Origin of the sequence: Bacillus sp. EKM501B (assembly GCF_011800505.1) — a bacterium.
GTDB classification, from domain to species: Bacteria; Bacillota; Bacilli; order Bacillales; family Bacillaceae_G; genus Bacillus_A; species Bacillus_A cereus.
The window spans coordinates 286,042-400,279 of record NZ_JAALFZ010000002.1 but is presented as its reverse complement, the minus strand read 5'-3'; the positions used below and the strand labels follow the sequence as shown (position 1 = coordinate 400,279).

Genomic DNA, 114,238 nt, shown 5'->3' with positions numbered 1-114,238 from the left:
TCAAATTGTTTCATTTTCATCATTTCAAGAACACGAATTTCTTCAATGCTATCGTAATTCGTTTGACATAAATTAATGTGATATCCGGCAGCTAACGCTTCGTTTCCGATTCCTTCAATAATCGTACTGAAGTAGGGGAGGTTAATGAAAGGAAGCATAACGCCAATTGTATATGTTTTCCCTCTTATTAAATGGACAGCATTTATATTTTTTGCGTAGTTTAATTCTTCAACAGCATCTAGAACACGCTTACGCTTTTCTTCTTTTACGTAAGGGTGATTATTCAGGACACGAGAAACAGTTGATATCGATACACCAGCAGTTTTAGCAATTTGTTTTATATTGGCCATATGTATCACCTCTTTCCCTTATTATAAAGGGAAAATAATAAGAAAGAAAAAATCTTGACCTGAAAAGCTTTTCACAAACTATGGTATTAATAAGACTTCTTTTTATTCGCGTAACCTTTTCACTTGGGCGTAAGAATGATAGGGGTCTTTTTTGTTTGCAAAAAGTGTTGTCAAAATGTGTGAGAATAACCTGGAAAGTTTTCAAAGGTGGAGTTTGGTGACAAAGCGAATATGAAGAGAATATCAACGCTTCGTTCGTTAAGAGAGCGGTATGAAAGGGCGGAAACAAATTGAAAAAAAGAATCATTTGTTTCGTGTTTTCTAGTTTCATGCTTAGTTCGTGTTCGTTTCAGCAAACGATGCAAGAAGAAAAACACTTTGTGGGAACAACAGGAGGAGCTATGGATCGTGTTACGGATCCTATTCCGCTAAAGGAACTTCCAAAATATTTTCCGGTGAAGTTTAAAGTTCCAACGTTTTTACCGTACGACATTACAAGTGATGTGAAGGGGGAAGTAAGAACGCTTGGGAAAAAGAACACTGTCTTAACGATTAAATATAAACAGAAGGAGTCAGGTAGAAATGAGTATATTGAGTTAAATGTCGCGAACTTTCCTTATAGTTTTCCGGATCTTGTGGAAGAGAAGCGATTTCAAGAACAAATGAAACTGAATAATGGAACGTCTGCTTATTTTAAAAATAAAGATGATTATGAACGTGGTGACGAATTTGCTACGCTTATATGGAAAGAGAAAGGAATTGAATATCAACTGCTGTATCGGAATGTAGAAGAGAACGATGAAAAGGTAATCAAGCAGAATTTATTATACATTGCGAATAAGATGAAATGAAAAAACTAGCTGATTTATTCAGCTAGTTTTTTGTATGTTATTATTTCTTTTTAATTTTGCCTGTCCAAGATTTAAATCCACCTTGTAATTGGTAGAAATCTTTGTAGCCTTGTTTTTTTAAGTATTGCGCTGCACGACCTGTACGGAATCCGCTTTGGCAATATAAGTAAACAGGTTGATCTTGACGAAGTTCTTTATGGCGAAGGCGAATTTGTGATAACGGAATGTTACGTGCACCTAAAATATGCCCTGCGTTATATTCGTCTGCTTCACGAATATCGATAAGCTGTGCTTTACGGTAGCCAGCGCGAAATTCTTCTTCTGTAAGAGTTTTAATTAATTTTTTCTGATAGAAGTACATCCATACAGTGTAGCCGATAAATGCTACGATTACGGCTAATAAAATAATCCAAGTTGTTGACACGATTCTATCGCTCCCTTTTTTCTTATCCTACTTTCAATATTATAATGCCCTTATGTATTTATGCAACAGATTCATTTGCATATAAGAAGAAATTTCGTATTCTTTCACAAATTTTGTCGAATTTGGTAGACTAGAGAATGTGAAAAATAATTGGTTATATGAGGTGCAGGATGGGAAAAGAAAAATGGTGTTATATTAACTCTGGTCAATGTTCACCGGCATTTAATATGGCGTTAGATGAATGTTTATTAAATTGGCAAAGTGAAAAGAAAATGCCACCAACAATTCGTTTTTATGAATGGGAAGTACCAACATTAACAGTTGGGTATTTTCAACGTGTTGAAAAAGATATTAATATGGATGTAGTTAACGAAAAGAAATATGGATTCGTTCGTCGTCAAACAGGCGGCAGGGGTGTACTACATGACAAAGAGCTAACGTATAGTGTTATTGTGTCTGAAGATCATCCGAATATGCCGAAAACAGTTACAGAAGCGTATCGTGTTATTTCGCAAGGTTTATTAGATGGTTTTAAGGCATTAGGGTTAGAAGCATATTATGCAGTTCCAAAAACAGAAGCAGATCGTGAAAATTTAAAAAATCCACGTTCAGGCGTATGTTTTGATGCACCATCTTGGTATGAAATTGTAGTGGAAGGACGAAAAATTGCTGGTAGTGCTCAAACACGTCAAAAAGGTGTTATTTTACAGCATGGATCGATTCCATTAGAAATTGATTTAGATGAACTATATGATCTATTTTTATTCCCAAATGAACGTGTGAAGGAACGTATGAAGAGTATGTTCTCTTCTAAAGCAGTAGCAATTAATGAATTAACAGACCGTACATTTACGATAGAACAGTTAATTAAAGCGTTTGAAGTTGGCTTTGAAAAAGGATTGGATGTAGAACTTGTTCCATATGAATTAACAGAAGAACAGTTACATGAAGTTCAAACGTTAGCGAAAGAAAAGTATGAAAGTAATGAGTGGAATTATAAAAAATAAGAGGTGGCGATAGCCACCTCTTATTTTTTTATAGTAAATTAAGTACTTTTTCTACTTTGATTCCTTTATCTTGTAAAGAACGAAGGCGACTTACAACGTCCATAATTTCTTTGTCAAATGTAACGCTAATACCTTGGCTTTGTAGTTCTTCTTTTAAGCTTTCAATAGAATCATCTATGTCGATGCCAAGCTCGTAATCTTGACAAACTTCAATTGTCTTTTTCACGAGTTTAACATAATTTTCTTGTAGTTTTGAATTTGTTTCAGTCAAAGCAGGCTGCTTCGGTTTTGCAGGAGCAACCGGTGCTGTCTCTTGCTTTGTAACTGGAGTAGGGACTGCTTTTTTCACAGGCGCTGGAGTAACTAGTTCTACAGCTGCTTCTACGCTTACTGGCTTCGGTGTCGGTACCGGAGTAGGCTTAGGTGCCATAGCAGGTGTTTCCACACGCGTAACAGGCTTAGGAGCAGGTGTAATTGCTTTTGGAGCTTCTACAACTACTTCTTTTTTCGGTGCTGCTTCTACCTGTGTTTCTTCTTGCTCGGCAGCTTCTTTATTTTCTTTACTCCACATAACGCGTTCAATTTCTAGAGAAACATTGTTTTTGTTCATCGCTGTTAATGTAACTTTACCAACTTCAGCGTTTCCAGTGAAATCAACAATTTTATAAATAACACTCTTGTTCCAATCCACGTTTCCGCTCAAAAATAATTCTTCGTTACATTTCGGCGTTAAGCCCTCGATTTTAATTTCTGCGTTTACACCGTTTTCACTATATACCATAATTAGCGAAGCATTTACATCTTCGTCTGCTAACATTAGTTCACGTACCATTTTGCCGGTGCGTACTTGCGTTTTCTTCTTAACTGACATCTAATTTCTCCTCTCAAAAATTCAGTAATAATAAAAAAATCGTATAACGAAAAATAATTGCTCACGAAGATTTATGATACCGATAATAAAAGCATCACGTCAACAATTAACTTTAATTATTTTGCATTTTTCTTATTTTCTTTATGAAATTTTTCAATTTGTAAAATTAGACAGAAGAAAAAACAGCCTTTTGAAGGGCTGTTAAAAATTTGATTTTTTATATAATAATTTATATAAAACGTAAAATAGGATAGCGATTAAAGCATTTTGCCAAAAGGTTAGATGATAAATGAGATAAGGTTGCTTTTGGAAATAAATATTTAAGAATACAGCGGAACAAAATGGAGTAGCAAATGCGAATCCAAATAGAATTCTTCTTTTCCAATTCATTTTCTGATCAAAGGAGTAACGCTTTAATAAATATAAAATAAATAGTATACCTAGTATAATTATTGAAACAGACAAAGTAGTTCCAAGGATGCTAAAAGGCGGACTTGATAATGTATTATTTTTTTCAAAGAGAAACATAAAAAATGAAATAATTGCATTTATGCCAAACTGTATAGCAAGAAGTAAGCTAACAGAAAATCCAATTAAAGAAGTTTTTTCTAACTTTGTTTGGGTTGGTAAAGCTGATATAAGTTCATCACAATAAGATTGTAAGTCATCACCAAAAATGTCATAAGCATTTTTATTTTCTACTTGTGCTTCGATAAGATGATCTAATATTTCTAACAAAAGTTCTTCTACTTGATGTTCGGGTACATTAGATAACCGAAGATATACTAGCATATCACCATAAGCAATTTCGTTTTCGGAAGTTAGAAGCTCACGTTTTTTATTATTCAATTCAATCATGTCTTGTGCATTCATCCCTATCACTCCCCCTGTAATAAGTTATTTACCGTAGTTGAAACCATCCCCCAGCTTTGTTTAAATTCTTCAAGCTGTTCTAATCCTTTATCGGTTACGTGATAATATTTTCGCTTTGGACCGAGTGAGGAAGCTTTTAATGTTCCTTCAATCAATTTTTCTTTTTGCATACGTAACAATAATGGATATATGCTTCCTTCGCTTACAAATGTAAATCCGTGTTTATTTAATTTTGTACTCAGTTCATATCCGTACACTTCTTCTTGTGAAATGATGTATAGGATGCACCCTTCGAGCACGCCTTTTAACATTTGGCTGTGCATGATTTCACCACCTTTTATTCAGGTAACTTGCGTTGCAAGGTAGCTGGTATCCAAATTGTAACATTCAGTAACTTGCAATGCAAGTTACTGGGGTGGAAAACTTTAATGTCCCCCATACTAACGAGAGGGCGAAAATTATATGAGACCGTTTATGCCAAAGCTCGTTTACTTTGAACGAAAGGCACTTGAATATCCACTTGGTTTTATAGTTGCGCCAATTTAAATGCATGAAGAATGGGAAGAAGGATACCGTAAACTATTTGAGCGACAAAGATATGACGATACCAAATTTAACGTTTGAATTGATTCAGCATTGTTTTCCGAAACCATCGGAAAATATGTATATAAAAAAGATGATGCAGCAGTATTAAAAGAAAAGATAAGAGGTTATAGAAATGAGTTTTTTCCTAATGCAGAAATACAATATTTTACTTAAGGGGAGTCTGTATGCAAATACAGATTCTTTTTTGTTTTATATATTTAGGCTCGTTTTCAACTTGTCACGTTATTCTTTCTGGTGTATCATTTTATTGATTGCTTCGTACGGAATAAGCAAAATGAACTTGGATGGAGGAAACCGATGCCTACCCCTAGTATGGAAGATTATATTGAACAAATTTATTTGTTGATTGATGAAAAGGGTTACGCCCGCGTATCTGATATTGCTGAAGCGCTTAGTGTACATCCATCCTCTGTAACAAAAATGGTGCAAAAATTAGACAAAGATGAATATCTAATTTATGAAAAATATAGAGGGCTTGTATTAACAACAAAAGGTAAAAAAATCGGAGAACGTCTCGTATATCGTCATGACTTGCTAGAGCAATTTATGCGTATTATCGGTGTGGATGAAAGTAAAATTTACAATGATGTAGAAGGAATTGAACATCATTTAAGTTGGGAAGCAATTGATCGCATTGGTGATTTAGTGGAATACTTTGAACAAGATGCAGTCCGAGTGGAAACACTTCGTGGTGTTCAAAGAGCAAATGAAGAGAAAAGTAATTAAGGGGAACGTATGGCGTTTCCTTTTTTATTTCAATTCGAAAAGGATGGGAGAATTATGAAAGCAATTATTTTTGATTTTGATGGATTAATTGTGGACACAGAAACGATATGGTTTCACTCTTTCAGAGATGCTGTTCGTGAATACGGCGGGGAACTACCTTTAGAGGAATTTGCGAAATGCATTGGAACAACAGATGAGGTACTTTATACATATTTAAATGATCAATTAAAAGAGAAGTTTAACAAAAGTGCATTAAAAGAAAAAGTGGCAACTTTACATAAAGAGAAAATGAGAATACCAGAAGCTCGTGACGGGGTAAAAGAATATTTAGAAGAAGCGAAAGAAATGGGATTAAAAATCGCACTAGCTTCTAGTTCTTCTAGAGAATGGGTTATTCATTTTTTAGAAGAGCTACAAATTCGAGAATATTTTGAAGTAATTAAAACGAGAGAAGATGTTGAGAAGGTAAAACCAGATCCAGCTCTTTATCGAGTTGCAATAGAAGAATTAGGAATTAAGCCGTCTGAAGCTGTTGTATTTGAAGATTCATTAAATGGATTGAGAGCAGCAGTTGCAGCGGGATTAACGTGCGTTGTGGTACCTAATGATGTGACACGGAATTTACCATTTGAAAATCATCATCTTCGAATTGAAAGTATGAGAGAGAAAAGTTTAAAAGAAGTGCTTCAAAGTATAAAAAAAGACCGTATTTCCTAAAAGGAAGCACGGTCTTTCTTTTTGCTTTTTTTGCCTTCAATGACAGTTAAATGAGACTGTTTTCTTTTTCGTTTCAAAGTGGAAGAATTCCCTTTTTTACTTTTGTCATTAGAAGTATTTGACTTAAAGAAAGAATTGCCTAGGGGTGCTACATTTTGTTTCCCATGTTTGCGGTTCGATTGTTTTGCCGCACGCTTATATGAGCTTTGTGAATTTGCAGAACCACTGGAATTTGTAAACATCTTGTATAGCAAGTAAAAGATACCAACAACAAGTAACATGTACCCGATATTTCTTAATACACCCATGGGATTTGTAATAACAGATGAAACAAGGCCGAATATTGCCAATCCGATAATAAGCACAAATATAGCGAAAGTAAACGAACGACCGTTCATAAGGGACACCTCCTAAAAACGTATATTAAAATTAGTATATTAACGATGAGGAAAGGAGTTGAACACCATTTTTAAATAATTATTGTTTGTTCTCTAAACGTAATAATTCTTCAAACGATGCAATTGCTACTTCCACTTGATCATCTGTTGGTTCTTTCGTTGTTAATAGTTGTAGCCATAATCCAGGATATCCAAGTACGCGTAATACGGGAATATCTCGTAATCGATTTGTAAATTGTAATACTTCAAAAGAAATACCAAGTACAACTGGAATTAATAAAATTCGGTTTATAACTCGTGCCCAAAGAGGATCTGTAGGGACTAGGAAATAAACGAACATTCCAATAATGACTGTAAATATAATAAAGCTACTGCCACATCTATAATGGAGACGAGTTTGCTTTTGAACGTTTTCTACAGTCAGAGGAAGGTTATTCTCGTAAGCATTGATTACCTTATGCTCTGCACCGTGATACTGAAATACCCGCTTAATAAGTGGGGTTAAAGAAATAAAGTATATATAGCTCAATAATAGCATGAGCTTAATGACACTTTCGACAATGATTTGCCCAGTATGAGACGGGAAAATCGGTCTTGTTAATTCAGCTAATAGTGCAGGAACTGCTGTGAAAATGACTTTACCGAATATAAAAGATAAAACGCCAACAGCTGCAACTCCTAATACCATCGTTAATTTTGATTGTTCTTCTTTTTTATTTGCAATTTGTTCATCATCTTCTGGGTGGACGTCAAATCGTTCTGAAGCGAAGTTTAAATGTTTTGCTCCATTCGCACTTGCATCCACAATAGCGGCAATCCCTCGTAAAAATGGAATTTTTTTTAGGGTAGATAGTACTTTATTACGAACGCGTGGTAATCGATAAAATTCAATCGATTTATCTTTACGACGAACCGCTGTAACAGTATATTCTCTACCGCCAAACATAACTCCTTCTATGACCGCTTGCCCGCCATATATTTGTTTTGACTCTTCTGCCATGTTAACACCAACCTGTATTTGTTTCTCTCTTATGTAGAAAAAGAGGCAATTGTCATACTGGGTTCTGTCGTTTTGAAATAAGACAATCACCGAGTTTCCTTTATTTTATCGGCAAATACAAGTAGATGACAAGGGAAAATGTTATGAGAGTCGGACATTTCTTATTCTTTTTATAGACAAATTTCGCAGGATTTAAACATGCTTCAAAATAGTTTCGGGCATACTATTGAGCGGAGGTGTCGATGTGAGTCAAGAACAATTAGGAACAAGGAATTTTGTGCAGATTGGTTTGTTTGGTGGAATCTTTTGGGGCGGGATATGGTATTTCCTTCATATATTTTCATTCACGGAGGCGGGCCCGAATTATTTCCTTTTACCATTTGCGTTTGGAAGTTGGAAAGAGGGTGTATGGGGCAATGTGTTCGGAATAGTGTGTATGGGACTTCTTTCAATTTTAATTGCCTTTTTGTATAAAGCATTTTTTGCAAAGTTTGAAGGGATTATAGCGGGAATTATTTATGGGCTATTTTGGTGGGCACTACTGTTTTTGGGGATGGGTTTAATGGCTCCTGTTATTAAAAGTGCGCTCCATTTACCAAAAGAGACAATTGTGACGACAATATGTATTTTTATATTGTATGGTGTGTTTATAGCATATTCTGTTTCTTACGCAGTAAATAGCAATAAAGCAGAACAAGAAGGGTAAGAGAAGACGAACTATTCAAATAAGTAACTCCTATGTTAAAATATTGTATAGATATTTAATATTAAGGAGTTTTAAGAATATGAAAAAGTTACTCCTCGTAAACGGTCCTAACCTAAATCGCCTCGGTGTTCGTGAGGTAAATGTATATGGAAAGGGCACGCTAACGACACTTGAAGCAGATATGAAGCAAGAAGCAGAAACAATGGGAGTGGAGTTAGAATGTTTCCAATCGAATCATGAAGGTGCCATTATCGACATTATTCATGAAGCGGAAGATATATATGAAGGGATCATTTTAAATCCGGGAGCATTTACGCATTATAGCTATGCGATTCGTGATGCCATTGCGAGCATTTCGATTCCTGTTATTGAAGTACATATTTCTAACATTCATCAGCGTGAATCGTTCCGTCATGAATCTGTGACGGCAGCTGTTTGTGCAGGTCAAATTGTAGGATTTGGTTTTTATGGCTATAAGTTAGCGTTATTTGCATTAATGGAGAAATTGAGGGAGGCATAAAGTAATGGAGAAAATTGAAAGATTACGAAGTGCATTTGATGAGGCTGGTATTGACGGTATTTTGTTAACAAATGAACATAGTCGTAGATATATGGCTAACTTCACAGGAACAGCAGGCGTTGTTCTTATTTCAAAAGATCGTGCTCAATTTATTACAGATTTCCGTTACGTCGAGCAGGCAAGTAAACAAGCGGTTGGATATGAGGTTGTACAGCACGCAGGATTGATCATTGATGAAGTGGCAAAGCAAGTGAAAGAGCTTGGAATTCAAAAGCTTGGTTTTGAGCAAGATACTCTTACATATAGTTCTTATTCAGTGCATAAGGAAGCGATTGATGCTGAATTTATCCCGACTTCTGGACTTGTAGAAAAGTTACGCTTGATAAAGACTGATTCAGAGATTAAGATATTAAAGGAAGCTGCACAGATTGCAGATGCTGCCTTTGAGCATATTCTATCATTCATTCGCCCGGGAGTATCTGAAATTGAAGTGTCAAATGAACTTGAATTTTTCATGAGAAAACAAGGAGCAACATCTTCTTCGTTTGATATTATCGTTGCTTCAGGTCTTCGTTCGGCATTACCGCACGGCGTGGCATCTGAAAAAGTGATAGAAACAGGAGATTTCGTTACATTAGACTTCGGCGCTTATTACAAAGGATATTGCTCTGATATTACTCGTACGATTGCAGTCGGTGAACCATCTGATAAATTAAAAGAAATTTATAATATCGTTTTAGAAGCACAACTACGTGGTGTGAACGGTATTAAAGCTGGTTTAACAGGTCGCGAGGCTGATGCGCTAACGCGTGACTACATAACGGAAAAAGGATATGGTGAATACTTTGGACACTCTACTGGTCATGGAATAGGTCTTGAAATCCATGAAGCACCAGGTTTAGCATTCCGTTCTCATACAGTACTTGAACCAGGTATGGCTGTAACAGTAGAACCAGGTATTTATATTCCAGGTATTGGCGGCGTACGTATTGAAGATGATATCATTGTGACAAGTGAAGGTAATGAAGTAATTACGAAATCACCAAAAGAACTTATTATTTTGTAATACACAGGAGGATTTTTTTACATGATTTCAGTAAACGATTTTCGTACAGGTTTAACAATTTCAGTGGACAATGCCCTTTGGCAAGTACTTGATTTCCAACACGTAAAGCCAGGTAAAGGTGCTGCATTCGTTCGTTCTAAACTACGTAATCTTCGCACAGGTTCTGTTCAAGAGAAAACATTCCGTGCAGGTGAGAAAGTAGAAAAAGCACACATCGAAAACCGTCGTATGCAATACTTATACGCAAGCGGTGAGGCTCACGTATTTATGGATAACGGAACTTATGAGCAAATCGAACTTGGTGAAAAACAAATCGAGCGCGAGCTTAAATTCCTAAAAGAAAACATGGAAGTAGCAATCATGACTTACCAAGGCGAAGTACTTGGTGTTGAACTTCCAAACACAGTTGAATTACAAGTTACAGAAACAGAGCCTGGTATTAAAGGTGATACTGCTTCTAACGTAACAAAACCAGCTACATTAGAAACTGGTCTTGTTGTACAAGTACCAATCTTCATTAACGAAGGCGAAATGCTTATCATCAACACTGGTGAAGGTAAATACGTTTCTCGTGCATAGTAAAAAAGCACTCGTGATAATTCACGAGTGCTTTTTTTATAGGAAATAGGGTAGATAGTAAATAGCTGTTATTATAAAACTGACTAAAACAAGTGAAAGAGTACCCATAATAGATGGAGTCAAAACAATTTGAAATGGTTTTATTTCGCCAGTCTCAACGCCAGTTAATGTTTTACTTATTGCGTGATCTGTAATGTTATTTCTATGGTTACTCATAATAATTAACCACATAATTGCAAATATTGCTAAACTACCAAGGAAAAAGGTCTCTATAAATGACCAACCGACCAATAATGAAAAAAGATAAATAAGAGCTAATTCTACTACAACGGTTAAACTAACTTTCAATGCCTTCATATTTTTCCCCCTCATTCTTTAATTTCAACCAGTTTAAAAAATTTTCACGTGACACGACATGCAGAGAGCAAGGTGACTTTACTTCTTTCTCTAGTGCAGCGTGTTCGTCTGGAAACTTGTTTTCCACATGCAATGAAATATAAGGTAGTTTTTCTTGTGCTTTTAAAGAGCGGATATTATTCGTTTTAGCACCAGCAAATACGTAGGAAAGTTGTAAGTCTAAAAAGGCGATTTTAAAGATTTCTTTTTTAGCAGCCTCGTTATAGCCTTTTCCCCAGTACGGATAGCCGAGCCAACTACCAATGTGAGATTGCTTTTTCTCATTATTAATATGTTTAAGTGTGGTGAGGCCAATTATTTCATTTTCTTCATTCACAATCATTCTCGATAAGGATTTCTTTTGACGCTCTTCTTCTATTGCGAAAAGAAGAAATGTTTTCGTGTCTTCGATATTTTCTACCGTTATCCCCAATGCATTTTTTATATGTGGATCACTTGATAGCTCGAAAATCACATTTGTATAGCATAAATCTAGTGGTAATAAAGTGACGTGCTGCATGGTTTAAACCTCTTTTAAACTAAATGTATCATAATATACCATGAAATAATATGAATATTCAGATTGTAATTCAGACTTTAGAGAAAAATTATGTTTTTACTTCTGAAATAGACAACCTCTGCATATGGTTGTACAAATATATTCTTTTTTAGAATACGAAGTTAGTAACTGTTACGGGAGAAGGTGGAAGAATGAAACAGTGGCTAGCGGCAATGGAAACATCCGTGCTTGTTATGGGGGCACTTCGATTATTTTCAGGTAGTGCGGAGATATTTGCTGCTTTGCTTATGCTTTATGTGAATGATGCGAAGAAAGCGTTGTTTATAAATGGTATGTTGGCGTTTGTTGGACCTACCGTATTAATTTTAACAATGACAATTGGGATAGCGAGTGTAGCAAGTGAAATTTCTTTCTTGAAGCTCTTTTTTCTAGCGCTTGGAATTTGCTGTATTTTTATCGCATTACTGAAATAGTAAGTCGAGTATAGTGGGGAGAAGCCGATGAAAGAGGTATTAGAAGTTTTACCAAAAACGATGAAGTACTTAATTGAAGAATGTAAGCAATACGATGCTTTAGAGGAAATTCGTGTTCGAATTGGAAGGCCGCTAGAGTGTATTGCACACGGAAAGGTGTTTTTTTATGACTATATCACTACTGCAGAGGATGCTATTTACTTATTGAATAAGTTAAGTCAATTCTCAATTTATACGATGGAAGAGGAATTAAAACGTGGGTATGTGACGCTTCGCGGAGGGCATAGAATCGGGTTAGCAGGAAAAGTCATTACAGAAAAAAGCGCAGTGAAAATGATTCGTGATGTCTCTTCCTTTAATATTCGTATTGCTCGTCAAAAAATAGGGATTGCTGAACCGCTTTTGCCATATTTGTATGAAAAAAGGTGGTTAAACACGATGGTAATTGGCCCTCCCCAAACGGGAAAAACGACACTCTTAAGAGATGTAGCACGTTGCATGAGTCAAGGGGTAAGTGCTTCGGAAATTCCTTCCTGTAAAGTGGGGATCGTTGATGAACGGTCAGAAATTGCTGGTTGTGTGAAAGGGATCCCGCAATATGATTTTGGTACCCGAGTCGATGTGTTAGACGCATGTCCAAAGGCAGAAGGAATGATGATGATGATTCGTTCTATGAGTCCTGATATTTTGATCGTAGATGAAATTGGCCGTAAAGAAGATAGTGAAGCAATTATGGAGGCAGTGCATGCAGGTGTCCAGCTTTTTATAAGCGCACACGGATTTTCCTATGAGGATGTTGTGAGACGTCCATCGCTCAAGGCAGTGCTAGAGCTTGGTATATTTGATAGGTTTGTGGAGTTGTCAAAAGCGAGGGGTCCAGGAACGGTTATGCAGGTGAAAGATAAATATGGAAAACCAGTGTTATCAAATAGAAAGGCTGAGGGCGTATGGTGAAAATATTTGGTGCAGTGTTAATCGTTGCGGTCAGCACCTTTTTCGGGTTTTCGTACGCTAAAAGATACAGTGAGAGACCGAGGCAACTTAGGTTATTAAAATCAGCACTTCAATCATTAGAGGCAGAAATTATGTATGGACACACACCTTTATCTGAGGCTGCCGAGCGATTAGTTAAACAAATGCCAAAGCCATTAAATTGGATATTTCAAAGTTTCGCTAAAAAACTAGAAAGTGGAGAACAAACAGTAAGGGAAGCTTGGATAGATAGTTTGAAAGAGAATTGGAAGTTGACGGCTTTTCAACAAACCGAGTATGAAATACTGCAGCAATTTGGTGAAACGCTCGGGCAACATGATCGTGAATCACAACAAAAACATATTCGCTTATGTATTACACATTTGGAGAGAGAAGAAGAGGAAGCGAAAGCTTTACAACTGCAATACGAAAAAATGATTAAGAGCTTAGGGGTACTAGCAGGGCTACTTATTGTAATTTTACTGCTATAGGGGGGAGAAAGGCGATGTCCATTGATGTTGGATTAATATTTCAAATCGCCGGAATCGGCATTGTTTTAGCTTTCATTCATACTGTACTAAAAGAATTGAAGCGTGAGGATATTGCAAATTGGGTTATCCTTGTCGGTTTTGTCGTCATTTTATTTCATGTTGCATTTTTAATTAATACGCTATTCGACAAGATTAAAAGTGTCTTTCTCTTCCAGTAAAGGAGGCGGTTCGAATCGAAATTATACAAATTGTCGGATTAGGCCTCGTTGCTACGTTTTTAGCTGCTGTTTTGAACCAGCATAAATCTAGTATTACATCTTTATTTATTGTGTTCGTAGGTAGCGTGATGTTTCTTATTTTAATCGATCAAATTCATTCTATTTTACAAATGATTGAGAGAGTAGCGAGTGAAGCGAAAGTTAGCAACGTCTACGTGGAAACGTTACTAAAAATTATTGGAATTGCTTATATTGCCGAGTTTGGAGCTCAAATTACAAAAGATGCTGGTCAAGGTGCCATCGCTTCGAAAATTGAACTTGCTGGGAAAATCTTAATTCTCGTTATGGCAATTCCTATTTTGACGGTTGTAATTGAAACTATTCTCGGATTTTTACCGACGGGATAAGGGGGAGTGAATGTTGAGGAGGTTTGGAGCTAAGCTGCTATTTGCTTGCTTCCTTTTCTTTTCTTTACCGGTTGTTGTACAAGCTTCTCCTGTAGAAACAAACGTCGTTGATCAACAATTGGATAAGCTCGGAATTGAAGATGTGAAGCAATTTTGGGACGGGCTTGTTACAAAATATGGTGGCTATTTGCCAGAGAGTCAAAAAGGGAGTTTTATGGAGTTTGTAAAGGGAGAAAAAGAATTCTCTCTAAAAGAGTGGATGATAGGGTTATTAAAATATTTATTTCATGAGCTTGCAGCTAATGGAAAACTGCTTGGCACACTCATTATGCTCACAATCTTTAGTGCATTGTTGCAATCACTGCAATCCGCTTTTTCAAAAAGTAGTGTAAGTAAAATTGCTGATGCTGTTGTATATATGGTACTTATTATTTTTGCTTTAAATAGTTTTTATGTCGTTATGACATATGCAAGAGAAACGATACAAACAATGGTAGATTTCATATTAGCGCTATTGCCAATTTTATTGGCGCTTATAGCGACTGGTGGCGGGGTTGTATCTGTATCTTTCTTTCATCCGATTATCATTTTCTTAATGAATACAAGCGGGCTTCTTATGAATTATATCGTTCTACCGCTTTTATTACTGGCAACGATATTAAGTATTGTAAGTACAATGAGTGATCAATATAAAGTTACAAAATTGTCCAAGCTTCTGCAAAACGTTAGCGTTGGGATTATCGGTATCTTCTTAACGATTTTTTTAGGGGTATTATCTGTACAAGGAACAGCGACAGCCGTTGCTGATGGCATAGCTGTGAAAACTGCTAAATTTGTAACAGGAAACTTCATTCCAGTAGTTGGAAGGATGTTTACGGAAGCGGCAGATACTGTTATTAGCGCATCAGGATTATTGAAAAACACAGTCGGAATTATTGGGCTCGTCATTTTATGCTTAATTGTTGCTTTTCCTGCGATTCAAATTTTCTGTATTGCATTTATTTATAAATTCGCAGCAGCAGTATTACAACCGGTTGGCGGCGGAGCAATTATTCAATGTTTAGACATTATTGGAAGAAGCATCATTTACGTATTTGCTTGCTTAGCTATCGTATCATTTATGTTCTTTTTAAGTATTACAATTATTATTGCTGCGGGGAATATTACACTTATGATGCGGTAGGAGGTGAAGAGTATGCAATTTGTTACAGAGTGGATCAGAAATATTATCGTTTTTTTGCTCTTAGCGACAATGCTTCATCTTATTCTTCCAAATTCGAATTTGCAAAAATACGTTAAATTTGTTGTAAGTCTTTTGTTAGTCGTATTAATTTTAACACCCCTTTTTAAACTATTGCAGACAGATGTAAATGAAGTAATTGCAAATTTTAATGAAGAAAAGTACGTAGCAGAAGGATCTGTAAAAAATTCAATAGATTCGAAGAAAAAAGAAATACAAGCTCTAACACGTGCATATAGTTTAGAAGAGATGGCTACCAAAATGAAAAAAGAAGTAGGAAAAGAGTTTGAGAAAAAGTATGGTATGGCTGTCTCTGAAATACAAATAGTCGCAGCAGAAAATATAGAAGAAGTAAAGTCAGCGAAAGATATTCAATCTGTTGTTGTGACGTTGAAAGAAAAAGAACGTAGTAAAAATGATGCAATCGAAACAGTAAAGCCAATTGAAATTAACACGAAAGAGCCTCCAAAAAAAGTGGAAGAAACGAATGTAGAAATGAAAGATTTCTTTTCAAGCAGGTGGCAACTAGAGGGTAAACAAATCCAAGTTCAAATGGAAGGGAGGACAGGTAGAGTAAATGGACAATAAAGATAAAAATTCGAAGTTCTCATTTTTTCGAAACTTATTGAATGGGGATCAAAAAGAAAGTAACGAGAAGGGTAAAAAGGTAACACCTAAGTTTTTACTTGTCCTACTCATACTTGGAATTTTGCTTATGTTTTCTAGTAGTCTCTTTTCAAGTAAAAAAGAAGAAGTACCTGTATTTAAAGAACAAAAAACTCAAAACCAAGAAAAAGACGTACCAACTTTCGGACAAAAAAGTAATGATAGTATGTCAAATGTAGAAAAATATGAAAAAGCGTATGAACAAGAATTAAAAACTGCTTTAGAAGAAATAGCAGGAGTAAAAGACGTAACGATTAAAGTGAATTTAGATTCATCTGAAGAAAAAATTTTAGAAAAAAATACAGTGAAACGCTCACAAACAACAGGTGAAACAGATAAAACAGGCGGTAAGAGAGAAGTAGAGGACGAGTCTCTTGATGAAAAGACTGTCATTATACGTGAAGGGGATAAAGAAACTCCTGTTGTTTTACGAACAGAGAAGCCGAAAGTACGTGGTGTTCTTGTCGTAGCAAAGGGAGTGGATAATATACAAGTTAAAGCAATGGTAAAAGAAGCTGTGATAAGGCTGCTAGATGTACCGGCCCATCGCGTTTCAGTTTCACCGAAAAATTGATAGGGAGGAAATAAAGTGTTAAAAAAACAAACAGTTTGGTTATTAACGATGTTAAGTTTAGTTGTTGTACTATCTGTGTATTACGTGACAACTCCTGACAAAATGAATACAGCATCGCCAGCAACAGGTGAAAAGATTGGACAAGAAAAACAAGGTACTGATAAAGCAGTAACAAACGAAGCGCCTAAAGAAACTCCGAAAAAAGAAAATACAAGCAAAGAAACAACAAATAAAGAAACAGACAAAAAAGAAAATGCAAAAAAAGAAACAAGTAAAAAAGAGGGCAATGTATCAGTTCAATCAAGTGATGAGAATTTCACAGCTTTACGTATGCAAATGGAAGATCAGCGTAGTGAACAAAAAGCAAAATTACAAGAAGTGATGAGTTCAACAAAAGCTTCAGCAACAGAAAAGAATAAAGCGAAAGAAAATTTTGATGCCATTACGACAATGGAAACGAAGCAAGAATTACTTGAGACAGTAATTAAATCTCAAGGAGGATATCCAGATGCTCTTGTAAGAGCTGATGGTACTGATATTAGAGTAACGGTTAAAGCGGCAAAACATTCACAGAAAGAAGCAAATAAAATTATTCAACTTGTAAGAAGTGAAGGCGGATCAAAAGATGTAGGTGTGAAATTTGATCCACCAGCGAAATAAGTGAAACTTTAATCCGTAGGGATTTCCCTACGGATTATTATCTTTTACTAAGCAAAGGGTATGCAAATAGTAAAAAGAGTATGCAAGTACGTGTGAATAGAAAAAAGCTATCATTTTCGATAGCTTTTTTCTATTGCGTCTTTGTAATTATTTTTACTATGTTCAGCTCGGAATGGAGAAACACGTTGTGAGTAAAAGATTAATGGTTCATGGTACTGATGATTACTTTTTCCGGATTTGACGTGGATGCAAAGAACGCATGCCCAAACGATTACAGCAGGTAAAAAGAGAATGAGCCATATCATATTTCCACACCTCGACACAATATATTTTCTACACTTTGAACATACTATTCTTATATGAAGGAATGATGAACGGTGTGTAAACAAAAAAAAAATATTTGGTAAAAATATGTTATTGACTATAGGTGTGGTGAAGAGTGAAGAGGGAATGGCATGTTTGCTGTGTAACGTTTTGAAAAAGTAGTGAATGTTTTTTAAGAAGTGGTCTTGCCAATTTCGTGTGAAACTTGGTATTATTACTAGGTATTAAATTTTTATTGGAATAATATTTTTACAGGAGTTTCGATTTATTATAAAGAAATATAAATTGGAATGTTTAAAAAATTTATCGTAAGATGGAAATAGTAAATATTTCTATTAGTTAATGAAATATATTTTCTAATAGAATACATCGTATTTTTACAGTCAATCTAGTTTTCGTGACGAGAATCTGTAAAAACGGGACAAACAAGAGTATGGGAGTGGATTTTACATGTTTAAAATTCAAGAAGTTCGCGAATTAATTAAATTAATTGATAGCTCTAATATTGATGAATTTGAATACAAAAAAGACGGTACAACAATCAAAATGAAAAAGCGTGGTAATGAAGTTGTTGCTGTGCAAGCACCTGCAGCAAAACAAGCTATGCAACCAGTAGCGCCTGTTGAAGTTGAAACGAAAGTAGCAGCAGCACAAGCAGAAGCGCCAAAACAAGAAGAGAAGAAGGCTGTTCAAAATGAAAACCTACATAAAATCACATCACCGATGGTAGGTACATTCTATTCTTCTTCTTCGCCTGATACACCTCCATATGTAAGTGTTGGGGATAGAGTATCGAAAGATTCTATCGTGTGTATTGTCGAGGCTATGAAGTTATTTAACGAAATTGATGCTGATGTAGAGGGCGAAATTGTTGAAATTCTTGTTAATAACGGACAGCTTGTTGAGTATGGACAACCGCTATTTCTTGTAAAAGCGTAATAAGGGAGTCTTTGTGATGATAAAAAAAGTATTAATAGCCAATCGTGGGGAAATTGCTGTACGAATTATTCGTGCTTGTAAAGAAATGGATATTGAAACAGTTGCAATTTATTCAGAAGCAGATAAAGAGTCACTTCACGTACAGATTGCAGACGAGGCGTATTGTGTAGGACCAACGATTTCGAAAGAAAGCTATTTAAATTTGACGAACATTATTAGCGTTGCGAAGTTAACAGGCTGCGATGCTATTCATCCGGGATACGGATTTTTAGCAGAGAATGCAGATTTCGCAGAATTATGCCGTGAATGTAACTTGATTTTTATCGGTCCAAGTCCAGAAGCTATTTCAAAGATGGGCACAAAAGACGTTGCTCGTGATACAATGAAAGAAGCAGGGGTTCCGATTGTACCAGGTTCACAAGGGATTATTAAAAATACCGAAGAAGCGATCGAGCTTGCTAATCAAATTGGATATCCAGTTATTATTAAAGCGACTGCAGGTGGCGGCGGAAAAGGTATTCGTGTTGCACGCCATGAAGAAGAGCTTATAAAAGGAATTCAAATTACACAGCAAGAAGCTAGTACCGCTTTTGGGAACCCTGGTGTATACTTAGAAAAGTACGTTGAAGATTTCCGCCATGTTGAGATTCAAATAATGGCAGATACACACGGAAATGCCATTCATTTAGGAGAGCGTGATTGTACAATTCAGCGCCGTTTGCAAAAACTACTAGAAGAAAGTCCATCACCTGCACTTGATGAAGATATTCGCAAGCAGATGGGTGAAGCGGCAGTTAAAGCGGCGGTAGCGGTTGATTATACAGGTGCTGGTACGGTTGAGTTTATTTATGAATATAAAACGAAAACCTTTTATTTCATGGAGATGAATACGAGAATTCAGGTTGAGCATCCGGTTACTGAAATGGTAACGGGAATGGACTTAATTAAAGAGCAAATTCTTGTTGCTTCAGGAGAAAAGTTATCGTTACAGCAAGAAGAAGTACAATTTAATGGTTGGGCAATTGAATGTCGAATTAATGCGGAAAACCCTGCCAAAAAATTTATGCCATCTCCAGGTAAAGTAGAAATGTACTTACCACCAGGAGGATTTGGTATTCGCGTCGATTCAGCTGTATATCCGGGATATTCAATCCCACCTTTCTATGATTCGATGGTTGCTAAATTAATTGTTCACGGAAAAACACGTGAAGAGGCAATTGCAAAAATGAAGCGCGCACTTAGTGAATTTGTCATTGAAGGCGTACATACAACAATCCCGTTCCATTTGCAATTGCTAGATCATCCTGATTTTGTAAAAGGTGAGTTTAATACGAAATTTTTGGAAGAGCATGAACTTGTGACGCAGTGATACATTAAAGGAGGTTTTTTTCATGGCTGAACATATGTTAGATATGGGTCAAGATACAACTCTTGGTAAAGTAGAAATTGCACCAGAAGTAATTGAAGTAATTGCAGGTATTGCAGCTGCTGAAGTAGAAGGTGTAGCGGCAATGCGCGGTAATTTTGCTACAGATGTTGTTGAGAAGTTAGGTAAGAAAAATCATGGTAAAGGTGTAAAGGTTGAATTAGCAAACGAAGATATTATCGTTGACCTTTATGTTGTAATGTATTTTGGTGTAGCAATTCCAGTTGTTGCACAAAAGATTCAAGACAATATTCGCCAAGCACTCTTTACAATGACAGGACTTGAGCCAAAAGAAGTGAATGTTCACATCGTTGGCGTAACATTCGAAACACAAAAAACAGAAATCGAACCAGTGTAAGAATGAAAAGGTGCCTAGTAACATAGGCATCTTTTTTATCGTTTCATTTCTTCACAAATTACAACCCTCTAATTATTATACTATTTCAAAAAATAAGAAATAAACAAGAAAATGTGTCGTTTTTCCAAAAAACGTACATTGTGATAAGATATGGAACTTGAAGTTAATCTTTTTATTATTTTTCAGCCTTGTAACCCGTGTGTGAAACGATAAATTGTGTTATTATCATTGTATTATAAGGTTGGAAAATCAATGAAAACTGTAAGAGTAAGTGAATTGACGGCTTATAAATTATAATAATATAACAAAGTATAAGGAAAGACTTGAAGCATAAAGGAGAGTTACAATGAAACGTAGGACGGCTAGAGAAAGAGCAATGCAAGCATTATACCAAATGGATATTACAGGTGAATTAGAACCGAAAGTAGCAGTGGAAAACACGCTGGATGAAGGCGAAGAAACAAATGAGTTTCTAGAGTCACTTGTAGTAGGTTTTGTAGAAAATAAAGAAGCAATCGATGAAGCGATTCGTCAAAACTTAAAAAAGTGGAAGCTTGAGCGTATTAGTATTGTTGATCGCAGTATTTTACGTGTAGCTGTGTATGAAATGAAGTACATGGAAGAAATTCCACACAACGTAACAATTAACGAAGCAATTGAAATTGCAAAAACATTTGGGGATGAGGAATCTCGTCGTTTTATTAACGGCGTTTTATCTAATATAAAAGATACACTGTAAATTCTTTAAGGGGGAATCTTAAAATGGTAGCAGTAATCATCAAAGGAAATGAAGTTGCGGAGAAAAAACGAGCACAATTAACAGAAGAAGTTGTGAAGTTGAAAGAGCAAGGTATTGTACCAGGATTAGCAGTTATTTTAGTTGGAGAAGATCCAGCATCTCGTTCTTATGTGAAAGGAAAAGAAAAAGGCTGTGAACAAGTAGGGATTTACTCAGAGCTAATTGAACTTCCTGAAACAATTACTGAGGAACGTTTGCTTGCTGAAATCGATCGCTTAAATGGCGATGACCGTATTAATGGCATATTAGTGCAATTACCTTTACCAAAACATATTGAAGAAAAAGCTATCATTGAAAGAATTTCACCAGAAAAGGATGTAGACGGATTTCACCCAATCAGCGTGGGACGTATGATGACGGGACAAGATACATTCCTTCCATGTACACCGCATGGTATTGTAGAATTAGTAAAAGAAACAAATCTTGATATTTCTGGAAAACATGTAGTAGTAATTGGAAGAAGTAATATTGTCGGTAAACCAGTGGGACAATTGTTTTTAAATGAAAATGCCACTGTAACATATTGTCATTCTAAGACGCAAAATATGAAAGAGTTATCGAAGTTAGCTGATATTTTAATCGTAGCTGTTGGACGACCTAAAATGATAACAGCGGATTATATTAAAGAAGGAGCGGTTGTAATTGACGTTGGTGTTAACCGTTTAGAAACAGGAAAACTTTGTGGTGATGTTGACTTTGACAACGTGTTAGATGTTGCGGGTTACATTACACCTGTGCCAAAGGGTGTTGGTCCAATGACAATCACAATGCTTCTTCATAATACTGTTGAATCTGCCAAACGTGCAGGTGTCGTTTGTAAATAATTTGAGTCGGCTATGAGGAGAGAGAAATGGAGAAGCAATATTTAACCGTTACAGCGTTAACACGCTATATAAAAACAAAAATAGAATATGATCCGCATTTGCAGTCTGTTTGGTTAAAAGGTGAAATTTCCAACTTTAAAAATCATAGCCGTGGCCACATGTATTTTACATTGAAAGATGAAAATGCAAGAATCGCAGCGGTTATGTTTGCGGGCCATAATCGTAATATTAAATTCAAACCTGAAAATGGGATGAAGGTACTCGTGAAAGGGAAAATCTCTGTTTACGAGGCGAGTGGTTCTTATCAAATTTATATTCAAGACATGCAGCCTGACGGAGTCGGGAATTTACATTTAGCGTACGAACAGTTAAAAGTTCGTTTAGAAGAAGAAGGACTTTTTTCTCAAGTTTATAAAAAAGCGATTCCTCCTTACGCTAAAACAATAGGTGTGATTACGTCGCCAACAGGAGCAGCGATTCGTGATATTATAACAACGATTAAACGTCGTTATCCAATTGGGAATGTTATTGTATTTCCGGTACTTGTACAAGGGGAGTCAGCGGCTCCCTCGATTGTACAAGCGATTCGTACAGCGAATGAAATGGGAGAGATAGATGTACTAATCGTTGGTCGTGGTGGAGGTTCTATTGAGGAATTATGGGCTTTCAATGAGGAAATGGTTGCAAGAGCAATCTTTAAGAGTGAAATTCCTATTATTTCGGCAGTAGGCCATGAAACGGATTTTACAATCGCAGATTTTGTTGCAGATTTACGCGCGCCAACACCGACTGCAGCAGCTGAGCTGGCAGCACCTAACATTATAGAGTTACAAGAAAAGGTATTACAAAGAACTCTGAGATTGCAAAGAGCAATGAGAGAGTTAGTACATAAAAAAGAAGAAAAACTACAAGTGTTGCAAAAATCGTATGCGTTCCGTTATCCAAGACAAGTATATGAGCAAAAGGAAGAGCAATTAGATAGAGCGCTAGAACAGCTTGTTTTAGCGAAAGAGCGCTATATTGATAAAAAGGTGAATCAGTTAAAGCAACTTTCATTTTATTTAGAGAAGCACCACCCATCTCAAAAAATTATGCAAACGAAGGTAGCTGTTGAAACGTTGCAAAAGCAATTACAACGTGAAATGCAAACGTTACTTCAAACGAAAGAATTTGCCTTTGTAAGAGCTGCTCAAAAACTTGAAGCGTTAAGTCCGCTTAAAGTAATGATGAGAGGGTACGGGCTTGTATATGATGAAGAGAAGCAAGTGTTAAAAAGTGTGAAAGATGTAAGCCTTGGAGATGCTGTTTCAGTTCAATTACAAGATGGAATACTAGATTGTAGCGTATCAGGCATAGAGGAGCGTGAATTGAATAATGGAAAATAAATTAAGCTTTGAAGAGGCAATTTCGCAACTTGAGCATCTTGTTTCTAAGCTAGAACAAGGTGACGTACCTTTAGAAGAAGCGATTTCTTATTTTAAAGAAGGTATGGAATTATCTAAGCTTTGTGATGAGAAGCTGAAGAATGTACAAGAACAAATGGCAGTTATTCTTGGGGAAGATGGAGAGCTTGAACCGTTTACTGCTTTAGGAGATGAAGCATAGTGACGATTGCTTTTGATACTTTTTTGAAAGAAAGTAAAACTTTCGTAGAAGAAAAACTTGTAAGCTATGCAAATGAATTACAATGTCCAAATGTACTTCGTGAAGCGATGGCATATTCTTTGGAAGCGGGTGGAAAACGTCTCCGCCCGTTACTTTTGTTTGCAACATTACAAGCGTTTGGGAAAGAAAGAAATCTTGGAGTAGGTGCAGCTTGTGCTCTTGAAATGATTCATACATATTCATTAGTTCATGATGATTTACCTTGTATGGATGATGATGATTTAAGAAGAGGAAAGCCCACAAATCACAAAGTATTTGGTGAAGCGATGGCAGTTTTAGCAGGAGATGGCTTATTGACGTATGCTTTTCAAGTTATTATGGCATATGAGCAAAAAGAAATTTCTGCCGAAAAAAAAGTAAGACTTGTACTTGAACTTGCAAAAGCAGCAGGACCAGAAGGAATGGTTGGCGGACAAGTGGCAGATATGGAAGCTGAAGGGAAACGCCTTACGATTGATGAATTGGAGTACATCCATAAACATAAGACCGGAAAACTGCTTGAATTTGCTGTACTTGCGGGTGCGATACTTTCTGATGCGACAGAAGAGCAAGAAGAAAAGTTGCTTACGTTTGCCAAATATATCGGTCTAGCTTTCCAAATTCGAGATGATATTTTAGATGTCGAAGGAACTGAAGAAGAGATTGGAAAACCGATTGGTAGCGATCTTTCTAATGAAAAGAGCACATATACAACGTTGTTTACTGTAGATAGAGCAAAGGATATTTTAGAAGAAACAATTGCAGAAGCAAAAGGTGCGATTAGTTCCTTGCAATTACAAGATGAATATTTACTATCTATTTGTGATTTGATTGCAAAACGTAATAACTAATATAACAGCGTTTTCATTTGTTGAGTCATTCATCATTTTATGATATAAATGTAGGAAAAGGTTTTTCTTTTCTTGTTATTGGCAAAAATATATGTAGATTACATTGCCGTTATCACTTCGTGTTAGCGGCTATTTTTTTCATCGCCTAAAGAAATATGGTTTATAATAGGATTAGGGCGCAATAGACTGGTTAATAGCGGGACAAGACGAAAAATAGAAAAGAGAATTTCTTGTTTTGTGTAAATGTTTTTTATAATATTTGACATGTTGACAGATTATGAAATGAAAGTGAGTGATCCATGTGGATCTAACGCAAATTCAAAACCCTAGTTTTTTGAAAGATATGTCTATCAGTGAACTAGAGGGATTGAGTGAGGATATTCGTAAGTTTTTAATTGAAGAGCTCTCTCAAACAGGTGGACATATTGCACCTAATTTAGGTGTAGTAGAACTCACAATTGCTCTGCACAAATTATTTGATAGCCCGCAAGATAAATTTTTATGGGATGTAGGACATCAATCCTATGTACATAAAATTTTAACTGGACGTGCGAAAGAGTTTGGTACATTAAGGCAATATCAAGGTCTATGTGGTTTCCCGAAACGTTGCGAGAGTGAGCACGATGTATGGGAAACTGGTCATAGCTCGACTTCGTTATCGGCTGCAATGGGAATGGCTCTGGCACGTGATTTAAAGAAAACGAAAGAATATGTTATACCAATTATTGGAGATGGTGCTTTAACAGGCGGAATGGCTTTAGAGGCATTGAACCATATTGGACATGAAAAAACAGACATGATTGTTATTTTGAATGATAATGAAATGTCAATTGCACCAAACGTTGGTGCGCTTCATAATGTGCTCGGTCGTTTACGTACCGCAGGAAAATATCACTGGGTAAAAGATGAATTAGAGTATATATTAAAGAAAATCCCAGCAGTTGGCGGGAAAGTGGCTGCGACAGCAGAGAAAATAAAAGATAGTCTTAAATATTTACTAGTATCTGGTGTCTTTTTCGAAGAGTTAGGCTTTACATATTTAGGTCCAGTCGATGGGCATGATTATGAAAAGTTATTCGAAACGTTGCAATATGCAAAGAAAACAAAAGGCCCAGTGCTTGTTCACGTTATTACGAAAAAAGGAAAAGGTTATAAACCGGCTGAGAGTGACGTTATTGGAACTTGGCATGGAACAGGACCTTATAAAATTGAATCAGGTGACTTCGTTAAGCCGAAAGAAGTTGCACCAGCATGGAGTGCTGTCGTTAGTGAAACAGTACTTAAGCTAGCGAGAGCGGATGAGCGTATCGTAGCAATTACACCTGCAATGCCTGTTGGATCAAAACTTGAGAAATTCCAAAAAGAATTCCCAGATCGTATGATTGATGTAGGTATTGCAGAACAGCATGCTACAACAATGGCAGCAGGTATGGCAACGCAAGGAATGAAGCCATTCTTAGCGATTTATTCAACATTTTTACAAAGAGCATATGACCAAGTTGTTCATGATATATGCCGCCAAAATTTAAATGTTTTCATCGGAATAGATCGCTCGGGATTAGTAGGAGCAGATGGTGAAACGCATCAAGGCGTATTTGATATCTCATTCTTACGTCACTTGCCGAATATGGTGCTTATGATGCCGAAAGATGAAAATGAAGGGCAACATTTAGTTTATACGGCGATGCAATATGAAGATGGACCAATCGCATTGCGTTATGCTCGCGGTAATGGACTTGGCGTTCATATGGATAAAGAATTAAAGGCGATTCCAATCGGTACGTGGGAGACGTTAAAAGAGGGGACACAAGCAGCTATTTTAACGTTTGGTACGACAATACCAATGGCAATGGAAGCAGCTGAGCGTCTTGAAAAAGCTGGGGTTTCAGTGAAAGTAGTGAATGCTCGCTTTATTAAACCAATGGATGAAGCATATTTACATGATCTTCTAGGAAAGAATATACCGATTTTAACGATTGAAGAAGCTTGTTTAATCGGTGGTTTTGGAACAGGAGTAGTTGAATTTGCATCTGAAAATGGTTACCATAGTGCATTAGTTGAACGAATGGGTATTCCAGACCGCTTCATAGAGCACGGAAGTGTAACAAAATTATTAGAAGAAATTGGTTTAACGACAGATGCTGTTGTAGACCGTATTCATACAATGATTCCATCAAAACAAAAAAGGGCGTAACAAATGAGCGTAAAAAAAGAAAGAGTAGATGTACTATTAGTAGAGCGAGGACTTATAGAAACGCGTGAGAAAGCAAAGCGCGCCATTATGGCCGGACTCGTATATGCAAATGAGATGAGACTTGATAAGCCAGGAGAGAAAATCTCGCAAGACACTGAGATTACGGTGAAGGGACAAGTTATGCCGTATGTAAGTCGTGGTGGTTATAAACTTGAAAAGGCATTAGAGACATTTCATCTTGATTTACAAGATAAAGTTATGATAGATATTGGTTCATCAACTGGTGGCTTTACAGATTGCGCGCTTCAAAATGGAGCGAAATTATCTTATGCATTAGATGTAGGATACAATCAACTAGCGTGGAAATTACGTCAAGATGAGCGTGTTGTTGTAATGGAACGAACAAACTTCCGTTACGTGACACCAGCAGACTTAGAACGTGGTTTACCTCAATTTGCAAGTATTGATGTTTCATTTATATCATTAAAGCTTATACTGCCAGTTTTAAAAACAATGCTTATGCCTAACGGAGATGTAGCAGCGTTAATTAAACCGCAGTTTGAAGCTGGAAGAGAGCAAGTTGGGAAAAAAGGTATCGTTCGTGATAGAAAAGTACATGAAGCTGTTGTAGAAATGATTGTCGAGTTTGCTTTAAAAGAAGGCTATGATGTGGAAGGTTTAACATTCTCACCAATTACGGGTGGGGATGGTAATATTGAATTTTTAATTCATCTGAAATGGCATGGTGAACGTGAGAATGGCGAAAATCATTCTCCGATTTCTATAGAGCAAGTTGTTACAGAAGCGCATGACGTTCTAAAACAAAAAGGGAAAGGGGAATAACATATGTTGTTCCTCTTTTTGCTGTAATTGTATAATGATTGTAAAAACAATTGTGTACAAGAAACGAATTATAAGTTAACATAAATAAGTGAAGTATACCAATGTTTAAACTATGGTAAGAGATAGTGTGAGGTGCAAATGTATGAATAAAGGTCAGCGCCATATTAAAATCAGGGAAATTATTGCAAACAAAGAAATTGAAACACAAGATGAATTAGTTGATATTTTACGTAATGAGGGATTTAATGTAACGCAAGCAACAGTATCGCGCGATATTAAAGAACTGCACTTAGTGAAGGTGCCATTACATGATGGGCGCTATAAATATAGCTTGCCAGCAGATCAACGATTTAACCCGTTACAAAAATTAAAACGAAATCTAGTGGATTCATTTGTAAAATTAGACACGGCAGGACATATGCTTGTGCTAAAAACATTGCCTGGTAACGCTCATTCACTTGGAGCACTTATTGATCATTTAGAGTGGGATGAGATCATCGGAACCATCTGTGGTGATGATACTTGCTTAATTATTTGCCGTACACCTGACGATACAGGTGTTGTCTCTGATCGTTTCTTAAATATGTTGTAACAAAAAATCTTGTTTGCTTTCCATCGTAAAGTGGAAAGTGAACAAGATATTTTTATTGGTTAAAAATATGAATTTTCAATTGTAATATAATATTTTGTTTGCATAAAGTTAAAAAATAGATGGATTGACCCGTAAAACAAATGTTTGGTACAATGAAGCGGGTTAGAAGAGTATATACATACAAATATATAGCATGATTATTTGAATGAAGAACTGAGAAAATCCTTTAGTAAGGGATTATTTTATAACGAGGTGAATGGGGCATTGTTATCGGAATTATCGATTAGAAACTTTGCTATTATTGAAGCATTAAATATTTCTTTTCAAAAAGGTTTAACGGTTTTAAGCGGTGAAACAGGGGCCGGAAAATCGATTATTATTGATGCAATTAGTTTACTTGTAGGTGGCCGTGGGTCAGCAGAATTTGTTCGATATGGAACAGAAAAGGCTGAGATTGAAGGGCTATTTTATGTTGAAGATGAGAAGCATCCATGTATTGAAAAGGCAGAAGAGTTAGATATAGAAATAGAAGATGGTATGATTATTTTAAAGCGTGATATTGCTGCGAACGGGAAGAGTGTATGTCGTGTAAATGGGAAGCTTGTTACACTTAGCATATTAAAAGAAATTGGGAAAACACTTGTTGATATTCATGGACAGCACGAAACGCAAGATTTAATGAATGAAGAACGACATCTGTTTATGCTTGATCACTTTGATGGGGATCGAATCGTTAAACAATTAGACATATATCAAAACGTATACGCTGACTATGAAAAATTAAAAAAACAATTGAAATCGTTAAGTGAAAATGAGCAACAAATGGCACATCGCTTAGATTTAATTCAATTTCAGCACGAGGAAATTCGCAAGGCGGATTTAAAGATGGATGAAGAAAATGAATTAACTGAGGAACGATTGCAAATTTCTAATTTTGAAAAGATTTATAAAGCGTTAGGTGATGCATATCGTTCTTTAAGTGCCGACGGACAAGGATTAGATAATGTAAGAAGTGCAATGGGGCAAATGGAAAGTATTACACATTTAGATGAAGTGTATCAAGAGAATCATGATTCAATTGCAAATAGCTATTACTTATTAGAAGAGGTTGCCTATCAACTGAGGGAAAAGCTCGATATGATGGAATATGATCCAAATCGTTTAGATGAAATTGAAACACGTTTGAATGAAATTCGTATGCTAAAGAGAAAATATGGAAATAATGTAGAAGAGATTTTAGCGTATGCTGATAAAATTGAACAGGAAATTTTTACGATTGAAAATAAAGACGTTCATATTGAAACGACGAAGAAACAGTTGAAGGAATTAGAAAGTGTTATTATGAAAGAAGCAACGTTGTTAAGTAATATGCGTCATGAGCTTGCAGAACACCTTACAAATGCAATTCATCAGGAATTAAAAGAATTATATATGGAAAAAACGAAATTTGAAGTGAGAATTATGAAGAGAGAAGGAAATGCAGAAGAGCCCCTTGTGGAAGGTGCGCCGGTAAGACTTACGGCGGATGGTTACGATCATGTGGAATTTTATATTTCAACGAACCCAGGAGAGCCGCTAAAACCACTTTCAAAGGTTGCTTCTGGCGGAGAGTTATCTCGTATCATTTTAGCTTTAAAAAGCATTTTTTCTAAGCATCAAGGGGTTGCATCTGTTATTTTTGATGAAGTGGATACGGGTGTAAGTGGCCGGGTCGCACAGGCTATTGCGGAAAAAATTTATCGAGTATCAGTAAACTCGCAAGTACTTTGTATTACGCACTTACCTCAAGTAGCTTCAATGGCGGATTCACATTTATTTATTCGAAAACAAGTAGCGAATGATCGGACAATTACATCAGTTACTGTTTTAACTATGGAGGATAAAGTAACAGAAATAGCTCGAATGATTTCTGGTGTGGAAATCACAGATTTAACGACAGAGCATGCGAAAGAATTACTTACGCAAGCGCATCATTTTAAACAGACAGCAGAGGCTATCCAGTAATGGATAGCTTTTTTTCTCAAATGACGATTTCTTAATTCTTCCGGTTATAAATAAAGCACTGCAAGGAGAGATTAAAAAGTGAAGCCAAGAGGCTGAATGTGGGGTAGGAGCGAGGAGAGTGAACAAGTTGAAATTAGAAAAATTTCGAAAAATAATAGGTCTTTGTCTCCTTGTTTCTTTAGTTTTTATTGGATGTTTTAAACCGCTTCGAACGTTTATTTCATCACCGAAACAACTTGTTGTTTTTGAAGGGCAACAATCAGAAATATCATCATTACCAGTTTTCAAAGCTTCATCCACAAATCGTCATGTATTTACAGTGAGTTCGAATGAACAAAAACAAGGACTTATGGTAAATTCTCATCAAAATGGTGAAGCTGATATGGTATTTCAGCTTGCTGGTTTTCCAGTGAAAAAAGTAAATGTGAAAGTGTTAAAAAATTTTAAAGTGATTCCAGGTGGACAATCAATTGGTGTGAAATTAAATACAAAAGGTGTACTTGTTGTAGGCCATCATTTAATTCAAACTGAAAAAGGTAAAATATCTCCTGGTGAAACAGCAGGTGTACAAATTGGAGATATGATTACTGAAATTAATGGTAAAACAATTGAAAGAATGAGTGATGTAGCACCGTTTATTCATAATAGTGGAGAAACAGGTGAACCGCTTAATCTTGTATTGTTAAGAGATGGAAAATATATTCGTACGAAGCTAACTCCACAAAAAGACAACGGTGAATCGTCTTATCGAATTGGCTTGTATATCCGTGATTCGGCAGCTGGAATTGGAACGATGACATTTGTTCATCCAGATTCTATGAAATATGGGGCACTTGGTCATGTTATTTCTGATAATGATACGAAAAAGCCGATTCAAGTCGAAGATGGACAAATTATGCGCTCGACAGTTACATCAATTGAAAGAGGTAGTCATGGGAATCCAGGGGAGAAATTAGCAAGATTCTCACCAGACCGTGAAGTGATTGGCAATATTACAATTAATAGTCCATATGGTATTTTTGGAAAATTAAATACGAATATGAAAAACGGTATAATGGATAAAGCAATGCCTATCGCATTATCTCATCAAGTAAAAGAAGGACCGGCAAAAATATTAACAGTTATTGATCAAGATAAAGTAGAAGCGTTTGATATTGAAGTTGTTAGTACAGTGCAGCAAAAATTCCCAGCCACAAAGGGTATGGTAATAAAAGTAACAGATAAACGTCTATTAGCGAAAACGGGCGGTATCGTACAAGGAATGAGCGGAAGTCCAATTGTACAAAATGGAAAAGTAATTGGTGCTGTTACACATGTATTTGTAAATGATCCAACATCAGGATATGGTGTTCATATTGAATGGATGTTACATCAAGCTGGAATTAATATTTATGATCAAGAGAAAAAAGCGAGCTAATATATATTATTAGCTCGCTTTTTCTGTTGAAAAATTCGTTGAAATTTTGTAAAAGCTCCGCAAGAGGTGTTTTTTGTTGTAAAATAAAAGGAAAGGGTTGAACGTTTCGTTGTATTTCTATGATGGAATGTGTTGCGAAAGGGAATAAATGAACGATAAACATATTTTTTTGTGATTTTATCGGAAAGTAAGAAACTTTAAAAGGGAATTTTCACACAATTGTCGAACAATTCATGTAGCCTAGAAGGATACACATGTCGGAGAATCGATTCGGTAAGGGAGGAAAAGCTGTGGAGAAAATTAAAGTATGTCTTGTGGATGATAATAAAGAACTAGTATCAATGTTAGAGAGCTATGTAGCCGCTCAAGATGATATGGAAGTAATCGGTACTGCTTATAATGGTCAAGAGTGTTTAAACTTATTAACAGATAAGCAACCTGATGTACTCGTTTTAGACATTATTATGCCACACTTAGATGGTTTAGCTGTATTGGAGAAAATGCGACATATTGAAAGGTTAAAACAGCCTAGCGTAATTATGTTGACAGCATTTGGCCAAGAAGATGTGACGAAAAAAGCAGTTGACTTAGGTGCCTCATATTTCATATTAAAACCATTTGATATGGAGAATTTAACGAGTCATATTCGTCAAGTGAGTGGTAAAGCAAACACTATGATTAAGCGTCCACTACCATCATTCCGATCAGCCACAACAGTAGATGGAAAACCGAAAAACTTAGATGCGAGTATTACGAGTATCATTCATGAAATTGGTGTACCCGCTCATATTAAAGGATATATGTATTTACGAGAAGCAATCTCCATGGTATACAATGATATCGAATTATTAGGATCGATTACGAAAGTATTGTATCCAGATATCGCAAAGAAATATAATACAACAGCAAGCCGTGTGGAGCGCGCAATTCGTCACGCAATTGAAGTAGCTTGGAGCCGTGGGAATATTGATTCTATTTCGTCCTTATTCGGTTATACAGTATCCATGTCAAAAGCAAAACCTACGAATTCTGAGTTTATCGCAATGGTTGCGGATAAGCTGAGACTTGAACATAAAGCTAGTTGAGAGTAAAAGTAGTAAGGGATTTAAGCTTTAGTAAAGCTTAATAATTCTTGAAATTGATACTCGATATCAAATTTAAAACCAATGAACTTTTTATTTAAAGACCAATGAATGTTATAATTCGTTGGTCTTTTTATTTTGTTGAGAAAAAGAGATTATTTGATAGTATGGAAAATAAAACCTATTTTTAGTAATATTACATGTAAGTGAGTTTTTTATAAGGCAATAAAATAGATATAGATAGGGAGAAGGGGAATGGAAAATAAAATTTCAACTTGGCTAGGAATAGTAGCAGCTATGGGAGTTCTTGCTATTGCAGTTACATTTGGAATGTTAGAACTTGCAGATAATCCCGTAGATAAAGAAGTGAGTGCTCAAATAGATAAAAAAGAAGACCAAACAATAGTAGGTAGAGAGGTAGATGGGGTCTTTGTTGATGTGTATGTTACTGAAAATTCTACTGAAAGCGAAGTCATTACAGCGATGCATCGCATGACTCATCAAAAAGTGGTGGCAGAACGAAAATCGGGCTCTATCCCAATGATTCAAAGTAATACTAAAAAATTAAAAGAAATTATAAATAAGAGTAGCTTTGCGAAGAAAAATGAACTTTTAGCAATTGCTGATAGATGGGCGAAAAAAGATTTTAGTAAAATTGTAGAAGATCACAATTATTTCTCAGATGCTCAAGAAGATAGCGTTTGTAAAGCAACTAGAGCAATGGATGCGTTAGAAGAGCAACATTATATTTTAACTACATTCGGGGAGGAAAAAGCGAAAGAACTATACGAATCAGGGGATGCTCCGCACGTTCAATAAAAACAATATAAAGGGCTTCTAGTTTTTTTATGATCGTGTTTTTAGGACGCAATGGGGACTTATAAATAAATGGTCTGCTTTCTTTATGACGTGTAACAAAAAAGAAAAGATGTGATTCATTATTAAATGATGAAGGAACGGCTAAATCACATCGTAGTACATCTGTTAAAGGATTTTAGTAGGAAAGGCATCCGTGATATAATAGAAAATAATAAAAAGTCCTGCAAAACAGGACTGTATTATTCTTCGTCTTTATTTTGTTTTTCTAATTCAACTAGTTTTTGAATTAAAATGTGCTGCGGCATATGCATGAGTTGTTCAAGTGGAACACCTAGTGCTTTTGATAAGCGGACTGCAGTATCTGGAGAGATTTGTAATGGTCTCATAGAAGTACCTCCTTTTTCGTATAGTATAGCATAAGATTGGGGGAGTGAGGATGACTCTTATATTTGCACATCGTGGTGCGGCTGGAACGTACCCAGAAAATACAATGATTTCATTTGAAGCAGCTGAGTCTTTTAGAGCGGATGGAATTGAACTTGATGTTCAATTAACGAAAGATGGAAAAGTTGTCGTCATTCACGATGAAACGGTGGACCGGACAACAAATGGAAAAGGTGCGGTTCGGAATTATGTATATGAGGACTTATGCAAGTTAGATGCAAGTTATAAATTTGGTGATAAAGTAGGTTTTTGTAAAATACCACTTTTAGAAGAGGTATTAGAATGGCTTGAACAAACGAGTTTGCTACTTAATATTGAACTTAAAAATAATAAAATTCCATACAGAGGTTTAGAGGAAGAAGTTATAACGCTTGTACGGAAATTTAGTCTAGAGGATCGTGTTATATTTTCTTCGTTTAATCACTACAGTATGAAACGGTGCCATATGATGGCTCCTGATATTCAAACAGCAATTTTATATCGCGAAGGTTTGCATAGTCCGTGGGCATACGCGAAAAAAATGGGGGCTACAGCAGTACATCCGAATTATCGTTATCTTCAAGATGCTATTGCCGAACTAACGATGGAAAGTGGTGTAGAAGTTCGCCCTTATACAATTAATGAAGAAACGCTTATGCGTAAATATTTTGATATGAATATATCGGCGATTATTACTGATTACCCTGAAACGGCAAGAACGTTATTGCCAATAAAAAAATGAGACCGCGTGTAACGGTCTCATTTTTTTATTTATAAATAGTGGGGTATTCCTATCTTCTAAAGCGAGCTTGTACTTTATTTCGTTTGCGATCTCGGTGCAAGACGAAGCCACCAAAGATATAAAACCCGAGCGCGAAGCAGAGAGCGCCGATTAAAAATTGTAACCACAGTATAGAAATTGGTGGAAATAGAATCCCGAATACAGTATCTCTCATTAACTTTATACCAAACACAGCTAATGAAATAGGGATGAGTGCTAATAGTAGAGCAACGTAACGCTGCATGCATAACGCTCCTTTTCAGATTATTTCGTATATTTTAATGATGTTATACGGAAAGGGGGTTTGTCAAGAGGGTGCTGAACGAGTAAGATAAGGGTGTGAAAAAATTTGCAGAGTTACTTCGAGAGGAAGTGTAATATATGAAACAAAAAGTATTAATTGTTGGTGCAGGTGAAGGCGGGAGCGCGCTGCTGAATCTGTTACAAAGTTCGAATATATTTCAAATTATAGGGATTATTGATATAAATCCGTTGGCAAAAGGACTACAAATTGCTAAGGAATACGGGATTGCAATTGGAGAAAGTGTAACTCCATTTCTTTCTATGCATATCGATGTAATATTTGATATGACAGGTGAAGATGATGTACATAAAGTTTTATTAGAAAAAAAGAAAAAAGACACTCTTCTTATACCAGGTGATATCGCAAAAATTGTTACAGGATTAGCGCATGAGAAGGAAGGGCTAATTGGGCGGTTAGAGGAACAGACGCAACAAGGAGAATTAATTTTAAATTCTACACATGACGGCATGATTGTAATTGATCGAGAGGGACAAGTTCGTCTTTTTAATAAAAGTGCAGAGCGTATTATCGGATATAAAAAAGAAGAGGCGATAGGAAAGTATATTTTAGAAGTCATTCCAACTAGTAAATTACTTCGCATTATACGTACGAAACAAATAGAAGTAAATTATGAACTGACATTAGAGAATGGAAAGAAAATTATTACAACGCGTATTCCAATATTAAAAGAAGGAGGAGAGGTACAAGGGGCATTTGCAATTTTTAAAGATATAACAGAAGTTGTAGATCTTGCGGAAGAAGTTACAGACTTAAAAGAAATTCAAACACTATTAGAGGCAATTATTAACTCATCTGAAGAAGCGATTTCGGTTGTGGATGAAAAAGGAAGAGGTTTAGTCATTAACCCAGCATATACGAAATTAACGGGTTTAACAGAAGAAGATATTATTGGGAAGCCTGCTACAACTGATATTGTAGAAGGCGAAAGTATGCATATGAAAGTACTTCGAACGCGTCGTGCGGTGCGCGGAATACATATGAAGATTGGGCAAAAAAAGCGAGATGTAATTGTAAACGTAGCACCAGTTATTGTGGATGGAATATTGAAAGGAAGCGTCGGTGTTATCCGTGACGTGTCGGAAATTCAAAAATTAACAAATGAATTGAATAGAGCAAGGCAAATTATTCGTACATTAGAAGCAAAATATTCATTTGATGATATTGTCGGAAATTCAGATGAAACAACGGCAGCTATCGAACAGGCGAAGCTAGGAGCGAATACACCAGCAACAGTACTGTTACGCGGGGAATCTGGGACTGGTAAAGAATTGTTTGCACATGCAATCCATAATGGAAGTAATCGAAAATACAATAAGTTCGTCCGTGTAAACTGTGCGGCCATTTCGGAGACGTTGTTAGAAAGTGAATTATTTGGTTATGAGGAAGGGGCGTTTTCTGGAGCGAAAAGAGGCGGGAAACGTGGGTTCTTTGAGGAAGCGAATAACGGTAGTATTTTTTTAGATGAAATAGGGGAGTTGTCTGCAAATACACAAGCGAAACTCCTTCGTGTATTGCAGGAAAAAGAAATTGTAAAAGTTGGTGGAACGAAAGCGATACCTATTAATGTTCGAGTAATTGCAGCGACACATGTGAATTTAGAAAAGGCTATTCTAGAAGGGAAGTTTAGGGAGGATTTATATTATCGATTAAATAAAATTCCAATTCAAATTCCATCTCTTCGTCAACGTAAAGGAGATATACCGACAATTGCGGACAGATTGATTCAAAAAATTAATCAAGATTACGGTCGTAATGTAGAAGGGCTCACTGATTCAGCCGTTTTATATTTACAATCATACGAATGGCCAGGAAATGTGAGGGAACTTGAAAATATTTTGGGGAGAGCTATTATCTTTATGAATTATAACGAGACCTATATTGATGTACACCATTTACCGCCATTACATAACGAAGAGCAGGTGGAGTCAAAGCAATCTCATTTATTACCTGAATTAGAAGAAAAGCCACTTGAACATTTAGTGACAGAGTTTGAAGGGAATATTATTTATGAATATTTGGAGAGATTTGATGGGAATAAAACACAAACTGCAAAAGCGTTAGGAATTTCCGTTCGAAATTTATATTACAAGCTAGAAAAGTATGACCATGCAAAAAATAGCATGCAATAAATTGCGTACTGTGCAATTTATTGCATGGTATACAAAAAGCGACAAAATAAGACAGAATCTTTCGTTATTTTCCAAAGTATTGATTTTACTGCATTTTGAATGCGTTTTCATTATTGGTAAGACCACTTTTAAAAGTTGGCACGGTATTTGCTTTATAAATAGACGAGGGACGACGGAAAGGGTTGATTACAAAATATGAAGTTAGAATACTTAATTGATCAAGCAGCAGGAAAGCCTAAAAAAACTGTGGCTGTAGCAGTAGCTGAAGATCATGAAGTAATTGAAGCTGTAGCGAAAGCAATTAAATTACAGCTAGCTCAATTTCGTCTATATGGAAATCAAGAAAAAATAATGGGGATGCTACAAGAACATGGTTTACAAACTTCAGAACATGTTGAAGTGATTGCAGCAATGTCTAGTGCTGAAGCTGCAGAACTTTCTGTTAAAGCTGTGAGAAATGGTGAAGCAGATGTGCTTATGAAGGGGAACATCCCAACAGCGAATATTTTGAAGGCTGTGTTAAACAAAGAGTGGGGCCTACGTAAAGGTAGCGTACTTTCACATGTAGCAGCATTTGAAGTTCAAAATTACGACCGTCTTATTTTCGTTACAGATGCAGCGATGAACATCGCACCTGACGTAACACAAAAAGCTGCTATTATACAAAATACTGTAGAAGTTGCCCAGGCAATAGGAATCGACTTGCCCAAAGTGGCACCAATCGCAGCAGTAGAAGTTGTGAATCCAGCGATGCAGGCGACAATTGATGCAGCGATGTTAACACAAATGAATCGCCGCGGACAAATTAAAGATTGTATCGTTGATGGACCACTTGCTTTAGATAATGCAGTATCACAAATTGCAGCAGAGCATAAAGGCATAGTAAGTGATGTAGCAGGTAAGGCAGATATTTTACTCGTCCCAACGATTGAAGCTGGAAATGTGCTATATAAATCACTCGTATACTTTGCGGATGCAAAAGTAGGAGCAATGATTGCTGGCGCAAAAGCACCGATTGTTTTAACATCTCGTGCTGATTCAGCAGAAACAAAAGTATATTCATTAGCATTGGCAGTTGCGACTGCTTCAAAATAAACCAAAAAGGGTAAAACATTAGGGGGAAACGACAATGACATTAGAAATCTTCGAATACTTAGAAAAATATGATTATGAGCAAGTAGTATTTTGTCAAGATAAAGAATCTGGTTTAAAAGCAATTATTGCAATTCATGATACAACACTTGGACCGGCTCTTGGTGGAACAAGAATGTGGACATATGATTCTGAAGAAGCGGCGATTGAAGATGCATTGCGTCTTGCAAAAGGGATGACATACAAAAACGCAGCAGCTGGTTTAAACTTAGGTGGTGCGAAAACAGTAATTATCGGTGATCCTCGTAAAGATAAGAGCGAAGCAATGTTCCGTGCACTAGGACGTTATATCCAAGGACTAAACGGACGTTACATTACAGCTGAAGATGTTGGTACAACAGTAGATGATATGGATATTATCCATGAAGAAACTGACTTTGTAACAGGTATCTCACCATCATTCGGTTCTTCTGGTAACCCATCTCCAGTAACTGCATACGGTGTTTACCGTGGTATGAAAGCAGCTGCAAAAGAAGCTTTCGGTACTGACAATTTAGAAGGAAAAGTAATTGCTGTTCAAGGCGTTGGTAACGTAGCATATCACCTATGCAAACATTTACACGCTGAAGGAGCAAAATTAATCGTTACAGATATTAATAAAGAAGCTGTACAACGTGCTGTAGAAGAATTCGGTGCATCAGCAGTTGAACCAAATGAAATTTACGGTGTTGAATGCGATATTTACGCACCATGTGCATTAGGCGCAACAGTTAATGATGAAACTATTCCACAACTTAAAGCAAAAGTAATCGCAGGTTCTGCAAATAACCAATTAAAAGAAAATCGTCACGGTGACATCATTCATGAAATGGGTATTGTATACGCACCAGATTATGTAATTAATGCAGGTGGCGTAATTAACGTAGCAGACGAATTATATGGATACAATAGAGAACGTGCACTAAAACGTGTTGAGTCTATTTATGACACAATTGCAAAAGTAATCGAAATTTCAAAACGCGATGGCATAGCAACTTATGTAGCGGCAGATCGTCTAGCTGAAGAGCGCATTGCAAGCTTGAAAAATTCTCGTAGCACTTACTTACGCAACGGTCACGATATTATTAGCCGTCGCTAATCATTCATATATAACTTTTACAAAAGGCGTGGTTACCTCTTATGAGGTTTCCACTTCCTTTTGAATTTATTAGTGGAGGTAGCAACATTGTCTGTAAATCGAATTCTTGTTATTAACCCAGGTAGTACATCCACAAAAATTGGTGTTTTTGATAATGAAAGACCCGTTTTAGAAGAAACGATTCGTCATGACGTAGAACAGATTGGGAAATACAAGCGAATTATCGACCAATATGAGTTTCGAAAAGAAACGATTTTAGAAGTTCTACATTCTCATGGTATTAACATTTCAAAATTAAACGCTGTTTGTGGACGTGGTGGATTACTTCGTCCAATCGAAGGCGGTACGTATACAGTAAACGATGCGATGTTAGAAGATTTAAAAAATGGGTTTAGCGGTCATCACGCTTCAAACCTTGGAGGCATTTTAGCATATGAAATTGCTTCTGGATTAAACATTCCTGCATTTATTGTGGATCCTGTCGTTGTAGATGAGATGGAGCCAGTTGCTCGTATAAGTGGTATTGCTGGTATGGAACGTAAAAGTATCTTCCATGCATTAAATCAAAAAGCAGTTGCTCGTAAAGTAGCCGAACAGTTAAACCACAAATATGAGGATTTAAATTTATTAGTTACACATATGGGCGGTGGTATTACAGTTGGTGCTCATAAAAAAGGAAGAGTAATCGATGTGAATAACGGTTTAAACGGAGAAGGACCATTTAGTCCAGAGCGTGCTGGTACAGTACCAGTAGGGCAACTAGTAGAAATGTGTTTCTCTGGTGAGTATTACCGAGATGAAATGATTAAAAAGCTTGTCGGACAAGGTGGACTTGTAAGTTTAATCGGTACAAATGATGCGATTAAAGTAGAGAAAATGGTTGAAAAAGGTGATCCTGAAGCAACTCTTATTTATAAAGCAATGGCATATCAAGTTGCAAAAGAGATTGGCGGAGCTAGCGCTGTACTTCACGGGAAAATCGATGCAATCGTATTAACTGGTGGACTGGCATACAGTAAAATTCTTGTCGATGAAATAAAAGAGCGAGTGGACTGGATTGCAGATGTTATCGTACATCCAGGCGAAGATGAGTTAGAAGCGTTAGCAGAAGGAGCACTTCGTGTATTACGTGAAGAAGAAGCTCCAAAAGAATATGTTGTACGTGAAAAAGAAACGGTAGCTAGGGGTTGAGATAATGGCAAAAGAATATGATTTAGTCATCGTTGGCGGCGGTACTGGTGGATATGTTGCTGCAATTCGTGCATCACAACTAGGGTTAAAAACTGCACTAGTCGAAAAAGAAAATCTTGGTGGTACTTGTTTACACAAAGGATGTATCCCTAGTAAAGCTCTTTTACGTAGTGCGGAAGTATATGCAACTGCTAAAAAAAGCGAAGAGTTCGGAGTTATTGCAAGCAATGTAGAACTAAACTTTGCGAAAGTACAAGAGCGTAAAGAGAAGATTGTAACGCAGCTTCATAAAGGCGTTCAACACTTAATGAAACAAGGTAAAATTGATGTGTTTGAAGGTATTGGCCGTATTCTTGGCCCATCTATTTTCTCTCCGATGCCAGGGACAATTTCAGTTGAACTTGCAAGTGGAGAAGAGAATGAAATGTTAATTCCAAAAAATGTACTTATTGCAACAGGTTCTCGTCCAAATTCATTACCAGGTTTAGAATTAGACGGAGAGTACGTAATGTCTTCAGATCATGCCCTAAAAATGGAAACGCTTCCTAGTTCGATTATTATCGTTGGTGGCGGTGTAATCGGTATTGAGTGGGCATCTATGCTTGCTGACTTCGGTGTAGAAGTTACAGTATTAGAGTATGCAAAAACAATATTACCACTAGAAGATCAAGACGTTTCAAAAGAAATGCAACGTCTATTCAAGAAAAAAGGTATTAAAGTGGTAACTGGTGCAAAAGTATTACCAGAAACATTGGTAAAAGATAATGGAGTAACAATCCAAGCTGAACACAACGGTGAAAATAAAGAATTTAAAGCAGAAAAAATGCTTGTATCTGTAGGAAGACAAGCGAATACGCAAAATATTGGCTTAGAGAACACAGATATTGTTGTGGAAAAAGGATACATTCAAACAAATGAGTTTTATCAAACGAAAGAATCGCATATTTACGCAATTGGAGATGTAATCGGTGGCCTGCAACTTGCTCACGTTGCTTCTCATGAAGGAATTGCTGCAGTAGAACATATTGCAGGGAAAGAAGTTACACCAATTGATTACTCTATGGTATCAAAATGCGTATATAGCAGTCCAGAAGTTGCTTCTGTCGGTTTAACAGAACAAGAAGCGAAAGAAAAAGGCTATAAGTTAAAAGTAGGTAAGTTCTCATTCCGCGCAATCGGAAAAGCACTTGTATACGGAGAATCAGATGGTTTCGTAAAACTTGTAGTTGATGAAGAGACAAATGACATTCTTGGTGTTCATATGATTGGACCACATGTAACAGATATGATTTCTGAAGCGGGTCTTGCAAGAGTACTTGATGCAACACCTTGGGAAGTAGCACATACAATTCATCCGCATCCATCATTATCTGAGGCGATTGGTGAAGCAGCACTTGCTGTAGATGGAAGAGCGTTACACGCATAAAAATGTGGATTTAGGAGGTTATGAAAAATGGCAGAAGTAAAAGAAAAGCGCCATGAAGAGCTTGGCTTAAGTGATGAGCAAGTATTAGAAATGTTCCGTACGATGTTACTTGCACGTAAAATTGACGAACGTATGTGGTTATTAAACCGCGCTGGTAAAATTCCATTCGTAATTTCTTGTCAAGGACAAGAGGCTGCACAAGTTGGAGCGGCGTTCGCTCTTGATAGAGAGAAAGATTATGCATTACCATACTACCGTGATATGGGTGTTGTACTAGCATTTGGTATGACAGCTAAAGAGCTTATGTTGTCTGCTTTTGCGAAAGCTGGAGATCCAAACTCTGGTGGTCGTCAAATGCCTGGTCACTTCGGTCAAAAGAAAAATCGTATTGTTACAGGTTCATCTCCAGTAACAACACAAGTACCACATGCAGTTGGTATTGCACTAGCTGGAAAAATGGAGAAGAAAGATTTAGTAACGTTCGTTACATTTGGAGAAGGCTCTTCAAACCAAGGTGACTTCCATGAAGGGGCAAACTTTGCTGGTGTACACAAACTACCTGTTATTTTTATGTGTGAAAATAACAAATATGCAATCTCTATTCCAGTTGAAAAACAATTAGCATGTAAAAACGTATCAGATCGTGCGATTGGTTACGGTATGCCTGGATATACAATAGACGGAAACGATCCACTTGCAGTATATAAAGCTGTAAAAGAAGCAGCAGATCGCGGTCGTCGTGGTGAAGGACCAACTTTAATTGAAACAGTATCATATCGTTTAACAGCACATTCTAGTGACGATGATGATCGTGTTTATCGTGATAAAGAAGAAGTAGAAGAAGCAAAGAAAAAAGATTCAATTATAACATTCGCAGCTTATTTAAAAGAAGCTGGTGTGTTAACTGAGGAATCCGAAAAACAAATGTTAGACGAAATTATGCATATCGTAAATGAAGCAACAGAATATGCAGAAAATGCTCCGTATGCAGCACCTGAAGATGCATTGAAGCACGTATACGCAGAATAGGGGGGAACGTTTCATGGCTGTAATGTCTTATATTGATGCTATTACATTAGCAATGCGCGAAGAAATGGAACGCGATGAGAAAGTATTCGTTTTAGGAGAAGATGTTGGTAAAAAAGGTGGCGTGTTTAAAGCGACACACGGTTTGTATGATCAATTTGGTGAAGATCGTGCGCTTGATGCACCGCTTGCAGAATCTGCAATTGCTGGGGTAGCAATTGGTGCAGCAATGTATGGTATGCGTCCAATCGCTGAAATGCAGTTTGCTGATTTCATCATGCCAGCAGTAAACCAAATTGTTTCTGAGGCGGCAAAAATTCGTTATCGTTCTAATAATGATTGGACTTGTCCAGTTACAATCCGTGCACCATTTGGCGGGGGGGTTCACGGTGCATTGTATCATTCACAATCTGTAGAAGCGATGTTTGCAAACCAACCAGGTTTAAAAATCGTTATCCCTTCTACACCATATGATGCAAAAGGCTTATTAAAAGCAGCCATTCGTGATGAAGATCCAGTATTATTCTTCGAACATAAACGTGCATATCGTTTAATTAAAGGTGAAGTACCAGAGGATGACTACGTATTACCAATCGGAAAAGCAGATGTAAAACGTGAAGGTGATGATATTACAGTTATCACGTACGGATTATGTGTTCATTTTGCTCTTCAAGCGGCTGAAAAGTTAGCACAAGATGGCATCTCTGCACACATTCTTGATTTACGTACTGTATATCCATTAGATAAAGAAGCAATCATTGAAGCAGCTTCTAAAACAGGTAAAGTTCTTCTTGTAACAGAAGACAATAAAGAAGGAAGCATTATGAGTGAAGTGGCAGCAATTATCGCTGAAAACTGTCTATTTGATTTAGATGCGCCAATCGCACGTCTTGCAGGTCCAGACGTTCCAGCAATGCCATATGCACCAACAATGGAAAAATTCTTTATGGTAAATCCAGATAAAGTTGAAAAAGCAATGCGTGAACTTGCGGAATTTTAATCGGGGGGACTATACATGGCTGTAGAAAATATTACAATGCCTCAGCTCGGGGAGAGCGTTACAGAGGGCACAATTAGTAAATGGCTCGTTAATGTTGGCGATCACGTAAATAAGTATGATCCGCTTGCAGAAGTAATGACTGATAAAGTAAATGCTGAAGTACCATCTTCTTTCACGGGTGTTGTGAAAGAGTTAATCGCTGGTGAAGGTGATACGTTAGCTGTAGGTGAAGTAGTTTGTGTTATTCAAGTAGAAGGCGCAGATGAAGTAGCAGCAACAGCTGTTGAGGAAAAAACTAAAGAAGAATCAAAGGCAGAAGTAGCTACGTCTGAAAAAGCACCGAAAGTAAAACAACCAACTGATGGAAAACCACGTTTTTCACCAGCTGTGTTAAAGCTTGCGGGTGAGCATAACGTTGATTTAGATCTAGTAGAAGGTACGGGAGCAAACGGCCGTATCACTCGTAAAGATATTTTAAAGCTAGTGGAATCTGGAAATATCCCACAAGCAGGTGCGGCGAAGAAAGAGGAAGCTGTAGCGGCAGTAGTAGAAGCTCGCCCAGAAGCACCAAAAGCAGCACCAGTAGCGCAAAAAGTAGAAGCTGCGAAACCAGTTTCTGTACCTACAATGCCTGGAGATATCGAAATTCCAGTAACAGGTGTGCGTAAAGCAATCGCAGCAAACATGTTACGTAGTAAACACGAAGCACCACATGCTTGGATGATGATTGAAGTAGATGTGACAAACCTTGTGTCATACCGTAACTCAATTAAAGGTGACTTTAAGAAGCGTGAAGGCTTTAACTTAACGTTCTTTGCTTTCTTCGTAAAAGCAGTAGCACAAGCGTTAAAAGAGTATCCTCAAATTAATTCAATGTGGGCTGGCGATAAAATTGTTCAGAAGAAAGATATTAACCTTTCTATCGCTGTTGCAACAGAGGAAGAACTATTTGTACCAGTAATTAAGCAAGCGGACGAGAAAACAATTAAAGGTATCGCTCGTGAAATTACAGAACTTGCAGGAAAAGTACGTACGAAATCGTTAAAAGCAGACGAAATGCAAGGTGGAACATTTACAATTAATAACACAGGATCATTCGGTTCTGTTCAATCTATGGGTATTATTAATTACCCACAAGCGGCTATTTTACAAGTTGAATCAATTGTAAAACGCCCAGTAATTATGGATAACGGTATGTTCGGTGCTCGTGATATGGTTAACTTATGTTTATCACTTGATCACCGAGTACTTGATGGTTTAATTTGTGGTAAGTTCTTAGGACGTGTTAAAGAAATTTTAGAAAACATGTCAGAAAATAATACATCTGTATATTAATAAAAAGCTCGCTTATGCGAGCTTTTTATTATCTTATTTCTTCATCTACATCCTACTATATGTATAAATATCTTTCCCAGTAATCTTACAATAAACGATTATGTATTAGGAATTTACGAAAATACATTGCTGATATATGGTATATGGATATAAAATAAGAAAAGAATAATTTTTTTGGCAAATCTTACTGATGAAACTGTAGTATAATATATTGTATTGTATGAAAAAGAGAGTTATTCTATATAAGTGTTTTATAGATAATGTGTAATCAGTCGTCAAAACATGAAGAATGTTGACTCCTGGTTTTTTATTTTTGCCGTAACAATGTTTCAGGAGGATGTCATGAAAAGAAGTACCGAGTTTCTAAAAAGTTTAGATGTAAAATTAATTTTAATTTTGTGTGCACTATGTGTGACGAGTATAGCTGCTATATATAGCAGTCAGCAAACGGGACAGTATGGAGCTGCAAACTTTGCTATGAAACAAGGTGTTAACTACATAATTGGGGTTGTATTGTTACTTCTTGTTGCAAGCATCGACTTAGATCAATTGCAAAAATTATCTTGGCCGCTTTATATTGCTGGATTTGCTTCACTTATTCTTTTGAAAGTATTACCACCATCAGGTTTTACACCTGAAAAATTAGGTGCAAAAAGATGGTTTGTTTTCCCAGTATTTGGGCAAATTCAGCCGTCTGAGTTTTTCAAAATTGCATTGCTACTTGTAGTAGCGAGTATAGCAGTGAAACATAATGCACAGTATATGGCAAGGACATTCCAAACGGATTTAAAGCTAGTAGGTAAAATTATGCTAGTGTCACTTCCACCTATGGCGGTTGTATATAGTCAACCTGATACAGGTATGGTGTTCTTATATGCTGCTGCTATTGCATGTATTTTATTTATGTCAGGTATTCAAAAGAAATTGATAGCATTATGTACAGTTATTCCGTTGACCATATTATCTGCTTTAATATTTATTTTCTTTAAGTATCAAGACTTTTTCTATAATAATTTAGTTACTTTACTAAAGCCTCACCAACAGTCGCGTATTGTAGGTTGGTTAAATCCATTTGAAAATGCAGATCAAGGTTATCAAACACAGCAATCGATTTTAGCTGTAGGTAGTGGAGGAATGGAAGGTAAAGGGTTTGGGGGAGGAAGCGTCTATATTCCAGAGAAGCATACTGACTTTATTTTCGCTACAATTGCCGAAGAAGGTGGATTTATCGTAGCAGCCTTAGTTGTCTTCTTGTTCCTATTACTACTATATCGAACAATTATTATTGGTTATTCCGCTGATAATTTATTTGGTACATTATTATGCGCTGGATCAATCGGTATATTAACAGTTCAAATATTCCAAAACATCGGTATGATCGTTGGATTAATGCCTGTAAAAGGTATTGCATTACCTTTCTTATCGTATGGGGGAAGTTCCTTATTCTCAAATATGATTATGATGGGGCTCATATTATCGGTACGGAAAACGTATAAAAAATATATGTTTTCAGTTAAGTAAAAAAAGCTGGTTCGTTTTTAAACGAACCAGCTTTTTTACATATATGCTCATAAACGTTGCAAACTAAAACAGGATAGCAGTTTGAGACGGGTAAGGAGTGCAAAGTGATGCATATGCATATTTTTGAAGGAGCACGACATCTTTCTAATAGTGAATGGGTTATTCGGGCTATTATAGCATACATATTTTTAATATTAGTTGCGAAAGCGATGGGGCAAAGGTCTATCGCACAACTTCGTTTTTTAGATGTTGTATTAGTGTTATTGCTTGGTGGGAATATTTCTAACGCATTGTCTGATGAAAAAGTAGGGTTACTGGGATCGATGATTACAACGTTCATACTTGTTGTACTTCATATTATAAGCTCAGTTTTAATGCTGAAATGGGATAGATGGAGACGTTTTTTAGAGCCTGCACCTATTATTCTTATACACAATGGTTCCATTAATTTTAGCAATTTGAAAAAGGCGAGAATTACCTTGGAATATTTGTTTTCGGAACTTCGTATGCGAAATGTGAGCGATATTCAAACGATTAAATTAGCATTATGGGAAGCAAACGGTGTCGTTTCTATATTTCGGTATCCAGAATATGAAGCAGTTTCGCGGCTTGATCTTAAAGTGGCGGGAAAAAAATCTCCAGTTTCTTTTGTATTAGTAAAGGATGGGAGGATACAGAAAGATGTTCTTGCATTATTAGGAAAAACAGAAGCGTGGGCGAGAGAATTTCTAGAGGAGAGTACAGAAGTCGAATCTATTATGTTAGCTACAGTAGATGAATCACATAAAATAAATATTTTGTTAAAAAAATGAAAAATATACGCATTTTGTCGTTTCGTACATATGATACAATAGTGTGGACAACGAAAAAGGAGGCGATACGGTGGGATATGTAGAAGAATTACGAAAAATAGTTGGTCATCGCCCTTTAATTTTAGTTGGTGCTGTTGTACTCGTTATAAATGAAAATGGATATGTTTTATTGCAGCAGCGGACAGAGCCGTACGGAAAATGGGGGCTACCTGGCGGGCTAATGGAGCTTAGTGAATCACCAGAAGAAACAGCATATCGTGAAGTATATGAAGAGACAGGAATAAAAGTGAAGAACTTGCGACTAATCAATGTATTTTCTGGAGCGAACTACTTTACAAAATTAGAAAACGGTGATGAATTTCAATCTGTAACAACCGCCTATTATACGGATGAATACGAAGGGGATTTTGTTATGAATAAAGAAGAAGCAGTTCAGCTTAAATTCTTTTCAGTAACAGAACTACCTGACTATATTGTAGGATCGCATAAAAAAATGATTGCTGAATATATGAAGATTATGGAAAAGAAGATATAATAATAGTGAAAGAAATACAAAAACACAGCTCTGGTTGGTAGTCCAGACGCATGATTTCATGTCAGTAACCTTCCCCTCCGGGATGTCCCGTATTTCTAATCTTTTAAAGGAGGGGCTGTCAATGGATTTGACAGTATATCACGATGGCCAATTTTTTGTTGGAATCATTACATGTAAAGAAAAAGGGAAATTGTATGGGGCGAGATATATTTTTGGGGCGGAACCGTCAGATGAAGAAGTGCTTATGTTTGTGAATGGTTCACTTTTAGAGCATTTTCAGCACTTTGCAAAATGTGGTGTAGAAGTTAAAGAAAAACAGCGTCCTAAAAACATAAAGCGTATCATACGACAAGCAGCAAAAGAAACAACTATTAAACGTTTTACTAAGGCGCAAGAGGCGATTAGTTTATCTTATGAATTGCATAAACAAGAAAAGAAACTGCAGTCTAAAGAGAAGCGAGAAGCTGAAAAAGAAAGAAGACGTTTAATGAAAGTACAAAAAGCAAAGCAAAAACATCGTGGTCATTAAAGAAAAGGTGTTAGAGCAAGAGCTCTAACACCTTTTCTATACTTAAATACAAGTAAACTTACTTGTATTTCATAAACATTAACTGGTAAGATACAAATAGGTAGTTTTAGAGGAGGGAAAAGAGTGATTAATTTTAACTTTTTTATGAATGATGTTGTCCGCCAAGCGCGTGAAGAGATTGTCTCTGCTGGATATACAGAATTGACGACGCCGGAAGCGGTAGAAGAAGCGTTTAAAAGAAATGGAACAACACTTGTAATGGTAAACTCTGTATGTGGTTGTGCAGGTGGTATTGCTCGTCCTGCTGCTGCGCATTCCGTACATTATGATAAACGTCCTAACCACCTTGTAACGGTGTTTGCAGGTCAAGATAAAGAAGCGACAGCAAGAGCGCGTGAATATTTCGAAGGGTACCCACCTTCTTCTCCATCATTTGCTTTATTAAAAGATGGAAAAATTGTAACGATGGTAGAGCGTCATGAAATTGAAGGTCATGAACCGATGCAAGTTATTGCGAAACTACAATCATATTTCGAAGAGAATTGTGAAGAACTATAAAAAATAAGAGAAAAGGCGGCACGTCCACAATCAAGTGGATGTGCCGCCTTTTTTATTTATTATTAAAATTTCTGAGATATGCATAGTTATGTTGTTTTATGCATCATTTTATACATAACAAACAGCGTTTATATTGTTTCGTTATTTATTTTTATTTTATATATTGCATAAAAATAAAAGTGCTGATACAATACAAACATCGAATAAATATTCTATTAAACTTTTAAATATACATTATTAGGGGGAAGAAAGATGAAGAAGTTAGTATCAATATCGTTTGCACTTATTTTAATTGTAAGTATATTCAGCGCTTGTAGTAATGAGGAATCGAAAGAAACAAAAGGAAATAAAAAAGTACTCGTAATGGGAACTTCAGCAGATTATAAACCTTATGAATATGTAGATGCGTCAAAGAGCGATGAAATTATTGGCTTTGATGTTGATGTTGCTAAATATATCGGAAAAGAACTTGGGTATGAAGTGAAAGTGAAAGATATGGATTTTGGTGGTTTATTAGCATCTCTTAGTTCAGGAAAAGTTGATTTCGTAATGGCAGGTATGACGCCAACTGCAGAGCGTAAAAATAATGTTGATTTTACAGATATTTATTTTGTTGCGAAAAATATGGTCGTTTCTAAAAAGGATTCTAACATTAAATCTGTAGAGGATTTAAAAGGGAAAAAAGTAGGGGTACAAACAGGGTCTATTCAAGAAGAGAAAGCTTCAGAATTTAAAAAACAAGTAGATTTCCAAGTTGAGGGACGTGACCGTATACCAGAAATTGTACAAGAAATTAAAGCTGGTCGTTTTGACGCTGCAATTATAGAAGATACAGTTGCTAAAAATTATTTAGAGAAAATGAAAGATTTACAAGGAATTGAAATTAAAGAAGCACCAGAAGAAGTTGGAGCAGCAATTGCCCTTCCGAAAAACAGTGATAAAACAGCTGAATTTAATAAAGTAATTAAAAAAATGCAAGAAAATGGAGAAATGGATAAATTAGTGAAGAAATGGTTTGGCAGCGGAAAATAAGCTGCCTTTCACTTTTCTGTGAGGGGAATGAAAAGAATGAACTTAGATTTTTCGGCGATTACGCCTTCGATACCATATATACTAAAAGGTTTAGAAGTTACTTTGAAAATTGTAGCAGTATCAGCTTTAGCAGGATTTATTTTAGGAACGCTATTAGCACTTTGTAAAATTGCTAGAATACGAGCATTAAATATAGCAGCAGATTTTTATACATCAATTTTTCGTGGTACACCCCTTGTATTGCAATTAATGATTATTTATTTCGGCGTCCCACAAATAATTGGTTATGAAATACCAGCATTCTTAGCTGCTGTACTTGCATTTAGCTTGAATTCAGGTGCATACATGTCAGAAGTAATTCGTGCTGGTATTCAAGCGGTTGATAAAGGACAAACAGAAGCAGCAATGGCTTTAGGGATACCGTACGGAAAAATGATGAGAAATATTATTTTCCCTCAAGCATTAAAAAATATATTACCAGCGCTTGTGAACGAATTTGCGACACTTACGAAAGAATCGGCTGTAGTAACAGTAATAGGCGCGACTGATTTAATGCGTCGTGCTTACATTGTAGGCGGTGAGACATTTAAATATCTTGAACCATTACTTTTTGTTGGACTGATTTATTATATGTTAGTCATTATTCTTACATTAGTCGGGAAGGCAATTGAAGGGAGAATGAAGAAAAGTGATTAAAATTGAAAACCTTCATAAATCATTTGGTAAAAACGAAGTATTAAAAGGAATTACAACAACAATTGAAAAAGGGGAAGTAGTCGCAATTATAGGGCCTTCTGGATCAGGAAAATCAACATTTTTACGTTGTATGAATATGTTAGAAGCACCAACGGATGGTCACATTTGGATTGGGACGGAAGAAGTAACGAATCCGAAAACGAATGTTATGCATGTTCGTGAAAATGTCGGTATGGTATTTCAACATTTTCACTTATTTCCTCATATGACTGTATTAGAAAATATTACGTATGCTCCTATCAATGTAAAAGGGGTAACGAAGCAAGAAGCTGAAAAGAAAGCTGAGAAACTTTTAGAAAAGGTTGGATTAGTAGATAAAAAAGATACGTATCCAAATCGTCTTTCGGGAGGACAAAAGCAACGTGTAGCAATTGCAAGAGCGTTAGCGATGGAACCGGAAGTTATGTTATTTGATGAACCGACATCGGCGCTAGATCCAGAGATGGTGAAAGAAGTGTTAGAAGTTATGAAATCGTTAGTTACGACAGGAATGACGATGGCTATCGTTACACATGAAATGGGCTTTGCAAAAGAAGTGGCAGATCGTGTTCTTTTCTTGGACGGAGGAAAGCTTGTAGAAGATAGTGCGCCAGAAGAATTTTTTGCAGCGCCGAAAAGTGAACGTGCGCAACAATTTTTACAAAAAATATTGTAATATGAAAAGGTTATGTGAATAATAAGTAGAAAAGGATGACATTGTGTCATCCTTTTTTTATACTAGCTGTAAATACGTTTATACATATAGGAGTAATGATATGTTTAAAATTGGATATCGTACAGTAAAAACAGCAATAGGGACAGGTGCGGCAGTTTTTATTGCTCAGTTATTAGGGTTAGAATTTTATAGTTCAGCAGGCATTTTAGTTATTTTATGTGTACAAAATACGAAGCGCAAATCACTTCAAGTGTCGTTACATCGTTTTCTAGCGTGTGTATTATCAATGGCATTCGCGTTTTGTATTTTTGAAACGATTGGCTATACACCACTTGCAATTAGCATATTGTTACTTACATTTATTCCGACTGCAGTAATGCTTAAAATTCAAGAAGGTATTGTCACGAGTTCAGTTATTGTTATGCATCTATATTCATTGAAGCAAATTACATGGCTTATAGTTGGAAATGAAATTGCTATATTAACGATAGGGATTAGCGTGGCGTTATTAGTAAATATGTATATGCCGAGTAGTGAAAATAAGCTAAAAGAGTATCAGGATAAAATAGAGAATAATTTTAAAACGATTTTGTTTGAAATGGTTGTGTATTTACGAAATCGAGAAAGTAGTTGGAGTGGAGCAGAACTCATTGAAACCGAGAATATGTTAAATGAAGCAAGAGATTTATCGTTTAAAAAACTTGAGAATGCATTTATGCGAGAAGATGATTATTACTATCGTTATTTTAATATGCGTATGCAACAATTCGAAATTTTAGAGCGAATGATACCACTAGCAGCTTCTTTATCGTGGACATATGAACAAGCTGACATGATTGCAGATGTTGTTGAAAACATTGGTAATGCTATTAGCCCTGAGAGTACTGGCGTTATTTCCTTAAGGCAGCTTCAAGAAATGAGGGAATTATTTAGAGACATGCCATTGCCAGCTACACGCGAAGAATTTGAGATACGTGCGAAACTTGTTCAACTTGTGTATGAAATGGAACAATATTTACTCATTAAAAGTCGCTTTAAGGGAAAGGATAATATAAAAGAACTTATATAGAAGGTAGGAATTATCTATGCCGTATCTTCTCTCTATCATATTATGTCTTTCTTTATCGCCGATTTGGCCTCTTGGGGATAATCCACGTGCCGGAGATCCTTTTATTATTGTAAATAAAGCAACGAATAAATTAGCTTACATTGACGATGGAAAGATTCAAAAGGTTTTTCCAGTAGCGACAGGGAAAACGAATGAATTAACTCCAGAAGGAAATTTTGATGTTGTAATGAAAGCAAAGGATCCGTATTACATTGCGAAGGATATTCCAGGTGGATCGCCAAAAAATCCACTTGGGTCAAGGTGGATTGGATTTAATGCAAGAGGAACTGATGGAAGTAAATATGGAATACATGGAACAAACCAACCGAGTTCAATTGGAAAGTATATTTCACAAGGGTGTATAAGAATGAAGAAAAACGATGTGGAATATTTGTTTGATCGCATTCCAATTGGAACGAAAGTATGGATTGTGAAATCGAAAAAATCATTTCAGCAATTGGCAAAAGAAAAAGGAGCCGTTGCATATGAAAAAGCCAACGAAAAGGTTGGCTTTTTCTATTATAATAAGTTGTCTTGACATGTGTACATAACCGTGCGTTAATGAGAGTATAGAAAGATAAAATTAGATAAAGGGGTTGCTCATATGTACTTGAATCCAAAACTTTCGTATATGCAGTTTTTTATGGGATTTCTATTTGTTATTACATTCATATTGGCAACTTTTAATATATGTTCTTATCTTGTAGCGATTGTATGTATGGCATTACTTAATCTCACTTTTGTTATTGGGGCATTTCAGCAGAAACAATATACAAGTTTTGTAATAGCGCTTGTAATGTCATTTTCCTTTAGTATTGTAGCGATTGTGTTTTATATAAAATAAACCATCTCGATGTCGAGATGGTTTATTTTGTTATGTGTAAAAAGTAAAAAAAGGACGAACACATCGCCCTTTTTACCAAAACATACTCGCGCCAGCAAGTAATGTTGTTACAAGCATAGAAATTAGCATCACATAAACCATAACTTTTTGAGCTTTTTTATGCATCGTTATACCTCCTTGCAAATCAGTACAATTTCATTGTAACGAGAAATGAAATTATGGACAAGGGGAGAGTGAGGACAAAATTCGGGAGGGGATTGCAAAATATAACAGGAAATTTGAGAGTGTGTAGAGAATATAGTAAAAGGGTATATTGTTAATTTTTAGTTGGGCAAGCTGAAGAATGGAGATACGATGATGAAAATATACGAAACAGATCGTTTATACTTAAGGGAAATTGATGAGTCGTATGCTGAAACAGTTCTTCAATATTACGACAGAAATCGTGAATTTTTAAAAGCTTGGGAAGAGTATAGACCGGATGATTTTTTTACGCTAGATTATCAAAAGAAAAAGTTGCAAAAGGATAGAAAAGAGTTCGAAGAAGGGAAAATCATCAGACTATGGATTTTTAAAAAGGGTGATGATACGAAAATAATTGGGTGTATTTCATTTAATTTAATCGTTCGTGGCATTTATCAATCTTGTGTACTCAGTTATAAATTAGATAAAGCAGAGTTAAACAAAGGGTATACGACAGAAGCGCTTAGAAAAGCAATTCAAGTTGCTTTTGGGGAATTTCAGTTACATCGTATAGAAGCTCCGATTATGCCTCGTAATTTAGCATCTATACAAGTAGTAACGAAGATAGGTTTTCAATATGAAGGCGTATCTAGGAAGATGTTAATGGTAAATGGCGTGTGGGAAGATCATATGCGCTGGGTATTGTTAAATGAGTAATAGAAAGCAGATGGTTATCTAGACATGTAAACCATCTGTTTTTTGTCTTGTATTTCGAAACTTTTGCGAAATTCTGTTATAATTAATAGTGTTACATACATAATGGTAGTGCAGGAGGCGCAGTCTTATGATTAATCAAGAACGTTTAGTAAATGAATTTATGGAATTAGTACAAGTAGATTCTGAAACGAAATTTGAAGCAGAAATCTGCAAAGTATTAACGAAGAAATTTACAGATTTAGGTGTAGAAGTATTTGAAGATGACACAATGGCTGTAACTGGTCATGGTGCAGGTAACTTAATTTGTACTTTACCAGCAACAAAAGATGGTGTTGATACAATTTACTTTACTTCTCATATGGATACAGTAGTTCCTGGTAATGGAATTAAGCCTTCTATTAAAGATGGATATATCGTATCAGATGGTACAACAATTTTAGGTGCGGATGATAAAGCTGGATTAGCATCAATGTTCGAAGCAATCCGTGTTTTAAAAGAGAAAAATATCCCTCATGGTAAAATTGAATTTATTATTACAGTCGGAGAAGAATCAGGTCTTGTTGGTGCAAAAGCATTAGACCGTGAGCGTATTACAGCGAAATATGGCTACGCATTAGATAGCGATGGAAAAGTTGGTGAAATCGTTGTTGCAGCTCCAACACAAGCGAAAGTGAACGCAATTATTCGCGGGAAAACAGCTCACGCTGGTGTAGCGCCGGAGAAAGGTGTATCTGCAATTACTATCGCAGCGAAAGCAATTGCGAAGATGCCACTTGGTCGCATTGACTCTGAAACGACTGCAAATATTGGACGTTTTGAAGGTGGTACACAAACGAATATCGTTTGCGATCATGTACAAATCTTTGCAGAAGCTCGTTCTTTAATCAATGAGAAAATGGAAGCACAAGTTGCGAAAATGAAAGAAGCATTTGAAACAACTGCAAAAGAAATGGGCGGGCATGCAGACGTTGAAGTAAACGTTATGTACCCAGGATTTAAATTTGCTGATGGTGATCATGTTGTAGAAGTTGCAAAACGTGCAGCTGAAAAAATTGGTCGTACACCTTCTCTTCACCAAAGTGGTGGCGGAAGTGATGCAAACGTAATTGCAGGACATGGTATCCCAACAGTTAACTTAGCAGTTGGTTATGAAGAAATTCATACAACAAACGAGAAGATTCCTGTTGAAGAATTAGCAAAAACAGCAGAATTAGTTGTTGCAATTATTGAAGAAGTAGCGAAGTAATGGAATAGAAAAAGCGTGTAAATCAATTGTGATTTACACGCTTTTTATTTTGATTCGATTGCTTTGACAAGACGTATAAGCCAATATAAGAAAACCTATGGAAGTATATACGTTGTTGCTACATGTACTAGACGAAGGAATAATCCTAACGTATTCATATTGAAAATCGGAAGTAGTAAATAATTAATTGCAATGATTAATATAACTACAAGGAATGTATAATTGAGTTTATCCCGCTATTTGCCGGACAGTAAGCCCCCCCACCTCAAAATTCAGCGAAAGTAAAGAATTTAGGTGAGGGCTGATTAAAGTTTCACTTTATTAGTTGATCTCATCATAATCAGACCCTTTCACATATATATCCTCTTTATATCGATTATAAAAAAGAACAAGTAATTATTATAACTATTGTGCAAAATTTGATATAATGAAAGAACGAACGTTCTGATTAGGGAGTGAGTACTATGCGAGAAATGTATCCGAAAAATGGTCGTGTTATTTTACATGTAGATATGAATTGCTTTTTCGCATCTGTTGAAATTGCTCATGATCCATCATTACAAGGAAAGCCATTAGCGGTTGCTGGAAATGAAAAAGAGAGAAAAGGAATTATTATAACATGTAGTTATGAGGCGAGAGAATACGGAATACGTACGACGATGCCCCTTTGGGAAGCGAAAAGGTTATGCCCGCAATTAGTTGTAAGGCGTCCTAATTTCACATTATATCGCGAAGCTTCATTTCAAATGTTTCAAGTCCTTTCCCGTTTTACAGAAAAGATACAACCAGTCTCAATAGATGAAGGATATTTAGATATTACAGATTGCTACGCACTTGGTTCGCCTCTTGAAATAGCAAAGATGATTCAACAAGCACTATTAACAGAGTTGCAGCTTCCGTGTAGTATCGGAATTGCTCCAAATCTTTTCCTAGCAAAAACAGCTTCTGATATGAAAAAACCTCTCGGTATTACCGTACTTCGAAAACGTGATATTCCAGAAATGATTTGGCCACTTCCAGTTGAAGCAATGCATGGGATTGGAGAAAAAACAGCTGAAAAATTAAATGAAATTCATATACATACAATTGAACAGTTAGCGAAGGGAGACGAGCATATCATTCGCGCTAAAATTGGGAAGCACGGTATTGATTTGCAAAAGCGTGCAAAAGGTACGGATGATAGGGAAGTGGATCCGAGTCAAATGGGCCAACATAAAAGTGTCGGTAACTCGATGACTTTTTCAAAGGATATGGATGAAGAGAAAGAATTGCTTGATATGTTAGAACGTTTATCAAAATCAGTGAGTAAAAGATTACAAAAGCGAACCCTTGTCAGCTATAATATTCAAATTATGATTAAATACCATGATAGGCGAACAGTAACACGGAGTAAGCAATTGAAAAATGCAATTTGGGAAGAACGCGATATTTTTCAAGCAGCATCCCGTTTATGGAAGCAACATTGGGATGGTGATTCCGTTCGTTTACTAGGTGTTACAGCTACTGAAATAGAGTGGAAGACAGAATCGGTGAAACAATTAGATTTGTTTTCATTTGAAGAGGATGCGAAAAAAGAGCCACTACTTGCTGTCATTGATCAAATTAATGATAAGTATGGAACACCGATTTTACAACGAGGTAGTCAACTACTACGTAAGCAAGAGAAGTCGTTTCAACAAAAGTTAGAAAATAAGTTTATGTAGAAGGTGTCATGAAGTAGTAAAATCATGACACCTTTCCTATTTAACTCGCTTCTAAATTTAAAGAAGTCTTCCATCCAGCTCCAGTAACGCCAGACTCTAATAGCATTCTACTTACTATTTTTTCAATTAAGATAGCCGCATTTGTCTTGCAATGTAATGTAGCCTGTATACAAACTTTTTGATTAGAATCTACATCTTCACTATACAATTCTTTTAAACGGAGCCCTTCTGTACTTACCATATGCATAAGTAAAAAACGAATATGTGCTTCATGTTCTTCTGAACAAGTAAGGGAAAGTAAGTAGTTCGTTTGTTCTGGTGATTCTTCTTTTGATTTTTTATTCATAAAAAGAGCAATTGGGCGAAGAAGTATATTTGCTAGTAACACGCCGGCTGCACCTAATATAGCTGCAACGAGGAAACCGGCGCCTGTAAGAGTACCGACAGCAGCTGCACACCATAAAGTAGCTGCCGTATTTAGCCCTCTAATACTAAAACCATCGCGGATAATAACGCCACCCCCTAAAAAGCCAATGCCACTAACGACTTGAGCAGCAATGCGGGATGGGCTAGCATCATGATCAAGCATGACGGATAATAAAACAAATATACAGGCACCAAGTGATACGAGAGCATTTGTCCGTAACCCAGCCATTCGGTGTCTCCATTGTCTTTCCATTCCAATGCAAGCTCCTACAATAATTGCGATAACTAATCTGAATACAATGTCGTACCATACCATCATGGTCACCTCCATATATAAATATGTGTTATGTTTTTTAGAATGAGCGGGGAATACCCACTCATTCTTATTTTTACAACCAGCTATGAAACTTTTTAATATAAAGCTTTTTTAGGAACTGTGTTAAAAAAGCGTAGCCTAATAGTATTCCTACTAACCAAGGGAAGTAGTTAAGTGGCAATGCTTGCAAACCAACGGCTGCACCAAGTGGTGAGAATGGAATATAAATCCCGATTGCCATAATAAGAGCGGTTAATAAAACGACTGGTGTTGATGCAGTGCTTTGAATAAATGGAATCTTTTGTGTTCTTATCATGTGAACAATTAAAGTTTGTGTTAACAATCCAACGACAAACCAACCGGACTGGAATAATGATTGCTCGCTCGGTGTATTTGCACCAAATACATTCCACATGACTACGTATGTGATAATATCAAATACGGAACTAATTGGGCCGATACAAATAATGAAGCTTCGTAAGTTTGCAGTATCCCATTTTCGTGGTTTTTCTAGAAACTCTTTATCCATTTTGTCCCATGGAATAGAAAGTTGTGAAATATCATAAAGTAAGTTTTGAATTAAAAGATGAATGGCAAGCATCGGTAAAAAAGGAATGAAAGCACTTGCTACTAACACGCTAAACACATTACCGAAGTTAGAGCTAGCTGTCATCTTAATATATTTTAAAATATTTCCGAATGTAGTACGTCCTTCTAAAATACCTGCTTCTAATATAGTTAAACTTTTTTCGAGTAGAATAATATCGGAAGCTTCTTTCGCAATATCAGTAGCAGTATTAACAGATATTCCGACATCAGCTTCACGTAATGCTACAGCATCGTTAATGCCGTCTCCCATGTAACCTACAGTGTGTCCATTTCCTTGTAATGCGTGTATAATACGAGATTTTTGCATTGGATTAAGCTTCGCAAATACAGTCGTTTCTTCAGCAAGTTTTGCTAATGCTTTATCTGGTAAAGAATCAATCTCGTAACCGAGGATTGGTTCGCCGATATCTAATCCAACTTCTTTACAAACCTTTCTTGTAACAATTTCGTTATCGCCAGTTAAAATTTTCACTTGTACACCATGTTTTTGTAATGCTTGAATTGCAGCTGCTGCAGATGGTTTCGGTGGATCTAAAAAGCCGATATATCCACTGAGAATCATATCAGTTTCGTCTTTTACTGCGTACTCTGTATCATTTATTCTTCTATCTTTTTTATAAGCCACAGCAATAACCCGCATACCTTCACTATTTAATGTCTCACTTAGTTTTTTGACATTTGAACGTATTTCCTCGGTGAGTGGAACGACTTTTTCATCCACTTCGGTGTAGTTACAAATTGATAAAATTTCTTCTACGGCACCTTTACAAACCATTGTATGTTCACCTGAAATATCCTTTACGATAACTGACATACGCCGGCGGGCGAAATCGAATGGAATTTCATCTAGCTTTTGAAAAGCTGATGGATTAAATTTATTGTTTTCCTCTGTATGCTTAATAACAGCTTTATCTATTAAATTTTTCAATCCAGTTTGATAGAAACTATTTAAATAGGCAAATTGCAAGACGCGATTGCATTCATTTCCCTTGGGATCTAAGTGACGAACAAGGACCACTTTATCTTCTGTTAAAGTTCCGGTTTTATCTGTACAAAGAATGTTCATAGCACCTAAGTTTTGAATAGAATTTAGCTGTTTTACAATTACTTTTTGTTTAGACATGTTAACGGCACCTTTAGCTAAATTAGCAGTTACAATCATTGGTAACATTTCAGGTGTAAGGCCAACAGCAACGGCAATAGCGAAGAAGAAAGCTTCTTGCCAATCTCCTTTTGTGAATCCATTAATGAGAAGGACGATAGGTGCCATAATAAGCATGAATGTAATTAAGAGCCAGCTTACTTTGTTTACACCTTTATCAAAGCTTGTTTCTACACGCTTTCCAATTACCTTATTTGCTAAAGAGCCGAAATACGTATCGGTACTTGTTGAGATGACAACAGCTTTTGCGCTACCACTTACAATATTTGTTCCCATGAAACAAAGGTTTTCCATATCGAGTGGATTGTAATTTTTTTTCATGTTTTTCGGTAAGATATGCTTATTTTCTGTATGGTAGCAGTGTTCGTATTTTTCTACAGGAAGTGCTTCCCCTGTCAAAGAAGATTGATTAACAAATAAATCTTTAGCGGATACAACACGCACATCAGCTGGAACGATATCACCAGCTGAAAGGGAAATAATATCGCCAGGTACAAGTTCCTCAATTGGAATTTCTGTTGTGTAATTTCGGTTTAAATTCTTTACATTTTTTGTTTCATGTACAAATCCATTTATTCTAAATACGCTCGCAGTTGTTCGAACCATAGCTTTTAACTTATCGGCAGCTTTTTGAGAACGAAATTCTTGGGAAAACCGAATCGTTGCACTAAGTAGGACCATTACAGATACGACAATCGTTCCTTGCATATCATCTGTGAAAAAGGAGAGTGCTCCAAGAGCTAATAAAACGAAAATAAATGGATTTTTAAATGCCAATAGAAATTGAATGTACCACGGCGCCATTTTATTATGAGCTATTTCATTCGGACCATATAAAGAAAGTCTACGAGACGCTTCTTGTTTAGATAATCCATCTTGTGTTGTTTCTAAAAGTTTTAACGCAGAGCTTACATCTTGTGTTGCAACCTCCACTAATAATTCGTTATTTGTTTTCATGCTATCTTGCTCATAAGCATGCTTTGTTTCTTGTCTTTGTAAATTAAACATCGGTAGTTCCTCCTCTGTCATGAAGGAGGAAACAATCTGTTACCTAACTATTTGAAATGGTGAGGAACAGTTTCTTTCCTACCTACATGATGAAATATGAATGTAAAACGTATGGGTATCTGGGCCGAATCATCAATTGCCAACTGTTCCTCACCTCCGTACAATTTAGTAGTTTCTGAATATGCTATGTTTGTTTCATAGTAAGGTGCATATAGACGTAAAAAGACCTTTACTCAAAACGAGTAAAGGTCTGAATTCGCAGTTAAAAGAGTCCACAACAAAGACTGTTAGTAGACATAAATAAAAACAGTTTTTGTGTATGACAAAATACATGCACCTCTCCCTCGTTGAGTTTTAGCACTGTATAGCATAGGTACTGAAACCAGCTACGTTAAAAAAGGCCTTCATTCCGACCTTTCCTGTTGACCCATTGGCGTCTCTCGACATTTTTGGGCAGCAGCGTTTCTCTATACAGGAGCCTCACCTAACAGAGACCATATTCAATTACATGTTGAATGTTAGCACTGTAAAATCGTAGTGTCAATATCTTTTTTATCTGTGTTTTTAAAATATTAAACAGATTTATAATAGATATGTGGGATGAAATGCATGATATTGATTATGAATAATATGGAAAAAATATTTTTATAAAAGGGGAATTTGTAATGGGACCACAAAATTTTATTATAAATATTGAGAATCAAAAATGGTTGTTTAATGAGCATGAAGATTTATGTTCTCATGGAGAAATATATTTAAATGTGGCTGGAACGATTATTACGCAGACAGGTATGGATGAGGAATGGGGAATAAGTGAATCAGCTTTAGCTTTGTTACGAACTTTAGATAAAGAATATATTTGTGATATTGAAAATGAAGCGGGGCTTATTTTGCACGGATGTGGCACTATGCTCATGTTAGGATGCCCAATTTCAATTCATTGGACTATAAACCATATAGGTGAAAACGTGATTTTAAAGGACTTTGTCAAAGTTATTTCTACTAATCAAAAGGCTATCTACTATGAAGGACTTCATATAGAATTGAATGAAAATGAATATAGAAAACAAATTGCTTCTTTTGCACTACAAGCAAAAGAATTATTTAATAAATCAAGTGAAAAGATAATTTCAAATGAGTTTGAGCGAAGTATGTATACCGACTTTTGGACGGAATATGATCATTTGTTAAATAAGTATAAATAAAAAAGCACTGTAACCAGTGCTTTTTTATTATAGATTACGAGATTGTAGGGTTTTCAAAAATAACAATCTCTGAACTGTTTGTAGTTGAAACACGTTGGGCGTAATATGTTAAAGCTGAAGAAATATATGCTGGTAACGTATCATTTGTATGTGATGTTGTATATTCATGGATTAATTCCTTTAAAGTTGTCCATTCTAATTGTGCTGGGTGATCAGACACGAAAGAACTTACCCAGCGATCAAATGAAGATGAAAAATCAGTTTGTAAACGAAATACTTCTTTCATAATAAAACGCTCCCTTAAAATGTAGTATAATCATTTTACCATAAAACACGAACGATGGCTAAATTTTTTAAGTATAACGTTCGTGTTATATAGTTGTCTAGATGATTGGTTATGTAAATTCAATTTGCCATTTGAAATAACATTCCGTAAGATGAGAGATAGAGTATATTTAGAGCTGGAGGAAAGAAAGTGGAATTTGTATTTTTAGGAACTGGTGCAGGTGTTCCTTCAAAAGGAAGGAACGTTTCAGCAATTGCTTTACAATTGTTAGAAGAACGAGGACAAACTTGGTTATTTGATTGTGGCGAGGCCACGCAACATCAAATATTACATACATCTGTACGTCCGCGCCGCATTGAAAAAATATTTATTACGCATTTACATGGCGATCATATTTTTGGATTGCCTGGTTTATTAGGTAGCCGTTCATTTCAAGGAGGAACTACGCCTTTAACGGTGTATGGACCGAAAGGAATTAAACAATTTATTGAAGTGGCATTATCGGTAAGTACGACACATGTGAAATATCCACTTGAAGTTGTGGAGATAACAGAAGAAGGTACCGTATTTGAAGATAATGAATTTTATGTAGAAACGAAAAGATTGTCACACGGTATAGAATGTTTTGGGTATCGTATTGTAGAGAAAGATATACAAGGTGCTCTTTTAGTTGATAAGTTGCTTGAGATGGGTGTGAAACCAGGTCCAATCTTTAAACGTTTAAAAGATGGTGAAGCAGTTGAATTAGAGGATGGCACGATATTAAATGGAAATGAGTTTATCGGCCCACCTCAAAAAGGAAGAATTATTACTATCTTAGGTGATACGCGATATTGCGAAGCGAGTAGGGAGCTTGCGCAAGATGCAGATGTACTTGTCCATGAAGCGACTTTCGCAGCAGAAGATGAGCAACAAGCGTATGATTATTTTCATTCTACATCTAAGCAAGCTGCGAGCATTGCACTTCAGGCAAATGCGAAGCGACTAATATTAACTCACATTAGTTCTCGCTATCAAGGAGATACATATAAGGAATTATTGAAAGAGGCTAGAGAGTTGTTTTCTAATACAGAAATAGCGACGGATTTGAAATCATTCCCAGTAGAAAAATGATAATTTTATAAAAAATGGTAACGGCGGGTTACCATTTTTTTATGTCTAAAAAAATTTAAAAATAAAACTGTTATTATTTTATACTTATACTTGGATGATACAGAAAATTAGGATGGTTTGAATATAAAGGATAAAAATACGAAATAATGATTATTTAGAAAAACTGTTATATAAGTCAGATGACATACAAGTGATACAAATAGCAGAAATGGACTTTTATTCAGAACTTTTAAAATTCAACAAAAGTAAGCGTTTTATAAAAAACAAGCTATAATGAGGGCAGATTATAATTTATGATAAGTCACATGTATTTTAGTCATTATCGTAACAAGTGAAGTTGACTAAATCATGAGAGAGTAACACGAGAATTATAATAGGAAAGATATTACTATTATTTGTCATAAGTCTTTTTCACTTTTTAGCTAAACGATATGATTAGCGAGTGTATCTATTGCAAGTTCCTTAGTTGAAGCTTTTTATTAATAAGGTGGTGGAGATTTAATTGGTATACCACTCTTTAAAAGAGTTCAGAACATCAGCAGGTAGTCTAGGTGGAATAGCGGGTGCAAATTTAGTTGCATTAGCAATGGTTATATCACTTGTTTATGCTATGCTTGCAATGGCTTCTGTGTTAAACTTTGGATTGCTACCAGACTTTATTGTGGATTATCTTGTATCATTTTTAAATGAAAATAATGCTAAGATTCTTATGTATTATGATAACTGGTATTATTTCAGGTTATATTGGATTACTTTTATTCAAAAACTATCCAATTCGTATAGCAGAACAAATTCGTGGTACAACTGGAAAAGCGACAGATGTAGCAGCTTAATAGAATAGTAGAATAAATTTTTTTCATAGAGGTTTAGGGGGAGTTATGATGAAGTATCGCTCAGTATTTGATATTATCGGTCCAGTTATGATTGGACCATCAAGTTCACATACAGCAGGCGCGGCAAGAATGGGGCAAGTTGCTCGCCAGCTGTTTCGTCATGAACCAGAAAGAGTAAGCATTTCGTTATATGGATCATTTGCAAAGACGTATCGAGGGCATGGTACGGATGTAGCACTAATCGGTGGAATATTAGGATTTGAAACAGATGACTTACGTATTCCAGAGGCGCTAGAAATAGCAAAAGAGCGCGAAATTGAAGTGGAATTCATTGAAGAAGATGCCAATGCACCTCATCCAAATACAGCGAGAATTCGTTTGTATAAAGGTGAAGATGAAATTGAAGTTGTTGCTTGCTCAATTGGTGGCGGTAAAATTGAAGTTGTAGAATTAAACGGATTCGATCTTCAATTATCAGGCACGAGCCCAGCACTACTTATTGTAAATAACGATCGCTTTGGTGCTATTGCAGCGGTAGCTTCAATCCTTGCGAAACATGAGATTAACATTAGTACGATGAGTGTATCTCGTAAAGAAAAAGGAAGAAGAGCGCTTATGGTCATCGAAACAGATGAATTATTAGCAGATGAAGTAATTGAAGAAATAAAAGCGCAACAAAATATTTGTCAAGTAACTATTATGGAATAATTGCAGGGGGGACACACCATGTTTCGGAACGCAGCGGAACTAGTGGCGCAAGCTAAAGAACAAAATGTAAAAATCGCAGAAATTATGATTCAATGTGAAATGGAAACAAGAAGTATTTCACGTGAAGAAGTAATTGCTGGTATGGAAAAGAACTTAGTAGTGATGGAGCAAGCAGTAGAACGTGGTATTCGCGGCGTGAAATCACCAACTGGTTTAACTGGTGGAGATGCTGTAAAAGTTCAAGCGTATATGAAGAGTGGAAAAGGCTTATCTGGAGATACGATTTTGGATGCAGTAAGCAAAGCTGTTGCAACAAATGAAGTAAACGCAGCGATGGGAATTATTTGTGCAACACCAACAGCAGGGTCTGCTGGAACAGTGCCAGGTGTACTATTTGCACTAAGAGAAAAATTGCAGCCTACACGTGAAGAAATGATTGAATTCTTATTTACAGCAGGAGCTTTCGGTATGGTTGTTGCGAATAACGCTTGTATTTCTGGTGCGGCAGGAGGATGCCAAGCTGAAGTTGGTTCAGCAAGTGGAATGGCGGCTGCAGCTGCAGTTGAGATGGCTGGTGGAACACAAGATCAAGCAGCTACAGCGATGGCAATTTCATTAAAGAACATGCTTGGTTTAGTGTGTGATCCTGTTGCAGGACTTGTAGAAGTACCTTGTGTAAAACGTAATGCAGCAGGAGCTGCAAATGCGATGATCTCAGCAGATTTAGCATTAGCTGGTGTAACGAGTACAATTCCATGTGATGAAGTAATTGAGGCAATGTTTAGAATCGGACAAACGATGCCAGTAGCACTTCGTGAAACAGCAGAAGGTGGACTTGCAGCAACGCCGACTGGTCGTCGCCTGCAAGAAGAGATTTTTGGGAAGAACAATAACTAAGTGTAATTATAGAAAAAGGAGCTCAAATAAACTTGAGCTCCTTTTTCTATTTTTCTTTTGTTAGTTGTTCTAATGTTTTTCCAAGATTATGTGATCGTTTCGTTGCCTGTGTAATACAAGAAACAAGTGCTTGTTGAAATTTATGTTCTTGTAATACTTCAATACCTGCCTCAGTAGTTCCACCAGGAGAAGTAATTTCCTTTCGCAAAATAGAAGGGTGTTTGTCACTTGCTTTTAACATTTCAGCAGCACCAATCATCGTTTGAAGAATAAGTGATTTTGCAACATCTTCTTTTAAACCAATTTTTGTTGCAGCTTCTTCCATAGCTTCCACTACGTAATAAATATAAGCAGGTCCACTTCCGGATAATGCAGTGACAGCATGCATATCTTCTTCCTCTACAACAGAGACGAGACCAATCGTTTCAAATAAAGATGTTGCAGTGTGAATATGTTCCGCTGTTGCATGTTTTGAAGGGGAGATAGCGGTAGCTGATTTTAAAATGGCTGCGGATGTATTTGGCATTGCACGAATAATTGGAACGTCTTTTTGAAGTAGTTTTCTAATTGAGTGAGTAGAAACACCTGCTAGTAATGAAATAATAAGCACGTTATTATTTATGTATTCTTTAAAAGGGGTAAGCGCCTCTGCAACATCCTTTGGTTTCATTGCTAGAAAAAGAATATTTGCATCAGTAAGTAATTCTTTTTTATTATGAGTACCTTTGACACCGTATTTTTTATGTAGCTCTTGTAATCTTGTCTCGTTAGAACGATTACTTACAGTAATTTGTTCACCTTTAACGACATTTGCATGTAACAAGCCACCAATAATAGCTTCGGCAATAGAGCCTGCACCGAGAAAGGAAATGTTTTGAATAGACATGATGTTCCTCCTTTAATTTTGGTTAGAAATTCTTATAAATGTACATACATTCGTTTTTTTATAGGAAACACCTCTTTTTATCTGAAAATAATGACAAATATATATAGAAGTTGTAAACTGAAGAAGTATTCATTTTTGAACCGGAAAGAGACAGGGGGGCTAAGCATGACGGCGATTCACCGAATGGAGATTCCTGTACCATTTGCAGTGGAAACTGTGAATGTGTTTTTAGTTGAGGGGGAGACATTAACATTAATTGATACAGGGACGAATACAGAAGAGGCAAGGAATGCGTTAGAAAGTCAATTAGGTACATTAGGACATACGATAGAAGATATTGAAACAGTAGTCATTACGCATCATCATGCAGATCATTGTGGACTTTTAAATATATTTTCTGAGAAGACGAATATTATTGGACATCCTTGGAATGAGCCTTGGATCACACAAAATCCAGAATTTTTAAAGCGGTATCATGAATTTTTTAGAGAGACGGCCTTACAGTTTGGTGTGCCAGCAGCATTTTTGAAAGACGAGTCGTTATTGACGACGAGGACACTTAAATATTCTTGTAATAGATCGTTAACGCATACTGTGAGAGAAGGAGATCGTATTGATTCTTTGCCTGGATTTATAGTACTTGAAACACCAGGTCATGCTTCTACTCATATTTCTTTATATAGAGAATCTGATGGAATATTAATTGGTGGAGATGCTCTCATCAGTCATATTTCTTCGAATCCAATACTAGAACCACCATATGAAGGGCAAACAGAACGGGCACGCCCATTACTACAATATAATCAAACATTACAGCGTTTAAGCGAAATGAATATTTCACGCATTTTATCAGGGCATGGGGAAGATGTTCTAAATGTGAAACAACTTATTGAAACGAGATTACAAAAGCAAGAAACACGTGCTTTTAAAGTGCTTGAGTTATTAAAGGAAAAACCAATGACAGCATTTGAAGTATGTGTAAAACTATTTCCGGTATTATATAAAGAACAATTACCACTTACTATTTCAGAAACGGTTGGACAATTGGACTATTTAGCATATAATCAACAAGTGATGATTGATGAATCATCGCAACAATTGATTTATTATGCAAAGTAGGTGACAGCAATGACAGGACGTTTACAAAATAAAGTAATCGTCATTACAGGTGCTTCTAGTGGGATTGGTGAGCAAGTTGCAATGCAAGTTGCAGCACAGGGAGCGACTCCCGTATTAATGGCTCGAACAGAAGAGAAACTACAAGCGTTAGTAGACAAAATTAAAGAAACTTATAATACGCCTTGCTATTATTATGTATTAGATGTAAGTGAAGAGATGGAAGTACAGTCTGTTTTTTCAAAGGTATTACAAGAAGTGGGACGTATTGATATATTAGTAAACAATGCGGGATTTGGTATTTTTAAAACGTTTGAAGATGCGTCAATGGATGAAGTGAAAGATATGTTCCAAGTAAATGTATTTGGATTAGTAGCATGTACGAAAGCGGTACTATCTTATATGGTAAACAAGAACGAAGGACATATTATTAATATTGCTTCCCTTGCCGGAAAAATTGCAACTCCGAAATCAAGTGCGTATGCAGCAACGAAACATGCTGTATTAGGATTTACGAATAGTTTACGCATGGAATTAGCGAATACAGATATTTATGTTACAGCAATTAATCCAGGTCCGATAGATACAAACTTTTTTGAAATAGCGGATCAATCTGGTACCTATGTAAAGAATATGGGACGTTACATGTTAAAACCAACATACGTAGCAGAACAAATCGTAAAGTCGATGCACACGAAAAAACGTGAAGTAAACTTACCGAAGTGGATGGGAATTGGCCCGAAACTTTATGCTTTATTTCCAGGTTTATTTGAACGTGTAGCAGGTAAATCATTAAGTAAAAAATAGGAGATTTCCACATGGAAATCTCCTATTTTTTATTGTTTTCCAGTCACATAATCATAAACAATATCCTCAATCTCCTCGTATAAATCAATTTCAATATTTGAATGAGTCACCGTTTGAATATGTTTCACTAGCATTTCCTGATCTTCTTTTGATATTGGACTGCATTGATATTGCTGAAAACTTTTTATAATCATTTTCTCAATTAATTTTTCGTTCATATTTTTTCCCGCCTGTATGTACGTATGTATTGTTTTATTGTACTTGAAGTGAAATAAAAAAACTACCATGCACTATTTTTGTATAAAAATCCGGTTGTGTATATTGTTTTTCTAGTAAAATTAAGTTTTTTAAGTTTGTAAAATTTATAAATATTTAATTGACTCTATAAATATACAATATTATAATCATACTTAATTTAAAGAATCGATTTGAGGAGGAACTTATGAAAGTCGCAATTATTGGAGCCACTGGATATGGGGGCATTGAGTTAATTCGTTTATTAGAACAACATCCATATTTTTCTATAGCATCTCTTCATTCTTTTTCACAAGTTGGTGAGTGTATAACAAATGTATATCCGCATCTTCGAAATGTCCTCGTTCATACGTTACAAGAAATTGATGTGGAGACAATAGGGAAAGAAGCAGAAATCGTATTTCTAGCAACACCAGCAGGAGTATCGGCGGAGTTAACTCCCAAGTTATTAGCAGAAGGTTTAAAAGTAATTGACCTATCTGGAGACTTTCGTATGATAGATCCTTCGTCATATGAACTGTGGTATAAAAGGCCAGCAGCGAAAGAAGAAATTCTTAGAAAAGCAGTGTATGGGTTAAGTGAATGGAAAAGGACTGAGATTCAAAAGGCAAATTTAATTGCAAACCCAGGATGTTTTGCTACAGCCACATTGCTAGCGATAGCACCGTTAGTACGTAGTAGCAGGATTGAAGAAGATTCGATTATTATTGACGCGAAATCAGGGGTATCAGGAGCAGGTAAAACACCAACAACAATGACTCATTTTCCTGAGCTATACGATAACTTACACATCTATAAAGTAAACCAGCATCAGCACGTTCCAGAGATTGAGCAAATGCTTACAGAATGGAATAGTGAATTACAGCCAATTACATTTAGCACACATTTAATACCGATATCACGAGGAATCATGATTACACTTTATGCAAAAGTAAAACAAAAGATGGAAATAAAGCAACTTCAAAAATTGTATGAAGAAACGTATGAACAATCGCCTTTCATCCGAATTTGTACGCAAGGGAAATTTCCAAGTCCAAAAGAAGTGAGAGGCTCAAATTATTGTGATATTGGCATAGCTTACGATGAAAGAACAGAAAGAGTTACGGTCGTTTCTGTTATAGACAATATGATGAAAGGCGCGGCTGGGCAAGCGATTCAAAATGCAAACATAATAGCGGGACTAGAAGAGACAACAGGTTTACAACATATGCCGCTTTATCTATAAGGGGGACATGATGATTAAAGTAGCGTCTATTACAAAATTAGAAAATGGTTCAATTGTAACGCCGAAAGGCTTTTCGGCAATTGGTACTGCAAATGGTCTGAAAAAGGAGAAAAAGGATTTAGGGGCAATCGTTTGTGACGTACCAGCATCATGTGCCGCTGTGTATACAACGAATCAAATACAAGCAGCCCCTTTGCAAGTAACGAAGGATAGTATAACGGCAGAAGGGAAGTTACAAGCAATTATCGTTAATAGTGGAAATGCAAATGCTTGTACTGGAATGAAAGGATTACAAGACGCATACGAGATGCGCACATTAGGGGCGGAACATTTTGGATTGAAAGAAAATTACGTTGCAGTAGCTTCAACAGGTGTAATTGGTGTTCCGCTGCCGATGGATATAATCCGAAAGGGAGTTGCAACTCTTATACCGACGAAGGAAGAAAGTGAAGCATATTCTTTTTCTGAAGCAATTTTAACGACGGATCTCATAACGAAAGAAACTTGCTATGAAATGATTATTGATGGGAAGAAAGTGACGATTGCGGGTGTTGCAAAAGGTTCAGGGATGATTCATCCGAATATGGCAACGATGCTTAGTTTTATTACGACAGATGCTCATATAGAGCATGACGTATTGCAAACGGCATTATCCCAAATTACGAATCATACATTTAATCAAATTACGGTAGATGGAGATACTTCTACGAATGATATGGTCATCGTTATGGCAAGTGGATTATCAGAAACAAGGCCGATAAATATGGAACATACAGATTGGGAAACTTTCGTATGTGCTTTACAGAAGGTATGTGAAGATTTAGCAAAAAAAATTGCGCAAGATGGTGAAGGCGCTACGAAGTTAATAGAAGTAAATGTGCTAGGAGCTCAAACGAATGAAGAGGCAAAAAAAATTGCAAAGCAAATAGTCGGTTCGAGTCTTGTGAAAACAGCAATACATGGTGAAGACCCAAACTGGGGACGAATTATTAGCAGTATTGGACAAAGTGAAGTAGCTATTAGTCCGAATACAATTGACATTACTCTTCAATCTATATTGGTATTAAAAAATAGTGAGCCTCAAACATTTTCTGAAGAAGAAATGAAAGAGAGATTACAAGAAGATGAAATAGTCATTAATGTGTACTTACACTTAGGAGAAGAGACAGGATCAGCTTGGGGCTGTGACTTAAGCTATGAATATGTGAAAATAAACGCTTGTTATCGTACATAAGGAGAGAGAAGATGAGCGAATATATTGTAGTGAAATGCGGCGGTAGTATGTTGAATCAATTAAAAGCTGTGTTTTTTGAATGTATAAAGAAATTGCAACAGAAGTATAAAGTAGTGATTGTTCATGGTGGTGGGCCAGAAATTGATGCCAAATTAAAAGATTGTAACATCAACGTAGAAAAAAGAGATGGATTACGCGTAACACCAAAAGAAGTTATGGATGTTGTTCAAATGGTGCTATGCGGAAGTACGAATAAAAAACTCGTAATGAATTTACAAAAGCATAATTTACTTGCGGTAGGTTGTTCAGGATGTGACGGCAATTTACTTCAAGTTCAACCTGTCAGTGAAGAGATAGGATATGTGGGGGAAGTAAGTTATGTAGAAACAGCCTTATTAAAAGGATTAATGAATATGGAGTATATTCCTGTTATTGCTCCAATCGGGGTAAATGGTAATGAAGTTTATAACATAAATGCGGACAATGCTGCAGCTGGGATTGCGGCTGCGTTAGGGGCAAAAGAGCTTATTTTTATTACGGATGTAGATGGAATATTACATGAAGGGAATTTGGTAAAGGAAACGGATGAATCTGAAATTGCTACTTTTATAGAAACAGGTGTTATTACAGGTGGGATGATTCCGAAAGTACAGGCGGCACTAGCATCATTAAAAATGGGAGTGCAAAAGATAAGTATTGTGAATGGTACAAAAGATTTTACTGAGGTTACGGGAGAGTGTATTGGAACGACGGTAACGAAAGGTGTGAGTATTGCATGACGAGTCATCTTTTTCAAACGTATGGCAGAAGAACTATTGAGTTTGTAAAGGGAACTGGAACGAAAGTTATTGATAATAACGGTAAGGAATATTTAGATTTCACATCAGGAATTGGCGTATGTAATTTAGGACATTGTCACCCTACTGTTCTCAAAGGTGTACAAGAGCAACTTGATGATATATGGCATATATCTAACCTGTTTACAAACAGCTTGCAAGAAGAAGTTGCGTCATTATTAACAGAAAATAGAGAATTAGATTATGTGTTTTTCTGTAATAGTGGGGCAGAGGCAAATGAAGCGGCTTTAAAGTTAGCACGTAAGCATACTGGAAAATCTCTCGTCGTAACATGCCAGCAGTCTTTTCACGGTAGAACATTTGGAACGATGAGTGCAACGGGCCAAGATAAGGTAAAAGAAGGATTTGGTCCATTACTTCCATCTTTTTTACATATCCCTTTTAACGATATTAAAGCATTAGAGGAAGTAATGAATGAAGAAGTTGCGGCGGTAATGGTAGAAGTTGTTCAAGGAGAGGGAGGAGTAATACCTGCTGATCTATCTTTTTTGAAAGAGATTGAAATATTATGTAATAAGTTCGGTTCCTTATTTATTATAGACGAAGTACAAACGGGGATAGGAAGAACTGGAACACTATTCGCTTATGAACAAGTGGGAATAGAGCCTGATATCGTTACCGTTGCAAAGGCGCTTGGGAATGGGATTCCTGTCGGAGCGATGATTGGCCGGAAAGAGCTCGGAGCGTCGTTTCCTGCAGGATCACACGGTTCAACTTTTGGCGGGAATTACATCGCGATGGCTGCAGCGAAAGAAGTATTGCAAGTAAGTAAAAAACCATCGTTTTTAAAAGAAGTACAAGAAAAAGGCGAGTACGTATTAGAGAAGTTGCAAGAGGAATTACAGCATGTCGAATGTATTCAAAATATACGTGGTAAGGGGCTTATGATTGGGATTGAGTGTAAGCATGAAGTTGCAAGTTTTATAGAACAACTAGAAAACGAAGGACTTCTCGTATTACAAGCAGGTCCTAATGTGATAAGACTATTACCGCCACTCATTGTCACGAATGAAGAGTTAGAACAGGCAGTATATATAATAAAAAAAGTAGTTTGTACAAAAAACGTATCAATCATATAAGGGGGAAGTCTCATGTCAACTGTACAAGTACCGAAATTAAATACGAAAGATCTTTTAACACTAGAAGAATTAACGAAAGAAGAAATTATTTCTTTAATTGAGTTCGCTATATATTTAAAAAAGAATAAGCAAGAGCCTTTATTACAAGGCAAAATATTAGGGCTTATTTTTGATAAGCATTCAACTCGTACTCGTGTATCTTTTGAAGCAGGAATGGTACAGCTCGGGGGACATGGTATGTTTTTAAGTGGGAAAGAGATGCAAATGGGAAGAGGAGAAAGCGTTTCAGATACTGCGAAAGTATTATCGCAGTATATTGACGGGATCATGATACGTACATTCTCACACGCGGATGTAGAAGAGCTTGCAAAAGAATCGAGTATTCCTGTTATTAACGGTTTAACGGATGATCACCATCCTTGTCAAGCATTGGCAGACCTTATGACGATATACGAAGAAATAAATACATTTAAAGGAATAAAATTGGCTTACGTAGGTGACGGAAATAATGTATGTCATTCATTGTTGCTAGCGAGTGCAAAAGTCGGAATGCATATGACTGTGGCAACGCCTGTAGGGTATGAACCGAATGAAGAGATTGTAAAAAAAGCGTTAGCAATTGCCAAGGAAACAGGAGCTGAAATTGAAGTTTTGCATGATCCTGAATTAGCGGTGAATGAAGCAGATTTCATTTATACTGACGTTTGGATGAGCATGGGGCAAGAGGGCGAAGAAGAGAAGTATACTTTATTTCAACCTTACCAAATCAATAACGAACTTGTTAAGCATGCGAAGCAAACATATCGTTTCTTACACTGTTTACCTGCCCATCGTGAAGAAGAAGTAACAGGAGAAATTATAGATGGACCGCAGTCTATCGTCTTTGAGCAAGCTGGTAATCGATTGCATGCTCAAAAAGCGTTATTAGTGAGTTTATTTAAAAATGTAGAAGAGCCTTCCTAAAAGGGAGGTTTTTTTATATTAAAATGTCGGATGTATATTTGGTTAACCATTTCGATATCATTTATAATAAAAGAGAAAACTAAATTTGTTTTTCAGAGTGTGTAAGGACATACTACATATAAAAATATAGTTAAAGAGATGATGAGGGTGAAAACAACTAAGAAAACATATTCGTTTTTCCAGCGGATGTGGAGAATATTAAAGTTTCAATATTATAAGTTGCTTCGATCGCCAGAAGGCGCAAAGAAAGTATCGTTAGGGTTTGCTATAGGATTCGGCTTAGAAATGTTAGTCATTTATACGGCATCGCTCGTATATGTAATATTTTATCCAATCGTCAGGTTAGCAAAGGGATCTTTTCCTGCGGCAGTTATTGGCAATATTATTGGGAAAATATCGTTTCTCCCAGTATTTTTATTTCCGCTTGCGTATGCGCTAGGAAAAATGATTTATCCATTTCATGTACAGAAAATTCATCATGAACCATTTACGATATCGGACTTGTTTTCAAGTCACATTTTTACGATATTAAAGAGCTTATTACAAAGTGAAGTGTATGTATTAATTGGAATGACGATTTTAGGAGTTGTGTTTGGTCTCATTTCATATTTCGTTGTGCATTATTTATACGAAAAGAACCGTAAGTTACGTTTGAAGAAAAGGAAGAAACGAGTGAGAGAACCACTTGTACAATTATAAACAATGTCACATTCATTTTCTCCTTTGAATATGTTTAAGAAAAAGGAGGAGAGGATAATGTATTATTATTACGTACCTCAAGTATATCCATATGTAAATTATTATCCGGTTTATGATACGAGTAGACAATACGAATTATATCGGCAACAACAATTACAGCAATTATCACAAATACCACAATTACCAACACAACAGCCTACACAGGAAAAAAAACCATATTTAACAACATGGCCATATTCCAATGTATACTATGGTAATTATTACGAATCATAAAGCTGCTTCTATTTAGAAGCAGCTTTATACGTTTGTTTTCAAAATTAAATTTTGAATGGTTTGAAGAGAATGAATGAGCTTTTCGCGCTCTTCCTCAGATAATGTTTGGAAATTTTCTTTTAGTTTGTCTAAAATGAATTGCTGATACTGATTTACTAATAATTTCCCTTCAGCTGTTAGGGAAATTAAAATGACCCGTCGATCTTTTTCGCTATAATGACGCTCTATTAGTTCTTCTTGAATAAGTTTGTTTAATAGAGGTGTCATGTTAGGCCGTGAAATCGCTAGCCGCTTGCCGATTTCGGAAACTGCTAATGTGCCGTTTTCATGCAAAAGCAGTAATACTTGTGTATGTGATGGCGGCATATGTCTTTGAGAAGAAAATTCTCCAGGAAGCATAAATTTGCGATAAAAAAGAGGCACTAGCGAAAGAAGATGATCAACAATACGTTCCCACTCGCGTGATTCCATATAAAGGCCCCCTTCCACTATCATTGTAACAAAAAAGACATGTTATAAAAATAGAATTGTTTTATGGTCGCTTTAATATTTGTAGGATAACACTTGCTTTGTAAATGTATTGGCAATAATTGCATAGCCGTTATCATTTGGGTGTACTTGGTCAAATAATAACTCTTTTTTATCATTCGATATTAATTTGCGAATTGGTAAAACGATAGATGGTTGATTTGCTTTGGAAATGGAATAAACAGATTCATTCCAGCCATCTAAAAACATATCTGCATAACTTGCGATGGAGTCATCGAGTTGTAACGGGTTATAGAGTTCTGAGAGAATGAGTAAAGCGTCCGGATTTTGATCTCGAACTGTCTTTACAATACTTTTTATATCCGCTTCAAAATGGGCTTTTTCTTTATTTAACATTTTTATACCATCTATAACACCAACATCACGATTTAAACGAAATAAATTATTTCCTCCAATATTAATTGTAATTATATTTGCTGCTCTAATTTTTTCCTTTACATCTTCTGATTGAACTTTTTTAGCGAGACGATCTGTTGTAAGACCGTTTACCCCAAGGTTTTCTACTGTAATTGGTTTATGAATTTGTGCTTCTATTTGCTTAGAAGCTAATTCAGCAAATCCACCTTGTGTCGATCCATATCCTTTAGCGAGTGAATCACCTAATACAAGATGATAAAAAGATTCGTTTGTTTGCTTATCAATCCAATTTGGGGCAGATGTTTTTTCTGTTTTTTCTTCAGATTCATTTTGTTTTGTCTCGTCGTTCTTTTCAAAATAAGAATAAGAAATGATCAGAAGGAGGAGACAAACAATTGTTAAGATGACTTTTTTCATAAATTCATCCTCCTTGTAATTGGTAATTGTATCATATTCAGCAGTATTAGCAATGTAAGGGCATATTATATGTTTATGAAAAGTTTATAATAACTTTACAGAAAATTTGTTGAAGTTTGTCAAAAAATATTGACGATAGGAAAGAACTTTATATATGATAATGTCAGATAAGGTGAAACTTTAATGAGTGGGAGCTTTATTTCCTATTAATTAATAGTCTTCATCAATCGGGCGTTTAAGGGGACTACTCGTTAGCGCAGGGTGAAATGAAAATTGTGTCTCTAATAGAAGAAAAAAGGTATGTGGTTAGAGACAGATAGGGATTCATTTCATTATTTCTGGTAATTGTATAAGGGGGATTTTTTGTGAAAAAGTCAAAAAAAATGCTAGCTGGAGCAACTCTTGCTATTGGTGTTATAGCGCCGCAAGTATTGCCAGCAACAGCTCATGCGGATGAGCAAACTAGGGAGAGTACAGTTAACTTACGAATTCTAGAAACATCAGATATTCACGTTAACTTAATGAATTACGATTATTATCAAACGAAAACAGATAATAAAGTAGGTCTCGTACAAACTGCAACACTCGTTAATAAAGCACGTGAAGAAGTGAAAAACTCTGTCCTATTTGATGATGGGGATGCATTACAAGGGACACCGCTTGGAGATTATGTAGCAAATAAAATAAAAGATCAGAAGAATCGTGTGGATCCTAGTTATACACACCCATTATATCGTGTAATGAATTTAATGAAGTATGACGTCATCTCTCTTGGGAATCATGAATTTAACTACGGTTTAGATTATTTAAAGAAAGTGACTAGTAAAACAAAAATTCCGGTTATTAACTCGAATGTCTACAGAGATGACCATGATGGTAATGATGAGAATGACGAGCATTACTTTGATAGACCATATCATATTTTAGAGAAAGAAGTAGTGGATGAAGCAGGCCAAAAACAAATAGTGAAAATTGGTGTAATGGGATTTGTTCCACCACAAATTATGAATTGGGATAAAGCGAATTTAGAAGGACAAGTTAAAGCGAAAGATATAGTTGAAACAGCGAAGAAAATGGTACCAAAAATGAAAGCAGAAGGTGCAGATGTTATCGTTGCACTAGCTCATTCCGGTGTTGATAAAAGTGGATACAACGTTGGTATGGAAAACGCGTCGTATTATTTAACAGAGGTTCCTGGCGTAAATGCAGTATTAATGGGACATTCACATACTGAAGTGAAGGATGTATTTAATGGTGTTCCAGTTGTAATGCCGGGTGTTTTTGGTAGTAACTTAGGTATTATTGATATGCAATTGAAAAAGGTAAACGGAAAATGGGAAGTGCAAAAAGATCAGTCTAAGCCGCAACTTCGTCCGATTGCTGATAGTAAAGGTAATCCATTAGTAGAATCTGATCAAAAATTAGTTAATGAAATTAAAGATGAACATGAAAAGACAATCGAATATGTAAATACACATGTAGGTGAAACGAAAGCACCAATTAATAGTTATTTTTCATTAGTACAAGATGATCCTTCCGTACAAATTGTGACAAATGCGCAAAAATGGTATGTAGAACAAGAACTTAAAAAACCAGAATACGAAAAGATTAAAGATATTCCAGTTTTATCTGCAGGAGCACCATTTAAAGCAGGTGGCCGAAACGGTGCGACATATTATACGGATATTCCAGCTGGAACGTTAGCGATTAAAAACGTTGCAGATTTATACGTGTATCCAAATACGTTATATGCTGTAAAAGTAAATGGGGCACAAGTGAAAGAATGGCTTGAAATGTCTGCAGGTCAGTTTAATCAAATTGATCCAAAGAAAACAGAAGAACAGCCGTTAGTAAATATAGGCTATCCTACATATAACTTCGATATTTTAGATGGCTTAAAATACGAAATTGATGTAACACAACCGGCGAAATACGATAAAGATGGAAAAGTTGTAAATGCAAATGCTAATCGTATTGTAAATATGACATATGAAGGTAAGCTAGTAGCTGACAAGCAAGAGTTCATCGTCGCTACAAATAACTATCGTGGAAGTAGCCAAACGTTCCCAGGTGTAAGTAAAGGGGAAGTTGTATACCAATCACAAGATGAAACACGTCAAATCATTGTGAAGTATATGCAAAAAATAAAAGATATTGATCCAGCAGCTGATCAAAATTGGACATTTAAACCGATTGTTGCAGATAAATTAAATACAACATTTGATTCTTCACCAAATGCACAAAAGTATATAAAGAAAGATGGAAAGATTTCATATGTTGGACCATCTGAAAATGAATTTGCGAAATATGCAATTGATATAACGAAGAAAAATGATGATAAAGAAACTGGTGAAGGAAATCCAACGACACCGCCAACAGGTGGTGGAGAAAATCCAACAACACCGCCAACAGGTAATGGAGAAAACCCAACACCACCAACAGAAGAAGGTAATAATGGTAATGAACCAAAACAAGATGGAAACAATACTGGATCTGGACAAACTACAACAGATGATCAAAATACAAAAGAAACAACAACAACTGTAAGTGAAAATAAAGAAGCTGAAAAAGATGAACGTGATTTACCGAAAACAGGTGCAAGTATTGCTTCTACAATTGGAGCTGGTCTTGCGTTTGTTGGAGCGGGATTACTTATGTTATTTAGAAAAAAGAAAGCGAATAGATAGTAGAGAAATATAAAAAGGATTACCAATTTGGTAATCCTTTTTGTTATATTATGAAACTGGTACTGCTTTTTCTTTTTTCCATGAAAGACCGAATCCAGTAAAGCCGACGATAATGGTTACGACTGGACACGCTAAACAGAAGATTGCGTATGGCAGGTAATCGAATGTTGGAACGCTAAGAACGTTTGTTAAGAATACGCCACTTACACCCCATGGTACGAGTGGATTAATTACTGTACCAGCATCTTCTAATACTCGTGATAAATTACGACGTTCTAAACCGACTTCATCGTATTTATTAGCAAATGCTTGTCCTGTTAAAACGATGGATAAGTACTGCTCACCGAGTAAGAAGTTTACACCAATTGCAGTTGAAGCAGTAGAAATAATTAAGCGTGTACTAGTTTTTACGAAGCTAGAGATAATATTCATCAGCTGCGCTATAATACCCATTCCTTGTAATAATCCTCCCATACAAAGAGCTAGAAAAATAAGAGCAATTGACATCATCATACTTTGCAGGCCACCGCGAGATAATAAGCTATCAATATCTTTGATACCAGTTTTAGAAACGTAACCGTCTTGCATAATTTTAATTAAATCAGCTAAAGAAGTGCTAGGTTTAAAAATAAAGAGAATAATAATCCCTACCACAATTCCTGCAAGTAATGTTGGAACTGCGGGTACCTTTTTAAATGCGAATAGGAACAGTAATAAAATAGGAATCAGTGTAACGATAGAAATCGTTGTATTTTTTTCTAATGTGTTAATAAATGCTGAGAAATCAACGTTTCCATCAGATCCGCTTCCTAAAATGAAAAATGCGATAAAAGCAATAATGAAAGCTGGCACTGTTGTCCAAAGCATGTTACGAATATGTTCAAATAAATCTACACCCGTTACAGCAGGCGCTAAGTTTGTTGTATCAGATAAAGGAGACATTTTATCTCCGAAGAATGCACCAGAAATAATTGCACCAGCAATAAGAGCTGGATCGTATCCAAGGGCAGTACCCATTCCCATAAAGGCAAGTCCTACAGTTGCAGCAGTTGTAAAAGCACTACCGATACTCGTTCCAACAATTGCACAAACAACAAAAACAGTTGGAACGAAAATTTTTGGAGATACAAGTTGGAAGCCGTATACCATTAAAGTCGGAATAGTTCCAGCTGCGATCCAAACGCTAATTAATACGCCTACAAGTAAGAAGATAAATATAGATGGAATACCAGCTGAAATACTACTAATCATCCCTTTCTCCATAGTAGACCAAGAGATTCTCTTCAAGAATCCAAATGCTAATAAAAGAACGATACCAAATAAAATTGGGATGTGTGGTGAAACTTCTAATTGAATAACACTAAAACCAATACAGAAAAAGATAAAAATTGTTAAAAGAACAGACTCAATTTTTGAAACCATTGTTTTCCCCTCCTAAGTAATATGAAATAGCTCTTTTTTATATAAAATTCGCCAATATTGTATATTTCCTTCTAAAATTTAGAATTTTGTGACAAATTACCGGTAATTGTTTGTTCTTCTATATGATACGGAAAAGATTGGATAAAAAAACGTCCCTGCATATAATTATGCAGGGACGAAGAAATCGCGGTACCACCCTAGCTTGTGAAATGAATGTATCACAAAATAAAGGGTCATATGATATGCGCTTATAAAATAAAAAACGCCCCTGCAATATATGCAGGGACGAAAAATTCGCGGTACCACCCTAAATTGTGAAACAGTGTCGTTTCACCACTCTTTAGACATAACGGTCTATAACCGTCTTTCACTACTCCTCACGTTTCGTAAAAGAAGCTCCAGGGGGTAATTCATAATTCGCTCTGTACTGGTTCGCACCGACCACCAGCTCTCTGAAATCAGAAATCGAAATACTACTAAATCCTATCAACGCCGATTCATATGATGTTAGTTAAATTTTTATCATATTTTCATCTTACATGTCAATAAAAATATTAAATGTTTTTTTAGGGAAATAAAGGATAATTGTTTTTAACGCTGTAAAAATGTACGTTATAATGAATTTGAAAGGGGGAGGAAAGAGTGAAGAAAAAAATAATTCTTTTTACCACTTTATTAGTTATTGGAGGAAGTGCTGGAATTTACACAGCTTTTGCGGCTGAATCAGAGCAGTTGAAACAAAAGCAAATACAACAGTCAGAAGTGAAGAAAGTAAAAGAAATAGAAGAGAAGAAATCAATGGAAAAAGCAGCAGAAAAACTAGGAGTTTCTACTGAGGGGAAAACAAAAGAAGAGGTTACGAAAGAAGTAAATACCGCTAGATTTGAGAAGCGTCATGATTTATTAATTGAGCACGCTAAGCAACTTGGAATTGATACAGCGGGGAAAAAAGATGAAGAAATTATTTTAGAAATTGGAAAGATACAGCATGGAAAGTAGAACAACTTATCGTATGATAAGTTGTTCTTTTTTAAGAACTATTTGATTTTAAAATAATTGACAGTCATTCGGATTTAATGTTAACTATATTTATAAACAAGTTAACATTAGGGGTGACAATTGTGACAATAAATAGTAAAACGATTGAAAAATCATCTTATACATATGAAGAATTAGCAGAGAAAAATAAAGCTTACGTATGGCACCCATTTACACAAATGAAAGATTATTTAGAAGAAGATCCTGTCATTATTGAACGTGGAGAGGGAAGAAAACTATACGATGTAAATGGTAATGAATATTGGGATGGTGTTTCATCTATATGGTTAAATGTTCACGGACATCAAGTACCGGAATTAGATGAAGCAATTCGTGAGCAATTAAATAAAATTGCTCATTCTACTATGTTAGGACTTGCTAACGTTCCATCTATTTTATTAGCAGAAAAAATTATTGAGGTTGTACCAGATGGATTGAAGAAGGTATTCTATTCTGATTCAGGTTCTACCGCTGTTGAAATTGCAATTAAGATGGCTTTCCAATATTGGCAGCATAAAGGGAAAACAAAGAAACAAAGATTCGTTACATTAAAAGAAGCATATCACGGTGATACAATTGGAGCTGTTTCGGTAGGAGCAATAGACTTGTTTCACCAAGTGTATAGTTCGCTCTTATTTGATGCGATTAAAATGCCGTATCCATATACATATCGTTCTCCTTACGGAAATAATAAGGAGGAAATTGTAAAAAGCCATTTAGAAGAAATGGAAGAATTGTTGAAAGAAAAGCATGAAGAAGTAGCTGCCATCATTGTAGAGCCATTAATGCAAGGTGCTGGCGGAATGATTACAATGCCAAAAGGATATTTAAAAGGACTGCGCGATTTATGTACAAAGTACAATGTATTATTTATTACAGATGAGGTAGCGACTGGATTTGGGCGTACAGGGAAAATGTTTGCGTGTGAACATGAAAATGTGACGCCAGACATTTTAACTGCTGGGAAAGGTTTAACAGGTGGATATTTACCAATTGCAGTTACGGTAACGACAGATGAAATATATAATGCCTTCTTAGGAGAATATGAAGAACAAAAAACATTTTTCCATGGACATAGCTACACAGGTAATCCGTTAGGGTGTGCCGTAGCAATCGCGAATTTAGAGCTATATGAAAAAACAAATTTAATAGAAGAAGTGGCACATAAAACGGATTATGTGGCAGCGCAATTAGAAAAGCTCTTTGCGTATAAACATGTAGGTGATATTCGTCAGTGCGGATTAATGGTTGGTATTGAGCTTGTGAAGAATAAGGAAACGAAAGAAGCGTTTGACTGGACAGAAAGAGTCGGTGTTCAAGTATGTAAACGCGCAAGAGAGCTGGGTATGATCTTACGACCGCTCGGTAATACGATTGTATTTATGCCACCTCTTGCTTCTACAATTGAGGAGATTGATGATATGTTACGTATTTTGTATAAAGCAATCTCGGATGTTACGGAGGGAGAATAATGAGCGGTTTTTTTATAACAGCAACAGATACTGAAGTGGGGAAAACTGTCGTTGCCGGTGCATTAGCCGGTGTATTTAGAGAATTGGGATATAACATCGGAGTATATAAACCGTTGCAAAGTGGGCATGTTGCATCAAACCCTGAGGGAGATGCGGCAAGGTTAAAAGCATTATCAGGTGTGCCGACACAAGAAAATGAAATTTGCCCTTATTCTATTGAAGAACCACTTGCTCCGAGACTTGCCATGAAAAGAGCTGGAAGAGTAGTAAAGTTAAAAGAAATTACTGATTACTATAATGAACTATTAAAAGAGTTTAATAGCTTATTTGTAGAAGGGGCAGGTGGGCTTGCTGTCCCATATACAGAAGATGCTTTAGTAATTGATTTTGCAAAAGAATTACAGTTGCCTCTTATTGTAGTAGCTCGTCCTACATTAGGAACAGTAAATCATACAGTGTTAACGATTGCTTATGCAAAGGCGCATGGCTTAACCGTAGCGGGTGTCATTTTATCAGGTTGCAAAGAATGTGAAATGGAAAGAGTGCAAGAAAATAAAGAGATGATTGAAGAGCTGAGCGGGGTACCAGTTTTAGGATTATTACCATTCTTTGAAGGTGAGTTTACGAAAGAAGAAGTATTAGAATCTGCAAAAGAACATATTATGATTTCAAAATTAGAGGAGTTTATCCAAAATGAATCAAACGTGGCGGGCGCACCTTCAATGTAAATTACAACAATTACATGAGCAAGGGCAGTATCGTGATTTGCATGTAACAGAGAAGGCAGAAGAGACTTGGCTTATTCGAGATAAAAAAAGGATGTTAAATTTAGCGTCAAATAATTATTTAGGGTTAGCTGGAGATGAAAGGTTAAAAGAAGCTGCTATTGCCTGTACAAAAAGATATGGAACTGGAGCGACTGCCTCTCGTCTCGTTGTAGGAAATCATCCATTATATGAAGAGGTTGAGAGAAGCATATGTGACTGGAAAGGTACTGAAAGGGCTTTAATTGTAAATAGTGGGTATACGGCAAATATAGGTGCCATATCTTCTTTGGCCTCTCGGCACGATATTGTTTTTAGTGACAAGTTAAATCACGCAAGTATTGTTGATGGAATCATATTAAGCGGGGCAGAGCATAAAAGGTATCGTCATAATGATTTGGATCATTTAGAGAAGCTGTTGAAAATGGCTTCGCCTGAAAGCAGAAAATTAATCGTAACAGATACCGTTTTTAGTATGGATGGTGATACTGCGTATTTGAGAGATTTAGTACAGCTGAAAGAGAAATACGGGGCAATCATTATAGTCGATGAAGCACATGCGAGTGGAATATATGGAATCGGCGGAGCTGGGTTATCTCATATAGAAAAAAATCTTGCTCAAAAAATTGATATACATATGGGGACGTTTAGCAAGGCTTTAGGGTGTTATGGTGCGTATTTGACAGGTGATGAAATTTATATAGAGTATTTACAAAATATGATGAGAAGCTTTATTTTTACTACAGCTTTACCACCAAGTACGTTAGGAGCAGTGCAAAAAGCAATTGAAATTGTAAAAGAAGATAACGAAAGAAGAGAGAACCTTATAGCAAACGGAGAATACTTCAGAACTAAATTAAGGGATGCTGGTTTTGATATTGGGAATAGTTCAACTCATATTGTACCGATTGTAGTCGGTTCAAATGAACATGCTTTACGATTTAGTAAAAGGTTGCAAGAGGCAGGGATTGCGGCCATTGCAATTCGTCCGCCAACTGTGCCGGTTCATAGTTCTCGAATTCGCTTTGCAGTTACATCGCAACATACAATAGCTGATTTAAAATGGGCTATTGATCGAATTATTCACATTGCGAAAGAAGAGGAGATTTTCGTATGAACGAGCTAAAGATTATTTTTATCCCCGGATGGGGAATGGAAGAGAATATTTGGGATTTAGTACTTCCGTATTTTAAAGGATATCCTGTTCAATGCGTAGATTGGCGTAATGTGAAAGAACGAAGTGAATTTGCGAAACGAATTATAGATGTAGCGCATAACGACAACGTAATTTTAGTTGGATGGTCACTAGGAGCGTTAGCAGCAGTTGAAGCTTATAAAAAGATTCAGGCAAAAGGCATCGTATTAATTGGTGGGACTGCTAAATTTACAAATACGAGCGACTATAGTAATGGATGGAATGCTTTGCATGTAGAACGGCTGAAAAGGAATTTGGCGAGAAGGAAAGAAGATACGCTCAAGCGGTTTTATGAAAATATGTTTACGAAAGATGAGCTAAAAGAGAATAAAAACTTTGAAGACATTGTAGACCGTTTTAAAGGTGATTCTATTCAGTCTTTACAACTAGGTTTGGATTATTTAATAGAAACAGATATGAGAGAAGAACTAAAAGAAATTAAAGTACCTATACTACTTATTCACGGAGAACAGGATGTAATATGCCCATTGTCTGCGGCACGTAGTATGACGGAGAATAGCAGCAGCGAGCTGAAAGTAGTAAGTGAAGCAGGGCATGCATTATGTGTAACGAATTTTGAATATTGTGCAAATGAGATAATTCAATTTGTAGAGGGGATACGACATGATCAACAAAACGTTACTACAAAAACGGTTTAATGGGGCAGCCGTATCTTACGATCGATATGCAAATGTACAAAAAAAGATGGCACATTCATTACTTTCAATCTTAAAGGAACGATATAGTGAAACGGCATCAATACGTATTTTAGAACTGGGATGCGGGACGGGGTATGTAACAGAACAATTATCAAAGTTATTTCCGAAAGCACATATTACAGCAGTTGATTTTGCTGAAAGTATGATTGCGATTGCGCAAACTAGACAAAATGTAAAAAATGTAACGTTTCACTGTGAAGATATTGAGCAATTACGATTAGAAGAATCATATGATGTCATTATTTCAAATGCTACATTTCAATGGTTAAATAATTTACAACAAGTGTTAAGAAATTTATTTCAACATTTGTCTATAGATGGGATATTACTCTTTTCAACGTTTGGACATGAAACATTTCAAGAATTGCATGCTTCGTTCCAACGTGCGAAAGAAGAAAGAAATATAAAAAATGAAACATCGATTGGTCAACGTTTTTATTCAAAAGATCAGTTGCTTCATATATGTAAGATAGAAACAGGGGATGTGCATGTTTCTGAAACATATTACATAGAGAGTTTTACAGAAGTTAAGGAGTTTCTGCATTCTATTCGAAAAGTAGGAGCAACTAATAGCAATGAAGGATCATATTGTCAAAGTCCCTCACTCTTTCGTGCGATGCTACGCATATACGAAAGAGACTTCACGGGAAATGAAGGGATAATGGCAACGTATCATGCTTTATTTATACATATAACAAAAGAGGGGAAGAGATGAAATGAAACAAGTACAAACAAAAAGGGATTGGAAAAAACTTGCATACGACGTAGTGGAAGAGAAAATGATTACGAAAGAAGATGCAATAGCGATATTAGAAGCTGATGATTCAGAAGTTTTAGAAATTACGAATGCAGCTTACATTATTCGCCATCATCACTTTGGTAAGAAAGTAAAATTGAATATGATTATTAATACGAAATCTGGATTATGTCCTGAAGATTGTGGATATTGCTCACAGTCTATTATTTCAGAAGCACCGATTGATAAATATGCATGGTTAACGCAGGAGAAGATTGTAGAAGGGGCACATGAAGCAATACGCCGTAAAGCAGGTACATATTGTATTGTAGCGTCTGGTCGTCGTCCGACGGATAAAGAGGTAAATCACGTAATTGGAGCAGTTAAGGAAATTCGTGAAACGACAGACTTGAAGATTTGTTGTTGTTTAGGTTTCTTAAATGAAGATCAAGCAGGACGTTTAGCGGAAGCAGGCGTGCACCGTTATAACCACAACTTAAATACACATGCAAATAATTACGATAGTATTTGTTCAACTCATACGTATGATGATCGTGTTGATACAGTTCAAAAAGCAAAACAAGCTGGTATTTCACCATGCTCTGGAGCGATTTTTGGCATGGGAGAAACAATTGAAGAGCGTGCTGAAATTGCATTTGAATTACAACGTATAGATGCAGATTCTATCCCTTGTAATTTCCTTGTTGCTGTAAAGGGGACACCTCTTGAAGGGCAAAAAGAGTTAACGCCAGTAGAATGTTTAAAAGTACTTGCAATGATGCGTTTTGTAAACCCAACAAAAGAAATTCGTATTTCAGGAGGACGTGAAATCAATTTACGTTCTGTACAGCCAATCGGTTTATTTGCAGCAAATTCTATTTTTGTCGGGGACTACTTAACGACAGCTGGACAAGAGCCGACTGCGGACTGGGGTATGATTGCAGATTTAGGATTTGAGATTGAAGAATGTGCATTATAAGATAGATGAAAAAGCAAACTTGTAAAAGAGTTTGCTTTTTTGTAAATAAAATGTAATAAATAGTTGTGAACGCTTGATATTATTGGTTTTTGAGCGAAAAAAAGAATTTTTGTGGACGAATTTTCCAAGCCCTAGTTGTACATAGTAAATATGTAATTTATATTGGGTTGGAGGATTTTACATGTACAAATACATATTAGCGATTATGACTTGTTTAATTTTAATAAAAGCAATAAGTTCTGATCCAGTTAAGGCTGCTGAAAATCCTGAACAAAAAGAGATGCAACAAAGAATCGAACAACACTTTCGAACGAAAGCTGAACATTTTGGATTGAAAACGGAAGGAAAAGATTTAAAGGAAGTTAGAAAAGAAATTACAATTATAGAAGAAGCGAAAAAAAGAGAGAATGTATGGAGAACAGCACAAGCTCTTCATATAAAAACAGAAGGAAAAACGATGAATGAATTAATAAAAGATGTACAAAAAAAGGTAAAAAAATAAAAAGAGGCCGCAGCCTCTTTTTTTTATGCCCATTGTTTTGATAAGTGAGCCATTTCAATTGCAGCAACAGCTGATTCATATCCTTTATTACCAGCTTTCGTACCTGCGCGTTCAATCGCTTGTTCAATTGTTTCTGTCGTTAATACGCCGAAAATAACTGGGATGTCCATTTGTAGTGATAAAGACGCAACACCTTTTGCTACTTCATTACAAACGTAATCGTAGTGCGTTGTAGCACCTCGGATTACAGTACCTAATGTAATAACAGCATCATACTTTCCGCTACTAGCCATCTTTTTAGCGATTAAAGGAATTTCAAATGCACCAGGAACCCAAGCAACATCAATATCATTTTCTTCTACACCGTGACGCTTTAATCCGTCTAAAGCGCCGCCAAGTAACTTACTTGTAATAAATTCGTTAAAACGTCCAACAACAACTCCAACTTTTAATCCTGTACCAACTAAATGACCTTCGAATACCATAATAAATCTCTCCTTTAATTATAAGTTTAGTAAGTGTCCTAATTTGTTTACTTTCGTTTGTAAATACGATTTATTCTCTTCTTTTGCCGGCATTTGTAACGGTACACGCTCGACTACTTCTAAATCGTAACCTTGTAAGCCAGCAATTTTTCTTGGGTTATTCGTTAATAATCGTAAGCTTTGTAAACCTAAATCTTTTAATATTTGAGCACCGATACCGTAATCACGAAGATCAGCAGGGAAGCCGAGTTTTTCATTTGCTTCTACAGTATCGAATCCTTCTTCTTGTAATTTATAAGCGCGAAGCTTATTAAGAAGCCCAATGCCTCTTCCTTCTTGTCTCATATAAAGAAGAACACCTTTTCCTTCACGCTCAATTTGAGCAAGTGCTGCATGGAGTTGTGGTCCGCAATCGCAGCGATGTGAACCGAATACATCTCCTGTTAAGCATTCAGAATGAACACGTACAAGTACCGGTTCACCTGTTGAAATATCACCTTTTACAAGTGCGATATGTTCTTTCGTATCTAATGAGTTAGAATAGCCAATTGCGTGGAAAGTACCGAAATCTGTAGGTAATGTAATTTCCACTTCTCTCGTCACAAGTGTTTCATGATGGCGGCGATAAGCAATTAAATCTTCTATTGTAATCATTTTTATATCAAATTGTTTTGCACATTCTATTAAATCAGGTACACGTGCCATCGTGCCGTCCTCATTTATAATCTCGCAAATAACTCCAGCTGGTTCGGCACCGCATAGCTTTGCTAAATCAACAGCAGCTTCTGTATGACCTGCACGACGCAGGACACCGCCTTCTTTCGCAATTAATGGAAAGATATGTCCAGGTCGATTGAAATCAGCGCCTTTTGATGCGGGGTTTAACAATTCTTGTATCGTAGTTGCACGTTCGTGAGCGCTAATCCCTGTTGTTGTAGAAACATGGTCAATGCTCACTGTAAACGCAGTATGATGTGAATCTGTATTATGAGATACCATTGGTTCTAATTGTAGACGTTCTGCGTACCCTGCTGTAATCGGTACACAAACGAGACCACGGCCATGTGTAATCATAAAATTAATTGTTTCTGGTGTAATGTACTCTGCTAAAGCAATAAAATCGCCTTCATTTTCTCGGTTTTCATCATCACATACGATAATGACTTTACCTTGTTTTAAATCTTCTAGAGCTTCTTCAATACGATGAAACATTGTGCTTCCCCCTTATAGAAATCCGTTTTCTTGTAAAAAGCTTTCAGTCATTGAACCTACTCGTTTTGTAGGTTTAGTAATAAAGCGTTCGATATATTTACCAATCATGTCACACTCAATGTTTACGATATCTCCGGCATTTTTTTCTCCAATGACAGACTCGCTTACTGTGTGCGGGATGAGCGAAATCGTTATGGAAGATTCGTCTATATCAAATATCGTTAAACTCGTTCCATCAACAGCAATGGACCCTTTCTGCAAACAATAGCGCAGCAGTTCATCAGAAATTGCTATTTTGTAATAGACGGCATTGTAATGTTGTTTTTTATTTAAAATCGTTCCGATGCCATCAATATGTCCTGAAACGAAATGTCCACCGAATCGTCCATTTGCAGCCATTGCTCGCTCTAAATTTACTTTAGAGTGCGGTTTAAGCATGCGAAGTGATGTCGACTGCATCGTTTCAGGCATTGCATCAACTGTAAATGAAGTAGTTGTAAAGTTTGTTACAGTTAAGCAAATACCGTTAACCGCGATACTATCACCTAAGTGAACATCTGATAAAATTTTCTTTGCATGAATCGTTAATTTCATCGCTTCTCCGCTTTGTTGCATGTTTGCTATCGTTCCTAATTCTTCTACAATTCCTGTAAACATTTCGTCACCTCGTTTCGGGCATTCGCAACGATTTTTATATCATCACCAATTTGTTTCATCTCTTGAATTTTCAAGGAAAGCGCATCTTGTAATTTTGAAAAACCATTTCCTCCAAATAAAGTAGGAGCATCTTTCCCACCAATTAATTTCGGGCTTATATAGGTTACAATTTCATTAAAATTGTTTGTTTTTAAGAAACTTGCATGAATCGATTGGCCACCTTCAACGAATAGAGAAAGAATTTGTTTCTCTCCAAGAAAGGAAAGAAGGTCCTCGATTTCTATATGCTTCGTTTCCATTTGGAATATAGCTATATTTTTAGATTCATAAGAAGATATCTTCTCTTTCTTTACATCCTTACCGACAATAATCCATGTCGGTGCTAAACCATCTGTTATAACATGAGAAGATGGTGGCGTTCGTAAATGGGTATCTAAAACAACGCGAATAGGATGTTTCCCACCATTTGGAATTCTTGTTGTTAAATGAGGATTATCAGCTATAACTGTATTCACTCCAACAAGAATTGCATCATGTGTATGGCGATATTGGTGAACATCAGCACGTGCTTCTTCACCTGTAATCCACTTACTTTCACCAGTTACAGTTGCTGTTTTTCCATCTAAGCTCATCGCTGTTTTGATTGTTACAAAAGGGCGTTTCGTTTTCATGTAGTGAAAAAAGTAGCGATTTAATAAAACTGCTTCTGCTTCAAGAACACCGGTAGTTACTTCAATTCTAGCTTCCTCTAATCTTCTTTTTCCGTTACCAGAAACGAGCGGATTACAATCGAGAGTAGCAATTACAACACGCTTAACTCCTTTTTCGATGAGCAATTCACAGCAAGGTGGTGTTTTTCCAAAGTGGCTACACGGTTCCAGTGTTACATAAACGGTAGCGTCTTTGGCGTTCTGACCAGCCATTTGAAGGGCATGAACTTCTGCGTGTTCTTCACCAGCTCGTAAATGAGCGCCCATACCAACGATGTTTCCATCTTTTACAACAACAGCACCAACCATAGGATTTGGACTTGTTTGTCCTGATGTTCCTTCTGCTAACTGCAGGGCAATCCTCATATATTCTTGATCTGTCATTTTCTTCACCTCTCCAAAAAAAATCAAAAAACCCCAAGGATTTAATATCCTTGGGGTTTGGGAGACGTGATTTCTAGAAATATAGTTTGAATACGAAAGCATAGGAAAGAAACCTAACGATAATTGATATTTCTGCATAAGGAAAAAACCTAGCAAAATATCGAATTTTTAAACGCTAGTTGTCTCTTTTTATTTCAGTATAAAAAATAAGTATAGAAAATTAAACATATATAAAGAATCAAAATGAATCTTTAAAAATATGCATACTGAAATAAAAGTGTATTCACTATATAAAAAACTAGAAACATATCCTTCTCCCATCCAGACTATACTGTCGGCCCTAGAGTTTCACTAGATCCACCGTTTTCGAGTTGAAAACGGGTCACGGACTTAGAAGTTTTCACTTCATCACCGCCGGTTGGGAATTTCACCCGACCCCGAAGGATGCTGTTTGCTCAAATTATAGCACAAAAAAAATAAAAGGCTAGTAAAAAATATTCGAATGTGAAGAATTGTGTGAAAATATATGCAGGCTGGAATGGAAATAAAAGTATTAGAAATGTTGTAAAGAGAAGGGATATAACGGAGTTGCTAAAAAGAAAAAACATGCACAAAAAAATGTGCATGTCACATGTAAAATTATTCTGCCTCTGGTGCTCTAACAACAGACTCGAATTTACCTTTATGCGAAGCGTCGCAATAAGGCATATTTTTTGATAAACCACAACGGCATAAAGAAAATGCCGGTTTTGCTGGGAATGCATTCCCTTGTGAGTCGACTAATTCCACGTCCCCTGTAACGCGAAAAGAGCCATTATCATTTACTTTAATTTGTACTTTTGCCAACGTTATCCCTCCTTCCCAAACGCTTAATTTCATCATATAATCAAGGGAAGTGCTTGGCAATATAAAGTGAAACTTTAATTAGTGGGGGAGGCATCCCCCACTAATTATTAGTTGAACCAATCGGGCTTTTAGGGGCAGTTAATCTCCCACCTAACTTCTTTGTTTCAGCCGAATTTTGAGGTGGGAGTTTTACTGCCCGCAAATAGCGGAGAAAAAAGAGCACTTTGTTTGAGAAAGAAGAGAGTGTTATAATAGTTTTCATAACTGACTAGAGTAAGGTGACGAGAGATGGATAAACAATTACATACATTACGAAACATTGCAAATGAGCGCACGTGGGCATCATTTTTGAATGATAATCATCCATATAGTTTGTTACATTGGTCCATTGCAGGTGTAGGGCAAGAGGCAAAGGATGTTTGGTTACTTCAAGATGAAGTAACATTTCAAACGACAGAATTCCCAACGTTAGATGATGCAATGCAATGGATTTCTGAAAATATGGAACAAGTTACAGACGTTTTAGCGCAATAAAAAACAGGCTTATGCAAGCCTGTTTTTTGTTTCTTTCACATATGTGTTTAAAAATTGATCGACGGCTGCTTCGTACTCTTCTTTATTTTCGTTATAAGAGCAAGCGTGTGCACCGTGTTCTGCAATATAAAGCTGCTTATTATTTTCTTTCGCTTCATATAACGCTTTTGTCATATCAGCTAAAATATAGTCGTCATCTTTACTATGAATAAAGAGAACGGGATTGTTAATGTTTTTTATACAGTCGATTGGTGAAACTTCACGAATTGTATAACCGTCACGAACTTTCAAAAATGCGTTTGCTAAAGGTAATAAAGGCCATTTTGGTAAATGGAATTCAACCTTTAAACGGTGCTGTAATTGTCCGTGAAAATCAGAGAAAGGACAATCTGCAATATAGAAATCAGCACCATCTTCTACAAGTCCTGCGTATTGAAGAAGTGTTGCAGCTCCCATAGATTCACCATGAATACCAAGTGTAATATTGGTGCCAAAACGGTTTTTTAGCCAGTCAACTACGGATTTTAAATCATGTTTTTCATAGTATCCATAGCTTGTTGTTTTTCCGCCAGTTTTACCATGACGACGATGATCGTAAATGAGGACGTTATATCCTCTTTTTAAGAATAAGTTTGCATATTTTACAGAGTTTATTTTATTTACAGTTACACCGTGGCAAAAAACCATAAACTTATTGGTGGAATGACCAGCAGGAATGTAATATCCGTGAAGGTCGTATCCAAATTGTGAAGGGATATGAATTTCTTCTTTATGAAGAGCATCAAAATCCTCTATACGAAAATGTTTTTTCGTTTCTCTTTCGAGTACTTCTTCCTCTGTTTTTTTCTTTAAGTACATCACTTTATTTGTAAAGAAAATCCCAAGGGCAGTTATTGCACCTAGTATAGTAAACAATGCTGCAAAAAAACGTTTCATACTTTACCTCATCCTCCAAATACCGTTACATGTGATACACTTATATTGTATCACAATGATATAAAAGGGGAGAAATAGGAAATGGTGCATATACAAAAAATTACGCCAGCGATGAAAGAAACAATCCGAATGTTCATGTGTGAGAACTGGGGAAGTTCATTGATGGTTTCACGTGGTAAGGGGCATCAATTAGAAGAGTTGCCAGGGTTTGTTGCGCTCTCAGATGACAGAATAATCGGAATTATAACGTATGAAGTGACCAGAAATATGTGCGAAATTGTATCGCTAGATAGCTTTGAAGAAAGAAAGGGGATAGGGACGAAACTTGTGGATTGTGTATTACAAGTTGCAGAAGAAGAACGGTGCAGACAGGTTTGGCTTATTACAACAAATGATAATATGAATGCGTTACGATTTTACCAAAAACGTAATTTTGTAATGACTAATTTATATGTGAATGCGGTAGAGGAGGCACGAAAAATAAAGAAAGAAATTCCATGTATTGGATATGATAATATCCCAATTTTACATGAAATTCAGTTGGAGTATCGTTTAGTGAAATGATGTAACAATTTTCAGAAATATGAGTTATTAATCTTGACGGATAGTTTAATTTAGGTTACCGTAAAATTGTAATCTATTACCATATTAAGGGGTGACGATGTGGCAACTATACGTGATGTTGCAAAATTGGCAGGTGTTTCAGTCGCAACCGTTTCACGAGTTATTAATGAAAAAGGATACGTTCATGAGGACACAGTAAAACAAGTAAAGGAAGCAATTGAAGAATTACGTTATAGGCCAAACAGTGCAGCGAAGCCACTATTTAAAGAGGATTCAACGATAATTGCATTACTTGTAGATAATTTATGTAACCAATCAAACATCACTTTGCTACATTGTATTGAGGAAATAGCATATAAAGAAGGTTATCAAATCATTATTTGTAATATAGAGAATAAAGATAGATACATACATATGCTGAAGCAAAATAACATTGCAGGTGTTATTTTGACAAGAGCAGTTTTTAAAAGTGTAGGAAAAATTCCATTTCCGTTTGTTGTGATCGATGAGCAACAATCACATGGAAATTATTATGAAAGTGGACAGAGAGCTGTTTCTGTATTAAAAGAGAAAGGGTGTCACTTTCTTGCATATTTCGGTGAGGGAGAAGAAAGTGCAGAAATGGAAGATCATATAGCAGGGTTTTTAGACGCTGTTTGGGATGAAGGAATCTCTTATCGAGAAGAATGTGTACAAGGGTATACAAATAAACAATTTATTACATTATTGCAAAACAATCCGTATGTAGATGGAATTGTAGCCTCAAGTGATCAGATTGCTATTGAGTTAATTCGGTCAGCGAGATTTCTAAATATACATATACCAGATAAATTAAAAATTGTTGGACCGAATGGGAGTATAGAGTGTGAATGGATAGGTTCATCACTACCGACAATTGAAAACTATGTCAAAGATAACGGAAAAGTAGCTTTTCAACAATTAAAAGGAAAAATAAAAAAGTAAAAGGTGCGTTTTATACGCACCTTTTTATAATGTAATTGCGGCAATAAAGCCAAATATAAGTAACGGTATATTGTAATGTAGAAAAGTGGGTACACATGTATCCCATATATGATGGTGCTGACCATCAGCATTTAAACCGGATGTTGGTCCAAGGGTACTATCCGATGCTGGAGATCCTGCGTCACCTAGTGCTCCGGCTGTACCGATAATTGCAATTGTGGCCATTGGACTAAATCCAAGCTGAATGCAAAGAGGTACAAAAATGGTTGTTAAGATAGGGATGGTTGAAAAGGATGAACCAATTCCCATCGTAACGAGAAGTCCAATAACGAGCATAAGAAATGCAGCGAGTGGTTTGTTATTTCCGATTATATGTGCACTCGTTTGCACTAGAGATTCAACATGTCCTGTTTTTCGAAGAACAGCGCCGAATCCAGCGGCAGCAATCATAACAAAGCCAATAAAGGACATCATACGCATTCCGCTTGTTAATATCGCATCTGCTTCTTTAAGTGGTAGACTGCCACTAACTGATAAGACGATAATACCTGCTAAAGCACCGAAAATCATTGATTCTGTTGTTAATTGAACAGTTAATGTAGCAATGATAGATAATAACCCGAAAGTAATGCTACGTTTTGTATAGGGAACGATTTCATTTTCGGTAGTATGAATTTGTTCTGTTTCATACGTACGAGGTTTTCGGTACGTAATGAATACCGCTACACATAATCCAATAATCATACCGATTGCTGGAATAGTCATTGCTTTTGGAATAAGTGCGACATCAAATGTAAGACCGCTTTGCGCAGCGTTGGTTTGCAATACGTCATGATAAATTTTTCCGAACCCTGCAGGGATCCACATATAAGGAGTAATCAATCCAAATGTAATAATACATGTGACAAGTCTGCGATCCACTTTCAGCTCAGTTAATACTTTTAAAAGTGCTGGAATTAAGATGGGGATGAAAGCAATGTGAACAGGAATCACATTTTGTGAGAAACAAGCCATCATTAAAATAATGAATAAAATAAGTACCTTAGAATAAACTTGTTTTTTCGTGTCTTGTTCATTGCCAATCCATTTTAATGCAGTTTGAATCATAGCATCTGGAAGTCCTGTTTTGGAAAGGGAAATAGCGAAACCACCAAGCATTGCATAACTTAAAGCGATTGGAGCACTGTTTCCAAGACCAGTTGTAAAAGTGTTAATCGTTTCTGAAATACCGAGTCCGCCGATAAGTCCGCCTGTTAAAGCTCCAACAATGATGGCGACAATGACCTGGACACGTAACAAACTAAGCAATAGCATAATTGCTACTGCGACGAGTACAGCGTTCATAATAAATGTAATCTCCCTAAATTTTTATTCTGTTAAGACAAGTACATATGAAACATTTTGCTATGTTTATACATACTTGCGACATATTATTATAAAATGTTTTCTATGAAATGTAAAAGAGCCTTTTGTGACTAATGCTGAAAAGCTAGCTCTTGTTTAATTGATTGCAAAGAATTGGCGAATAATTCTGGTTCTTCTAGATCAGGAGAATGTGCTGAGTTTGGGAACCAAATCATCTTTTTTATAGGCGCTTCAATAATATCGCAATATTCCTGAACGAGTGCATAAGGAGTTTGATAATCATAGCGACCAGAACAAAAATAAACTGGAATAGATAAACTTGAGATAGAAGAAAAGAAATCGATTGTCAGCATTTCTTCCCATAAAACGCCAGATTTTAAATTTCCTGCGAGAAACTTGAACCAATCTAATAGCGTGTACTCAGGAGAAAAGAAACCTTTTCGTATGAAAGAAAAGGAAGATCCATTTTGGATTGCGCCTCCGAATGTGCCAAGCCACTTTCTTTGAATAATGAGACGTCTCGTATCTAAAAATGGTGGCTTTCCTAATTTTAAAAGGGAAGCTAATGCTTTTTTATGATTATGTTTTTTTGCAGAACGAATTAAATGTTGATATAGCAATTCTTCATTTTGTTTCATATGTACAATTTGCCCAATACCGATGTAAGCCTCAATATACTTTGGATATTGATGTGCTATGTTAAGCCCAATAATACTTCCCCAAGAATGACCAGCGAGAAATAGTTTTTGTTTGTTGAACCTTTTAAGTACATATTGAATCACTTCTTTTGCATCGGAAACGAATTGTTCGATTGTGAAATTTGCTCCGAAATCTTTCAGTGAAAAGGATTTACCAGCCCCGCGCTGATCCCAATTAATAACAATAAATTGCTTCTCTAATTCTTTTTGAAAATGGCGAATAAATCCGATTTGTGCCATCCCAGGTCCGCCGTGACAGCATAATAAAATAGGTTGCTCTACGTTTTGTCCACGCATAAGGAGAGTTTGTTTTCGATTATTAATCATAACGCTTTCTATCGTAGCGATACTGTTAGGAATGAGTTGTTTGTTTTCATTATAGAACTGAGGGGTGTAGCTACGAAAAAGCATATTGAAAACCTCCTTTTGTGAAATCGTATGAATCGCACAGGCTATTCATTTTGCATATACTGTTAGAAAATCATTGTAACATACCATACTAGTGTCATTTCAACACGGGAGGAGGGAAATTGTGACGATTGGAGAAATTATAGATGGTTTAAATAGACGTGAACCCATCGCTATTATAGCAAAACGTCTTGAAATAAGCCCGTATACATTATCGAAGAAATTAAGATTGATTGGATACGAATATGATGGAGAGCAGAAGAAACGTATTTTTGTAGGAGATGGAGAAGAACCACGTCACTTACAACTCCAAGAAGCGACCGCCCTTCAATATGAGAAAACAGATTATCAATTGTTAATTTATGAGCAATTACAAAGCATTTATGAATTATTAAGAAAAAGAGAAGAAGTAATTGTACCAATTATGAGTAAAAGTACAGAGAAGAAGAGACGAACCTTTTCTATTAATACAGAAATATTATCACAATTGGACCTTATATCAGAATCGAAAGGAATTCAAAAATCTAAACTTGTAGAAGAGGCGTTGCACCAATTTTTACAGCAATATGAAGTTGACAAAACATCACATTTTGATAACTAAAGAAAAGGATACTATGTTCATTGGAAGAACGAGTATCCTTTTTATGATGTATATTACGTATAAAATAGAGGATCAGTATAAATCCTTTATGGCGTGAAAAATGAAATTTATTATTAGAGAAACACTTAATTTACTTTTTGAATTCTTCCATCAATAACTGGCTGAATTGGTTCTTTTAATTGTTTTACGTAATCGACTAACGCTTCAAAGTCGTTTGGACCAGTTTCTGCATTTTTACCATTTTTAAATGATACGAATCCGTCACCGCCAGAAGCTAAGAAGGCATTTGCAACTACGCTATACATTTTAGATGGAGATAATTCTTCTCCGTTTGTTAAACGTATATTTGTAACTTTTTCACCGTTTGGTTTATTTGCATCCCACGTATATTGAATACCTGAAATTTGAAGCATTCTTGTTGTTCCTTTTTGCCATTGCTGATTTAAAATATCGCGAATGTCTTGACCTGTTAAATCTACTTTAATTAATTGATTTCCAAAAGGTTGAATGCCGTATAACTCACCCCACGTAATATCACCAGCATCTAAGTCATTACGAATGCCACCAGGATTCATGAGGGCGATTTGAGTTTGCATCGTTTGACGCTGAGCATCGGCAACTAAATTTCCAAGAGTGGACTCACCAGCATCATTTTGTTTACGGTCGATAGGTGCTGTAGATTTTCCGACTACTTCATTTACAAGTGGTGCAATTTTTTCTTTATATTGATCTAGTTTTTTCTTTACTTGTTTATCAGGTTCTACACCTTCATGATACGTTGTAACAACTTCAGCTTTTTTCTTTACAATATCCTTTGTTTTACGATCAATTGTTACATCCACGTCTGAGAAAGCCGTTCCGTATGAATTTGCTTGGACAATTAGTTTATTATTTACTGTACCATTTACATACGTATGACTATGTCCACCGAAAATAACATCAACTTCTGGGTCTGTTTCATTTGCAATTCGAGTAAGATCGCCATTTGTTACCCCAGACTCATCGGTTGTTCCACCGACATGAGCAAGAACGACGATAGATTTAACGCCGAGACGTTTTAATTGTTGTGTTGATTTATTAATTGCTTCTACTTCATCAGTAATTTGTACATTGTTAAGCATCGTAGGCATAACGACATTTGGTGTATCAGTTGTAACAACCCCAATGAATCCTACAGGAACACCATCTACCATTTTTACAGTAAACGGTGGTAAAAATAAGCGGCCAGTTGATTTGTTGTAGAAGTTAGCAGCTACATAGGGGAAGTTAGCCCCTTTGAAATTCCCTGTTTTTTCATGATATCCACCGTAAATGAGGCGTTGCATTTCATCAATACCTTCATCAAATTCATGGTTTCCGATTGTACCGACATCAAATTTTAAGTCATTTAAAAATTCAATTGTCGGTTCATCTTGTAATAATGCTGAAACTGGTGGACTAGCTCCGACGATATCACCAGCATGTACGAGAAGTGTATTAGGGTTTTGTTTTTTACGTTCTTTTAAATAAGTAGCTAAGTAATCAGCGCCACCAGCTTCTTTATTATTGATTTTTTTAACAGTATCTAGTTGTCCATGGAAATCATTAATACCAAGCATTTGTACGTCTATGTAGCGGTTTTGTTCAGTTGGATTCTGAGATGGGGGAGCGGCAAATACGCTTGAAAAAGTAATGGTGCTTAAAACAGCAACGGCAGGAATAATTTTTTTCCACATAATATAATTCTCCTTTTTTTATAATCTGACATCATACGACATAATTTTAATAGATTCATAGGATTATAGCTACACAAAAATTTAGTCTTTTCGAAAAATTAACATATTTACAAAAAGTGAATAATAGAGTGAAGACCTTTTTTTATTGTCGATTTCATCGTGTATCTACTATAATGGAGAAAAAAGTAAAAGGTGAGTAGCATGAAGAAAAAGAAACAAAGACAAATACAAAGACAATCACAAGTGAATCAACCGAAGAAAGAAACACTTACATTAGGCGATCAATTAAATGATTCACTCATGCAACAATTAAAGAGTAAGAAGAAAGAGTTGCAAGTGAGGGAAGAGGAAAAAGAGGCAGCTGAACTGGAAAGAAAGCGCCAAGAACAAAAAGAACGTGAAAAGAATAAATCATTTGAAGAACTGCTAAGTGAAAGTAACCTTACTTGGAAAGACTTTAAATAATAAAAAATGATCAGTGGTATTTCACTGATCATTTTTTGACGAGCTTGTAAGAAAAGGGGAGTTAGAATGAGAAAAATTATCGTTGTTCCACATGAAAACCATTGGAGTGAAAAATTTCAAATGGAGGCTGAAAGATTAAAAACAGCGATGCCAGAAACGGTGAAAATTCATCATATTGGAAGTACGTCAGTGCCCGGACTGGCAGCTAAACCTATTATTGATATGATCATGGAAGTAGAAAATATCGAAAGAGTAGATGGGTGGAATGAACGATTTATAGAGCTTGGTTACATCGTAAAAGGGGAAAATGGTATTTCAAGACGCCGATATTTTATTCATGGAACTGAAGAAAAACGTTCGTATCATTTACACGTGTTTGAAAAAGGAAATCCAGAGATTGTAAGGCATTTAGCGTTTCGTGATTATATGATGGCTCATTGTGAAGAAGCAGAGGCATATGCAACCTTAAAGAGAGAATTAGCCGAAAAGTATACATATGATGGCACGTTATATACGGAAGGGAAAAATGAGTTTGTGCGCAATGTGGATGAAAAAGCGAAAGAATGGAGAGAAAATAACTTAAATGAATGAGTTCACGTTATTTTTTAGCTATATAAAAGTGTTATGTAAACTGTACGTATGTTTTGACTTTTGGGATGAATCTTGTTGAAATAAAGTTGTGGCTTATAAAAAATGTAACAATGAAAGGGAGACGACTGTGCATATTCCAACAACTACACTTCATAATGGCGTGAAAATGCCGATGATTGGTCTAGGCGTATATAAAGCGAAAGAAGGAGACGAAGTAAAGCAAGCAGTAAAAACAGCGTTAGAAGTTGGATACCGTTCGATTGATACAGCAACTGTATATGAAAATGAAAGCGGTGTCGGAGAGGCGATACGTGAATCAGGAATTCCAAGAGAAGATATATTTATAACAACAAAAGTATGGAACGACGATCAAGGATATGAGGAGACACTCGAGGCGTTTGAAAAGAGTTTGAAAAAATTACAAATGGACTATGTAGATTTATATTTAATACATTGGCCGGTAAGAGGGAAGTATGTTGATACGTACCGAGCTTTGGAGAAATTGTATGAAGAAGGTAAAGTGCGCGCGATTGGTGTTTCTAATTTTCATAAACATCATTTAGAACTATTATTACCAAATTGCAAAGTGAAGCCGATGGTAAACCAAGTGGAACTTCATCCGATGTTGACGCAATTTGAGTTGCGCAATTATTGTCAAGATGAGCAAATTCAAATGGAAGCATGGAGTCCGTTAATGAGGGGCGGAGAAGTATTCCAGCATCCAATCATTCAGGCTATTGCTAACAAATATGAAAAAACACCTGCACAAGTTATATTAAGGTGGGATATTCAAAGCGGAATTGTTACAATTCCTAAATCTGTTACACCATCTCGTATTGAAGAAAACTTTACTATTTTTGATTTTGCACTAACTGAAGAAGAGATACGTCAAATTAACACGTTGAATCGTGATTTACATGTAGGAACGAATCCTGATAAATATGATACGTTATAAAAAAGACTGTCTCCTAATACTGGAGACAGTCTTCTGTTTATCGGTAATTCGATATTTTTAACGATGCAAAGCATATGTGTCATATTTAACAATCTTTTGAAGTTGTATATATTCTTCTTTCGTTAAAGGTAACTGTTGGCTAGCTCGTATATTTTCCTGTAATTGTTGAAGCGAGCTTGCACCGGGTATAACAGCTGCAACAGTCTTACTATGTAAGCAATATTGAATAGCTGTTCCTGTTAAAGAGCGTTCTCCAATCGTTTCTTTTACACTCGCTAGAGTTGTATGTAATTCATCGTAAGAATAAGAGAGATAATCCTTTTCCTTTACTCTTTCTATTTTTTTTGCATTGTTGTCAGTTAAAATTCCTTTTGCAAGTGGTCCGCGGGCAATGACGCTAATTTGGTGTTCATTCAGAAGGGGGAACCATTCTTCTGGACGACGATTTAAAAGGCTATATTCCATTAGTACACTAACGATGTTTGAGCGTTTTGCATACTCACGAACGACATTTGGGCGTATAGAAGAAATACCGTAATGGCGAATAATACCTTCCTTTTTCAATTCTTCAAAAGCTTCAATTGTTTCATCTATTGGATCTTCAGTCGTTCCGCCATGAAGTTGGTAAAGATCAATATAATCAGTTTGAAGTCTACGTAAACTTTCCTTTACTTCAGTTTTTATGTAAGCTTTAGAAGGATCCCAAGACCAGCCATTTTTTTCTTCTGTCCAACGATTTCCAACTTTCGTTGTAAGAACAATTTGGTCTCTTCTTCCCTTCAAGGCTTTTCCAACAAATTCTTCATTTAATCCGTAATCATATAAATCTGCTGTATCAAAAAAATTAATTCCTAAATCGATTGCTTCATCGATAATACGCATAGCTTCTGTTTCAGATGTACCGAGAGACATACAGCCAAGGCCTATTTCTGTAACAAACAAATCTGAGTTTCCTAATTGACGTTTTTTCATAGGTCAACCTCCTTACCTTTATTGTACGAGAGGGAAAAGAGGTTGACAAACGTTTACTTTTCGTTTCGCATTAACTGCCCGTAAAAGCATGATTAATGTTTCACTTTATTTGCTGTAATCCACTCTTGTACAGTTGTATACTCTTTGCTATATTGCTTTAGCTTATGGCGAATTTGCCATGCTTTTCCGACTAAAGTGACGCGATTTGGTAAAATATAAACTTTCATTTCTATCACGCTCCTTTCAATGTGGTAAAATGTATGAGGAAAGAATAGGAAATAGAACAGGGAGATGAAGTAGTATGAGTAATCTTGCAGAGAGAACAGTAAAAACTGAGCCGATTTTTGATGGTAGAGTTATAAAAGTTCGTGTTGATGATGTAGTATTACCAAATGGAGCAATGAGTAAACGTGAAATTGTAAATCACCCTGGTGCAGTTGCTATTATTGCTATTACTGATGAGGGGAAAATTGTGCTTGTTGAGCAGTATCGTAAAGCGCTTGAAAAGGCGATTATAGAAATTCCAGCTGGTAAGTTAGAACCTGGTGAAAAACCTGAGGTAACAGCAGTTCGTGAATTAGAAGAGGAAACAGGATATGTATGTGAAAATATGGAGCTCATTACTTCTTTTTATACATCTCCAGGATTCGCAGATGAAATTTTATATGTATATAAAGCGACAGGTTTGACAAAAAAAGAAAATAAAGCTGAGTTAGATGAAGATGAGTTTGTGGAATTAATGGAAGTATCGTTAGAAGAAGCGATTACTCTTATGAAAGATCTTCGTATTCATGATGCGAAGACGATGTTTGCAGTACAATATTTACAACTACAAAAATAAACACTCGCCAAAGGCGAGTGTTTTTTAATTGATTTTTGCATATACACGTGCATCACGTAAGCTACCATCTGGTGCTAGGAAATCATTTTCCATTGTACCTTCTAGAATGAATTCTAGACGTTCTGCTAAGCTACATGCATTTATATTTGTTGCATCAGTACGAATTTCAATTCTTCTAGCGCCTAGTTTATCAAAGGCGAACTGAATTGCACCTTTAACAGCTTCGGTCATATAGCCTTGTTTTGTATAGGCACTATGTAGCCAGAAGTGAAGTGAAAACTTTGGAATATCCCAGTTTTCAGGCTTTAGTGTAATTGCTCCGATGAATGTACCAGATACTTTATCGTATAAGTGAAAATCAAGTGTTTCACGAAGTAAAAACTGTCCGTGAGCTTCGCGAACAATTTCTTCAGCACTCTCTTCTGTTTCAGCGTTAATTGGTATCCACGGTACTAAGTCTTCTAGAGAAGCTTGGATTGCTTCATATACTTCTGCACCATCACCTGGAAATGGTTTACGAACTTGCAAGCGTTCAGTTTGAAATAATGTTGGAAAATCTAATAATAATGGTTTCAAGAGAAATCCCTCCTATTCTCTACTTTTTAGTTTAGCAAAGTAGAGCGGAATTTCAATGTTAATTCGTCATACTTTTTTCTTTCTTTCATACATTTTTAATAAGAGTGTGAACGGAGGGAAGAAAAATGTGGCGAAAAAATTGGCAAGACCGTGTAATGTCTCACATACAGGAAAACTCTTCATTATATATATTTAACGCCGTTTTATTATTGATGGGAGTAATATTCGGAGCTATTCTGGTGAATAGTTTACAAATCAATCAAAAACAAGATTTATCATTTTACTTACAACGTTTTTTTGGACAAGTCTCTAAAGGAGAATTTGCCATTGCGGGCGAAATGTTTCGAGAAAGTTACTTTTCGCAATTAAAATACATCGGATTTATTTGGATTTTAGGGATTTCAATTATTGGATTACCACTTATTTTTATTTTATTATTTGTAAAAGGAGTTGTCGTTGGATTTACAGTTGGTTTTTTAGTAAGTCAGCATGGATGGAATGGACTATTATTAGCATTTGTATCTGTTTTGCCACAAAATTTAATTATCATTCCAGTCTTTCTCGTTATGACAACTATTGCTGCAAGTTTTTCTTTACGGATGATTAGGCATCAATTTATTAGAAAAATAACCGAGCCACTATTACCATTATTAATCCGTTATACATGCTTCTTTCTCGTAATTGGAGTGGTGTTAGCACTTGCTTCTAGTGTGGAGGCTTACGCATCACCAGTTTTAATGAAAGAAGTCGTTGAGGCTATTAATAAAAAATAAATACTTTTTGAGAATAATTATCAATTTGTTTTTATTGTTTTTTTCTTTTGACAGAAGCCCTTCTTCTGATATAATGGTGTAAGAGTGGCGAGGAGGGAGTAGTACCGAATGGAAGAAAGAATTGAACGAATTAAGAAGCAATTACATGCAGCGAGCTACAAATTAACACCGCAACGTGAAGCAACAGTTCGTGTGCTGCTAGAAAATGAAGAAGATCATTTAAGCGCAGAAGATGTTTACCTCCTTGTAAAAGAAAAGTCGCCAGAGATCGGATTAGCAACCGTCTATCGAACTTTAGAACTATTATCTGAGTTAAAAGTTGTCGATAAGATTAACTTCGGAGACGGTGTTTCACGCTATGACTTACGCCAAGAAGGTGCGCAGCGTTTCCACCATCATTTGATTTGTACACAATGTGGTGCTGTACAAGAAATACAAGAAGATTTACTTGGTGAAGTGGAAAGGAAAGTAGAACGAGACTGGAGCTTTAAGGTGAAAGATCATCGTTTAACATTCCATGGGATTTGTAAAAATTGTCAAGAAAATGAAACGGATGAAAAATAACCTTTTCCTATTTATCTAGGAAGAGGTTTTTTATTTGAATAAGGTATAAATTGGTGAAAGCTTGGCATATGTTGTAATAACTTATATTTTGGAGGAATTTACAATGCGCCGAGCTTTAAAATTAACTTTTGATGGAATAAAAGTATTTTTATTATTTACAAGTTGTACGATTTTGTTTTATTTCGCTATACTATGGATAAATGAAGAATATGAAAGCTATCATCGTTATGAAAAACCTAAAGAAGAGACTGTAGAAAAAGTATCAGGGAATGAAGAACCGGCAAAGGATGCTTTCGTAAATAGAATGATGTTTTTCTATGAAAATGGGGAGTAGTGTAGAGTGGAAGATCAATTAAAAGATTTTATTCATTATATGGTTGTCGAAAAAGGATTAGCAAAGAATACAGTAGTATCTTATGAACGGGATTTAAAAAGCTACGTAAAGTATTTGCAAAATGTGGAACAGACGAAAACTTTTCATGAAGTGACCCGTTTACATATTGTTAATTTTTTGCAGTATTTAAAAGAGAACGGAAAATCTTCGAAAACATTAGCGCGTCATATCGCATCAATTCGTTCGTTCCACCAATTTTTACTTCGTGAACGAGCGGTAGAACACGATCCATCCGTACATATTGAAACGCCACAAGGGGAACGGAAATTACCAAAAGTATTATCAGTTGATGAAGTAGAGGCGTTACTTCAAACACCAAAAATGACAAGTGCTTTTGGGATTCGTGATAAGGCGATGCTAGAGTTACTGTATGCGACAGGACTTCGTGTTTCAGAATTGATTGCACTCAATTTAGAAGATGTACATTTAACGATGGGATTTGTTCGTTGCATAGGGAAAGGGAATAAAGAAAGAATTATTCCACTAGGAAGTTTAGCAACGGAAGCGATTCAAAAGTATATTGAAAAAGGAAGAAGAGAATTAATGGGGAAAAAAGTAGTAGATGCACTCTTTTTAAACCATCATGGTAATCGTTTATCAAGACAAGGATTTTGGAAAATATTAAAACGATTAGCGAAAGAAGCAAATATTGAAAAAGAGCTTACACCTCATACGTTGCGTCACTCGTTTGCTACGCACTTATTAGAAAATGGAGCAGATTTACGTGCTGTACAAGAAATGCTTGGACATGCAGATATTTCAACGACTCAAATCTATACGCACGTTTCAAAAACTAGATTAAAAGATGTATATAAACAGTTTCATCCGAGAGCATAGTTACTATGCTCTTTTTTCATAGATTAAGAGGGGAAGACCGCTTCACAGAAACTTCACAAACATTTCGTATATTGTTTTCAGCAGAAGACTGGAATATTACAATGTATTTCCTCTATACTAAATAAAGTATAAAGGAGGAAATGATGATGAAAAAACTGATTATAACTTTATTTATCGCGATGCTAGCGTTGGCTGGCTGTAATACAAACAAAGAAGAACCGAAAAAAGAACAGAAACTTGAAGCTGTAAAAGTAGCAGTACAAACAAATCCGAAAGAAATTAAACCAGGTGAAAAAACAGAAGTACAAGCACTTGTTACACAAGGGAAAGAAAAAGTAACGGATGCCGATGATGTAAAGTTTGAAATTTGGAAAGATGGCGACGAAAAACACGAGATGTTAGATGGTAAGCATAAAGGAAAAGGTGTTTATGCAGTAGAGAAAACATTCGAAACGGATGGAGTATACCATATTATCGCTCACACAAATGCACGTGAAATGCACGTTATGCCAGAAGTAAAAGTTGCTGTAGGAAATGCGAAAGTAGAAGATGCAAAAAAAGAAAATAGTGATCACAGTGCAGGACATGGAGATCATAAAAGTGACACAATGATCCATCTTATGGCTGGAGACATAAAGGCAAATGCTGAATCTACAATGAAAGTTCATTTAAAGCAAAAAGAAGAAGCATTAACTGGTGCTGAAGTACAACTAGAGATTTGGAAAGATGGTGTTGAAAAACACGAATTTATTCCAGCGAAAGAAGGAAATAAAGGAGAGTATGAAACGAAACATACTTTCAAAGAGAACGGTGCTTACAAAGTGAAAGTACATGTAAGAAAAGGCGAATTGCATGAACATAAAGAAGAAACAATAGAAGTAAAATAAAAAGTAGCTCTTTAGAGCTACTTTTTATTTTTAATATGAAGAAATAAATCATAAAAAAATTAGCACTTCGTTGCAGAATGGATTACAATAGAAGTGTGAAGAAAATGAGAAATTCTACGAAAATGTATTAAAAAGAAAGCGTAAACATGTTATGATATCAGTATCAGATGTCTGACATCTGACTTAGAAAAAACTAGAAATGTTTTTGAATCGTTTCAAGTAAACGAAATAGGTTAGAAAATGATTTAAAGAAGTACTGTTTGACAATGAGAATTCTTTTTGATAACAGTTTCACTTTATAGCGTTTTGAACATACTACAAGAAGTAGAACTGAACTTATAGGAGGGCGCAGTTATGAATAAATATAAACGTATATTCCTAGTCGTAATGGACTCTGTGGGAATCGGTGAAGCACCAGATGCTGAGCAATTTGGTGATTTAGGATCTGACACAATTGGTCACATTGCTGAACATATGAATGGGTTACAAATGCCTAACATGGTGAAATTAGGTCTTGGTAACATTCGAGAAATGAAAGGTATCTCTAAAGTAGAGAAACCACTTGGATATTACACAAAAATGCAAGAGAAATCTACTGGTAAAGATACAATGACAGGTCACTGGGAAATCATGGGCCTTTACATTGATACACCATTCCAAGTGTTCCCGGAAGGATTCCCGAAAGAATTACTTGATGAATTAGAAGAAAAAACAGGCCGTAAAATTATCGGTAATAAGCCAGCTTCTGGAACTGAGATTCTTGATGAACTTGGTCAAGAGCAAATGGAAACAGGCTCTTTAATCGTTTATACTTCTGCTGATAGCGTATTGCAAATTGCAGCACACGAAGAAGTAGTGCCACTTGATGAGTTATATAAAATCTGTAAAATTGCACGTGAATTAACATTAGATGAGAAATACATGGTAGGTCGTGTTATTGCTCGTCCATTCGTTGGTGAACCTGGAAACTTTACACGTACACCAAACCGTCATGACTATGCATTAAAACCATTCGGCCGTACAGTAATGAATGAATTAAAAGATAGTGACTACGATGTAATTGCTATCGGTAAAATCTCTGATATTTATGATGGTGAAGGGGTAACTGAATCACTTCGTACGAAGTCTAACATGGATGGAATGGATAAGCTTGTAGATACATTAAATATGGACTTTACAGGTCTTAGCTTCTTAAACTTAGTTGACTTTGATGCATTATTCGGCCATCGCCGTGATCCACAAGGATACGGAGAAGCTCTGCAAGAATATGATGCACGTCTTCCAGAAGTATTCGCAAAACTAAAAGAAGATGATCTATTATTAATTACAGCAGACCACGGTAATGATCCAATTCACCCTGGTACTGACCATACACGTGAATATGTACCATTATTGGCATATAGCCCAAGCATGAAAGAAGGCGGACAAGAATTACCACTTCGTCAAACATTTGCTGATATTGGTGCAACAGTAGCAGAAAACTTCGGTGTGAAAATGCCAGAATACGGAACAAGCTTCTTAAACGAGCTAAAGAAATAGGGGGATAAACAAATGAATCGTGAACTTATTACAAAATCAGCTTCATACTTAAAAGAGAAATTTCAAGAGACACCACAAGTAGGACTAATCCTTGGATCAGGACTAGGTGTATTAGCAGACGAAATTGAGAACGCAGTAACAGTACCTTACAGTGAAATCCCTGAATTCCCAGTATCAACTGTAGAAGGCCATGCAGGTCAACTAGTATTTGGTACACTTCAAGGTGTAACAGTAGTAGCAATGCAAGGACGTTTCCACTTCTATGAAGGATACGACATGCAAAAAGTAACATTCCCAGTTCGTGTTATGAAAGAACTAGGTGTAGAAACAGTAGTTGTAACAAACGCAGCTGGTGGTGTAAATACATCATTTGAGCCAGGCGATCTTATGTTAATTTCAGACCACATTAACTTCATGGGTACGAATCCATTAATCGGACCGAATGATTCTGAAATGGGCGTACGTTTCCCTGATATGTCTACATCATATACAGTAGAACTTCGCGAAATGGCGAAACAAGTTGCAGCAGACTTAAATATTAAAGTACAAGAAGGTGTATACGTAGGAATGACAGGTCCTGTATATGAAACACCTGCTGAAATTCGTATGCTTCGTACACTTGGCGGAGATGCAGTTGGTATGTCAACAGTACCTGAAGTAATTGTAGCGCGTCATGCTGGTATGAAAGTGTTAGGTATTTCTTGTATTTCAAATATGGCAGCTGGTATTTTAGATCAACCACTTCACCACGATGAAGTAATTGAAACGACAGAACGTGTTAAAGCTAACTTCTTAGCATTAGTAAAAGCAATCGTAAAACAAATGAAGGGGTGACTTCACAATGAGAATGGTGGACCTAATTGCAAAAAAACGTGACGGACATGCATTAACGACAGAAGAAATTAACTTTATTGTTGAAGGATATACGAATGGTGATATTCCTGATTATCAAGTAAGTTCACTTGCAATGGCAATTTTCTTCCAAGATATGAACGATCAAGAGCGTGCCGATTTAACGATGGCAATGGTAAATAGCGGTGATACAATCGACTTATCAGCTATTGAAGGTGTAAAAGTAGATAAGCATTCAACAGGTGGTGTTGGTGATACAACGACACTTGTATTAGGTCCATTAGTAGCCGCTTTAGATGTACCAGTAGCGAAAATGTCTGGACGCGGTTTAGGACATACTGGTGGTACAATTGATAAATTAGAAGCAGTTCCAGGATTCCATGTGGAAATTGAAAACGATGAATTCATGCGTCTTGTAAATGAAAACAAAATCGCTGTTATCGGTCAAAGTGGTAACTTAACACCTGCTGATAAAAAGCTATATGCACTTCGTGATGTGACAGCAACAGTAAACTCAATTCCGCTTATTGCAAGTTCGATTATGAGTAAAAAAATTGCTGCTGGTGCAGATGCAATTGTTCTTGATGTAAAAACTGGAGCAGGTGCATTTATGAAAACGGATGAAGATGCAAAACGTTTAGCAGAAGCAATGGTACGCATCGGTAATAACGTTGGTCGTAACACGATGGCAGTTATTTCTGATATGAGTCAACCACTCGGTGAAGCTATCGGTAACGCATTAGAAGTTCAAGAAGCAATTGATACATTACAAGGTAAAGGGCCGAAAGATTTAGAAGAGCTATGTTTAACACTTGGAAGTCAAATGGTGTACCTTGCTGGACAAGCTTCATCTTTAGAAGATGCACGTGAAAAGCTAATTGAAGTAATGAACAACGGAAAAGCGCTAGAATCATTTAAAACGTTCTTATCAGCGCAAGGCGGCGACGCATCTGTTGTTGATGACCCTTCTAAATTGCCACAAGCACAATTTAAAATTGAAGTGGAAGCGAAAGAAGACGGATATGTATCAGAAATCGTTGCAGACGAAATTGGAACAGCAGCAATGCTTTTAGGAGCAGGACGTGCAACGAAAGAGTCTGAAATTGATTTAGCAGTTGGTCTAATGCTGCGCAAAAAAGTAGGCGATAGCGTGAAGCAAGGTGAATCTCTCGTTACAATTTACGCAAACCGCGAAAATGTTGAAGATGTAAAAGCGAAAATTTATGAGAACATGAAGATCTCTAAAGAACACGTAGATGCACCAACTTTAGTACACGGTATCGTAACGAAGTAATAAAAAAAAGCTGAGGAGATTTCTCCTTGGCTTTTTTTACTATTTTTTGTTTATAATAATAATGGGTGAAATTATGATTAGAATTTGTGCAGTAACAAAAACAGATGAAGTATTATATGATGTTTCTCTAGAAGAAACAAAGAAAGACCATATTGTATGGTATTGGCTAGATTTATATAAGCCAACGAAAGAAGAGTATACATATATTCTGCAAGACCATTTTAAGTTCCATCCCCTTGCAATTGAAGACTGTATAGAATATGTACAGAGGCCAAAAGTTGATTTTTATGATGGATATAACTTTTTAGTACTTCATGCATTTGGGGAAGATGGACTAGAACCGCACGAAATCGATTTATTTATTAGTGATCGTTATATTGTTTCTTTCCACTTTTCTCATAACAATGCAATCGAAAGAGTATGGAAAACACTTGGAGAAAAGAAGCGTATTAAAAATAGTCCTTTACACGTAGCTCATACAATTATCGACCAAATTGTAGATGACTATTTTGCGCCTGTATATTACATTGAGGATCATTTAAATGCAATTGATGATAATTTAACGGGGGAGACAGCAGGAAGTGTATTAGAAGAGGTATTTGATATACGTACAGATTTATCAAAGCTAAGGCGTACAATTATTCCGATGCGTGATTTATTATATCGTATTTTAAATTCGACTCGTTTTTACGGTATAAGCGATCATGAAATTTACTTTAAAGATATACATGATCATTTGCTTAAACTAACAGAAATGATTGAGGCAAGCCGAGAGTTAACAGCAGATATTCGGGATAGTTATTTTTCATTAAACTCACATCATATGAATAACATTATGAAAACATTAACTGTATTCTCGACTATTTTCATGCCATTAACATTTATTGCGGGAGTATATGGAATGAACTTTACGCATATGCCAGAGCTTGGTGGACAATATAGTTATTTTATTTGTCTACTTATTATGGCACTAATTGGCGGCGGAATGATGGCCTGGTTTTATAAAAAAGGATGGTTTAAGTAAAAAAACACCGAGGATTTCCTCGGTGTTTTTTTTAACCAATAGCATGTAATACAAACATAGCTAAGAATAAGCATGTAATGATATACATAGATGGTGCGACTTCTTTACGCTTTCCAAGAGCAACTTTTAAGATAGGGTAAGCAATAAATCCGAACGCAATGCCATCAGCGATACTATATGTGAGCGGGATCATAACGATAATTAAGAATGCTGGAAATCCTTCTGAAAAGTCATTCAGAGGAATTTGTTGAATGCTTGTAATCATCAGACCGCCAATAATAATTAAGATTGGTGCAATGGCACTATCAGGAATTAATTTGACAAATGGAAGAGCAAACAGTGATGCAAAGAATAGCAACCCAGTAACGATAGACGTCAGACCTGTCTTACCACCTGCAGTAATACCTGCGGCACTTTCTACTGTTGAAACGGTAGGACTTGTGCCAAATAGACCACATGTCATTGCTGAAATTGCATTGGCTTGGTAAGCACGTGGGAATTTACGATCATCTTCTAATAAACCGTGCAGAAGTCCCATGTTCTCAAAGATAAGCACCATGCTTAAAGAGAATGTTGCAATCCAAAATGGTAAGGAAGAAAGTTTCCCAAATGACATAGCTCCAAACACATCACCGTAATTAGCGAATGAGAATGAACTACTTCCCACTTGACTCGTATCCACAAGACCAAATAGCCAGGCGATACCAGTTCCTATTGCAATCGTCCATAAAAAGTTTCCACGTACGTTACGAATAAATAATACAAGTGCAATGATAAGAGTAAGTAATGTCGCAAGAACGACAGGATTACTTAATTTCCCCATTGCCACAGCAGTATTTGGGTTCGAAACGACTAAACCACCTTTTTGCAATCCGATAAACGCTAAAAATAATCCGATGCCGACAGTAATCGCTTCCTTTAATGACTTTGGAATTGATACTGATAGCACGCGAGCGATTGGTGTAAAAGCGGCAATTGCAAAAATAATACCAGAGATAAAGACAGCAGCCAATGCTTCTTGCCAAGTTAGTCCAAGCGTATGCACAGCTGTGTACGTGAAGAATGCATTTACACCCATACCCGGGACAAGAATAGCAGGTGCATTTGCCCAAAATGCCATGAGTAGACATCCGACAAATGAACTAAAAACAGTTGCTAAAATTCCAGCTTCAAGAGGAATGCCAGCATCTGATAAGATTGACGCATTTACAATCATAATATATACGATTGTGAAAAATGACGTAACTCCAGCTAATACTTCTTGTTTTGGTGATGTTTCGTGTAAACCTAATTTAAATGTTCTTTCAAGT

The 114,238-nt window shown here is 36.2% G+C and carries 129 protein-coding genes, 1 pseudogene, 2 riboswitches and 1 other annotated feature (2 of these 133 running past the window's edge); of the genes and pseudogenes, 96 read left to right on the top strand and 34 right to left on the bottom strand.

Annotation, left to right across the window (positions count from 1 at the left end):
- Positions 1-350, bottom strand: partial view of a LacI family DNA-binding transcriptional regulator gene (locus tag HFD78_RS06830; RefSeq protein ID WP_001273982.1) — the beginning only. Its footprint begins 628 nt before the window's first position; the window shows 350 of its 978 coding nt (coding positions 1-350); the start codon lies at positions 348-350; its stop codon lies off the left edge, out of view.
- Positions 351-664: 314 nt separating this feature from the next.
- On the opposite strand from HFD78_RS06830, the gene HFD78_RS06825 reads away from it, so the two are divergent.
- Positions 665-1,201: a hypothetical protein gene (locus tag HFD78_RS06825; protein ID WP_025966335.1), complete on the top strand. Its 537-nt coding sequence runs from the start codon at positions 665-667 to the stop codon at positions 1,199-1,201.
- A gap of 40 nt (positions 1,202-1,241) precedes the next feature.
- Here HFD78_RS06825 and HFD78_RS06820 read toward each other — a convergent pair whose 3' ends face one another.
- On the bottom strand, positions 1,242-1,625 hold the full coding sequence (locus HFD78_RS06820; RefSeq protein ID WP_000108653.1) for a rhodanese-like domain-containing protein: 384 nt from the start codon (positions 1,623-1,625) through the stop codon (positions 1,242-1,244).
- Positions 1,626-1,795: 170 nt separating this feature from the next.
- On the opposite strand from HFD78_RS06820, the gene HFD78_RS06815 reads away from it, so the two are divergent.
- Complete coding sequence (locus tag HFD78_RS06815; protein ID WP_000514081.1) at positions 1,796-2,632, top strand: lipoate--protein ligase family protein; 837 nt, start codon at positions 1,796-1,798, stop codon at positions 2,630-2,632.
- Positions 2,633-2,660: 28 nt separating this feature from the next.
- Here HFD78_RS06815 and HFD78_RS06810 read toward each other — a convergent pair whose 3' ends face one another.
- The 3 genes from HFD78_RS06810 to HFD78_RS06800 all read right to left on the bottom strand — a co-directional run bounded on the left by HFD78_RS06810 (position 2,661) and on the right by HFD78_RS06800 (position 4,699).
- Complete coding sequence (locus HFD78_RS06810; protein WP_000111900.1) at positions 2,661-3,503, bottom strand: hypothetical protein; 843 nt, start codon at positions 3,501-3,503, stop codon at positions 2,661-2,663.
- Between the two features lie 201 nt (positions 3,504-3,704).
- The gene (locus tag HFD78_RS06805; protein WP_000993592.1) at positions 3,705-4,376 is read right to left on the bottom strand and encodes a DUF1129 family protein; all 672 of its coding nucleotides are present in this window, start codon (positions 4,374-4,376) and stop codon (positions 3,705-3,707) included.
- A 5-nt stretch (positions 4,377-4,381) separates the two neighbouring features.
- On the bottom strand, positions 4,382-4,699 hold the full coding sequence (locus HFD78_RS06800; RefSeq protein ID WP_000556083.1) for a PadR family transcriptional regulator: 318 nt from the start codon (positions 4,697-4,699) through the stop codon (positions 4,382-4,384).
- Between the two features lie 190 nt (positions 4,700-4,889).
- Here HFD78_RS06800 and HFD78_RS29395 point away from each other — a divergent pair.
- The 3 genes and pseudogenes from HFD78_RS29395 to HFD78_RS06785 all read left to right on the top strand — a co-directional run.
- Positions 4,890-5,135 (top strand): annotated as a pseudogene (locus tag HFD78_RS29395) (spore photoproduct lyase family protein); the annotation flags it as partial.
- Positions 5,136-5,279: 144 nt separating this feature from the next.
- Positions 5,280-5,708, top strand: coding sequence for a transcriptional regulator MntR (gene mntR, locus HFD78_RS06790; protein WP_001143083.1), 429 nt, complete (start codon positions 5,280-5,282; stop codon positions 5,706-5,708).
- Between the two features lie 54 nt (positions 5,709-5,762).
- Entirely contained in the window at positions 5,763-6,425 is a 663-nt protein-coding gene (locus HFD78_RS06785; protein WP_025966333.1) for an HAD family hydrolase, read from the top strand.
- On the opposite strand, the gene HFD78_RS06780 is transcribed toward HFD78_RS06785, so the two are convergent.
- A complete protein-coding gene (locus HFD78_RS06780; RefSeq protein ID WP_001014463.1) occupies positions 6,422-6,823 on the bottom strand; it encodes an SA1362 family protein in 402 nt (133 codons plus the stop codon). The two genes, HFD78_RS06785 and HFD78_RS06780, sit on opposite strands and share 4 nt — an antisense overlap.
- A gap of 79 nt (positions 6,824-6,902) precedes the next feature.
- Positions 6,903-7,823, bottom strand: coding sequence for a DUF1385 domain-containing protein (locus HFD78_RS06775; RefSeq protein WP_000807121.1), 921 nt, complete (start codon positions 7,821-7,823; stop codon positions 6,903-6,905).
- A 244-nt stretch (positions 7,824-8,067) separates the two neighbouring features.
- Here HFD78_RS06775 and HFD78_RS06770 point away from each other — a divergent pair, with 244 nt between their 5' ends.
- The 4 genes from HFD78_RS06770 (at position 8,068) to efp (ending at position 10,694) form a co-directional block, all read left to right on the top strand.
- Positions 8,068-8,529 carry a YqhR family membrane protein gene (locus tag HFD78_RS06770; protein WP_000076880.1) on the top strand — a complete coding sequence of 154 codons (462 nt, stop codon included), beginning with the start codon at positions 8,068-8,070 and terminating at the stop codon, positions 8,527-8,529.
- Positions 8,530-8,608: 79 nt separating this feature from the next.
- On the top strand, positions 8,609-9,049 hold the full coding sequence (gene aroQ, locus HFD78_RS06765) for a type II 3-dehydroquinate dehydratase (RefSeq protein WP_000735147.1): 441 nt from the start codon (positions 8,609-8,611) through the stop codon (positions 9,047-9,049).
- 4 nt (positions 9,050-9,053) lie between these two features.
- Complete coding sequence (gene pepQ / locus HFD78_RS06760; RefSeq protein ID WP_000411041.1) at positions 9,054-10,115, top strand: Xaa-Pro dipeptidase; 1,062 nt, start codon at positions 9,054-9,056, stop codon at positions 10,113-10,115.
- A 21-nt stretch (positions 10,116-10,136) separates the two neighbouring features.
- Entirely contained in the window at positions 10,137-10,694 is a 558-nt protein-coding gene (gene efp, locus HFD78_RS06755) for an elongation factor P (RefSeq protein ID WP_000626516.1), read from the top strand.
- Between the two features lie 36 nt (positions 10,695-10,730).
- Here the strand turns inward: efp and HFD78_RS06750 are convergent, their stop codons facing one another.
- Positions 10,731-11,051, bottom strand: coding sequence for a hypothetical protein (locus tag HFD78_RS06750; protein ID WP_000645695.1), 321 nt, complete (start codon positions 11,049-11,051; stop codon positions 10,731-10,733).
- Positions 11,032-11,610, bottom strand: coding sequence for a GNAT family N-acetyltransferase (locus tag HFD78_RS06745; RefSeq protein ID WP_016118619.1), 579 nt, complete (start codon positions 11,608-11,610; stop codon positions 11,032-11,034). The genes HFD78_RS06750 and HFD78_RS06745 overlap by 20 nt, the downstream gene beginning before the upstream one ends.
- A 191-nt stretch (positions 11,611-11,801) precedes the next feature.
- Here HFD78_RS06745 and HFD78_RS06740 point away from each other — a divergent pair, with 191 nt between their 5' ends.
- Genes HFD78_RS06740 through HFD78_RS06700 form a run of 9 tightly spaced genes read left to right on the top strand, consistent with a single transcriptional unit; the run spans position 11,802 to position 17,311 of the window.
- On the top strand, positions 11,802-12,083 hold the full coding sequence (locus HFD78_RS06740) for a YqhV family protein (protein WP_000816050.1): 282 nt from the start codon (positions 11,802-11,804) through the stop codon (positions 12,081-12,083).
- 27 nt (positions 12,084-12,110) lie between these two features.
- Positions 12,111-13,037, top strand: a complete 927-nt coding sequence (gene spoIIIAA / locus HFD78_RS06735) for a stage III sporulation protein AA (protein WP_000665905.1) — start codon at positions 12,111-12,113, stop codon at positions 13,035-13,037.
- Positions 13,031-13,546, top strand: coding sequence for a stage III sporulation protein SpoIIIAB (gene spoIIIAB, locus HFD78_RS06730; protein ID WP_000238702.1), 516 nt, complete (start codon positions 13,031-13,033; stop codon positions 13,544-13,546). Before spoIIIAA ends, spoIIIAB begins: the two co-directional genes overlap by 7 nt.
- 14 nt (positions 13,547-13,560) lie before the next feature.
- On the top strand, positions 13,561-13,764 hold the full coding sequence (gene spoIIIAC / locus HFD78_RS06725) for a stage III sporulation protein AC (RefSeq protein ID WP_000020914.1): 204 nt from the start codon (positions 13,561-13,563) through the stop codon (positions 13,762-13,764).
- 23 nt (positions 13,765-13,787) lie between these two features.
- A complete protein-coding gene (spoIIIAD, locus tag HFD78_RS06720; protein ID WP_077393170.1) occupies positions 13,788-14,171 on the top strand; it encodes a stage III sporulation protein AD in 384 nt (127 codons plus the stop codon).
- A 10-nt stretch (positions 14,172-14,181) separates the two neighbouring features.
- Positions 14,182-15,354 (top strand): stage III sporulation protein AE, encoded by a 1,173-nt coding sequence (gene spoIIIAE, locus HFD78_RS06715; protein WP_000946110.1) that lies wholly within the window; start codon positions 14,182-14,184, stop codon positions 15,352-15,354.
- 12 nt (positions 15,355-15,366) lie between these two features.
- The gene (spoIIIAF, locus tag HFD78_RS06710; RefSeq protein ID WP_001161033.1) at positions 15,367-15,999 is read left to right on the top strand and encodes a stage III sporulation protein AF; all 633 of its coding nucleotides are present in this window, start codon (positions 15,367-15,369) and stop codon (positions 15,997-15,999) included.
- Complete coding sequence (gene spoIIIAG / locus HFD78_RS06705) at positions 15,989-16,651, top strand: stage III sporulation protein AG (RefSeq protein ID WP_000368890.1); 663 nt, start codon at positions 15,989-15,991, stop codon at positions 16,649-16,651. Before spoIIIAF ends, spoIIIAG begins: the two co-directional genes overlap by 11 nt.
- A 15-nt stretch (positions 16,652-16,666) precedes the next feature.
- Positions 16,667-17,311, top strand: coding sequence for a SpoIIIAH-like family protein (locus HFD78_RS06700; protein WP_000914710.1), 645 nt, complete (start codon positions 16,667-16,669; stop codon positions 17,309-17,311).
- A 110-nt stretch (positions 17,312-17,421) separates the two neighbouring features.
- On the opposite strand, the gene HFD78_RS06695 is transcribed toward HFD78_RS06700, so the two are convergent.
- On the bottom strand, positions 17,422-17,616 hold the full coding sequence (locus tag HFD78_RS06695) for a hypothetical protein (RefSeq protein ID WP_002101315.1): 195 nt from the start codon (positions 17,614-17,616) through the stop codon (positions 17,422-17,424).
- Between the two features lie 469 nt (positions 17,617-18,085).
- On the opposite strand from HFD78_RS06695, the gene accB reads away from it, so the two are divergent.
- From accB to HFD78_RS06620, 15 genes are all read left to right on the top strand, one after another.
- On the top strand, positions 18,086-18,574 hold the full coding sequence (gene accB / locus HFD78_RS06690) for an acetyl-CoA carboxylase biotin carboxyl carrier protein (RefSeq protein WP_000472859.1): 489 nt from the start codon (positions 18,086-18,088) through the stop codon (positions 18,572-18,574).
- Positions 18,575-18,590: 16 nt separating this feature from the next.
- On the top strand, positions 18,591-19,943 hold the full coding sequence (gene accC, locus HFD78_RS06685; protein WP_000592870.1) for an acetyl-CoA carboxylase biotin carboxylase subunit: 1,353 nt from the start codon (positions 18,591-18,593) through the stop codon (positions 19,941-19,943).
- Positions 19,944-19,965: 22 nt separating this feature from the next.
- Entirely contained in the window at positions 19,966-20,358 is a 393-nt protein-coding gene (locus HFD78_RS06680; protein WP_000807630.1) for an Asp23/Gls24 family envelope stress response protein, read from the top strand.
- Between the two features lie 346 nt (positions 20,359-20,704).
- Positions 20,705-21,097, top strand: a complete 393-nt coding sequence (gene nusB, locus HFD78_RS06675; protein ID WP_000830247.1) for a N utilization substance protein NusB — start codon at positions 20,705-20,707, stop codon at positions 21,095-21,097.
- A gap of 23 nt (positions 21,098-21,120) precedes the next feature.
- Complete coding sequence (gene folD, locus HFD78_RS06670; protein ID WP_000226732.1) at positions 21,121-21,981, top strand: bifunctional methylenetetrahydrofolate dehydrogenase/methenyltetrahydrofolate cyclohydrolase FolD; 861 nt, start codon at positions 21,121-21,123, stop codon at positions 21,979-21,981.
- Positions 21,982-22,007: 26 nt separating this feature from the next.
- Complete coding sequence (gene xseA, locus HFD78_RS06665) at positions 22,008-23,366, top strand: exodeoxyribonuclease VII large subunit (protein WP_000415249.1); 1,359 nt, start codon at positions 22,008-22,010, stop codon at positions 23,364-23,366.
- Positions 23,356-23,586, top strand: a complete 231-nt coding sequence (xseB, locus tag HFD78_RS06660; protein WP_000428423.1) for an exodeoxyribonuclease VII small subunit — start codon at positions 23,356-23,358, stop codon at positions 23,584-23,586. The genes xseA and xseB overlap by 11 nt, the downstream gene beginning before the upstream one ends.
- On the top strand, positions 23,586-24,476 hold the full coding sequence (ispA, locus tag HFD78_RS06655) for a (2E,6E)-farnesyl diphosphate synthase (RefSeq protein WP_000150374.1): 891 nt from the start codon (positions 23,586-23,588) through the stop codon (positions 24,474-24,476). The genes xseB and ispA overlap by 1 nt, the downstream gene beginning before the upstream one ends.
- Positions 24,477-24,777: 301 nt before the next feature.
- Positions 24,778-26,670: a 1-deoxy-D-xylulose-5-phosphate synthase gene (dxs, locus tag HFD78_RS06650; protein ID WP_000366454.1), complete on the top strand. Its 1,893-nt coding sequence runs from the start codon at positions 24,778-24,780 to the stop codon at positions 26,668-26,670.
- Between the two features lie 3 nt (positions 26,671-26,673).
- Positions 26,674-27,513 carry a TlyA family RNA methyltransferase gene (locus HFD78_RS06645; protein ID WP_000111874.1) on the top strand — a complete coding sequence of 280 codons (840 nt, stop codon included), beginning with the start codon at positions 26,674-26,676 and terminating at the stop codon, positions 27,511-27,513.
- A gap of 142 nt (positions 27,514-27,655) precedes the next feature.
- A complete protein-coding gene (gene argR / locus HFD78_RS06640) occupies positions 27,656-28,105 on the top strand; it encodes an arginine repressor ArgR (protein ID WP_001032580.1) in 450 nt (149 codons plus the stop codon).
- Positions 28,106-28,369: 264 nt separating this feature from the next.
- A complete protein-coding gene (gene recN, locus HFD78_RS06635) occupies positions 28,370-30,109 on the top strand; it encodes a DNA repair protein RecN (RefSeq protein WP_000947765.1) in 1,740 nt (579 codons plus the stop codon).
- 118 nt (positions 30,110-30,227) lie between these two features.
- Positions 30,228-31,526: a SpoIVB peptidase gene (gene spoIVB / locus HFD78_RS06630; protein WP_087967324.1), complete on the top strand. Its 1,299-nt coding sequence runs from the start codon at positions 30,228-30,230 to the stop codon at positions 31,524-31,526.
- Between the two features lie 290 nt (positions 31,527-31,816).
- Positions 31,817-32,611 carry a sporulation transcription factor Spo0A gene (spo0A, locus tag HFD78_RS06625; protein WP_021727703.1) on the top strand — a complete coding sequence of 265 codons (795 nt, stop codon included), beginning with the start codon at positions 31,817-31,819 and terminating at the stop codon, positions 32,609-32,611.
- 252 nt (positions 32,612-32,863) lie between these two features.
- Positions 32,864-33,427 (top strand): PRK06770 family protein, encoded by a 564-nt coding sequence (locus tag HFD78_RS06620; RefSeq protein ID WP_000428232.1) that lies wholly within the window; start codon positions 32,864-32,866, stop codon positions 33,425-33,427.
- A 239-nt stretch (positions 33,428-33,666) separates the two neighbouring features.
- On the opposite strand, the gene HFD78_RS06615 is transcribed toward HFD78_RS06620, so the two are convergent.
- Positions 33,667-33,813: a YycC family protein gene (locus tag HFD78_RS06615; RefSeq protein WP_001247671.1), complete on the bottom strand. Its 147-nt coding sequence runs from the start codon at positions 33,811-33,813 to the stop codon at positions 33,667-33,669.
- Positions 33,814-33,863: 50 nt separating this feature from the next.
- Between HFD78_RS06615 and HFD78_RS06610 the strand changes: the two genes are divergently transcribed.
- Positions 33,864-34,592 (top strand): glycerophosphodiester phosphodiesterase, encoded by a 729-nt coding sequence (locus HFD78_RS06610; protein ID WP_000172580.1) that lies wholly within the window; start codon positions 33,864-33,866, stop codon positions 34,590-34,592.
- 49 nt (positions 34,593-34,641) lie between these two features.
- Here HFD78_RS06610 and HFD78_RS06605 read toward each other — a convergent pair whose 3' ends face one another.
- A complete protein-coding gene (locus tag HFD78_RS06605) occupies positions 34,642-34,875 on the bottom strand; it encodes a DUF2627 domain-containing protein (protein ID WP_001190210.1) in 234 nt (77 codons plus the stop codon).
- 137 nt (positions 34,876-35,012) lie between these two features.
- On the opposite strand from HFD78_RS06605, the gene HFD78_RS06600 reads away from it, so the two are divergent.
- The 19 genes from HFD78_RS06600 (at position 35,013) to HFD78_RS06510 (ending at position 53,643) form a co-directional block, all read left to right on the top strand.
- Positions 35,013-37,085, top strand: coding sequence for a sigma-54 interaction domain-containing protein (locus tag HFD78_RS06600; RefSeq protein ID WP_000810974.1), 2,073 nt, complete (start codon positions 35,013-35,015; stop codon positions 37,083-37,085).
- Between the two features lie 195 nt (positions 37,086-37,280).
- A complete protein-coding gene (yqiS, locus tag HFD78_RS06595; RefSeq protein WP_000764670.1) occupies positions 37,281-38,180 on the top strand; it encodes a phosphate butyryltransferase in 900 nt (299 codons plus the stop codon).
- Between the two features lie 34 nt (positions 38,181-38,214).
- Complete coding sequence (locus HFD78_RS06590) at positions 38,215-39,315, top strand: leucine dehydrogenase (RefSeq protein WP_000171357.1); 1,101 nt, start codon at positions 38,215-38,217, stop codon at positions 39,313-39,315.
- A gap of 87 nt (positions 39,316-39,402) precedes the next feature.
- Positions 39,403-40,506, top strand: coding sequence for a butyrate kinase (gene buk, locus HFD78_RS06585; RefSeq protein ID WP_000115780.1), 1,104 nt, complete (start codon positions 39,403-39,405; stop codon positions 40,504-40,506).
- A 4-nt stretch (positions 40,507-40,510) separates the two neighbouring features.
- Complete coding sequence (gene lpdA, locus HFD78_RS06580) at positions 40,511-41,932, top strand: dihydrolipoyl dehydrogenase (RefSeq protein WP_001051289.1); 1,422 nt, start codon at positions 40,511-40,513, stop codon at positions 41,930-41,932.
- 27 nt (positions 41,933-41,959) lie between these two features.
- Positions 41,960-42,961 carry a 3-methyl-2-oxobutanoate dehydrogenase subunit alpha gene (bfmBAA, locus tag HFD78_RS06575; protein WP_000852551.1) on the top strand — a complete coding sequence of 334 codons (1,002 nt, stop codon included), beginning with the start codon at positions 41,960-41,962 and terminating at the stop codon, positions 42,959-42,961.
- 13 nt (positions 42,962-42,974) lie between these two features.
- Positions 42,975-43,958, top strand: coding sequence for a 3-methyl-2-oxobutanoate dehydrogenase subunit beta (bfmBAB, locus tag HFD78_RS06570; protein ID WP_000290071.1), 984 nt, complete (start codon positions 42,975-42,977; stop codon positions 43,956-43,958).
- Between the two features lie 15 nt (positions 43,959-43,973).
- Positions 43,974-45,293 carry a dihydrolipoamide acetyltransferase family protein gene (locus HFD78_RS06565; RefSeq protein ID WP_000257681.1) on the top strand — a complete coding sequence of 440 codons (1,320 nt, stop codon included), beginning with the start codon at positions 43,974-43,976 and terminating at the stop codon, positions 45,291-45,293.
- A gap of 342 nt (positions 45,294-45,635) precedes the next feature.
- A complete protein-coding gene (locus HFD78_RS06560; protein ID WP_000831181.1) occupies positions 45,636-46,814 on the top strand; it encodes an FtsW/RodA/SpoVE family cell cycle protein in 1,179 nt (392 codons plus the stop codon).
- A 107-nt stretch (positions 46,815-46,921) separates the two neighbouring features.
- Positions 46,922-47,626, top strand: a complete 705-nt coding sequence (locus HFD78_RS06555) for a DUF421 domain-containing protein (RefSeq protein ID WP_000550964.1) — start codon at positions 46,922-46,924, stop codon at positions 47,624-47,626.
- 70 nt (positions 47,627-47,696) lie between these two features.
- Positions 47,697-48,161: an NUDIX hydrolase gene (locus tag HFD78_RS06550; protein WP_000542555.1), complete on the top strand. Its 465-nt coding sequence runs from the start codon at positions 47,697-47,699 to the stop codon at positions 48,159-48,161.
- 121 nt (positions 48,162-48,282) lie between these two features.
- On the top strand, positions 48,283-48,690 hold the full coding sequence (locus HFD78_RS06545) for a YjdF family protein (RefSeq protein ID WP_000366585.1): 408 nt from the start codon (positions 48,283-48,285) through the stop codon (positions 48,688-48,690).
- A 144-nt stretch (positions 48,691-48,834) separates the two neighbouring features.
- Positions 48,835-49,248: a BrxA/BrxB family bacilliredoxin gene (locus HFD78_RS06540; protein ID WP_001979317.1), complete on the top strand. Its 414-nt coding sequence runs from the start codon at positions 48,835-48,837 to the stop codon at positions 49,246-49,248.
- 252 nt (positions 49,249-49,500) lie between these two features.
- Positions 49,501-50,280 (top strand): transporter substrate-binding domain-containing protein, encoded by a 780-nt coding sequence (locus HFD78_RS06535; RefSeq protein ID WP_000737665.1) that lies wholly within the window; start codon positions 49,501-49,503, stop codon positions 50,278-50,280.
- Positions 50,281-50,316: 36 nt separating this feature from the next.
- Positions 50,317-50,976: an amino acid ABC transporter permease gene (locus HFD78_RS06530; RefSeq protein WP_001046915.1), complete on the top strand. Its 660-nt coding sequence runs from the start codon at positions 50,317-50,319 to the stop codon at positions 50,974-50,976.
- Positions 50,969-51,691 (top strand): amino acid ABC transporter ATP-binding protein, encoded by a 723-nt coding sequence (locus HFD78_RS06525; RefSeq protein ID WP_000590202.1) that lies wholly within the window; start codon positions 50,969-50,971, stop codon positions 51,689-51,691. Before HFD78_RS06530 ends, HFD78_RS06525 begins: the two co-directional genes overlap by 8 nt.
- Before the next feature lie 100 nt (positions 51,692-51,791).
- Positions 51,792-52,760, top strand: coding sequence for an aromatic acid exporter family protein (locus HFD78_RS06520; RefSeq protein ID WP_000472665.1), 969 nt, complete (start codon positions 51,792-51,794; stop codon positions 52,758-52,760).
- Positions 52,761-52,776: 16 nt separating this feature from the next.
- Complete coding sequence (locus HFD78_RS06515; RefSeq protein ID WP_001146563.1) at positions 52,777-53,337, top strand: L,D-transpeptidase; 561 nt, start codon at positions 52,777-52,779, stop codon at positions 53,335-53,337.
- Between the two features lie 66 nt (positions 53,338-53,403).
- The gene (locus HFD78_RS06510) at positions 53,404-53,643 is read left to right on the top strand and encodes a DUF3894 domain-containing protein (RefSeq protein WP_000281167.1); all 240 of its coding nucleotides are present in this window, start codon (positions 53,404-53,406) and stop codon (positions 53,641-53,643) included.
- Between the two features lie 72 nt (positions 53,644-53,715).
- On the opposite strand, the gene prli42 is transcribed toward HFD78_RS06510, so the two are convergent.
- Positions 53,716-53,808, bottom strand: a complete 93-nt coding sequence (gene prli42, locus HFD78_RS06505; protein WP_000549040.1) for a stressosome-associated protein Prli42 — start codon at positions 53,806-53,808, stop codon at positions 53,716-53,718.
- Between the two features lie 189 nt (positions 53,809-53,997).
- On the opposite strand from prli42, the gene HFD78_RS06500 reads away from it, so the two are divergent.
- From HFD78_RS06500 to HFD78_RS06490, 3 genes are all read left to right on the top strand, one after another.
- On the top strand, positions 53,998-54,543 hold the full coding sequence (locus HFD78_RS06500; protein WP_001987197.1) for a GNAT family N-acetyltransferase: 546 nt from the start codon (positions 53,998-54,000) through the stop codon (positions 54,541-54,543).
- A 127-nt stretch (positions 54,544-54,670) separates the two neighbouring features.
- Entirely contained in the window at positions 54,671-55,789 is a 1,119-nt protein-coding gene (locus HFD78_RS06495; protein WP_000609803.1) for a tripeptidase T, read from the top strand.
- Positions 55,790-56,253: 464 nt separating this feature from the next.
- Positions 56,254-57,492 (top strand): DNA polymerase IV, encoded by a 1,239-nt coding sequence (locus HFD78_RS06490; RefSeq protein WP_001208856.1) that lies wholly within the window; start codon positions 56,254-56,256, stop codon positions 57,490-57,492.
- Between the two features lie 40 nt (positions 57,493-57,532).
- On the opposite strand, the gene HFD78_RS06485 is transcribed toward HFD78_RS06490, so the two are convergent.
- Entirely contained in the window at positions 57,533-58,234 is a 702-nt protein-coding gene (locus HFD78_RS06485; RefSeq protein ID WP_000262341.1) for an MgtC/SapB family protein, read from the bottom strand.
- A gap of 73 nt (positions 58,235-58,307) precedes the next feature.
- Positions 58,308-61,013 carry a magnesium-translocating P-type ATPase gene (gene mgtA / locus HFD78_RS06480; RefSeq protein WP_000482691.1) on the bottom strand — a complete coding sequence of 902 codons (2,706 nt, stop codon included), beginning with the start codon at positions 61,011-61,013 and terminating at the stop codon, positions 58,308-58,310.
- A gap of 331 nt (positions 61,014-61,344) precedes the next feature.
- Positions 61,345-61,512: riboswitch (M-box (ykoK) riboswitch) on the bottom strand.
- A gap of 166 nt (positions 61,513-61,678) precedes the next feature.
- Between mgtA and HFD78_RS06475 the strand changes: the two genes are divergently transcribed.
- Positions 61,679-62,218 (top strand): hypothetical protein, encoded by a 540-nt coding sequence (locus HFD78_RS06475; RefSeq protein WP_000529164.1) that lies wholly within the window; start codon positions 61,679-61,681, stop codon positions 62,216-62,218.
- Between the two features lie 34 nt (positions 62,219-62,252).
- Here HFD78_RS06475 and HFD78_RS06470 read toward each other — a convergent pair whose 3' ends face one another.
- Positions 62,253-62,504 carry a DUF3932 family protein gene (locus HFD78_RS06470; RefSeq protein WP_000665709.1) on the bottom strand — a complete coding sequence of 84 codons (252 nt, stop codon included), beginning with the start codon at positions 62,502-62,504 and terminating at the stop codon, positions 62,253-62,255.
- Between the two features lie 189 nt (positions 62,505-62,693).
- Between HFD78_RS06470 and rnz the strand changes: the two genes are divergently transcribed.
- The 4 genes from rnz to sdaAA all read left to right on the top strand — a co-directional run bounded on the left by rnz (position 62,694) and on the right by sdaAA (position 66,055).
- The gene (rnz, locus tag HFD78_RS06465) at positions 62,694-63,617 is read left to right on the top strand and encodes a ribonuclease Z (RefSeq protein ID WP_000397453.1); all 924 of its coding nucleotides are present in this window, start codon (positions 62,694-62,696) and stop codon (positions 63,615-63,617) included.
- A 556-nt stretch (positions 63,618-64,173) separates the two neighbouring features.
- Entirely contained in the window at positions 64,174-64,458 is a 285-nt protein-coding gene (locus HFD78_RS06460) for a hypothetical protein (RefSeq protein WP_048567782.1), read from the top strand.
- Between the two features lie 40 nt (positions 64,459-64,498).
- A complete protein-coding gene (sdaAB, locus tag HFD78_RS06455) occupies positions 64,499-65,158 on the top strand; it encodes an L-serine ammonia-lyase, iron-sulfur-dependent subunit beta (RefSeq protein ID WP_000877445.1) in 660 nt (219 codons plus the stop codon).
- Between the two features lie 18 nt (positions 65,159-65,176).
- A complete protein-coding gene (gene sdaAA / locus HFD78_RS06450) occupies positions 65,177-66,055 on the top strand; it encodes an L-serine ammonia-lyase, iron-sulfur-dependent, subunit alpha (protein ID WP_000489461.1) in 879 nt (292 codons plus the stop codon).
- A gap of 46 nt (positions 66,056-66,101) precedes the next feature.
- Here the strand turns inward: sdaAA and proI are convergent, their stop codons facing one another.
- The gene (proI, locus tag HFD78_RS06445; RefSeq protein ID WP_000027253.1) at positions 66,102-66,941 is read right to left on the bottom strand and encodes a pyrroline-5-carboxylate reductase ProI; all 840 of its coding nucleotides are present in this window, start codon (positions 66,939-66,941) and stop codon (positions 66,102-66,104) included.
- Positions 66,942-67,106: 165 nt separating this feature from the next.
- Between proI and HFD78_RS06440 the strand changes: the two genes are divergently transcribed.
- Both HFD78_RS06440 and HFD78_RS06435 read left to right on the top strand, forming a co-directional pair.
- Positions 67,107-68,060 (top strand): MBL fold metallo-hydrolase, encoded by a 954-nt coding sequence (locus HFD78_RS06440; protein WP_000125134.1) that lies wholly within the window; start codon positions 67,107-67,109, stop codon positions 68,058-68,060.
- Between the two features lie 9 nt (positions 68,061-68,069).
- Complete coding sequence (locus HFD78_RS06435) at positions 68,070-68,864, top strand: SDR family NAD(P)-dependent oxidoreductase (protein ID WP_000147792.1); 795 nt, start codon at positions 68,070-68,072, stop codon at positions 68,862-68,864.
- 29 nt (positions 68,865-68,893) lie between these two features.
- Here the strand turns inward: HFD78_RS06435 and HFD78_RS06430 are convergent, their stop codons facing one another.
- Positions 68,894-69,082, bottom strand: a complete 189-nt coding sequence (locus HFD78_RS06430; protein ID WP_001003222.1) for a YqzH family protein — start codon at positions 69,080-69,082, stop codon at positions 68,894-68,896.
- Positions 69,083-69,306: 224 nt separating this feature from the next.
- Here HFD78_RS06430 and argC point away from each other — a divergent pair, with 224 nt between their 5' ends.
- From argC to HFD78_RS06395, 7 genes are all read left to right on the top strand, one after another.
- Complete coding sequence (gene argC, locus HFD78_RS06425) at positions 69,307-70,344, top strand: N-acetyl-gamma-glutamyl-phosphate reductase (protein WP_000861251.1); 1,038 nt, start codon at positions 69,307-69,309, stop codon at positions 70,342-70,344.
- A 10-nt stretch (positions 70,345-70,354) separates the two neighbouring features.
- Positions 70,355-71,578 (top strand): bifunctional glutamate N-acetyltransferase/amino-acid acetyltransferase ArgJ, encoded by a 1,224-nt coding sequence (argJ, locus tag HFD78_RS06420; protein ID WP_000598389.1) that lies wholly within the window; start codon positions 70,355-70,357, stop codon positions 71,576-71,578.
- 11 nt (positions 71,579-71,589) lie between these two features.
- Positions 71,590-72,357 carry an acetylglutamate kinase gene (gene argB, locus HFD78_RS06415; protein ID WP_000006080.1) on the top strand — a complete coding sequence of 256 codons (768 nt, stop codon included), beginning with the start codon at positions 71,590-71,592 and terminating at the stop codon, positions 72,355-72,357.
- Complete coding sequence (locus HFD78_RS06410; RefSeq protein ID WP_000200558.1) at positions 72,354-73,514, top strand: acetylornithine transaminase; 1,161 nt, start codon at positions 72,354-72,356, stop codon at positions 73,512-73,514. Before argB ends, HFD78_RS06410 begins: the two co-directional genes overlap by 4 nt.
- Before the next feature lie 12 nt (positions 73,515-73,526).
- The gene (gene argF, locus HFD78_RS06405; RefSeq protein ID WP_000108850.1) at positions 73,527-74,477 is read left to right on the top strand and encodes an ornithine carbamoyltransferase; all 951 of its coding nucleotides are present in this window, start codon (positions 73,527-73,529) and stop codon (positions 74,475-74,477) included.
- A gap of 138 nt (positions 74,478-74,615) precedes the next feature.
- Positions 74,616-75,176, top strand: coding sequence for a DUF2062 domain-containing protein (locus HFD78_RS06400; protein WP_002005691.1), 561 nt, complete (start codon positions 74,616-74,618; stop codon positions 75,174-75,176).
- A 57-nt stretch (positions 75,177-75,233) separates the two neighbouring features.
- Positions 75,234-75,449 (top strand): hypothetical protein, encoded by a 216-nt coding sequence (locus HFD78_RS06395; RefSeq protein WP_000291957.1) that lies wholly within the window; start codon positions 75,234-75,236, stop codon positions 75,447-75,449.
- 24 nt (positions 75,450-75,473) lie between these two features.
- Here HFD78_RS06395 and HFD78_RS06390 read toward each other — a convergent pair whose 3' ends face one another.
- A complete protein-coding gene (locus HFD78_RS06390; RefSeq protein WP_000445819.1) occupies positions 75,474-75,920 on the bottom strand; it encodes a MarR family winged helix-turn-helix transcriptional regulator in 447 nt (148 codons plus the stop codon).
- A gap of 72 nt (positions 75,921-75,992) precedes the next feature.
- Complete coding sequence (locus HFD78_RS06385; protein ID WP_000755850.1) at positions 75,993-76,772, bottom strand: GDSL-type esterase/lipase family protein; 780 nt, start codon at positions 76,770-76,772, stop codon at positions 75,993-75,995.
- 365 nt (positions 76,773-77,137) lie between these two features.
- On the opposite strand from HFD78_RS06385, the gene cpdB reads away from it, so the two are divergent.
- Positions 77,138-79,459: a bifunctional 2',3'-cyclic-nucleotide 2'-phosphodiesterase/3'-nucleotidase gene (gene cpdB / locus HFD78_RS06380; protein WP_000748617.1), complete on the top strand. Its 2,322-nt coding sequence runs from the start codon at positions 77,138-77,140 to the stop codon at positions 79,457-79,459.
- Between the two features lie 48 nt (positions 79,460-79,507).
- Here the strand turns inward: cpdB and nhaC are convergent, their stop codons facing one another.
- Positions 79,508-80,881 (bottom strand): Na+/H+ antiporter NhaC, encoded by a 1,374-nt coding sequence (gene nhaC / locus HFD78_RS06375; protein ID WP_000253735.1) that lies wholly within the window; start codon positions 80,879-80,881, stop codon positions 79,508-79,510.
- 278 nt (positions 80,882-81,159) lie between these two features.
- Positions 81,160-81,380, bottom strand: a binding site (T-box leader).
- Between the two features lie 143 nt (positions 81,381-81,523).
- On the opposite strand from nhaC, the gene HFD78_RS06370 reads away from it, so the two are divergent.
- The 8 genes from HFD78_RS06370 (at position 81,524) to HFD78_RS06335 (ending at position 88,286) form a co-directional block, all read left to right on the top strand.
- Positions 81,524-81,880, top strand: a complete 357-nt coding sequence (locus HFD78_RS06370) for a hypothetical protein (protein WP_000726901.1) — start codon at positions 81,524-81,526, stop codon at positions 81,878-81,880.
- 77 nt (positions 81,881-81,957) lie between these two features.
- Complete coding sequence (bioA, locus tag HFD78_RS06365) at positions 81,958-83,391, top strand: adenosylmethionine--8-amino-7-oxononanoate transaminase (RefSeq protein WP_002103558.1); 1,434 nt, start codon at positions 81,958-81,960, stop codon at positions 83,389-83,391.
- The gene (gene bioD / locus HFD78_RS06360) at positions 83,391-84,119 is read left to right on the top strand and encodes a dethiobiotin synthase (RefSeq protein WP_000012496.1); all 729 of its coding nucleotides are present in this window, start codon (positions 83,391-83,393) and stop codon (positions 84,117-84,119) included. Before bioA ends, bioD begins: the two co-directional genes overlap by 1 nt.
- Positions 84,085-85,272: an 8-amino-7-oxononanoate synthase gene (gene bioF / locus HFD78_RS06355; RefSeq protein ID WP_001077288.1), complete on the top strand. Its 1,188-nt coding sequence runs from the start codon at positions 84,085-84,087 to the stop codon at positions 85,270-85,272. The genes bioD and bioF overlap by 35 nt, the downstream gene beginning before the upstream one ends.
- Entirely contained in the window at positions 85,269-86,009 is a 741-nt protein-coding gene (locus tag HFD78_RS06350; RefSeq protein ID WP_001004166.1) for an alpha/beta fold hydrolase, read from the top strand. The genes bioF and HFD78_RS06350 overlap by 4 nt, the downstream gene beginning before the upstream one ends.
- Entirely contained in the window at positions 85,975-86,784 is an 810-nt protein-coding gene (gene bioC / locus HFD78_RS06345) for a malonyl-ACP O-methyltransferase BioC (protein WP_000608908.1), read from the top strand. The genes HFD78_RS06350 and bioC overlap by 35 nt, the downstream gene beginning before the upstream one ends.
- Before the next feature lies 1 nt (position 86,785).
- The gene (gene bioB / locus HFD78_RS06340; protein ID WP_000815848.1) at positions 86,786-87,784 is read left to right on the top strand and encodes a biotin synthase; all 999 of its coding nucleotides are present in this window, start codon (positions 86,786-86,788) and stop codon (positions 87,782-87,784) included.
- A 181-nt stretch (positions 87,785-87,965) separates the two neighbouring features.
- Positions 87,966-88,286: a hypothetical protein gene (locus tag HFD78_RS06335; protein ID WP_000280032.1), complete on the top strand. Its 321-nt coding sequence runs from the start codon at positions 87,966-87,968 to the stop codon at positions 88,284-88,286.
- Positions 88,287-88,309: 23 nt separating this feature from the next.
- Here HFD78_RS06335 and ribH read toward each other — a convergent pair whose 3' ends face one another.
- The 5 genes from ribH to HFD78_RS06310 form a co-directional block, all read right to left on the bottom strand.
- Positions 88,310-88,771 carry a 6,7-dimethyl-8-ribityllumazine synthase gene (gene ribH / locus HFD78_RS06330; RefSeq protein WP_000230895.1) on the bottom strand — a complete coding sequence of 154 codons (462 nt, stop codon included), beginning with the start codon at positions 88,769-88,771 and terminating at the stop codon, positions 88,310-88,312.
- Positions 88,772-88,789: 18 nt separating this feature from the next.
- The gene (gene ribBA, locus HFD78_RS06325; protein ID WP_000468978.1) at positions 88,790-89,983 is read right to left on the bottom strand and encodes a bifunctional 3,4-dihydroxy-2-butanone 4-phosphate synthase/GTP cyclohydrolase II; all 1,194 of its coding nucleotides are present in this window, start codon (positions 89,981-89,983) and stop codon (positions 88,790-88,792) included.
- 12 nt (positions 89,984-89,995) lie between these two features.
- A complete protein-coding gene (gene ribE, locus HFD78_RS06320) occupies positions 89,996-90,640 on the bottom strand; it encodes a riboflavin synthase subunit alpha (RefSeq protein ID WP_000493901.1) in 645 nt (214 codons plus the stop codon).
- Entirely contained in the window at positions 90,622-91,734 is a 1,113-nt protein-coding gene (gene ribD / locus HFD78_RS06315; protein WP_000131988.1) for a bifunctional diaminohydroxyphosphoribosylaminopyrimidine deaminase/5-amino-6-(5-phosphoribosylamino)uracil reductase RibD, read from the bottom strand. The genes ribE and ribD overlap by 19 nt, the downstream gene beginning before the upstream one ends.
- A gap of 305 nt (positions 91,735-92,039) precedes the next feature.
- Positions 92,040-92,183, bottom strand: a riboswitch (FMN riboswitch).
- A 190-nt stretch (positions 92,184-92,373) separates the two neighbouring features.
- A complete protein-coding gene (locus HFD78_RS06310) occupies positions 92,374-92,580 on the bottom strand; it encodes a CDGSH iron-sulfur domain-containing protein (protein ID WP_001151579.1) in 207 nt (68 codons plus the stop codon).
- Between the two features lie 288 nt (positions 92,581-92,868).
- Here HFD78_RS06310 and HFD78_RS06305 point away from each other — a divergent pair, with 288 nt between their 5' ends.
- Positions 92,869-93,114, top strand: coding sequence for a DUF2552 family protein (locus tag HFD78_RS06305; protein ID WP_000360793.1), 246 nt, complete (start codon positions 92,869-92,871; stop codon positions 93,112-93,114).
- A 9-nt stretch (positions 93,115-93,123) separates the two neighbouring features.
- On the opposite strand, the gene HFD78_RS06300 is transcribed toward HFD78_RS06305, so the two are convergent.
- A complete protein-coding gene (locus HFD78_RS06300; RefSeq protein ID WP_000819234.1) occupies positions 93,124-94,050 on the bottom strand; it encodes an alpha/beta hydrolase in 927 nt (308 codons plus the stop codon).
- An 81-nt stretch (positions 94,051-94,131) separates the two neighbouring features.
- On the opposite strand from HFD78_RS06300, the gene HFD78_RS06295 reads away from it, so the two are divergent.
- Both HFD78_RS06295 and HFD78_RS06290 read left to right on the top strand, forming a co-directional pair.
- Positions 94,132-94,614 (top strand): GNAT family N-acetyltransferase, encoded by a 483-nt coding sequence (locus HFD78_RS06295; protein ID WP_000233410.1) that lies wholly within the window; start codon positions 94,132-94,134, stop codon positions 94,612-94,614.
- 99 nt (positions 94,615-94,713) lie between these two features.
- Complete coding sequence (locus HFD78_RS06290; protein WP_000201341.1) at positions 94,714-95,577, top strand: LacI family DNA-binding transcriptional regulator; 864 nt, start codon at positions 94,714-94,716, stop codon at positions 95,575-95,577.
- 24 nt (positions 95,578-95,601) lie between these two features.
- On the opposite strand, the gene HFD78_RS06285 is transcribed toward HFD78_RS06290, so the two are convergent.
- Together HFD78_RS06285 and HFD78_RS06280 are read right to left on the bottom strand one after the other, a co-directional pair.
- Positions 95,602-96,921: a Na+/H+ antiporter family protein gene (locus HFD78_RS06285; protein WP_000994819.1), complete on the bottom strand. Its 1,320-nt coding sequence runs from the start codon at positions 96,919-96,921 to the stop codon at positions 95,602-95,604.
- A 131-nt stretch (positions 96,922-97,052) separates the two neighbouring features.
- Complete coding sequence (locus HFD78_RS06280) at positions 97,053-98,051, bottom strand: alpha/beta fold hydrolase (RefSeq protein ID WP_000898967.1); 999 nt, start codon at positions 98,049-98,051, stop codon at positions 97,053-97,055.
- A gap of 121 nt (positions 98,052-98,172) precedes the next feature.
- Here HFD78_RS06280 and HFD78_RS06275 point away from each other — a divergent pair, with 121 nt between their 5' ends.
- Entirely contained in the window at positions 98,173-98,649 is a 477-nt protein-coding gene (locus tag HFD78_RS06275; protein WP_000151926.1) for a ribbon-helix-helix domain-containing protein, read from the top strand.
- Between the two features lie 125 nt (positions 98,650-98,774).
- Here HFD78_RS06275 and HFD78_RS06270 read toward each other — a convergent pair whose 3' ends face one another.
- Positions 98,775-100,364 (bottom strand): bifunctional metallophosphatase/5'-nucleotidase, encoded by a 1,590-nt coding sequence (locus HFD78_RS06270; protein WP_000265560.1) that lies wholly within the window; start codon positions 100,362-100,364, stop codon positions 98,775-98,777.
- Positions 100,365-100,565: 201 nt separating this feature from the next.
- On the opposite strand from HFD78_RS06270, the gene HFD78_RS06265 reads away from it, so the two are divergent.
- From HFD78_RS06265 to HFD78_RS06255, 3 genes are all read left to right on the top strand, one after another.
- On the top strand, positions 100,566-100,829 hold the full coding sequence (locus tag HFD78_RS06265) for a YqkE family protein (RefSeq protein WP_000727548.1): 264 nt from the start codon (positions 100,566-100,568) through the stop codon (positions 100,827-100,829).
- Positions 100,830-100,895: 66 nt separating this feature from the next.
- Positions 100,896-101,420, top strand: a complete 525-nt coding sequence (locus tag HFD78_RS06260; RefSeq protein WP_001226445.1) for a GrpB family protein — start codon at positions 100,896-100,898, stop codon at positions 101,418-101,420.
- Between the two features lie 127 nt (positions 101,421-101,547).
- Complete coding sequence (locus HFD78_RS06255; RefSeq protein WP_000547991.1) at positions 101,548-102,375, top strand: aldo/keto reductase; 828 nt, start codon at positions 101,548-101,550, stop codon at positions 102,373-102,375.
- A 57-nt stretch (positions 102,376-102,432) separates the two neighbouring features.
- Here HFD78_RS06255 and HFD78_RS06250 read toward each other — a convergent pair whose 3' ends face one another.
- Together HFD78_RS06250 and mciZ are read right to left on the bottom strand one after the other, a co-directional pair.
- Positions 102,433-103,347, bottom strand: a complete 915-nt coding sequence (locus tag HFD78_RS06250) for an aldo/keto reductase (RefSeq protein WP_098762789.1) — start codon at positions 103,345-103,347, stop codon at positions 102,433-102,435.
- 92 nt (positions 103,348-103,439) lie between these two features.
- Positions 103,440-103,574, bottom strand: a complete 135-nt coding sequence (gene mciZ / locus HFD78_RS06245; RefSeq protein ID WP_000870302.1) for a Z-ring formation inhibitor MciZ — start codon at positions 103,572-103,574, stop codon at positions 103,440-103,442.
- Positions 103,575-103,648: 74 nt separating this feature from the next.
- Between mciZ and HFD78_RS06240 the strand changes: the two genes are divergently transcribed.
- The gene (locus HFD78_RS06240; protein WP_000067041.1) at positions 103,649-104,188 is read left to right on the top strand and encodes an NUDIX hydrolase; all 540 of its coding nucleotides are present in this window, start codon (positions 103,649-103,651) and stop codon (positions 104,186-104,188) included.
- A 24-nt stretch (positions 104,189-104,212) separates the two neighbouring features.
- Here the strand turns inward: HFD78_RS06240 and HFD78_RS06235 are convergent, their stop codons facing one another.
- Entirely contained in the window at positions 104,213-104,764 is a 552-nt protein-coding gene (locus tag HFD78_RS06235) for a GNAT family N-acetyltransferase (protein ID WP_000803479.1), read from the bottom strand.
- A 155-nt stretch (positions 104,765-104,919) separates the two neighbouring features.
- Here HFD78_RS06235 and spoIIM point away from each other — a divergent pair, with 155 nt between their 5' ends.
- The 9 genes from spoIIM (at position 104,920) to corA (ending at position 112,928) form a co-directional block, all read left to right on the top strand.
- The gene (spoIIM, locus tag HFD78_RS06230) at positions 104,920-105,537 is read left to right on the top strand and encodes a stage II sporulation protein M (RefSeq protein ID WP_013142149.1); all 618 of its coding nucleotides are present in this window, start codon (positions 104,920-104,922) and stop codon (positions 105,535-105,537) included.
- A gap of 108 nt (positions 105,538-105,645) precedes the next feature.
- The gene (gene fur / locus HFD78_RS06225; RefSeq protein WP_000392657.1) at positions 105,646-106,101 is read left to right on the top strand and encodes a ferric iron uptake transcriptional regulator; all 456 of its coding nucleotides are present in this window, start codon (positions 105,646-105,648) and stop codon (positions 106,099-106,101) included.
- Positions 106,102-106,204: 103 nt separating this feature from the next.
- A complete protein-coding gene (locus tag HFD78_RS06220; RefSeq protein WP_001250432.1) occupies positions 106,205-106,435 on the top strand; it encodes a YqzK family protein in 231 nt (76 codons plus the stop codon).
- A 6-nt stretch (positions 106,436-106,441) separates the two neighbouring features.
- On the top strand, positions 106,442-107,332 hold the full coding sequence (gene xerD / locus HFD78_RS06215) for a site-specific tyrosine recombinase XerD (RefSeq protein WP_000390088.1): 891 nt from the start codon (positions 106,442-106,444) through the stop codon (positions 107,330-107,332).
- 146 nt (positions 107,333-107,478) lie between these two features.
- Entirely contained in the window at positions 107,479-108,219 is a 741-nt protein-coding gene (locus HFD78_RS06210; protein WP_000733456.1) for a FixH family protein, read from the top strand.
- 354 nt (positions 108,220-108,573) lie between these two features.
- Positions 108,574-109,758: a phosphopentomutase gene (gene deoB / locus HFD78_RS06205; RefSeq protein ID WP_001046079.1), complete on the top strand. Its 1,185-nt coding sequence runs from the start codon at positions 108,574-108,576 to the stop codon at positions 109,756-109,758.
- Positions 109,759-109,770: 12 nt separating this feature from the next.
- Entirely contained in the window at positions 109,771-110,592 is an 822-nt protein-coding gene (locus HFD78_RS06200) for a purine-nucleoside phosphorylase (protein ID WP_001078446.1), read from the top strand.
- Between the two features lie 7 nt (positions 110,593-110,599).
- Complete coding sequence (locus HFD78_RS06195; protein ID WP_001243069.1) at positions 110,600-111,904, top strand: pyrimidine-nucleoside phosphorylase; 1,305 nt, start codon at positions 110,600-110,602, stop codon at positions 111,902-111,904.
- 61 nt (positions 111,905-111,965) lie between these two features.
- A complete protein-coding gene (corA, locus tag HFD78_RS06190; RefSeq protein ID WP_002005674.1) occupies positions 111,966-112,928 on the top strand; it encodes a magnesium/cobalt transporter CorA in 963 nt (320 codons plus the stop codon).
- Between the two features lie 31 nt (positions 112,929-112,959).
- Here the strand turns inward: corA and HFD78_RS06185 are convergent, their stop codons facing one another.
- Positions 112,960-114,238, bottom strand: partial view of an NCS2 family permease gene (locus HFD78_RS06185; RefSeq protein WP_000676242.1) — the 3' portion only. Its footprint extends 11 nt past the window's final position; 1,279 of the gene's 1,290 nt are visible here — the last part of the coding sequence; its start codon lies off the right edge, out of view; its stop codon occupies positions 112,960-112,962.

Excerpts from the sequence above, each read along its gene's own strand:
- HFD78_RS06815 (WP_000514081.1), top strand. The coding sequence starts at position 1,796 with ATGGGAAAAGAAAAATGGTGTTATATTAACTCTGGTCAATGTTCACCG.
- HFD78_RS06810 (WP_000111900.1), bottom strand. The coding sequence starts at position 3,503 with ATGTCAGTTAAGAAGAAAACGCAAGTACGCACCGGCAAAATGGTACGT.
- HFD78_RS06805 (WP_000993592.1), bottom strand. The coding sequence starts at position 4,376 with ATGAATGCACAAGACATGATTGAATTGAATAATAAAAAACGTGAGCTT.
- HFD78_RS06800 (WP_000556083.1), bottom strand. The coding sequence starts at position 4,699 with ATGCACAGCCAAATGTTAAAAGGCGTGCTCGAAGGGTGCATCCTATAC.
- mntR (WP_001143083.1), top strand. The coding sequence starts at position 5,280 with ATGCCTACCCCTAGTATGGAAGATTATATTGAACAAATTTATTTGTTG.
- HFD78_RS06785 (WP_025966333.1), top strand. The coding sequence starts at position 5,763 with ATGAAAGCAATTATTTTTGATTTTGATGGATTAATTGTGGACACAGAA.
- HFD78_RS06780 (WP_001014463.1), bottom strand. The coding sequence starts at position 6,823 with ATGAACGGTCGTTCGTTTACTTTCGCTATATTTGTGCTTATTATCGGA.
- HFD78_RS06775 (WP_000807121.1), bottom strand. The coding sequence starts at position 7,823 with ATGGCAGAAGAGTCAAAACAAATATATGGCGGGCAAGCGGTCATAGAA.
- aroQ (WP_000735147.1), top strand. The coding sequence starts at position 8,609 with ATGAAAAAGTTACTCCTCGTAAACGGTCCTAACCTAAATCGCCTCGGT.
- pepQ (WP_000411041.1), top strand. The coding sequence starts at position 9,054 with ATGGAGAAAATTGAAAGATTACGAAGTGCATTTGATGAGGCTGGTATT.
- efp (WP_000626516.1), top strand. The coding sequence starts at position 10,137 with ATGATTTCAGTAAACGATTTTCGTACAGGTTTAACAATTTCAGTGGAC.
- HFD78_RS06750 (WP_000645695.1), bottom strand. The coding sequence starts at position 11,051 with ATGAAGGCATTGAAAGTTAGTTTAACCGTTGTAGTAGAATTAGCTCTT.
- HFD78_RS06745 (WP_016118619.1), bottom strand. The coding sequence starts at position 11,610 with ATGCAGCACGTCACTTTATTACCACTAGATTTATGCTATACAAATGTG.
- HFD78_RS06740 (WP_000816050.1), top strand. The coding sequence starts at position 11,802 with ATGAAACAGTGGCTAGCGGCAATGGAAACATCCGTGCTTGTTATGGGG.
- spoIIIAA (WP_000665905.1), top strand. The coding sequence starts at position 12,111 with ATGAAAGAGGTATTAGAAGTTTTACCAAAAACGATGAAGTACTTAATT.
- spoIIIAB (WP_000238702.1), top strand. The coding sequence starts at position 13,031 with ATGGTGAAAATATTTGGTGCAGTGTTAATCGTTGCGGTCAGCACCTTT.
- spoIIIAC (WP_000020914.1), top strand. The coding sequence starts at position 13,561 with ATGTCCATTGATGTTGGATTAATATTTCAAATCGCCGGAATCGGCATT.
- spoIIIAE (WP_000946110.1), top strand. The coding sequence starts at position 14,182 with ATGTTGAGGAGGTTTGGAGCTAAGCTGCTATTTGCTTGCTTCCTTTTC.
- spoIIIAF (WP_001161033.1), top strand. The coding sequence starts at position 15,367 with ATGCAATTTGTTACAGAGTGGATCAGAAATATTATCGTTTTTTTGCTC.
- spoIIIAG (WP_000368890.1), top strand. The coding sequence starts at position 15,989 with ATGGACAATAAAGATAAAAATTCGAAGTTCTCATTTTTTCGAAACTTA.
- HFD78_RS06695 (WP_002101315.1), bottom strand. The coding sequence starts at position 17,616 with ATGATATGGCTCATTCTCTTTTTACCTGCTGTAATCGTTTGGGCATGC.
- accB (WP_000472859.1), top strand. The coding sequence starts at position 18,086 with ATGTTTAAAATTCAAGAAGTTCGCGAATTAATTAAATTAATTGATAGC.
- accC (WP_000592870.1), top strand. The coding sequence starts at position 18,591 with ATGATAAAAAAAGTATTAATAGCCAATCGTGGGGAAATTGCTGTACGA.
- HFD78_RS06680 (WP_000807630.1), top strand. The coding sequence starts at position 19,966 with ATGGCTGAACATATGTTAGATATGGGTCAAGATACAACTCTTGGTAAA.
- nusB (WP_000830247.1), top strand. The coding sequence starts at position 20,705 with ATGAAACGTAGGACGGCTAGAGAAAGAGCAATGCAAGCATTATACCAA.
- folD (WP_000226732.1), top strand. The coding sequence starts at position 21,121 with ATGGTAGCAGTAATCATCAAAGGAAATGAAGTTGCGGAGAAAAAACGA.
- xseA (WP_000415249.1), top strand. The coding sequence starts at position 22,008 with ATGGAGAAGCAATATTTAACCGTTACAGCGTTAACACGCTATATAAAA.
- xseB (WP_000428423.1), top strand. The coding sequence starts at position 23,356 with ATGGAAAATAAATTAAGCTTTGAAGAGGCAATTTCGCAACTTGAGCAT.
- HFD78_RS06645 (WP_000111874.1), top strand. The coding sequence starts at position 26,674 with ATGAGCGTAAAAAAAGAAAGAGTAGATGTACTATTAGTAGAGCGAGGA.
- argR (WP_001032580.1), top strand. The coding sequence starts at position 27,656 with ATGAATAAAGGTCAGCGCCATATTAAAATCAGGGAAATTATTGCAAAC.
- HFD78_RS06620 (WP_000428232.1), top strand. The coding sequence starts at position 32,864 with ATGGAAAATAAAATTTCAACTTGGCTAGGAATAGTAGCAGCTATGGGA.
- HFD78_RS06615 (WP_001247671.1), bottom strand. The coding sequence starts at position 33,813 with ATGAGACCATTACAAATCTCTCCAGATACTGCAGTCCGCTTATCAAAA.
- HFD78_RS06610 (WP_000172580.1), top strand. The coding sequence starts at position 33,864 with ATGACTCTTATATTTGCACATCGTGGTGCGGCTGGAACGTACCCAGAA.
- HFD78_RS06605 (WP_001190210.1), bottom strand. The coding sequence starts at position 34,875 with ATGCAGCGTTACGTTGCTCTACTATTAGCACTCATCCCTATTTCATTA.
- HFD78_RS06600 (WP_000810974.1), top strand. The coding sequence starts at position 35,013 with ATGAAACAAAAAGTATTAATTGTTGGTGCAGGTGAAGGCGGGAGCGCG.
- yqiS (WP_000764670.1), top strand. The coding sequence starts at position 37,281 with ATGAAGTTAGAATACTTAATTGATCAAGCAGCAGGAAAGCCTAAAAAA.
- HFD78_RS06590 (WP_000171357.1), top strand. The coding sequence starts at position 38,215 with ATGACATTAGAAATCTTCGAATACTTAGAAAAATATGATTATGAGCAA.
- lpdA (WP_001051289.1), top strand. The coding sequence starts at position 40,511 with ATGGCAAAAGAATATGATTTAGTCATCGTTGGCGGCGGTACTGGTGGA.
- bfmBAA (WP_000852551.1), top strand. The coding sequence starts at position 41,960 with ATGGCAGAAGTAAAAGAAAAGCGCCATGAAGAGCTTGGCTTAAGTGAT.
- bfmBAB (WP_000290071.1), top strand. The coding sequence starts at position 42,975 with ATGGCTGTAATGTCTTATATTGATGCTATTACATTAGCAATGCGCGAA.
- HFD78_RS06565 (WP_000257681.1), top strand. The coding sequence starts at position 43,974 with ATGGCTGTAGAAAATATTACAATGCCTCAGCTCGGGGAGAGCGTTACA.
- HFD78_RS06560 (WP_000831181.1), top strand. The coding sequence starts at position 45,636 with ATGAAAAGAAGTACCGAGTTTCTAAAAAGTTTAGATGTAAAATTAATT.
- HFD78_RS06555 (WP_000550964.1), top strand. The coding sequence starts at position 46,922 with ATGCATATGCATATTTTTGAAGGAGCACGACATCTTTCTAATAGTGAA.
- HFD78_RS06545 (WP_000366585.1), top strand. The coding sequence starts at position 48,283 with ATGGATTTGACAGTATATCACGATGGCCAATTTTTTGTTGGAATCATT.
- HFD78_RS06540 (WP_001979317.1), top strand. The coding sequence starts at position 48,835 with ATGAATGATGTTGTCCGCCAAGCGCGTGAAGAGATTGTCTCTGCTGGA.
- HFD78_RS06535 (WP_000737665.1), top strand. The coding sequence starts at position 49,501 with ATGAAGAAGTTAGTATCAATATCGTTTGCACTTATTTTAATTGTAAGT.
- HFD78_RS06530 (WP_001046915.1), top strand. The coding sequence starts at position 50,317 with ATGAACTTAGATTTTTCGGCGATTACGCCTTCGATACCATATATACTA.
- HFD78_RS06520 (WP_000472665.1), top strand. The coding sequence starts at position 51,792 with ATGTTTAAAATTGGATATCGTACAGTAAAAACAGCAATAGGGACAGGT.
- HFD78_RS06515 (WP_001146563.1), top strand. The coding sequence starts at position 52,777 with ATGCCGTATCTTCTCTCTATCATATTATGTCTTTCTTTATCGCCGATT.
- HFD78_RS06510 (WP_000281167.1), top strand. The coding sequence starts at position 53,404 with ATGTACTTGAATCCAAAACTTTCGTATATGCAGTTTTTTATGGGATTT.
- prli42 (WP_000549040.1), bottom strand. The coding sequence starts at position 53,808 with ATGCATAAAAAAGCTCAAAAAGTTATGGTTTATGTGATGCTAATTTCT.
- HFD78_RS06500 (WP_001987197.1), top strand. The coding sequence starts at position 53,998 with ATGATGAAAATATACGAAACAGATCGTTTATACTTAAGGGAAATTGAT.
- HFD78_RS06495 (WP_000609803.1), top strand. The coding sequence starts at position 54,671 with ATGATTAATCAAGAACGTTTAGTAAATGAATTTATGGAATTAGTACAA.
- HFD78_RS06490 (WP_001208856.1), top strand. The coding sequence starts at position 56,254 with ATGCGAGAAATGTATCCGAAAAATGGTCGTGTTATTTTACATGTAGAT.
- HFD78_RS06485 (WP_000262341.1), bottom strand. The coding sequence starts at position 58,234 with ATGGTATGGTACGACATTGTATTCAGATTAGTTATCGCAATTATTGTA.
- mgtA (WP_000482691.1), bottom strand. The coding sequence starts at position 61,013 with ATGTTTAATTTACAAAGACAAGAAACAAAGCATGCTTATGAGCAAGAT.
- HFD78_RS06475 (WP_000529164.1), top strand. The coding sequence starts at position 61,679 with ATGGGACCACAAAATTTTATTATAAATATTGAGAATCAAAAATGGTTG.
- HFD78_RS06470 (WP_000665709.1), bottom strand. The coding sequence starts at position 62,504 with ATGAAAGAAGTATTTCGTTTACAAACTGATTTTTCATCTTCATTTGAT.
- sdaAB (WP_000877445.1), top strand. The coding sequence starts at position 64,499 with ATGAAGTATCGCTCAGTATTTGATATTATCGGTCCAGTTATGATTGGA.
- sdaAA (WP_000489461.1), top strand. The coding sequence starts at position 65,177 with ATGTTTCGGAACGCAGCGGAACTAGTGGCGCAAGCTAAAGAACAAAAT.
- proI (WP_000027253.1), bottom strand. The coding sequence starts at position 66,941 with ATGTCTATTCAAAACATTTCCTTTCTCGGTGCAGGCTCTATTGCCGAA.
- HFD78_RS06440 (WP_000125134.1), top strand. The coding sequence starts at position 67,107 with ATGACGGCGATTCACCGAATGGAGATTCCTGTACCATTTGCAGTGGAA.
- HFD78_RS06435 (WP_000147792.1), top strand. The coding sequence starts at position 68,070 with ATGACAGGACGTTTACAAAATAAAGTAATCGTCATTACAGGTGCTTCT.
- HFD78_RS06430 (WP_001003222.1), bottom strand. The coding sequence starts at position 69,082 with ATGAACGAAAAATTAATTGAGAAAATGATTATAAAAAGTTTTCAGCAA.
- argC (WP_000861251.1), top strand. The coding sequence starts at position 69,307 with ATGAAAGTCGCAATTATTGGAGCCACTGGATATGGGGGCATTGAGTTA.
- argJ (WP_000598389.1), top strand. The coding sequence starts at position 70,355 with ATGATTAAAGTAGCGTCTATTACAAAATTAGAAAATGGTTCAATTGTA.
- argB (WP_000006080.1), top strand. The coding sequence starts at position 71,590 with ATGAGCGAATATATTGTAGTGAAATGCGGCGGTAGTATGTTGAATCAA.
- HFD78_RS06410 (WP_000200558.1), top strand. The coding sequence starts at position 72,354 with ATGACGAGTCATCTTTTTCAAACGTATGGCAGAAGAACTATTGAGTTT.
- argF (WP_000108850.1), top strand. The coding sequence starts at position 73,527 with ATGTCAACTGTACAAGTACCGAAATTAAATACGAAAGATCTTTTAACA.
- HFD78_RS06400 (WP_002005691.1), top strand. The coding sequence starts at position 74,616 with ATGATGAGGGTGAAAACAACTAAGAAAACATATTCGTTTTTCCAGCGG.
- HFD78_RS06395 (WP_000291957.1), top strand. The coding sequence starts at position 75,234 with ATGTATTATTATTACGTACCTCAAGTATATCCATATGTAAATTATTAT.
- HFD78_RS06390 (WP_000445819.1), bottom strand. The coding sequence starts at position 75,920 with ATGGAATCACGCGAGTGGGAACGTATTGTTGATCATCTTCTTTCGCTA.
- HFD78_RS06385 (WP_000755850.1), bottom strand. The coding sequence starts at position 76,772 with ATGAAAAAAGTCATCTTAACAATTGTTTGTCTCCTCCTTCTGATCATT.
- nhaC (WP_000253735.1), bottom strand. The coding sequence starts at position 80,881 with ATGGTTTCAAAAATTGAGTCTGTTCTTTTAACAATTTTTATCTTTTTC.
- bioA (WP_002103558.1), top strand. The coding sequence starts at position 81,958 with ATGTTAACTATATTTATAAACAAGTTAACATTAGGGGTGACAATTGTG.
- bioD (WP_000012496.1), top strand. The coding sequence starts at position 83,391 with ATGAGCGGTTTTTTTATAACAGCAACAGATACTGAAGTGGGGAAAACT.
- bioF (WP_001077288.1), top strand. The coding sequence starts at position 84,085 with ATGAATCAAACGTGGCGGGCGCACCTTCAATGTAAATTACAACAATTA.
- HFD78_RS06350 (WP_001004166.1), top strand. The coding sequence starts at position 85,269 with ATGAACGAGCTAAAGATTATTTTTATCCCCGGATGGGGAATGGAAGAG.
- bioC (WP_000608908.1), top strand. The coding sequence starts at position 85,975 with ATGATCAACAAAACGTTACTACAAAAACGGTTTAATGGGGCAGCCGTA.
- bioB (WP_000815848.1), top strand. The coding sequence starts at position 86,786 with ATGAAACAAGTACAAACAAAAAGGGATTGGAAAAAACTTGCATACGAC.
- HFD78_RS06335 (WP_000280032.1), top strand. The coding sequence starts at position 87,966 with ATGTACAAATACATATTAGCGATTATGACTTGTTTAATTTTAATAAAA.
- ribH (WP_000230895.1), bottom strand. The coding sequence starts at position 88,771 with ATGGTATTCGAAGGTCATTTAGTTGGTACAGGATTAAAAGTTGGAGTT.
- ribBA (WP_000468978.1), bottom strand. The coding sequence starts at position 89,983 with ATGTTTCATCGTATTGAAGAAGCTCTAGAAGATTTAAAACAAGGTAAA.
- ribE (WP_000493901.1), bottom strand. The coding sequence starts at position 90,640 with ATGTTTACAGGAATTGTAGAAGAATTAGGAACGATAGCAAACATGCAA.
- ribD (WP_000131988.1), bottom strand. The coding sequence starts at position 91,734 with ATGACAGATCAAGAATATATGAGGATTGCCCTGCAGTTAGCAGAAGGA.
- HFD78_RS06305 (WP_000360793.1), top strand. The coding sequence starts at position 92,869 with ATGGATAAACAATTACATACATTACGAAACATTGCAAATGAGCGCACG.
- HFD78_RS06300 (WP_000819234.1), bottom strand. The coding sequence starts at position 94,050 with ATGAAACGTTTTTTTGCAGCATTGTTTACTATACTAGGTGCAATAACT.
- HFD78_RS06295 (WP_000233410.1), top strand. The coding sequence starts at position 94,132 with ATGGTGCATATACAAAAAATTACGCCAGCGATGAAAGAAACAATCCGA.
- HFD78_RS06285 (WP_000994819.1), bottom strand. The coding sequence starts at position 96,921 with ATGAACGCTGTACTCGTCGCAGTAGCAATTATGCTATTGCTTAGTTTG.
- HFD78_RS06280 (WP_000898967.1), bottom strand. The coding sequence starts at position 98,051 with ATGCTTTTTCGTAGCTACACCCCTCAGTTCTATAATGAAAACAAACAA.
- HFD78_RS06270 (WP_000265560.1), bottom strand. The coding sequence starts at position 100,364 with ATGTGGAAAAAAATTATTCCTGCCGTTGCTGTTTTAAGCACCATTACT.
- HFD78_RS06265 (WP_000727548.1), top strand. The coding sequence starts at position 100,566 with ATGAAGAAAAAGAAACAAAGACAAATACAAAGACAATCACAAGTGAAT.
- HFD78_RS06260 (WP_001226445.1), top strand. The coding sequence starts at position 100,896 with ATGAGAAAAATTATCGTTGTTCCACATGAAAACCATTGGAGTGAAAAA.
- HFD78_RS06250 (WP_098762789.1), bottom strand. The coding sequence starts at position 103,347 with ATGAAAAAACGTCAATTAGGAAACTCAGATTTGTTTGTTACAGAAATA.
- mciZ (WP_000870302.1), bottom strand. The coding sequence starts at position 103,574 with ATGAAAGTTTATATTTTACCAAATCGCGTCACTTTAGTCGGAAAAGCA.
- HFD78_RS06240 (WP_000067041.1), top strand. The coding sequence starts at position 103,649 with ATGAGTAATCTTGCAGAGAGAACAGTAAAAACTGAGCCGATTTTTGAT.
- spoIIM (WP_013142149.1), top strand. The coding sequence starts at position 104,920 with ATGTCTCACATACAGGAAAACTCTTCATTATATATATTTAACGCCGTT.
- fur (WP_000392657.1), top strand. The coding sequence starts at position 105,646 with ATGGAAGAAAGAATTGAACGAATTAAGAAGCAATTACATGCAGCGAGC.
- HFD78_RS06220 (WP_001250432.1), top strand. The coding sequence starts at position 106,205 with ATGCGCCGAGCTTTAAAATTAACTTTTGATGGAATAAAAGTATTTTTA.
- HFD78_RS06210 (WP_000733456.1), top strand. The coding sequence starts at position 107,479 with ATGAAAAAACTGATTATAACTTTATTTATCGCGATGCTAGCGTTGGCT.
- deoB (WP_001046079.1), top strand. The coding sequence starts at position 108,574 with ATGAATAAATATAAACGTATATTCCTAGTCGTAATGGACTCTGTGGGA.
- HFD78_RS06200 (WP_001078446.1), top strand. The coding sequence starts at position 109,771 with ATGAATCGTGAACTTATTACAAAATCAGCTTCATACTTAAAAGAGAAA.
- HFD78_RS06195 (WP_001243069.1), top strand. The coding sequence starts at position 110,600 with ATGAGAATGGTGGACCTAATTGCAAAAAAACGTGACGGACATGCATTA.
- corA (WP_002005674.1), top strand. The coding sequence starts at position 111,966 with ATGGGTGAAATTATGATTAGAATTTGTGCAGTAACAAAAACAGATGAA.